This is a genomic window from Mycolicibacterium gilvum, from assembly GCF_900454025.1.
Taxonomy (GTDB): Bacteria; Actinomycetota; Actinomycetes; order Mycobacteriales; family Mycobacteriaceae; genus Mycobacterium; species Mycobacterium gilvum.
Map to the genome: position 1 here is coordinate 3,043,223 of NZ_UGQM01000001.1, position 115,343 is coordinate 3,158,565.

Sequence of the window (115,343 nt, forward strand, 5' to 3'; positions counted from 1 at the left end):
CCAGAACGGTGTGGCCGCACCGGCGCGCCCCACCACCGTCGCCGGCAGCGCGCGGCCCCAGTAGCCGCGGTCGTGCTCGGCCAGGGCGGCTTCGCGCTCGCGCTCGGTGGTGGCGGGCACGCCGAGCGCGTCGAGCACCCCAATCAGCGTGGACGCCGACACCCGTACGGACCCGCCGGTCCAGTCCGTGTACTGGGTCGCGACCCCGTACCGCGCCGCGAGTTCGGTCAGGGACGGGGACACCTCGAGCACCTCGGGGTCAACGGTCATGGATGCAATCTTGCCCCGGCTACGCGCGGCGCGTGACCTCAAGGGCGCTTCGGTAGGGTCGCACCTCATGGCGTCCGACGCGCGCATCAGGCGGGCCCGGGCGGCATCTGCTGCGTTGTTCCTCACCAACGGTGCGCTGTTCGCCAACCTGCTTCCGCGCTTCCCGGAGATCAAGTCCGACCTCGCGATGTCCAACGCGGGCTACGGCGCGGCCGTCGCCGCGTTCTCCGCCGGGGCGCTGCTCGCGGGCCCCGCCGCCGGTGCGTTGATCCGCCGGTTTCAGTCGGCGCGCGTCGCGGTGGCCACGACGGTCGCGTTGGCGTCGCTGATCGTGACCGCTGCTGTGGCGCCGACACCGCTGGTCTTCGCCGCCACGCTGCTGTTCGCCGGGGCGAGCGACGCGATCACCGATGTCGCGCAGAACGTCAACGCGCTTCGGGTGCAACGCAACTACGGCCGGTCGATCATCAACTCCCTGCACGCGATCTGGGCGGCGGGGGCCATCACCGGCGGCCTGATGGGGGCCGGGGCCATCGCACTGGGTGTTCCCCGCGCGATCCACCTCGTCGTCGCCGCGGTGCTGTTCTGTGCGATCGTGTGCGCCGCCTATCCGTACCTATTGAAGGGGCCCGACCACGACGACCACCCGTCGGCCCGCGACGGCGGCACCGCCCGGGTTGGACCGATGGTGTACCTGACGCTGCTCGCGCTGGTGGCCCTCGCGATGGCCGGTGCGACGGTGGAGGACGCCGGAAGCTCCTGGGCCACCCTGTATCTGCGTGACGAACTGGGCGCCCCGGGCGCCGTCGCGGCGTTCGGCTACGTCGCGCTGGTGGGCTTCCTGTTCGTCGGCAGGCTGATCGGTGACCGGCTGGTGGACCGGTACGGTGACCGCGCCGTCGCCCGCGCCGGCGGGATGATCACCGCCGTCGGCATGGGGATCGCGCTCGCGTTCCCGACAGTCCCCGGCACCATCGTCGGGTTCGCCGCAGCCGGCCTCGGCGTCGCCACCGTGATCCCGGCCGCCATGCGCACCGCCGACGAGTTGCCGGGGCTACGTCCCGGCACCGGGTTGACGATGCTGACGTGGCTGATGCGCATCGGATTCCTCGGCGCCCCGTTGATCGTCGGCGTCGTCGCCGACGCCGTCAGCCTGCGCGCCGGCCTGCTGAGCGTGCCGATCGCGGGGATCGCGATCATCGCGCTGGCGGCCGCGTTGCTCACCGCCCGCAGACGACGTTGAGCAGCGAGAACCTCTCACGCCCACCCGCTGGTACACTGGCGTACCGATCGACCGAAGGGAGCTCGGTATGACCGCGGAGGCGACACCCCGCAGTTCAGCACCGGTCGTGGACACCTCGACCGGCCCGGTCCGTGGCCTCGACGACGGAATCATCAAGTCCTGGAAAGGCGTTCCGTACGCGGCCGCGCCCGTCGGCGAACTCCGCTGGCGTGCGCCCGAGCCGCCGCCGGCCTGGACCGAACCCCGGGACGCGACCCGCGTCGGACCCGTCTGCCCGCAGCCGACCGACCCGAAGATCCCGCTCGACCTCGGCGCGCCGCAGGGCGAGGACTTCCTGTCTCTCAACGTCTGGGCGCCGTCAGGCACCCAACCCGGCGACCGCAAACCGGTGATGGTGTGGGTGCACGGCGGCGCCTACGTCCTCGGATCGGCCAGCCAGCCTCTCTACCACGGACGCGCGATGGCCGGCGCCGGCGACGTCATCGTGGTCACCGTCAACTACCGCCTCGGCGCGCTCGGGTTCCTCGAGCTCAGCACGCTCGACGATTCGGGCCGCTTCGCGTCCAACCTCGGACTGCGCGACGTGCTCGCTGCGCTGGGCTGGGTGCGTGACAACATCGCCGCCTTCGGCGGCGACCCCGGCCGGGTCACCGTGTTCGGCGAGTCCGCCGGCGGGGGCATCGTGACCTCGCTGCTGGGCAGCCCCGCCGCGGCCGGACTGTTCCACGCCGCAATCGCCCAGAGTTCACCGGCGACGTCGATGTACGACGTCGGCCGCGCCCGCCGGGTGGCCACGAGGTTCCTCGAGGTGATCGGGGTCGACCGCGCCGACATGTCGGCCCTCACCACGGCACCCATCTCGGCCCTCGTGGAGGCCTCGCGCACGGTGTTCAACGAGGTTCCGGTGCGCACCCCGGGCACGTTGGCGTTCGCACCGACCATCGACGGCGACCTGCTGCCCGACTACCCGGTCAACCTCGCGCGCAACGGCAAGACCCATCCGGTACCGCTGCTGATCGGTACGAACAAGAACGAGGCGGCGCTGTTCCGGTACATGAAATCGCCGCTGATGCCGGTCGCGCCTGAATCGGTCAGGGCGATGTTCGCCGAGATCTCGGCCGAGCAACCCACCCTGCAACTGCCCAGCGAGGACCATCTGCGCGGTATCTACCGCGGCCGGGGCAAGAACCACGCGCTGGGACTGACCAGTGACCTCGGCTTCCGCATGCCGTCGATCTGGTTCGCCGACGGCCACCGCGCGGTCGCACCCGTCTACCTCTACCGCTTCGATTTCGCCACACCGCTGCTGCGCGTGGCGCGACTGCACGCCGCGCACGCGACCGAGCTGCCGTTCGTCTGGGGCAACCTGGGCTCCGGACGCAAGGACCCGACGTTCGCACTCGGCGGCCGCAAGTCGGGAACCGCTGTGTCGCAACGCATGCAGAGCCGGTGGACGAACTTCGCCGCGAACGGCGACCCGTCGGCACCCGGCGCACCCACCTGGCGGCCCTACGACGCAAGCCGCGCCACGCTCGTCATCGACAAGCACGATTCGGTGGTCGACGACCTCGACGCGCACGTGCGCCGCGCCTGGGGCGACGACGTCCTGAGCTTCCTGTAGCGCCGTACACTCACCTCGGAGGTGCTCACCGTGGAGTTCCTGGAATTCCTTCCGCCGCAGATGCGCGAACCCGTGCTGTTCGCGATCCCGTTCTTCCTGCTGCTGCTGGCCATCGAGTGGACCGCGGCGCGCAAGCTCGAGCACGCCGTGGAAGGCGGCACGGACGAGGATGGCACGCCCGCCGCCGGCGCGTACCACACCCGCGACTCGTGGGCGAGCCTGTCGATGGGGCTGGTCTCCACCGTCACCATGAGCGTGTGGAAGTTCTTCGCGCTGTTGGGATACGCCGCGATCTACGCCTATCTGGCCCCGTGGCAGCTGTCGCCGACGCAGTGGTACACGTGGGTGATCGCGATCGTCGGGGTGGACCTGCTGTTCTACGTCTATCACCGCACCGCACACCGGGTCCGGCTTGTCTGGGCCACCCACCAGGCGCACCACTCGAGCCGGTACTTCAACTTCGCGACCGCGCTGCGCCAGAAGTGGAACAACAGCGGCGAGATCCTGATGTGGATTCCGCTGCCGCTGCTGGGGGTTCCGCCGTGGATGGTCTTCGTGGCGTTCTCCATCAGCCTGATCTACCAGTTCTGGATCCACACCGAGCACATCGGAAAGCTCTGGCGGCCCTTCGAATTCGTGTTCAACACGCCGTCGCACCACCGGGTGCACCACGGCATGGACCCGCTGTATCTCGACAAGAACTACGGCGGGATCCTGATCATCTGGGATCGCCTGTTCGGCACCTTCCAGCCGGAGGTGTTCCGGCCGCACTACGGGCTGACCAAACCCGTCGACACGTTCAACATTTGGAAACTCCAGACCCACGAATACGCGGCGATCTGGCGCGACGCCCGGGCCGCGCGCGGCGTCCGCGCGAAACTGGGCTACATCTTCGGCCCGCCCGGATGGCAGCCCGCGCAGGTGCAGACCCCCGCGTCCGTCGCGCCGTAGTGTGCGCGCTGTGAAGACCGTCTTCGACGCCCCCGTCGACCCCGCCCTGATCGACCGCTCGCTGGCCGGTGCCGCCCTGGGGTCGGTGTGGCTCGACATCGCGCGCCCGGAGTTCGGCACCCCCGGCGGGCCGGTCACCTGCGACCTGCTCGTGGTCGGTGGCGGCTACACCGGACTGTGGAGCGCGCTGCATGCCGCGCGCCGCCACCCCGATCGGCGCATCGTGCTCATCGAGGCCGACCGGATCGGCTGGGCCGCCTCGGGCCGCAACGGTGGGTTCGTCGACGCGAGCCTGACCCACGGGTACGAGAACGGGAAGTCGCGCTGGCCCGACGAGCTGTCGACCCTCGAGGCGATGGGAATCGAGAACCTCGACGGGATGCAGGCCGAGATCGCGGAGCTCGGGCTCGACGTCGAGTGGGAACGCACCGGGATGCTCGCCGTCGCCACCGAACCGCACCAGGTCGAATGGCTGCGCGACGCGGCGGCGCAGGGACAGGGCACCTACCTCGACCAGGCCCAGGTCCGCGCCGAGGTGAACTCGCCCACCTACCGGGCGGGTCTGTTCAGCCCGGACACGTGCGCGATCGTGAATCCTGCCAGGCTGGTCTTCGAGCTCGCCCAGGCCTGCCGCGACGCCGGCGTCGAGATCTACGAACACACCCGCGCCAACCGGGTCGACTCCGGGGGAGCGGCGCTGCGCGTGCACACCGACGGACCCGTCGTCACGTGCCGCCAGGTCATCCTGGCCACCAACGTCTTCCCGAGCCTGCTGCGGCGCAACCGCCTGCACACCGTTCCCGTCTACGACTACGTGCTGGCCACCGAACCGCTGACCGGCGAGCAGCTCGACCGCATCGGTTGGCGCCACCGGCAGGGAATCGGCGACTCCGCCAACCAGTTCCACTACTACCGCCTCACCGCGGACAACCGGATCGTGTGGGGCGGCTACGACGCGGTCTACCACTTCGGCCGACGCGTCGACCCGGCCTACGAGGATCGCGCCGAGACCTACCGCCGTCTGGCCGCACACTTCTTCCTCACGTTCCCCGCGCTCGACGACGTCCGATTCACCCACCGGTGGGCGGGCGCGATCGACACCAACACCCGGTTCTGCGCGCACTGGGGTCTGGCCCGGGAGGGCCGCGTCGCCTACGTCAACGGGTTCACGGGCCTGGGCGTGGGCGCCGCACGGTTCGCCGCCGACGTCTGCCTCGATCTGCTCGACGGCACCCCCACCCCCCGTACCCGGCTGAACATGGTGCGCCGCAAGCCGATTCCGTTCCCGCCCGAGCCCTTGGCGAGCGTCGGCATCCAGGCCACCCGCTGGTCTCTGGACCGCGCCGACCATTCGGCCGGACGCCGCAACCTGCTGCTGCGTGCGCTCGACGCCGCAGGTCTGGGCTTCGACTCCTGACCCGACGGCGTCACTCCGGGCCCCTCCCCGTTGTGTAACGCCCCGTTATGTAACCGCGATGAGCCAGTTACAGCGCCTGTGCCATCGGGTACGGGTCTTACTGGTCGAACGGGTCGGAGGGGCTGTGTCAGGTCGGACGTCACGTCAGTCGCCGCGGCGGCTACTGCAGCTGCTCATGGTGCTCGTCGCTCCTCTGCTCGTCGTCACGCTCGGAGCCCCCGTCGCGCAGGCGCAGCCCGGCGTGCTGGTGTCGCCCGGCATGGAGATCCACCAGGACAGCGTGCTGTGCACCCTCGGCTACGTCGATCCGGGCACCCGCATCGCCTACACCGCCGGTCACTGCCGCGCGTCGGGCACCGTCTCGGACAAGTTCGGGACGCCGATCGGCACGCAGGGCAGCTTCCGCGACAACACCCCCGACGGCATGACCGTCGACACCAACCACCAGATCACCGACTGGGAGGTCATCCACCTCAACCAGAATGTCGTGATCAACAACGTGCTGCCCAGCGGCAAGGCGCTCGTCACCGACCCGTCGGTGCTGCCGGTCAAGGGAATGCCGGTGTGCCACTTCGGAGTCGTGACCGGCGAGAGCTGCGGCACGATCGAGTCGGTCAACAACGGCTGGTTCACGATGGCCAACGGAGTCGTCAGCCGCAAGGGTGACTCGGGCGGGCCGGTGTACACGCCGACTCCCGACGGACGCACCGTGCTGATCGGGCTGTTCAACAGCACCTGGGGCACCTTCCCCGCGGCGATCTCCTGGGAGGTCGCCAGCCGGCAGGCCCAGGCCGACACGATCTCGGCGGCGTCGGCGGTCGTCACGCCCGAGCCTGTCACGCCCTAGTTCAGGATCTCGAACACCGGGATCGACGGCGCGGCGTCTCGCAGCTCGTCGCGGCCCGACTGCGGCGTCAACCCGCCGACATGACCCTTCACCTGCCAGAACCAGCGGTCCACATACGGCTTGAGCACGGCCGGCTTCGTATCGTCGGACAGTTCGACGACCGGGTGGATGCGGGATCGGCGTCGGGGTCCGATCTCGATCTCACCGGCAGCGCGCGCGTTGCGTGCCCATTGGGTGTTGCCGCGCGGTGACACCAGGTAGCGGCGCCCGTCGACGGTCAACAGGTTCACGACCACGCCGCGCAGTCGACCGGTGCTGCGCCCGCGGACCCGCACGGCGGTGCTGCCCTGAATGCTGATTCCCGACTCGGCCAGGCGCCTGATCGCGCCGTTGAAGATCCGGGCGGCCGGGCCCGGTGCGTCGTATCGCTCGTTCATGGTGTCTCCTTACCGGAATGCAAGAGCAGTGCTCTCATTTGAGAGTGCCACGCTGCTGACGCAGAATCAAGAGCACTGATCTCGTTTCGTGCCAGACTGGCCCGGTGGGAAAGCGGCAGGACACACGCGAGCGCATCGAACGAGACATCATCGCCATTGGCCGACGCCACCTCGTCACCGAGGGCGCCGCCGGCCTGTCGCTGCGAGCCATCGCCCGCGATCTCGGCATGGTGTCTTCTGCCGTCTATCGCTACGTCACCAGTAGGGACGAGCTGCTGACCCTGCTGCTCGTCGACGCCTACACCGATCTCGCCGATACGGTCGAGACGGCCCGCGCGGCCTCGACGGGGGACTGGCGCGAACAGCTGAGCGCGCTGGGGCACGCGATACGGGCCTGGGCGGTACGACAGCCCGCCAGCTGGGCGTTGCTCTACGGCAGCCCGGTCCCCGGCTACCACGCACCGCGCGACCGGACCGTCACACCCGGCACCCGGGTGGTCGCGGCGCTGTTCGACGTCGTGTCCGCGGGCATCGCCGCGGGGGACATCACCTCGGGGGAACGCCCTGCGCCGCAACCACTCTCAGGGGATTTCGACCGGCTGCGGGAGCAGTTCGGGTTCACCGGCGACGACGTCCTGCTCGGCAAGTGCCTGACGCTCTGGGCCGCACTGATCGGCGCGGTCGGTCTGGAGGTGTTCGGACAGTACGGACCCGACACCTTCGCCGATCCCGCACTGGCCTTCGACACCCAGATCGCTGCGCTGACCGAGATGCTGTGTCAGTAGCCGCGATTACCGGCCGGTGACAGGACGAAACCGTGCTCGCCGTAATGCCGGTCGGGCGGGTCGGGAGTGTCGGCCGGCCAGGAATCCGGCTTGGCGGCCCAGCACGCGAAGGTGACCTCGTCGGGTGCGGCGCACACCACGCCGTTGCCCGCCGCGAACCTCGATCCCACCGGCAGCAGTGGCGACCACGGCGTCTCGAGTTCGCCCTCCCGGCGGTCGAAACCGGCGGGTGTGGTCAGCGAGACGTTCACCGACATCACCTCCGACGGCGCGTCCGGAACCGGACCCTCGCAGAAGATGCCGAGATCGGGGATCAGCGAGTTCTGGCACCGCAGCCCGCCGGCAGTGGTGAAGGCCCACCCCGAGGTGCTCGGATGGCCGCCCGTGACCTGATAGGCGGCCGGGTCCACCGCCGGGTATGCCGCCAAGTCCGGGAAATCCGGCGGCGGCGCGGCGGTCGACGGTGACGCGCCGACGACGGCACCGGCCACGCCCGCCGCCAGAACCGATGCCCGAACCCATGCCGTCATACAGAGGACATCGGCGCCGAGCGGCCCTGCGTTAGCCCGGGCCGACGAGCCGAATTGGAACACGTTCTAGCTTGCGTGGGCCGCTGACGATATTCTCGAACCGATGCATGACCAGACACCTGTCCAGATTGCCTGGGTGACGCAGGACCTCACCGCCACCGAGACGGCTCTCACCGCGCTGATGGGCGCGAAAAAATGGGTGCGGATGCCCGGCGTGCACTTCGGCCCGGAGACCTGCACCTATCGCGGCGAACCGGCCGACTTCGTCGCCGACATCTCGCTCAGCTACGCCGGCGACACCCAGCTGGAGCTCATCGCACCGGTGAGCGGCACCAGCATCTACACCGAGTTCCTCGGCCGTTCAGGCCCGGGGCTGCACCACGTGTGCACGGCATATCCCGACCCCGACAGCTTCGAGGCCGCCGTGGCGAGGGCCGGGCAGGACGGCATCCCCGTCGTGATGGAGGGCACCATGCCCGGCGGCATGCGCTTCGCCTACGTCGGCGCCGAGCACGCGGGCGTGCCCTACCTCGAATTCGCCTACATACCCGACGAGATCCACGCATTGTTCGACCACATCAAACAGGAGCAGAAGTGACGATGCAGCACATCCCGGACACGGTCAGCGCCGAGGACGTCACGTCCTGGTCCGACGAGACCGACGTCGTGGTGATCGGCTTCGGTATCGCCGGCGGCAGCGCCGCCGTCAGCGCAGCCGCGGCCGGCGCGCGGGTCCTGGTGCTCGAGAAGGCCGCTGCCGCAGGCGGAACCACGTCGATGGCGGGCGGGCACTTCTACCTCGGCGGCGGCACCGCGGTGCAGCAGGCCACGGGCCACGACGACTCACCCGAGGAGATGTACAAATACCTCGTCACCCAGTCCCGCAACCCCGAGCACGACAAGATCCGGGCCTACTGCGACGGCAGCGTCGAACACTTCAATTGGCTTGAAGCGCTGGGCTTTCAGTTCGAACGCAGCTACTACCCGGGCAAGGTCGTCGTGCCGCCGGGCACCGAAGGACTGTCCTACACCGGCAACGAGAAGGTGTGGCCGTTCTGCGAGCAGGCCAGGCCCGCCCCGCGTGGCCACTCCGTGCCGGTACCCGGCGAACTCGGCGGCGCGGCCATGGTGATCGACCTGCTGGTCAAGCGCGCCGACGAACTCGGCGTGCAGATGCGCTACGAAACCGGTGCGACGGCGCTGATCACCGACGCCGACGGGGCCGTCGTCGGGGTGCGGTGGAAGCACTTCACCGAAACCGGTGACATCAAAGCGAATTCGGTGATCATCGCCGCCGGCGGCTTCGCGATGAACCCCGAGATGGTCGCCGAGTACACCCCGGCCCTCGGGCAGGAACGCAAGACCAAGCACCACGGCAACGTCGCGCCGTACATCCTCGGCAACCCCAACGACGACGGTCTGGGCATCAAGCTCGGCGTGTCCGCCGGCGGCGCCACCGACAACCTGGACCAGCTGTTCATCACCGCGGCGGCGTATCCGCCCGAGATCCTGCTGACCGGGATCATCGTGAACAAGAACGGCGACCGGTTCGTCGCCGAGGACTCCTACCATTCGCGCACCTCGGCGTTCGTCCTCGAACAACCCGACCAGACCGCGTATCTGATCGTCGACGAGGCGCACATGCAGATGCCCGAGATGCCGCTGATCAAGTTCCTCGACGGCTACGAGACCATCGAGGAACTGGAGAAGGAGCTCGGGATCCCGGCCGGACGGGTGGCCGCCACACTCGAGCGCTACAACACCAACGCCGCCGCCGGCGAGGACCCCGACTTCCACAAGCAATCGGAATACGTTGCGCCGCAGGACAAGGGACCGTGGGCGGTGTTCGACCTGTCACTCGGGCGGGCGATGTACTCCGGGTTCACCATGGGCGGGTTGACGGTGTCCATCGACGGCGAGGTGCTGCGCGACGACCGCAGCGCGATCCCGGGCCTGTACGCCGCGGGCGCGTGCGCGTGCAACATCGCCCAGGACGGTAAGGGGTATGCGAGCGGTACGCAGCTGGGCGAAGGGTCGTTTTTCGGGCGGCGGGCGGGAGAACACGCGGCGAGGCGGGCGGGAGAACACGCAGCGCGACGCTAGCGCGCCTGGACCGCCCCCACCTCCCAGCGGCCGTCGCCGAGCAGCTTCAGCTGCCGGCTGTGATGCTGCTCGACGGTGCTGCGGTGGCTGACGCTGACCACGATCGTCTGGGGCAGCTCACTGCGGACCAGCCGGTAGAGCATCAGCTCCAGACCTTCGTCCAGCGCCGACGTCGACTCGTCGAGGAACACGGCCTCGGGCTTGGTCAGCAGGATCCGCGCGAATGCGACGCGCTGCTGCTCACCGGGTGAGAGCACCTTGGCCCAGTCCTGCTCCTCGTCGAGCCGGTCGGCGAGGTGGGGCAGCGCCACCTTCTCCAGCACCTCGCGCAGCGTGCCGTCGGGGATGCTGCCGGGTTCGTTCGGATACGACACGACGGCGCGCAGATCGCCCAGCGGCACGTACGGCAGCTGCGACAGGAACATCGTGTCGTTCTCACCGGCCGGATACACCAGCGTGCCCGACGCGAACGGCCACAGCCGGCCGAGGCTGCGCAACAGGGTGGTCTTGCCGCTGCCCGACGGTCCGGTGATCACCAGGCCGTCGCCGGGCTCGAGGCGCAGGTCCACCGGCTGCAGCAGCTGCCGGCCGTCGGGGGTGCGCACCTCGACGTCGTCGAGTTCGACCCTGCCGTCCGTGGAGTCCTGGGTGTCCAGCGACGGCAGTGCCCGACCCTCCTCATTGGCGACCACCAGACCGTGCAGACGGATGATCGCGGCCCGGTAACCGGCGAAGTCGTCGTAGGCGTTACGGAAGAACGACAGACCCGACAGGATCTCGCGGAACGCGCTGGCGGTCTGCGACAGCTGGCCCAGGGTGATCTCGCCGTTGTAGAAGCGGGAGAACTGCACGATGTAGGGGATCAGCTCCTGGGCCTGCGTGATCGAGAGGTTCCACCCGAGGAACCCGGCCATCCGGTTCACGTATCTCTTGTAGTTGTCGACGACCGGTGCGAACAGCTTCCGAAGTCCGGTGCGCTCGGCGATCTCGCCGCGGTAGAAGGCCACCGCCTCGGCGGCGTCGCGCAACCGCACCAACGCGTAGCGGAACGCGGCGTTGAACTTTTCGTTGCGGAACGCCAGCGTGATGATCGGGCGGCCGATCCAGAACGCGACGACCGTCGCGAACAGGATGTAGACGATGCCGATCCAGAACATCGCCTTGGGCAGCTCGTAGCCGATGAACGGCAGGGTCACCGGGCCCGACAGGTTCCACAGGATCGTCGTGAACGAGATCATCGCCGCGATCGAGGAGATCGCCCCGAAGAGCAGCGTCGTCCCCGAGGTGTTGTTCGGCCGGTTGGGCAGCGGACCGACACCGGTGGTGAAGATGTCGATGTCCATCTGGATGCGCTGGTCGGGGTTGTCGATCGAGTCGTCGATGAACCGCGAGCGGTAGTAGGCCCTGCCGTCGAGCCAGTCGCCCGTCAGCTGGTCGGTGAGCCAGGCGCGCCACCGCAGCATGAACCGCTGCGTGACGAGCAGATCGATCATGATCGTCACGACGTTGACGACGGCGAGCACCGAGAAGACCAGCATCGACAGCCAGAAGCCGTCCCGGCCCGACGCCCTGACCGCGTCGTCGCCGGCGCCCACCCCGGACGCGATGACCTGGAAACTGGTCATCATGTCGTTGCCCTGGAAGCTGAACAGCACCGACAGGCGCACGCTGGCGATGACCAGCAGCAGGATGCCCGCCAGCCACAGCCACACCACGACGCTGTCCCGGCCGGTGAAATAGCCGCGGGTGACGCGCCAGAACTGGCGGCCCCACGTGGTGAACCGGGCGATCAGCGTGAGGACCACCATCGTGGCGATCGCGGCATAGACCCACCCCTGGGCGATCCACCACAGCGAGGTCCACAGCTCGTTTCCCCAGTCGAGCGTCGGGGTGAACGTTTCCATGCGGAGCAAAGTACCGCGACAACCTGCCCGAAGCGGGTTGTGGGCCTACCGCGGAGCGTCGAGTCGTTCCAGTCGCCATTCGCCGTCGCCGACCAGCTCGAGGTGGTCGGTGTGGAACGGCAGCACCGACGACCGGTGGCTGACACTGACGACGATGGTGTCGGGCAACGTCGTGCGCAGCAGGGTGTAGAGCATCTGCTCCAGCCCCTCGTCCATCGCCGAGGTCGACTCGTCGAGGAACACCGTCCTGGGCCGCAACACCAGGATCCGGGCGAATGCGATGCGCTGCTGCTCGCCGACCGAGAGGACCTTCGCCCAGTCCTGGTCGTCGTTGAGGCGGATCACCAACTGCGACAACGCCACATCGAGCAGTGCCTGCTGGACGGCCTTGTCGTCGTAGGTGCCCGAGGGTTCTGGATAGCTCACCACCGTGCGCAGGTCCCCGACGGGCAGGTACGGCAACTGCGGGACGAACATCGCGCCGTCGCGTCCGTCCGGCAGCTCGACCCGGCCCGTCGCGTAGGGCCACATCCCGGCCAGGCTCTGCACCAGCACCGTCTTGCCGATACCCGACGGTCCCGTGATCACCAGTCCGTCACCGGATCCCAGCCGCAGATCGAGCGGGCGCACCAGCGGCGACCCGTCCGGCTTGCGCACCTCCACCCCCCGCACCGCCAGCGCACCGTCCTCGGAGGCCCCGGTGTCGACGGCGGTGAACGCTCCGGCGCGGGCGTTCTGGTCGACGAGTCCGTCGAGGCGGATGATCGCGGCGCGGTAGCTCGCGAACTGGTCGTAGGCGTTGCGGAAGAAACTCAGCGAGTCGTGGATGGCGCCGAACGCGTTCGAGGACTGCCACACATCGCCGAAGGTGATGCGCTGCGCGAACAGCCCCTGCGCCTGCACCAGCCACGGCAGCGGATTGATGGTCTGGCTCACCGAGACGTTCCAGCCGAAGTACAGCATCATCCGGTTCAGCCAGCCGCGGTAGTTGTCCATCACCGAGTCGAGCCGGCTCTTCAGGACCGACCGTTCGGCGGATTCGCCGCGGTAGAGGCCGATCGCCGAGCCGGCGTCACGCACCCGCACGAGCGCGTAGCGCAGCCCGGCGTTGCGCAGCTCGTTGAGGTAGCTCAGCCGGATCAGCGGCCTGCCGATGGCGAACGCGATGATCGTCGCGACCAGCACGTAGACGACCACGATCCAGAACAGGGCCCGCGGCAGCGTCATCCCGCCGATGCTCACCGGCTCCGACAGCCGCCACAGGATCGGTCCGAACGACAGCACCGACAGCACGGCCTCGACGGCTCCGAACAGCAGGGTGTTGCCCGAGTTGAAGATCGGGTTGTTCGGGGTGCCACCGACCCCGGCGGTGAACACGTCGACGTCCTGCTGGATGCGCTGGTCCGGATTGTCGATCGGCCGGCCGGAGAACTGGGCGCGGTAGTAGGACAGGTCGCCCAGCCAGTCATCGATGAGGCGGCGGGTCAGCCACACCCGCCAGCGCATCATGAAGCGCTGGGTGAGGTACATGTCGAGCAGGACCCGGACCACGAAACACACCGCGAGCACGGCGAACACGCGCATCGACGCCCAGAACCCGGCGACGCCGCTGGCCATCCCGCCCTGGAACGCGACCTGCAGCGAGGTAAACAGGTCGTTGACGTAATAGGTCAGCAGCACGTTGATGCGCACCGACACGATGACCGACAGCAGCAGGGCCGCGACCATCGCCCACGCGAGCACGCTGTGCCTACCGCGGAAGTAGTCGCCGGTGACACGCCAGAACTGGCGGCCCCATTCGGTGAAGCGGGCCAGCAGCGCGAGGACCACCAGGAGGCACACCGCGGTGGCCGCGAACGTGACCGCGATCCACTGCCCGGAGTGCACGAACTCGCGGCCCCAGTCGAGGGTCGGCTGGAACGTCTGCGCGCTCAACTCGGTGTCCACGCCCCGGCCGACCTCCCTCCCCGCGATCCGACTCCCGGGCGAAGCTACCGCAGGTGGCCGCGCGATCGGGGGAGGAACCCGGCGCACGGGCGGCGTGTGGTGGCCTCGGTTTCCGTCGCCGGAACCGCGTACCGTGATCGTGTGGCTCGTACCTCCTCCAAGACATCTTCGGAACCGGCGACATCTTCGGAACCGGCGACATCTCCGGCACCGGCGGCCAAGACCGCCAAGCCCAAGACGGGGCGGTTGTCCGGGCGGTTCTGGAAGCTGCTCGGCGCCAGCACCGACAAGGACCAGTCCCGCTCGATGGATCTGGTGGTCAAGTCGGCCGACTTCGACTCCAAGGCCGCCGATCTCGACGACGAGCAGCTCGCCAAGGCCGCGAAACTGCTCGTCCTCGACGACCTCGCCGACTCGGCTGACGTCCCGCAGTTCCTGGCGATCGCCCGCGCGGCCGCCGAGCGGGCCACCGGCCTGAAGCCGTTCGACGTCCAGCTGCAGGGCGCGCTGCGGATGCTGGCCGGCGACGTCGTGGAGATGGCCACCGGTGAGGGCAAGACGCTGTCGGGCGCGATCGCCGCGGCCGGCTACGCGCTCGCCGGGCGCAACGTGCACGTCATCACGATCAACGACTACCTGGCCCGCCGCGACGCCGAATGGATGGGCCCGCTGATCGAGGCGATGGGACTGACCGTCGGCTGGATCACCGCCGAGTCCACCGCCGCCGAACGCCGCGCCGCCTATGCGTGCGATGTCACCTACGCCTCGGTCAACGAGATCGGCTTCGACGTGCTGCGCGACCAGCTGGTCACCGACGTCGCCGACCTGGTGTCGCCGAACCCCGACGTGGCGCTGATCGACGAAGCGGACTCCGTGCTCGTCGACGAAGCGCTGGTGCCGCTGGTGCTGGCCGGCACCAGCCACCGCGAAACCCCGCGCGTGGAGCTGATCCGCCTCGTCGGTGAGCTCGACGAGAACACCGACTTCGCCACCGACAACGACAGCCGCAACGTGCATCTCACCGAGGCCGGCGCGCGCAAGGTCGAGGCCGCCCTCGGCGGGATCGACCTGTACTCCGAAGAACACGTCGCCACGACGCTGACCGAGATCAACGTCGCGCTGCACGCCCATGTGCTGCTGCAACGCGACGTCCACTACATCGTCCGCGACGACGCGGTGCACCTGATCAACGCCTCGCGCGGCCGGATCGCCACGCTGCAGCGCTGGCCCGACGGGCTGCAGGCCGCCGTCGAGGCCAAGGAGGGCATCGAGACCACCGAGACCGGCGAGGTGCTCGACACCATCACCGTGCAGGCGCTGATCAACCGCTACCCGCGAGTGTGCGGCATGACCGGCACCGCGTTGGCCGCCGGTGAGCAGCTGCGCCAGTTCTACAAGCTCGGGGTGTCGCCGATCCCGCCGAACAAGCCGAACATCCGCAAGGACGAGACCGACCGCGTCTACGTGACGATCTCGGCGAAGAACGCCGCGATCCTCGAGCACATCGCCGAGGTGCACAAGACCGGCCAGCCGGTGCTCGTCGGCACCCGCGACGTCGCCGAATCCGAAGAAGTTCACGAACGCCTGGTCAAGGCCGGCGTCCCGGCCGTCGTGCTGAACGCGAAGAACGACGCCGAGGAGGCCGCCGTCATCGCCGAGGCCGGCAAGCTGGGAGCCGTCACCGTGTCCACGCAGATGGCCGGTCGCGGCACCGACATCCGGCTCGGCGGGTCCGACGAGGCAAGTCACGACGAGGTGGTGGAACTCGGCGGCCTGCACGTCATCGGCACCGGGCGGCACAACACCGAACGGCTGGACAACCAGCTGCGTGGCCGCGCAGGCCGTCAGGGCGACCCCGGCAGCTCGGTGTTCTTCTCCAGCTGGGAGGACGACGTCGTGGTCGCCCACCTCGAAGACAGCAAGCTCCCGCTGGACTGCGACGAGGACGGCAAGATCCTCAGCCCGAAGGCGGCGACCCTGCTCGAGCACGCCCAGCGCGTCGCCGAGGGCCGCCTGCTCGACGTGCACGCCAACACATGGCGCTACAACCAGCTGATCGCCCAGCAGCGCGCGATCCTGGTCGAGCGGCGCGACAAACTGCTGCGCACCGCCACCGCCCGCGACGAACTGGCCGAACGCTCACCGGAGCGCTACGCCGAGGTCAGCGAGCGCCTCGAGGCGAAGGACCCCGGCACAGCCGAGGAGAAGCTGGTGAAGATCTGCCGGCTGATCATGCTGTACCACCTGGACCGGGCGTGGGCGGACCACCTGGCGTTCCTGTCCGACATCCGCGAGAGCATCCACCTGCGCGCGCTGGGACGGCAGAACCCGCTCGACGAGTTCCACCGGATGGCCGTCGACGCGTTCGGCTCGCTGGCCGCCGACGCCATCGAGGCGGCACAGCAGACGTTCGACACGGCCCCGGCGATCGAGGACGAAACCGGTGTGGACCTGTCGAAGCTGGCCCGCCCGACCTCGACGTGGACCTACATGGTCCACGACAACCCGCTCGACGACACCCTCTCCGCACTGAGCCTGCCCGGGGTGTTCCGCTAGGTTTACCGCATGGACCACGCTCCCGTGCGTGACCGGGTGATGACGGTGCCCAACGCGCTGTCGGTGATCCGCCTCGTGCTGGTCCCCGTCTTCCTCTATCTCCTGCTGGTCGCCGACCTCACCGGTTGGGCGGTCGCGGTGCTGATGTTCAGCGGTGCGTCGGACTGGGCCGACGGCAAGATCGCGCGCCTGTTCGCCAACCAGTCCTCCCGGCTGGGGGAGTTGCTGGACCCGGCCGTGGACCGCATCTACATGATCACGGTGCCCGTCAGCATGGCCGTCGCCGGCGTCATCCCGTGGTGGGTCGTGGGGCTGCTGCTCGGGCGCGACGCGGTGCTGGCGGCGACCCTGCCGCTGCTGCGCGGCCGCGGGCTGACCGCGCTGCCCGTCACCTACATCGGCAAGGCCGCGACGTTCGCGTTGATGTCCGGGCTGCCGCTGGTGCTGCTGGGCCAGTTGGACGGCCAGTGGAGCCGGGTGGTGCTGGCCATCGGCTGGGGTTTCCTGGTCTGGGGCATGGCGATGTACGTGTGGTCGGGAATCCTGTACCTGCTCCAGGTGGGCATGGTGATACACACGATGCCGCGGGTGAGGCGTTGAGATGAGTTCCCTGGGGGGATACGACGCGTCGACGGGGCCCACCGCGCAGCGGCCGGACGCGCCGACCCGCATCCCGGTGCCGTCGCTGCTGCGATCGCTGCTGACCGACCACCTCGACCCCGGTTATGCCGCGGCCGCCCAGGACACGCGGCCCCGCAGCGCGGTGTCCGCGGCGCTGTGGCAGGTGCTCGCGGCGGTGACGATCGCGACGGTGTTCGCGCTGGCGTGGGCGCAGGCCCGCGACACCGCGCCCGGTGTCCGGGAGACCCAGCAGGTGATGGCCGGCAGCGTGCGCGCCGCGGAAGCGGCCACCGAGGAGGCCGCCGCCCGCCGCACCAGCCTGACCGCCGAGGTGAACGCGGCCCGCCGTAGCCGCCTGGAGGGCGACGCCGAGGGCCGTCAACTGCTCGCGGGCCTCGACGAGGCGAACTACGCGGCTGCCGCGACCCCGGTCATCGGGCCCGGGCTGACCGTGACGGTCACCGACCCCGGTATGTCGCGGGATCTGACCGACGTGTCCAAGCAGCGCGTCGAGGGCAGCCGCCAGGTGATCCTCGACCGGGACCTGCAGCTGGTCGTGAACTCGCTGTGGGCGGGCGGCGCCGAGGCGATCTCGGTCGGCGGCGTGCGGGTGGGCCCCAACGTGACGATCCGTCAGGCCGGCGGCGGGATCCTGGTCGACAACCAGCCGATTTCCAGCCCGTACACCATCCTCGCGGTCGGCCCCCCGAACGCCCTCGACGACAACTTCACCCGCAGCGCCGGTCTGCAACGTCTGCGTCTGCTCGAGGGGTCGTACGGTGTGGTCGTCAACGTCTCCTCCGACGACGGCCTGGTGCTGCCCGCCGGATCGGTCCGGGAGATCCGCTTCGCCAGACAGATGGGGCCTTAAGTGATCGGCATCCTGGCACTCGCCGTGGGCATCGTCGTCGGTGTGGTCTTCCAGCCGAGCGTTCCCGAGTTCGTGCAGCCCTACCTGCCCATCGCGGTGGTGGCGGCACTCGACGCGGTGTTCGGCGGGCTGCGGGCCTACCTGGAGAACATTTTCGACTCCAAGGTGTTCGTGGTGTCGTTCGTGTTCAACGTGCTGGTGGCGGCGCTGATCGTCTACGTCGGCGATCAGCTGGGCGTCGGGACGCAGTTGTCCACCGCGATCATCGTCGTGCTCGGCATCCGGATCTTCGGCAACGCCGCCGCGCTGCGCCGCAGGCTGTTCGGGGCGTGACCATGAACGAACACCACGGGCGCCACGAGATGCCCCCCGACGCCGCACCGGAGGCGCCGAGGCGCCGGCGGTCGGTGTTCGGGGTCCTCGCCGTCCTGCTCTGCCTGCTGCTCGGGGTCGCGATCGCCACGCAGGTCCGCCAGACCGACTCCGGGGACTCCCTGGAGACGGCGCGTCCGGCCGACCTGCTGGTCCTCTTGGACTCGCTGCAGCAGCGCGAGGCCGCGCTGAACACCGAGGTCGCCGACCTGCAGCGCACCCTGACCCAGCTGGAGACCTCCGGAAGCAGCGACCAGGCCGCGATCGAGAACGCCAGGGCCCGGTTGGCGGCGCTGTCGATCCTGATCGGCAGCATCGCCGCCACCGGACCCGGGGTGATCCTGACGGTCACCGACCCCGCGCAGGGGGTGGCCGCCGAGACGATGCTCGACGTCATCAACGAGTTGCGCGCCGCGGGCGCCGAGGCGATGGAGATCCGCGGCCGCAGCGGCGGCGGCGATCAGGTCGCGGTGCGCGTCGGCGTGGACACCTGGGTCACCGGCGGCCCCGGCGCGCTCGTGGTCGACGAGACCACCCTCGCTCCGGCGTATTCGGTTCTCGCCATTGGGGATCCGCCGACGCTCGCGGCCGCGATGAACATTCCGGGCGGCGCGATGGACAGCATCGAACGCGTCGGCGGCACGATGACGGTCCAGCAATCCGAGCGCGTCGACGTCACCGCCTTGCGGCAACCGAAACCGCGCCAATACGCTCAACCCGTCAAGTGACCCACCATCGAGTGACCACGCCTAGCAAGGAGCGCCGTGAGCGAGATCCCCGCCGACCTGTCCTACACCGAAGAACACGAGTGGGTGCAGCGGACCGGCGATGACACCGTGCGCGTCGGCATCACCGACTACGCGCAGGCCGCGCTGGGCGACGTGGTGTTCGTCCAGCTGCCCGACGTCGATGCCGCGTTGACCGCGGGGGAGTCGTTCGGCGAGGTGGAGTCGACGAAATCGGTGTCGGACCTCTACGCCCCGCTCACCGCGAAAGTGGTTGCGGTCAACGGTGATCTGGAGAGCAACCCGCAGCTGGTCAACTCGGATCCGTACGGCGAGGGCTGGCTGGTCGAATTGCAGGCCGACAGCGCGTCCCTGGACGCGGCACTGGCGGAATTGTTCGACGCCGAAGGCTACCGCGGCCACGTCGCCGACTGACCGGGTTGTTAGGGTCGTTGCGTCAGGCCGGTCCGCGACGCGCGGATCCGGCAGTGGTGGATACAACGTGGTCGGATGCGCGGTACGGTCGACACCAGCGGCGTGACGGCTGGAGCCCGACCGCTTATCGCCACAGCAGCCAGTGAGGAGCAGCGGGTGACGGACAAGGACTTCAACTCTGGGGGCGACTCTGACGAAGTCACTGTGGAGACCACATCGGTGTTCCGCGCCGACTTCCTCAACGAGCTCGACGCTCCGCCCGCCGCAGGCGGCGACAGCGCGGTCTCGGGAGTGGAAGGACTTCCGGCCGGTTCGGCACTGCTGGTCGTCAAACGCGGCCCCAACGCCGGATCCCGGTTCCTGCTGGATCAACCGACCACGTCGGCGGGCAGGCACCCCGACAGCGACATCTTCCTCGACGACGTCACCGTGAGCCGTCGCCACGCCGAGTTCCGACTCGAGAGTGGCGAGTTCCAGGTCGTCGACGTGGGCAGCCTCAACGGCACGTACGTCAACCGTGAACCCGTCGACTCGGCGGTGCTCGCCAATGGCGACGAGGTGCAGATCGGCAAGTTCCGCCTGGTGTTCCTGACCGGGCCGAAGGGTGACGACGGCGCCAACGGCTGACCGCCGCCACGCCGCCCATCCGTTACGACGAGCCCGCGGGACGCTTCGATGACCCAACCCGACACACCCGGACCGAGCGGGATGTCGATCGGGGTCGTGCTGGACCTTCTGCGTGCCGATTTCCCGGACGTCACGATCTCCAAGATCCGTTTCCTGGAAGCCGAAGGGCTGGTGACACCGGAGCGCACCGCGTCCGGATACCGGCGGTTCACCGCCTACGACTGTGCGCGGCTGCGCTTCATCCTGACCGCGCAGCGGGACAACTACCTTCCGCTGAAGGTGATCAAGTCACAGCTCGACGCGCTGCCGGACGGCGAGTTGCCGCAGACGGTGTCGCCGTACGGGACGCCCCGGCTGGTGTCGGTGGGCCAGCAGACGGCGTCGGAGCCGGCGCCCGCCCCGTCGCCGGCGCAGGTCCGGCTCAGCCGCGATGACCTGCTCGAACGTTCCGGCGTCAGCGACGACCTGCTGACGTCGCTGATCAGGGCCGGGGTGATCACCCCGATCTTCAAGGGCGCCGGGACCACGCTGTTCGACGAGCATTCCGTGGTGATCGCCCAGTGCGCCCGCGCGCTGGCCGACTACGGCGTCGAACCACGTCATCTCAGGGCGTTCCGGTCGGCGGCGGACCGACAGTCCGATCTGATCGCGCAGATCGCCGGCCCGGTCGGCAAGGGCGGAAAGGCCGGCGCGCGCGACCGCGCCGACGATCTCGCCCGTGAGGTCGCCGCACTCGCGATCACGTTGCACACGTCGTTGATCAAGTCGGCCGTGCGCGACGTTCTGGATCGCTGAGGACTAGACTCGCGCTGACGGGTTCGTCGGCGTGCGGAGGGTAGGCACATGGGTGAGGTTCGTGTGATCGGTATCCGCGTGGAACCGCCCCAGAACCAGCCAGTCCTGTTGTTGCGGGAGTCCAACGGCGACCGGTATCTGCCGATCTGGATCGGGCAGTCCGAGGCCGCCGCGATCGCGCTCGAACAGCAGGGCGTCGAGCCGCTGCGCCCGATGACCCACGACCTGTTCCGCGATGTCATTGCTGCGCTTGGTCATTCGCTCAAAGAGGTGCGGATCGTGGATCTGCAGGAGGGCACGTTCTACGCCGACCTGGTCTTCGACCGTGACATCAAGGTGTCGGCGCGACCGTCGGACTCGGTCGCGATCGCGCTGCGCGTGGGCGTTCCGATCTACGTCGAGGAAGCCGTGCTGGCCGAGGCCGGTCTGCTGATCCCCGACGAGAGCGACGAGGAGTCCACCGGCGGGGTGCGCGAGGACGAGGTCGAGAAGTTCAAGGAGTTCCTCGACAGCGTGTCTCCCGACGACTTCAAGGCCACCTGAGCGCGACCCGACCGGCCCCTGACAGGCTTGGTCACGGATGCGTCTCGTCGGGTTCGACACGCGCGGCGGGTTTTCTCAAACATCGAATCCGGCAGCCATACTTGGTCCCGACGGGCAGTCACGGACACGCCCTCAAGCGTATGCTCGAACAAGGTTCGGGCAGGGTGTAGCCAGCGGTTGAGCGCGCCCACGCAGGTCAAGGACGCGGGTTCGATCGGCGAGAGGATTCGACAAGTGGGCGACACGCCACGCCAGGGGCAGCTGGACCTGACCACAGATTCCGGCACAGACTCCGGCACGGGCACCACCGAGACGGAGGGCCAGCCCCAGGCGGTCAGCGAGCCCGTGCAGGGCGGCCTCTTCCCCGACGACTCCGTCCCGGACGAACTCGTCGGCTACCGAGGACCCAGCGCGTGCCAGATCGCCGGCATCACCTACCGCCAACTCGACTACTGGGCCCGCACCTCACTGGTGGTCCCGTCGATTCGCGGTGCCGCCGGATCGGGTAGCCAGCGGCTGTACTCCTTCAAGGACATCCTCGTCCTCAAGATCGTGAAACGCCTGCTCGACACCGGTATCTCGCTGCACAACATCCGCGTCGCCGTGGATCACCTGCGCCAGCGCGGTGTCCAGGATCTGGCCAACATCACCCTGTTCTCCGACGGCACCACCGTCTACGAGTGCACCTCGGCCGAAGAGGTCGTCGACCTGCTGCAGGGCGGTCAGGGTGTGTTCGGCATCGCCGTGTCGGGTGCGATGCGGGAGCTGACCGGGGCCATCGCCGACTTCCCGGGCGAACGCGCCGACGGCGGCGAGTCGATCTCGGCGCCGGAGGACGAGCTGGCGTCGAGGCGCAAGCACCGCGACCGCAAGATCGGCTGAGCCGATCAGACAGCAGTAGTCGGCTAGCACGGCGGCGTGCGGGTAGACTCTCACCCGCATCGCCCTTGCGCGGGAGAGTTTCGTGGCCACCAGCCACGGACGCCGAAGGAGCAACACCTCTCCGTCAACCTCTCAGGCACCCAGGACCGCGCCGGGCCCCGATGCCTCTGGAAAGCGGTGCACCGCACCCGCCCATGGGGAAAGGTCCCGCTCGCCGGCGTGCGGCGCGAACCGAATCTCTCAGGCAGCCCCGATCGGGCCGACGACAGAGGGGGAGGGACCCGTAGTCGTCTGCGCCCCCTGGAGATGCCCCCTCGTGCCCGATCAGACTCCCTCCCCGTCCGTCCTGCGCTTCGTCGACAGGCACATCGGACCGGATGACCAGGCCGTCGAGACGCTGCTGAACACCATCGGCGTGCCGTCACTCGACGAACTCGCGGCCAAGGCGCTACCGGACGTCATTCTGGACAGGCTCTCCACCGACGGCGTCGCGCCGGGTCTGGAACACCTGCCCGCCGCCGCCACCGAGCACGAGGCGCTGGCCGAACTGCGTGCGCTGGCGCAGTCCAACACCGTCGCGGTGTCGATGATCGGCCAGGGCTATTACGACACGCTGACCCCGCCGGTGTTGCGCCGCAACATCATCGAGAACCCGGCCTGGTACACGGCCTACACGCCGTATCAGCCCGAGATCAGCCAGGGCCGACTCGAAGCCCTGCTCAACTTCCAGACGATGGTGACCGACCTGACCGGCCTCGAGGTCGCCAACGCGTCGATGCTCGACGAGGGCACCGCCGCCGCCGAGGCGATGACGCTGATGCACCGCGCCGTGCGCGGGCCGGCCACCCGGCTGGCGGTTGACGCGGACGTCTATCCGCAGACGGCCGCGATCCTGGCGACCCGGGCCGAGCCGCTGGGCATCGAGATCGTGACGGCCGACCTCCGTCAGGGCCTGCCCGACGGCGACTTCTTCGGCGTGATCGTCCAGCTTCCCGGCGCCAGTGGCGTGGTCCACGACTGGAGTGCACTGGTCGAGCAGGCGCACGAGCGCGGCGCCCTGGTGGCGGTCGGCGCCGACCTGCTGGCCGCGACGATGATCACCCCGCCCGGCGAGATCGGCGCCGACGTCGCGTTCGGCACGACCCAGCGCTTCGGCGTCCCGATGGGATTCGGCGGCCCGCACGCCGGATACCTGGCCGTGCATTCCAAGCATGCCCGCCAGCTGCCGGGCCGTCTCGTCGGCGTCTCGGTGGACGCGGACGGTTCGCGCGCCTACCGGCTGGCCCTGCAGACCCGCGAGCAGCACATCCGCCGCGACAAGGCGACGAGCAACATCTGCACCGCGCAGGTGCTGCTGGCCGTTCTCGCCGCGATGTACGCGAGCTACCACGGCCCCGACGGACTTCGCGGGATCGCGCAGCGCGTGCACGGTCACGCCCGCGCGCTGGCGGCGGGACTGGCGGACGCCGGAGTCGAGGTGGTGCACGACAGCTTCTTCGACACCGTGCTCGCGCACGTGGCTGGCCGCGCCGACGAGGTGCGCGCGGCGGCCAAGGAGCGCGGGATCAACGTGTGGGCCGTCGACGCCGACCACGTGTCGGTCGCCTGCGACGAGGCCACCACTGCCGAGCACGTCGCCGACGTACTGGCCGCGTTCGGTGCGGCTCCGTCGGGCACCGACTTCGCGGGCCCGACCGTCGCGACCCGGACCTCGGAGTTCCTGACCCATCCGGCGTTCTCCGACTACCGCACCGAGACGTCGATGATGCGGTATCTGCGGTCGCTGGCCGACAAGGACATCGCGCTCGACCGCAGCATGATCCCGCTCGGGTCCTGCACGATGAAGCTGAACGCCGCCGCGGAGATGGAGGCGATCACGTGGGCCGAGTTCGGCCGCCAGCATCCGTTCGCCCCCGCCTCGGACACCCCGGGGCTGCGACGGCTGATCGCCGACCTGCAGTCCTGGTTGACCGGCATCACCGGCTACGACGAGATCTCGTTGCAGCCCAACGCCGGGTCCCAGGGCGAGTACGCGGGCCTGCTGGCCATCCAGGCCTATCACCGCGCGCGCGGTGACTCGGGGCGCACGGTCTGCCTGATCCCGTCCAGCGCGCACGGCACCAACGCCGCGTCGGCGGCGATGGTCGGCATGAAGGTCGTCGTCGTGGCGTGCCGCGCGAACGGCGACGTCGACCTCGACGACCTCCGCGCGAAGGTCACCGAGCACGCCGACCGGCTGTCGGCGCTGATGATCACCTATCCGTCGACGCACGGGGTGTACGAGCACGACATCGCCGACATCTGCGCGGCGGTGCACGACGCGGGCGGCCAGGTGTACGTCGACGGCGCGAACCTCAACGCGCTCGTCGGTCTCGCCCGGCCCGGCCGGTTCGGCGGCGACGTCAGCCACCTCAACCTGCACAAGACGTTCTGCATCCCGCACGGTGGCGGCGGCCCCGGCGTCGGCCCGGTGGCGGTGCGTGCACATCTGGCGCCGTACCTGCCGGGGCATCCGCTCGCCGCGGAGCTGTCCGACGACCACACCGTGTCGGCCGCGCCGTACGGCTCGGCGTCGATCCTGCCGATCACGTGGGCCTACATCCGGATGATGGGTGCGGCCGGGCTGCGATCGGCGACGCTCGTGGCGATCGCGTCGGCCAACTACATCGCGCGCCGTCTCGATGAGTACTACCCGGTGCTCTACACCGGAGAGAACGGCATGGTGGCCCACGAGTGCATCCTCGACCTGCGCGGCATCACCAAGGCCACCGGCGTGACCGTCGACGATGTCGCCAAACGGCTGGCCGACTACGGCTTCCACGCCCCGACCATGAGCTTCCCGGTCGCGGGCACCCTGATGGTCGAGCCGACCGAAAGCGAGTCGCTGTCCGAGATCGACGCGTTCTGCGACGCGATGATCGCGATCCGCGCCGAGATCGACAGGGTCGGGTCGGGGGAGTGGCCGGTGGACGACAATCCGCTGCGCGGCGCCCCGCACACGGCGGAGTCCCTGCTGGTCGAGGAGTGGACCCATCCGTACACGCGTGAGCAGGCCGCCTACCCGCTCGGGAAGGGATTCCGGCCCAAGGTGTGGCCGCCGGTGCGGCGCATCGACGGCGCCTACGGCGACCGGAACCTGGTGTGCTCGTGCCCGCCTGTCGAGGCGTTCGCCTGACGGGCGATAGGGTGACCGACATGAAAGGTGAGGCAGGGGTGCAGCCGAAGCTGTTCATCTTCCCCCACGCCGGCGGAACGCCGCAGTACTACGTGCCGTTCGCGAAGACCTTCTCGACCGACATCAAGCGGACCGCCGTGCAGTACCCGAGGCAGGGCGGCAAGCAGGACTTCGGCTCGTTCACGAGCCTGCCCGACGTCGCCGACGAGATCGTGAAGATGGTGTCGCCGCACGCGGACGGGGGCGTGAACGGACCGCCTGTCTTCTTCTTCGGACACAGCATGGGCGGGCTGCTCGCGTTCGAGGTCGCCCGGCGGTTCGAGGATGCGGGCCGGCCGATCTCGGCGCTGTTCGTGTCCGCGGTGGCCGCGCCGGGGCTCGTCGGCTACGACGACATCCCCGACACCGACGAGGGCCTGCTGGCGGCCGTCACCACGATCACCGGCGCCGATCCGGAGTTCATGAAGAACCCCGAGTTCGCCGCGGCGATCCTGCCGACGCTGCGGGGGCTCAAGGCGATCGCGAACTACACCTGCCCACCGGACGTCACGCTGTCGTGCCCCATCCACGCGTACTACGGGGACGACGACGAGATCGCGACCGCCGACAAGGTGATGCCGTGGGCCGGGCGGACCTCGGCCGGTTTCACCGCCCGTGATTTCAAGGGGCATCATTTCTACCTGAACGATCACCTCGACGACGTGGTGCCCGACATCGAGCAGAAGGTCTGGTCGAGCCTGCGCGAGTAGCTTTTCTCCGCTGTGGGATTCGCCACATCGTCACAGCGCCCAGCTATCTAGTGAGCACATCTTCTGGTGCGCATGTGACTTGGCGGAGCGCTTCGGCGAGACCCCGTCGGACCTGCTCCTTACTGAGGGGTCAGATCGGAAATTGACGCGAACGTGCGATTCTGGCAAACCCCTTACGGCCGCGTCAAGATGACCGGAGCACTGCGTTCGGTGGCTGCGGACGCCAACTCGCGTAGCTGGCAGTCACACCCCTGAGCAACATAAAACCTACTAACTATGTGGGCTCTTGCAATTTGTGGCAAAACGGTGCGCAGGCGCTGAGTAACGAGTTGGCCACGCTCGCCGATACTCTTTTAGCGAAATTGGCCTCGATCGGCTCGCTTCCCTCTGGCAAGCAACTCGTGGTCTAATCCTTCGTTGGATTGCACAACATTTCCCACGGCCCGGTGTTAGCCTTCGGGCGAGCGGGGGAATGCGCGGCCCTAGAGCTGTGAACTGGATTGCCATCCACGGCAATGAAGCCGGGACACAGGAGATAGTGAAAGGACGACGTCGCCATGCCGTTGCTTGAGTCGACCATTCCTGGCTTGCTGGCCGAGCGGGCGCGTACGCAGCCCGACGATGTGGCCTATACCTTCATCGACTACGACGTCGACCCCGCAGGCTTCGCCGAGAGCCTCACCTGGGCCCAGATGCACCACCGCGTCCAGGTGGTCGCCGAGGAACTGCTGCGCCACGGCGTCAAGGGCGACCGCGCCGCGATCCTCGCCCCGCAGGGCCTGGAGTACATCATCGCCTTCTACGGGGCGATGGCGGCGGGCTTCATCGCCGTGCCGCTCCCGGTTCCCGCACTCGGCCAGCTCGACGAGCGGGTCAACGGCGCGCTGCGCGACTGCCAGCCCGTCGCGGTGCTGACCACCTCCGCGGTCGTCAACGACATCATGACCTACGTCGGAGGACTGCCCGGCGGCATCTCGCCGGTCGTGGTGGAGGTCGACGCGCTCGACTTCGATTCCCCGCGCACCGTCGAGATCAACGTCGGACCGCTGCCGAAGACCGCCTACCTGCAGTACACCTCCGGGTCGACGCGCGCGCCCGCCGGCGTGATCATGACGCACCGCAATGTCATCGCGAACCTCGAGCAGATCTTCACCGACTACATGTCGCACCGCGGTGGCGTGCCCCCGCAGGACACCACGATGGTGTCGTGGCTGCCCTTCTACCACGACATGGGTCTGATCCAGGGTGTGTTCGCGACGCTGCTGTGCCCGCCGGACGGGCCCGACGGCAAGTGGGGCCGCCCCGCCATCCTGATGAGCCCGGTCGCGTTCCTGCAGAAGCCGGCCCGCTGGATCCAGCAGCTCGCGCTGAACACGCACTCCTGGTCGGCCGCTCCGAACTTCGCGTTCGAGCTGTCCGTGCGCCGGACCTCCGACGCCGACATGGCCGGCCTCGATCTCGGTGACGTGCTGGGCATCATCAGCGGTAGCGAGCGCATCCACTCCGCGACGATCCGCCGGTTCAACGAGCGCTTCGCGCAGTTCAACCTGCCCGACTTCACGGTGCGTCCGTCCTACGGCCTGGCCGAGGCCACGCTGTACGTGATCTCCGCACCCACCGGCCACAAGCCGGCCACCGTGCGCTTCGACTACGAGAAGCTCTCGGCCGGCCATGCCGAACGGTGTGGCACCGAATCGGGCACCGAGCTGGTCAGCTACGGCGCCCCGCGGTCGTCGACCGTCCGCATCGTCGATCCGGAGACCCGGATGGAGAATCCGGACGGCAAGATCGGTGAGATCTGGGTGCACGGCGAGCAGGTCGCGATGGGTTACTGGCGCAACCCGCAGTTGACCGAGCGCACCTTCGGCGGCGAGATCGCCGACCCGACCCCGGGCACCCCGGTGGGCACCTGGCTGCGCACCGGCGACCTCGGTGTGATGTCCGAAGGCGAGATGTTCATCATCGGCCGCATCAAGGACCTGCTGATCGTCGACGGACGCAACCACTACCCGGACGACATCGAGGCCACGATCCAGGAGATCACCGGCGGCCGGGTCGCCGCGGTGTCGGTCCTGGAGGACACTAGCGAGCAACTGGTGGCGATCGTCGAGATGAAGAAGAAGGGCGGCTCGGAGGCCGAGGCCCTCGACAAGCTGCGCGCGGTCAAGCGTGAGGTCGCCTCGGCGATCAAACGGTCGCACAGCGTGCGCGTCGCCGACCTGGTGCTCGTCGCACCCGGTTCCATCCCGATCACCACCAGCGGCAAGATCCGGCGCTCGGCCTGTGCGGACCGCTACCGCCTCGACGAGTTCAGCCGCCTGGACGTCACCACATGACCTCTGCGTTCGACGAGGACGCCATTCGGAACTGGTTGGTCGACTATCTGGTCACCAACATCGGATGTAGTCCTGATGAGATCGACTTCGATGCACCACTGAACGATCTCGCCGTCGGATCCAGCGACGCCGTCGTGCTCACCGGAGAGCTGTCGGAGTTGCTGGGCCGAACCGTGTCCCCGGTCGAGTTCTGGCAGTACCCGACGATCAACGCGCTGGCCCGGTTCCTGACCGGCGGTGAGGTCGAGGCCGTCGCGGAGGTGTCGCCCATCCGGCGGGTGTCCGACGACGCGATCGCCGTCGTCGGCCTGGGCGTCCGGTTCCCCGGCGGCGGCGACGACATCCACGGTCCCGACGACCTCTGGGAGTTCCTCGCGCAGGGCCGCTCGGCGGTCAGCCAGGTGCCCCCGACCAGGTGGTCCTGGTACGACGACGGCTCTCCCGAGGGCGCGGCCGCGCTGGCCCACACCACCCGTTGGGGCTCCTACCTCTCCGAGATCGACGAGTTCGACGCGGACTACTTCGAGATCTCGCCCAGCGAGGCCGACAAGATGGACCCCCAGCAGCGGCTGCTGCTGGAGGTGACCCACGAGGCTCTCGAGCACGCCGGGATCCGCCCTGACGTGTTGCGCCACACCCAGACCGGCGTGTTCGTCGGCGCCTGCCTCGGCGAGTACGCCGTGATGGCGTCCAAGGATCTCGCCGAGGTCAACGCGTACTCCGGCACCGGTGGGGCGCTGAGCATCATCGCCAACCGCGTGTCGTACTTCTACGACCTGCGCGGCCCGTCGGTCACGATCGACACCGCGTGCTCGTCGTCGCTGGTGGCGATCCACCTGGCGTGCCAGAGCCTGCGCAGCGGGGACTCCGACGTGGCGCTGGCCGGCGGGGTGAACGTCATCCTGTCGCCGGCCGTGACACGCAGCTTCGACCAGGCCGAGGCCATGTCGAAGTCCGGCCGCTGCCATGCCTTCGACTCGCGCGCGGACGGTTTCGTGCGCGGCGAGGGCTGTGGTGTCGCGGTGCTCAAGCGGCTGTCCGACGCCCAGCGCGACGGGGACCGCGTGCTCGCCGTGGTCCGCGGGTCCGCGGTCAACCAGGACGGCCGGTCCAACGGGCTGATGGCGCCGAACCCGGCGGCCCAGATGTCGGTGCTGCGCTCGGCGTATGCCGCCGCGGGCGTCGAACCCCGCGAGGTCGACTACATCGAGGCGCACGGCACCGGGACGCTGCTCGGCGACCCGATCGAGGCCCGTGCCCTGGGCAGCGTGCTGGGCCGCGGCCGCGCCGCCGACGCGCCGCTGCTGATCGGGGCGATCAAGTCCAATCTCGGGCACACCGAGGCGGCCGCCGGGATCGCCGGATTCGCCAAGACGGTGCTCGCGCTGCAGCGCGGCCGGATCCCGGCCAACCTCGACTACCAGTCACCCAACCCGCACATCCCGTTCGACAACCTCCGGCTGAAGGTCGTCGACGAGGTCACCGACTGGGAGCCCGTCGGCCGCCCGCGGGTGGCCGGGGTGTCGTCGTTCGGTTTCGGCGGCACCAACGCCCACGTCGTCCTGGAGCAGGCGCCCGACCCGACGCCCGCCGAGGACACCGACGTCGCGCCCGCTGCGGCGTCACCTGTCACGACGCTCGTCGTGGCCGGTAAGTCGGCGCCGCGCATCGCGACGACCGCGGGCATGCTCGCCGAGTGGCTGGCCGGTGACGGGGCCGACGTCCCCCTGGACCAGGTCGCCCACTCGCTGAACCACCACCGGGCCCAGCACTCGAAGTTCGCGACGGTCTGCACGCGGGACCGGGCGGGCGCGCTGGCCGGCCTGCAGGCGCTCGCGGCGGGACACACCGCCCCGGGAGTCGTCCCCCCGCATCAGGGCTCGTGCCGGCCCGGCAAGGTGTTCGTCTACTCCGGCCAGGGCGCGCAGTGGACCGGCATGGGCCGGCGGCTGCTGGCCGACGAGCCGGCGTTCGCCGCGGCCGTCGCCGAGCTGGAACCGGTCTTCGTCGAACAGGTCGGTTTCTCGCTGCAGCAGATCCTCGCCGGCGGCGAGACCGTCACCGGCATCGACCGCATCCAGCCGGTGCTGGTCGGCATGCAGCTGGCGCTGACCGAACTGTGGCGCGCCTACGGCGTGCACCCCGACGCCGTCATCGGACATTCGATGGGTGAGGTCGCCGCGTCGGTCGTCGCCGGCGCGCTGTCGGTCGCCGACGGGCTCAAGGTGATCGCGACCCGGTCGAAGCTGATGTCGCGGCTGTCCGGTCAGGGAGCGATGGCGCTCATCGAACTCGATCCCGACGCCGCGACCGCGTTGATCGCCGACTACCCGGACGTGACGCTCGCGGTGTACGCCTCGCCGCGCCAGACCGTGATCGCGGGTCCGCCCGACCAGGTGGACGCCGTGATCGCCGCGGTGTCCGCGCAGGACCGGCTGGCACGCCGCATCGAGGTCGACGTGGCATCGCACCACCCGACGATCGACCCGATCCTGCCCGAGCTGCGCGAGGCGCTGAGCGGTCTGCGCCCGGTGTCTCCCAACATCCCGATCGTGATCACGACGCGCGAGCACGACGGTCCCGAGCCGGTGTTCGACGCCGACTACTGGGTGGACAACCTGCGCAACCCGGTGCGGTTCGAGCAGGCGGTGGCCGCCGCGGGGGCGGAGATCGGCACGTTCATCGAGGTCAGCCCGCACCCGCTGTTGACCTACGGCATCAGCGACACGCTCGGCACGACCCATCACCACAGCGTGCCCACACTGCTGCGCGAGACGGGGAGCGAGGGCGACGAGGCATCTGATGAGACCTTGTCGTTCCACACGAACCTCAACAGCACGTTCACGACCAAACCCCCGGTCAGCGACCACGGTCCGGAACCACACCCGGTCCTGCCCGCCACGCCGTGGCACCACACCAGGCACTGGGTCGCGCACAAGAAGGTCGACCGTCGCGGCCCGTCGGCGCCCCGACCGGGCACCCTGCTCGGCGACCTGACGTCGGTGGCCACCAGTCCGCCCACCCATCTGTGGCAGGCCCGGCTGGTGCGCGACGCGAAGCCGTACCCGGGGTTCCACCGCATCCAGGGTGTCGAGGTGGTCCCGATGTCGGTGCTGCTGCGCACGCTGGCGGCCGCGGCGGCGGAGTCGGGCGCCTCAGCGCTGGCCGACATTCGGTTCGACCGGCCGGTCGTGGTCGACCAGCCGCAGGTCATCCAGGTCGTCGCCCACGGCGACACGATCACGATGGCCTCGGCGCCCCACGCCGACGCCCCGGCCAACCGCTGGGTGCGCCATGCCACCGCGCGGGTCGCGCAGCCGCGTCCCGCCGACACCGGCGCGGTCGACGTCACCGCCGCGACCGACTACGACCGCTCGACGGTCGAGGAGCTGCAGTCCCGGTGGGGCGTGGAGGGGCAGCCCTTCCCGTGGTCCATCGAGACCTGCCGCGCCACGAGCGACGGAGTGCTCGCCGAGGTGCGGTGGCAGGACGGGTCCGCGGTGGCGCTGCTCGACGCCGCGGTCCAGGTCGCCCGCCTGGCCGACATCAACGACGACCGCCTCCTCGTGCCGGCGGCGGTGGAGAGCCTGACCGCGACCGGTGAGTTGCTGGCGTCCTCGGGCACCGTCACCGTGCGGCGCCGCCCCGGCACCGGCGAGGATCTGGTGCTCGACGTCGCGGTCACCGTCCCCAACGACAGCACCCGCGTCGACATCGTCGGCCTGCGCTACGTCGACGTGCAGGCAGGGCCCGCCGAGGCGGCGCCCGCCGATCCGCGCAGCGTCGCCCACGAGATCGCCTGGCGACCCTGGACGGCCCCGTCCGAGACTGCGCCGGCCGGCGCGTCCCTCGCGGTCGTCGGCTCCGGCACCACCGCCGACGCCCTGCGGGAGCGCCTCGCCGCCGCGGGATACACCGACGCCGACGAGGCCACCGCGCAGTGCGTGCTGTACGTACCCGGCCCCGACGGTGACGATCTCGATGCGACGGTCCGGCTCTGCGGCGAGGTGGCTTCGCTGGTCTCCCGACTCGCCGACCGCCCCGGCACCGGCGAGCCGCGACTGTGGATCCTCACCGAGGGTGTGCGGGACGCCGAATCGGCGCAGTCGTTGCCGCACAGCAGCTTGTGGGGTCTCGCCGGCGTCGTCGGCGCCGAGCAGCCGCAGCTGTGGGGCGGGCTGGTCGACGTCGCGTCCGGCGCCGACCTCGACGAGACTGCCAAAGCCCTCGCCGGTGTCCTGCCGGTCGCGGCCAAGTCGATCCTGTCGCTGCGCGGCGGCGAGTTCTTCGCCCCCGAGCTGGCGGCCCTCGCGTCCGACCCGGTGCGCGAGCCCCTGCGCTGCCGTCCCGACGCCGCCTATCTGATCACCGGCGGCCTGGGCGCACTCGGCCTGGTGACGGCCGAGTGGCTCGCCGACCGGGGCGCACGCCGCGTGGTCCTCGCCGGCCGGACGGCTCTGCCGCCGCGGCGCCGGTGGGACGACGACGATCTCGACAAGGACGCCCGCGACAAGATCGCCGCGGTGCGGGCGCTGGAACTGCGTGGCGTCGCCGTCGAGCTCGCACCCGTCGACATCGGTTCCCGCGACGCGGTCGAGGCGCTGCTGACCCGCCGCGACGAGCAGGGCGCCCCGCCGATCCGCGGCGTGATCCACGGCGCCGGGCTCACCGACAGCCAGCTGCTCACCGACATCGACGACGAGCGGTTGCGCCGCACGCTGTGGCCGAAGGTCGCGGGCGCCCGGGTGCTGCACGAACTGTTCCCGACCGACAGCGTCGACTTCCTGTACCTGACCGCCTCGGCGGGCACCGTGTTCGGTGTGCCCGGGCAGGGTGCCTACGCCGCGGGCAACGCCTACCTCGACGGACTGGCCCGGGCACGGCACCGCGAGGGTGGCGTGACGGCGAGCCTGGACTGGGTGGCGTGGCGCGGACTCGGCTTCGGATCCGACGCCCAGGTCGTCATCGACGAACTGGAACGCCAGGGGTCACGGCCGGTCACCCCGGCGGAGGCCTTCGCCGCCTGGGAGTACGCGAGCCGATTCGACGTCCCCCACGTGGTGATGGCGCCGACGCTGGACGCCGACGAGGACACCGATCAGGCCGCCGCGCCCGGACCGGAGCGCGACTGGTCGCAGATGTCGGCCGACGACGTGGTCTCCGAGCTGGAGAGCGGTCTGCGCACGATCCTGGCCGTCGAGCTCCGGATCGGGGACGACGAGGTCGATTCCGACCGTCCGCTGGCCGAGATGGGACTCAACTCGGTGATGGCGATGTCGATTCGGCGCGAGGTGGAGAAGCTCGCCGGGATCGAGCTGTCGGCGACGATGCTGTGGAATTACCCGACCATCGGGGCGCTTGCGGCCTACCTCGCCGAGAAGGTGGCGCCCCAGGCGGTCGCGGAGGCAGCCGAGGAGGATTCGGGAGACAGCCTGCTCGACTCGCTGTTCGACAGCGTCGAGAACTGATTTCGCAAATCGGCCTGTGAGGGGGACCATATCGAGGGCCCTCCGGCCGGGTTTGAGTGTGGACAAGGAGTGATTGGTGTGACAGCGCTGACCGAAGCCTCCATCCCCGCGGTACTGGCCGATCGCGCGGAGAAGCAGCCCGACGACATCGCGTACACGTTCGTCGACTACGAGGCCGACCCGGCCGGCGTCACCGACAGTCTGACGTGGTCGGAGGTGCACGAGCGCGTGCAGATCGTCGCCGGGAAACTCGCGACGATCGGCTCGCCGGGCGACCGCGCGGTGATCCTGGCCCCGCAGAGCCTGGAGTACATCATCGGGTTCCTCGGCGCGGTGGCCGCCGGCTTCATCGCCGTCCCGCTGTCCATGCCGCAGACCCGCCACCACGACGAGCGCGTCACCGGCGCGATGGCCGACTCGACACCGGTCGTCGTGCTCACGACCTCCGCGGTCGTCGAGGACGTCCGCAGGTACGGCCAGGCCGACCCGAAGCAGCGGCCGCCGAAATTCCTCGAGATCGACACCCTCGACTTCGATTCGCCGCCGAAGCCGGCGCCCGCGGCGTCGCTGCCCAAGACCGCCTACCTGCAGTACACCTCAGGTTCGACGCGCAGCCCCGCCGGCGTGGTCGTGACCCACAAGAACGTGGTCGTCAATCTCGAGCAGCTGCTGACCGACTACTACGAGGCCTATCCCGACGGCCCGCCCGCGGACACCACGATCGTGTCGTGGCTGCCCTTCTACCACGACATGGGCCTCATCGTCGGGGTGTTCATCCCGATGATGCTGGGCCGGCCCGCGGTGCTGATGAGCCCGGTCGCGTTCATGATGAAGCCGTCCCGCTGGATGCAGCTGCTCGGCTCGAATCCGAGCGCGTTCACCGCGGCCCCGAACTTCGCGTTCGAACTCGCCGTCAAGCGCACCTCCGACGAGGACATGGCCGGCAAGGACCTCAGCACGGTCGTCGTGATGATCAACGGGGCCGAGCGGGTGCACGGCTCGACGGTGCGCCGGTTCAATGAGCGGTTCGCCGCGTTCGGCCTTCCGGACTCCGCGATGCGGCCGTCCTACGGCCTGGCCGAGGCGACGGTGTACGTCGCGGCGTCGGCGGGCGGCCGCCCGCCGACGGCGGTCCGGTTCGACGTCGAGAAGCTCGCCGCCGGGCACGCCGAGATCTGTAGCGAGGACACGGGCACCGAGCTGATCAGCTGCGGCGCGCCGCGCTCGACGACGGCCCGGGTGGTCGATCCCGACACGCTCGTCGAGAATCCCGCGGGCAAGATCGGCGAGGTGTGGCTGCACGGCGAGCACGTCGCCGCCGGCTACTGGCACAACCCGAAGCTGTCGGAACTGTTCGCCGCGCAGTTGAGCGAGCCGAGCGCCGGGACGCCGAAGGGTCCGTGGTTGCGCACCGGCGACCTCGGCGTGATGTTCGACGACGAGCTCTACATCATCGGTCGCATCAAGGATCTGCTGATCGTCGACGGCCGCAACCACTACCCGGACGACATCGAGGCGACGGTTGCCGAGTTCACCGGCGGCCGCGTCGCGGCGGTCTCTGTCCCCGATGAGGCCAGTGAGCGTCTGGTCGTGATCGCCGAGCTCAAGAAGCAGCTCGATCAATCGGTGCTGGACTCGGTCCGCCAGCAGGTCACCGCGGCAGTGTCGCAGACCCACAGCGTCCGCGTGTCGGACTTCGTGCTGGTCGGACCCGGCTCGCTGCCGCTGACCACCAGCGGCAAGGTGCGCCGGGCGTCCAGCGTCCAGCTGTACCTCAACGACTCGTTCAGCCGTCTGGACGCCACTACATGACCTCTGCTTCCGACGAGGCTGCTGTTCGTCGGTGGTTGATCGACTACCTGGTCACGAACAACGGGTGCAGTCCAGAGCACATCGAGCGCGGTGCGTCCATGCACGACCTCGGCGTGGGGTCGCGCGACGCGGTGGTGCTCACCGGTGTGCTCTCGGAGTACCTCGGCCGCACGGTGTCGCCGGTCGACTTCTGGCAGTACCCGACCGTGGACTCGCTGGCGAAGTTCCTGACCGGCGGTGAGGTGGAGCCCATCGAGGTCGGTGGCGCCGCCCGGCCCGCCGGGATGGACGAGCCGATCGCGGTGATCGGGCTCGGCCTGCGTCTGCCCGGCGGCGACGACCTCGACGGCAACATCGAGGGGCCCGACGCCTACTGGGATTTCCTGACCGAGGGCCGGTCGTCGGTGCGCGAGGTGCCCGAGGACCGCTGGTCGTGGTTCAACGACGGCACACCCGAGGGGGCCGCGGCGCTGGCGGCGACCACCAGGTGGGGTTCCTACCTGCGCGACCTCGACGCGTTCGACGCCGAGTTCTTCGAGATCATGCCCCGCGAGGCGACCCGGATGGATCCCCAGCAGCGGCTGCTGCTGGAGGTCACCCACGAGGCGCTGGAGAACGCGGGCATCGCGGCCGACGCGCTCGCCGAGACGCGCACCGGCGTGTTCGCCGGCGCGAGTGCCGGTGACTACGCGCAGATGGGCGCGACCGACCTCGGTGGCATCGACGCCTGGTACGGCACCGGCGGTTCGATCAGCATCATCGCCAACCGCGTCTCGTACTTCTTCGACCTGCGCGGTCCGTCGGTCACGATCGACACGGCGTGCTCGTCGTCGCTGGTCGCGGTGCACCTGGCCGCGCAGAGCCTGCGCACCGGGGACTCGGATCTGGCGCTGGCGGCCGGCGTGAACCTGCTGTTGTCCCCGGCGGGCACCCGCGGTCTCGACCAGGCCGAGGCGCTGTCGCCGACGGGGCAGTGCCACGCGTTCGACGCGAGCGCCGACGGCTTCGTGCGCGGCGAGGGCTGCGGCGTCGCGGTGCTCAAGCGGCTGTCCGACGCCCAGCGCGACGGTGACCGCGTGCTCGCGGTGATCCGCGGGTCCGCGGTCAACCAGGACGGCCGGTCCAACGGGCTGATGGCGCCGAACCCGTCGGCTCAGATCGCGGTGCTGCGCGCCGCGTACGCCGCGGCCGGGGTGAACCCGCGCGAGGTCGACTACGTCGAGGCGCACGGGACGGGCACGCTGCTCGGCGACCCGATCGAGGCGCGCGCGCTGGGCACCGTGCTCGGCAAGGGCCGTCCCGCCGACGCGCCGCTGATGATCGGCGCGGTCAAGTCGAACCTGGGGCACCTGGAGGCCGCGGCCGGCATCGCCGGATTCGCGAAGGCGGTGCTGGCGTTGCAGCACAACAGGATCCCGGGCAACCGCGGCTGGCAGACCCCCAACCCGCACATCCCGTTCGACAAGCTGCGCCTGCGGGTGATCGACGAACACACCGACTGGGCACCGGCAGGCCGGCCCCGCCGCGCGGGCATCTCGTCGTTCGGTTTCGGGGGCACCAACGCCCACGTCGTGATCGAGCAGGCGCCGGTGTTGCCGCCGACTCCCGGTGAGGCCCCCGAGGGCGCCGTGACCACGCTGGTGGTGTCCGGCAAGTCGGCCGAGCGCATCGCGACCCACGCCGCGGCGCTCGCGGTGTGGATGGACGGCACCGACGCCTCCCTGACCGAGGTGGCCCACACCCTCAACCACCACCGCACGCAGCACCCCCGCTTCGCGACCGTGACCGCCCGCGACAAGGCACAGGCCGTCGCCGGGCTGTCGGCGCTGGCGGCCGGGCAGACCGTGCCGGGCGTCGTCGCCGCGGCTACGGCGACCCCGAAGCCGGGGACGGTGTTCGTGTACTCCGGCCAGGGTTCGCAGTGGCCGGGCATGGCCCGGCGGCTTCTCGCCGACGAACCCGTGTTCGCCGAGGCGCTCGACGAGATCGAGCCGCTCTTCGCCGAACACGTCGGCTTCTCGCTGCGCGACGTGATCGCCGGCGGCCGCGAGGTCAGCGGCGATGCCGAGGTGCAGCCGGTGCTGATGGGCGTTCAGCTGGCCCTGACGCAGCTGTGGCGCTCCTACGGGGTCCATCCGGACGCGGTCATCGGGCACTCGATGGGTGAGGTCACCGCGGCCGTGGTCGCCGGGGCGCTCGATGTCGCCGACGGCCTGAAGGTCATCGCGGCGCGGTCGACGATCATGTCGCGGCTGGCCGGACAGGGCGCGGTCGCGTTGCTCAACGTCGACGCCGACGAGTGCGCGGCGCTGATCGGCGGGCATCCCAGCGTGGAGATCGCCGGCTACCTGTCGCCGCACCAGACCGTGGTGGCGGGGTTGCCGGAGGAGGTCGACGCGGTGATCGCGACGGTCACCTCGCTGAACACGTTCGCCCGGCGCGTCAACATGGTCGTCGCGTCGCACACCGCGCTGATGGATCCGGTGCTCGACGACATCCGGTCCGCGCTGTCGGATGTCGACCCGAACATCCCGTCGCTGCCGTTCCTGTCGACGGTCACCGATCCGGGCGTGACCCCGGAGTTCGACGCCGACTACTGGGTGTCCAACGTGCGGCAGCCGGTCCGGTTCAGCCAGGCCGTGTCGGCCGCGGCCACCGAGTACGGCACGTTCGTCGAGATCAGCCCGCACCCGACACTCGGACAGTCGATCCGCGACACATTGGGCGACGGTGCGGACCACCTCGTCGTGGGCACGCTGGCGCGCGACGCCGACGACACCGTCGCCTTCCACGCGAGCGTGAACGCGACCCACACGTCGCGCCCGCCGCACACCCCGCACGGCCCCGAACCGCACCTGGTGCTGCCCGCCACGCCGTGGCATCACACCCGGCACTGGATCGACGTGCGGCCGGCGCGCCGCAGCGGGGGAGTCCGCGCGGGTGCCGTTCCGGCGGGCAGCCCGGTACCGCCGGAGTGGTTCTGCGAACTGACGTGGCCGGCCAAACCCCTTGCTGCACACCATGACCCAGAGGGCACAGCGAAGTGGCTGGTGGTCGGCGACGATGCGCTGGCCGACCAGATGCGCCGTCTCGGTGCGGCGGTGACCACAGGTGGCCCCGACGACCTGGCCGACGCCACCCACGTGCTCTATGCGCCGTCGACGAGCGACGAGCTGGGCTACGAGCTGTTCGAGACCGGCCGCGCGCTGGCCAGAGCCGCGGCGCAGGATCCGACACCGCCGAAGCTGTTCCTGCTGACCCGCAACGCCCAGCCCGTGGAGGCGGGGGATCGGGCCGACCCGGCGCAGGCCGTGCTGTGGGGGCTGGGGCGGACGCTGGCGCTGGAGCACCCCGAGATCTGGGGCGGGGTCCTCGACGTCGACGCGTCGGTGCCGGCCGTCGTCGCGGCGCGGTGGGCGCTGGCCGAGGCGCACGCCGGCGACGGTGAGGATCAGGTCGTGTACCGCGCCGGGATCCGGCGCGTAGCCCGTCTGGTGCACGCGCTGCCGCCCGCACCGACCGGACCCACGACCTTGGCGCGCGACGGTGCGCACCTGGTTATCGGCGCCACCGGCAACATCGGGCCCGGGCTGATCGAACAGCTGGCAGCGATGGGCGCCGGGACCGTCGTGGCGGTGTCCCGGAACCCGGGCACCCGGCTCGACGAGCTCACCGCGCGGCTGGCCGCGACCGGTACGACGGTGGTGACCGTGGCCGCCGACGCGTCCGACGAGTCCTCGCTGCGCCCGGTGTTCGAGCGCTTCGGCGCGGACCTGCCGCCGCTAAAGGGCGTGTACCTGGCCGCGATGGCCGGCGGCCCGGTCACGCTGGCGGAGATGACCCACGAGGACGTCGTCGCGATGTTCCGGCCGAAGCTGGATGCCGCCGCGGCCGTGCACACGCTGTCGCTGAGCCATCCGGTCGAGCAGTTCGTGCTGTTCTCGTCGATCTCGGGGGTTCTCGGCTCGCGCTGGCTGGCCCACTACGCGGCGACGACGACATTCCTGGACACCTTCGCGTTCGCCCGGCGCGCCGCGGGCCTGCCGGCGAGCGCGATCAACTGGGGTCTGTGGAAGTCGCTGGCCGACGCGCAGACCGGCTTCGAGGCCCAAGCCACCCACGAGTCCGGGCTGGAGCCGATGGACGACGCGGTCGCGATCACCGCGCTGCAGGCGTTCGTGGGGCCGCAAGCCCCCGTGCGGGGCACGGTCGTGGCCGCGGACTGGCCGCGGCTGGCCGCGGCGTATCACACCCGCGCGCAGCTGCACATCCTCGACGATCTGCTGGCCGAAGAAGGCACAGCGGCGTCCGGACCGGCCCTGACCGGCGACACGAAGTTTCGCCAGGAGCTGAAGGACCGCGACCCCGAACAGCGCCGCGACATGCTGACCGATTTCGTGATCTCGCAGGTCGCGGCGGCCATGGGGCTGGCTTCGGCACACACGCTCGATCCCGGCGTCGGCTTCTTCCAGTTCGGAATGGATTCGCTGATGAGCGTAACGTTGCAGCGTTCTCTGAGCGAAAGCCTCGGGGAGACCCTGCCGGCGTCGGTCGTGTTCGACTATCCGACCGTCGAGGCGCTCACCGATTATTTGGCGTCGGTGCTTCCTGAGATAATCGAGACCGCCGGTACCGAGGGTGGGGACGTCATCAGCGACGAGGCTGACGACACGTACGACGACCTCGCCGAGGACGAGCTGCTGGCGAGACTGTCGGAAAGATTGAGTTGACTGAGATGACTGTTGCGTCAGGTTCGCCCGCATCGCCGGATCGCCGGGCGATCATCACCGAGGCGCTCCGCAAGATCGACGATCTGACCGCGCGCCTCGCCGCCGCCGAGAAAGCCGAGACCGAGCCGATCGCCGTGGTCGGCATCGGCTGCCGGCTGCCCGGCGGCGTCGAGAACGCCGACGGGTTCTGGACGTTCCTGTCCGACGGTGGCAACGGAGTCATCCGCGTGCCCGCCGACCGGTGGGACGCCGATGCGTTCTACTCGCCCGACTACTCCGTACCCGGCACGATCTGCAACCGCGAGGGCGGCTTCCTGACGTCGTGGCAGCCCGACGAGTTCGACGCCGAGTTCTTCTCGATCGCACCCCGCGAGGCCGCCGCGATGGATCCGCAGCAGCGGCTGCTGCTCGAGGTCGCCTGGGAGGCGCTGGAGAACGCCGGGATCAACCCGCGCTCGCTGCGCGGCTCGGCGACCGGTGTGTTCATCGGGATGACCACAAACGACTACTACCACTCCGTCGTCGGCAGGTTGGCGCCCGAGGACATCGACCCGTACATCCCGTTCGGCAACGCGCCCAACTTCGCCGCCGGCCGGCTGTCCTACTTCCTGGGTGTGCGCGGGCCCGCGGTCGTCAGCGACACGGCGTGCTCGTCGTCGCTGGTGTCGATCCATCTGGCCTGCCAGAGCCTGCGCCGCGGCGAGAGCGACCATGCGCTGGCCGCCGGGGTGAACCTGATCCTGTCCCCGGAGAACAACATCGCGTGCTCGCGCTGGGGCATGCTCGCTCCGGACGGTCTGTGCAAGACGTTCGACGCCGACGCCAACGGCTACGTGCGCAGCGAGGGCGCCGGCGTGGTGGTACTCAAGCGGCTGTCCGACGCGGTGCGTGACGGGGACCGGGTGCTCGCGGTGGTGCGCGGTTCGGCCGTCAACCAGGACGGTGCGAGCAGCGGCCAGACGGTGCCCAACGGCCCGGCCCAGCAGGAGCTGATGCGCACGGCGCTGAAGTCCGCGCGCCTGGAGCCGTCGGACATCGACTACATCGAGGCCCACGGCACCGGAACCTCGCTCGGCGACCCGATCGAGCTCGACGCGCTGTCGGCCGTGTACGGCGACCGCAAGGACTCCGACCCGCTGATCCTCGGATCGGTCAAGACCAACCTGGGCCACCTGGAGTCGGCGGCGGGTGTCACCGGCTTCATCAAGACCGTGCTGAGCGTGCATCACGGCGCGATCCCCAAGCAGCTGCACTTCACGAAGCTGACGCCGCAGGCCGGCGACGGCGCGAAGAACTTCCGCATCGCCTCCGAGCCGCTCGACTGGCCGGCCACCGAGATCCGGCGGGCCGCGGTCTCGTCGTTCGGCGTCAGCGGCACCAACGCCCACATCGTGGTCGAACAGGCCCCCGAACCCGCGGAAGTGCCTGCGGCCCAACAGGAACCGCCGGTGAGCACGCTGGTCGTCACCGGCAAGACCCCGGCGCGCATCGCGTCGCTGGCCGGCCGGCTGGCCGACTGGCTGCAGACCCCGGAGACGGCCGAGCTGGCACTGGCCGACATCGCCGAGACGCTGAACCACCGCCGCGCCCAGCACACCCGGTTCGCGACCGTCGCCGCCGCCGACCGCGACCAGGCGATCGCCGGGCTGCGCGCGCTCGCCGGCGGGTACCCGGCACCCGGCGTCGTCGGACCCAACGATCCGGCCCTGGGCACCGGCACCGTGTTCCTGTATTCGGGACAGGGCTCGCAGTGGGCCGGCATGGGTAAGCGCCTGCTCGCCGACGAGCCGGCCTTCGCCGCCGCGGTCGACGAGCTCGAGCCCGATTTCGTCGCGCAGGTCGGGTTCTCGCTGCGCGACGTGCTGACCTCCGGGGAGACGGTGGTCGGCATCGACCGCATCCAGCCGGTGCTCGTCGGCGTGCAGCTGGCGCTGACCGCGCTGTGGCGCTCCTACGGCGTCACCCCCGACGCGGTGATCGGCCACTCGATGGGCGAGGTCACCGCCGCGGTGGTGTCCGGTGCGCTGAGCCCGGCCGACGGCCTGAAGGTCATCGCGACGCGGTCGCGGCTGATGAAGCGGCTGTCCGGGCAGGGCGCGATGGCACTGCTCGAGCTCGACGCCGAATCCGCCGAGGAACTGATCGCCAGCTACGACGGCCTGACCGTCGCGGTGTACGCGTCGGCGCACCAGACGGTCATCGCGGGCCCACCCGACCAGGTGGACGCCGCGATCGCCGTGGTCGACGCCCAGGACAAGCTGGCGCGCCGCGTCGACGTCGACGTCGCCTCGCACCATCCGATCGTCGACCCGATCCTCGAGGACCTGCGCAGCGAGCTGGCCGGGCTGCAGCCGCGCACCCCGACTGTTCCGATCATCGTCACCACCGACGGCCGGCCCACCGACGGCTCGTGCGTGTTCGACGCCGACCACTGGGTCGCCAACCTGCGCAACCCGGTGCGGTTCGCCCGCGCGGTGGCCACCGCCGGAGCGGACGCGTCGATCTTCGTCGAGGTCAGCCCGCACCCGCTGCTGAGCTACGCGATCAAGGACACGCTGACCGGCCCGCACCGCAACCTGCCGACGCTGCAGCGCGACACCAACGACACGGTCACGTTCCACACCAACCTCAACGCGACCCACACCGTGCGGCCGCCGAAGACCCCGCAGCGCGGCGGGCCGCGGGTGCAGTTGCCCGCGACGCCGTGGCACCACGCGCACCACTGGATCCACATCGCGAAGCCGGACACCGTGGCGCACACCGGAACCGGCCCCCCAGCCGGCACGGCACTCGCCGAGGGCGAGAAGCACGAGTGGTTCCACACGCTGACCTGGCCGGTGCGCGACCTGCCGCAGGGCGGGACGGATGTGCCGTGGCTGGTCCTGGGCGACGACGACGGCCTGGCCGACCTGCTCGGCACCGGCTCGCGGACGGCTCCGCTGTCGGTGCTCGACGACGACGGCGACATCGCGGCGCGACTCCGCCCGCTGCTGTCCGATGTGCGCCACGTCGTCTACCTGCCGGCCACCGAGGCGGCCCGGTTCGACGCGGCGCCCAGCTACCGGACGTTCCACCAGCTGCGCCGGCTCGTCGTCGCACTGGCGGCGACCCCCGACGCGCCCCGGTTGTTCGTCGTGACCCGCAACGCGCAGCCGGTCACCGACGGCGACCGCGCCAACCCGGCGCACGCCGTGCTCTGGGGTCAGGGGCGCACGCTGGCGCTGGAGCATCCCGAGTTCTGGGGCGGTCTGGTCGACGTCGACGAGAGTCTGCCCGCCGAACTGCTCGCGCACCATCTGCGCTCCGAAGCCGCCGTGGTCGACGGTTCCGGTGCCGCGGACCGCGATGACCAGGCCGTGTATCGCGCCGGCGAACGCCGCGTCCCGCGGCTGGAGCCGACCCCGCTGCCCGCGGTACCGCTGACCCGGCTCGAGAGCGGCACCAGCCACCTGGTGATCGGCGCGACCGGCAACGTCGGGCCCTACCTGATCCGCCAGCTCGCCGATATGGGCGCCTCGACCATCGTCGCGGCGTCGCGGCGCGGCGGATCGCAGCTGTCCGACCTGACCGCCGAGCTCGCCGAGCGCGGCACGACGCTGGTCGAGGTCGCCGCCGACGCGGCCGACGAATCGTCGATGGCCGCGGTCTTCGACCGTTTCGGCAAGGACCTCCCGCCGCTGGACGGCATCTACCTCGCGTCACTGGCCGGCGGCGAGGCCCTGCTGACCGAGATGACCGACGAGGATCTGAGCCCGATGTTCCGGGCCAAGGTCGACGCCGCGGCGGTGCTGCACAAGCTGTCACTGCGCACCCCGGTGCGCCGCTTCGTGCTGTTCTCGTCGATCACCGGCCTGCTGGGCTCGCGCGCGGTCGCGCACTACACCGCGGCCAATGCGTTCGCCGACACCTTCGCCTATGCGCGCCGCACGCTCGGCCTGCCGGCGACTGTCGTGGACTGGGGCCTGTGGAAGTCATGGGCCGACGCGCAGCCGCAGATGAAGGCGGCGGGTCTGGAGCCGATGCCCAACGACGTCGCGATCAGGATGCTGCCCGCGGTGCTGAGCCCGGACGCCGCGGTGCAGACGATCGTCGCCGGCGCCGACTGGGGCCGGCTGGCCGACGCGTACCGCATGCGGGCGGCCGTCAAGGTGCTCGACCATCTGGTGAATGCGCCCGATGCGTCCGCCGATCTGGACTCGGTGGCGCCGCCGGCGTGGGGCACCGTGCTCGGCGAGGCGGTCACCGGTTCCTCGCACGAGCAACTGTGGCGGGCCCGGCTGACGCCGGGGGAGCGGCCGTACCCGGTCGCCCACCGGGTGCGCGGCGTCGAGGTCGTTCCGGTTTCTGTTCTGCTGCAGACACTTTCGGCCGCAGCCGGGCAGCTGGACGGGGCTGCGATCGGTGACGTCCGGTTCGAGTACCCGATCGTCGCCGACGCCCCCAAGGTCATCCACGTGGTCTTCGACAAGGCCGGCGACGGCGGCGCGCTGTCGGTGTGGTCGAGTTCGGCGCCCGACACCCCGGAACAGCGCTGGACACGGCATGCCGGGGCGCAGCTGTCCGACGCGCCGAGCGCGGCGCTCAGCGGTGACCAGAGCCCCGGTGACCGGGTGTTCGACAGTGCGGCGATCGCCGAGATGCAGAGCGCGCTCGGAGTGCAGGGGCAGCCGTTCGACTGGACGGTGTCCGACTGCACGACGACCGCGGCCGGGGCGCGCGCCGACATCACGCTGCCCGACACCACCGAGTCGCCCGCCGCGGCGCTGGTCGACGTCGCCGTCCATGTGGCGCGCCTGGCCGACGCCGGGAACGCGCAACTGCTGCTGCCGGCCGGCGCCGAGACCCTCGCGGTGACCGCCTCGCCGGGGACCGCCGGTGTCGTCGAGGCCTACCGGCGTCCCGACGCCGGTGGTGACACGCTCGTCGTCGACGTCCTGGTGAAGGGCCACGACGGCACCATCTGGGTCGACATCCGCGGGCTCACCTACGCGCCGGTCGAATCGGCGCCGGCACCGGTGGTCGAGGAGAACGCTTCGGCGGCAACGGAGTTCGTCGACTGGGCGGCGATGAACCGGCAGCAGACGGTGGCCGAACTGCGAACCCGGCTGCGCGGCATCCTGGCCCGCGAACTCGGCATGCCCGAGGACGCCGTCGACGTCGAGATGCCGTTCCCGGAGCTGGGCCTGGACTCGATGATGGCGATGAACCTGCTGCGCGATGCCAAGGCACTGGTCCGCATCGACCTGTCCGCGACCATGCTGTGGAACAACCCGTCCATCGCCGCGATGTCGGAATTCGTGGCCGACCTGCTGGCCCCGGGGCAGCAGCCGGCCGACGACGAGGCACCGGAGATCGGCGAGGGCGGTGAGCCCGACGACGATGACGACTCGTTCGGCCTGCTGGACGAGCTGTTCGACAGCATCGAATCTGATTCCGTCGAGTCGGCCGGCGCCGGCAGTGAGGGCGCAAACTGATGAAAACCACCTTCGACAGGATCTCGGCGATGTCGGCCGAGCAGCGCGACAAGCTCGCCGAGCAGTTCGAGAAGGCCTCGCGGGTGGCCGGCGCCGAGCCGATCGCGGTCGTCGGCATGGGCTGCCGGTTCCCCGGCGGGGCGACCGACCCGGACAGCTACTGGAAGGTGCTGGAGTCCGGGACCAACGCGGTCACCGAGGTGCCCGCGGACCGCTGGGACGGCGACGCCTACTACGACCCGGACCCGATGGCACCGGGCCGCATGCCGTCGAAGTGGGGCGCCTACATCGACGACATGGCCGGCTTCGACGCCGAGTTCTTCGGCATCACCCCGCGTGAGGCCGCTGCGATGGATCCGCAGCAGCGCATCGTGCTCGAAGTCGCCTACGAGGCACTGGAGAACGCCGGCCTGGCCCCCGACACCGTCGGCGACATCCGCGGCGCGGTGATGCTCGGCGTCTACTACAACGAGTATCAGAGCGCGTCCGCCGGCAACCCCGACACCATCGACGCGTACTCGGCGACCGGAAACGCCCACAGCGTCACCGTCGGGCGCATCGCCTATCTGCTGGGCCTCAAGGGCCCGGCCGTCGCCGTCGACACCGCGTGCTCCTCGTCGCTGGTGTCGATCCACCTCGCCTGCCAGAGCCTGCGCATGCGTGAGAGCGACCTGGCGCTGGCCGGCGGGGTGAGCCTCAGCCTACGGCCAGAAACCCAACTCGCCCTGGGCAAGTGGGGCATGCTGTCCCCGCACGGCAAGTGCTATGCGTTCGATTCGCGCGCCGACGGTTTCGTGCGCGGCGAAGGCGCCGGCGTCGTCGTCCTCAAGCGGCTCACCGACGCGGTGCGCGACGGCGACCGCGTCCTGGGCGTCGTCCGCGGCTCCGCGGTCAATCAGGACGGCCGCTCCAACGGCCTGACCGCACCCAACGCCCCGTCGCAGCGCGACGTGATCACCCGGGCGCTGCGCTCGGCCGACGTCGCCGCCGGAACGGTGAACTTCGTCGAAACCCACGGCACCGGAACATCTCTGGGCGATCCCATCGAGTTCGACGCCCTCTCGGCGGTGTACGGCAAGGGTGACACCCCGTGCGCGCTGGGCGCGGTCAAGACGAACATGGGCCACATGGAGGCCGCCGCCGGGATCGGCGGATTCATCAAGGCCGTGCTGACCCTGCAGCACGGCGCGATCGCGCCGAACCTTCACTTCCAGAAGTGGAATCCGTCGATCAACGCCACCGGCACCCGGCTCTTCGTGCCGACGGAGAAGACCGACTGGCCCGAGACCGACCATCCGCGCCGGGCCGCGGTGTCGTCGTTCGGCATGGGCGGCACCAACGCCCACATCGTGCTCGAGCAGGGCCCCGATGTCGCCGCCGCACCGGTCGATCCGGCACCGAAGGTCGCCACGCTGGTCGTGTCGGGCAAGACCCCGCAACGCCTGGCCGCCGCCGCGGCGTCGCTGGCCGACTGGCTCGACGGCGACGGCGCGCAGGTCCCGCTGACCGACGTCGCGCACACCGTCAACCATCACCGCAGCCGATTCCCGACGATCGCCACCGTCTGTGCGCGTACCCACGCCGAGGCCGTGGCCGGGCTGCGGGCACTGGCCGCCGGGCAGACCGCGCCGGGCGTCGTCGGCGCACGCGCCGCCAAGTCCGGCACCGGGACGGTGTTCCTGTACTCCGGGCAGGGTGCGCAGTGGGCCGGCATGGGCAGGACGCTGCTCGCCGACGAACCCGCGTTCGCCGCCGCCGTCGACGAGCTCGAGCCCGCGTTCGTGGACAAGGTCGGCTTCTCGCTGCGCCAGACGCTGGAGGCCGGTGAGCCGGTCACCGGCATCGACAGGATCCAGCCGGTGCTCGTCGGCATGCAGCTGGCGCTGACGCAGCTGTGGCGCTCCTACGGCGTGGAACCCGACGCGGTGATCGGCCACTCGATGGGCGAGGCCACTGCTGCTGTGGTGGCCGGAGTCCTGACGCCGGCCGAGGGCTTCGACATCATCGCGACCCGGACCCGCCTGATGAAGCGGCTGTCCGGACAGGGCGCGATGGCGCTGCTCGAACTCGACGCGCAGGCCACCGAGAAGCTGATCGCCGACCGCCCCGACATCACCATCGCGGTGTACGCGTCGCCGAAGCAGTGTGTGATCGCCGGCCCGCCCGAGCAGGTCGACGAACTCGTCGCGCTGGTCGACGCGCAGGGCAAGTTGGCCCGCCGCGTCGAGGTGGACGTGGCGTCGCACCACCCGACGATCGATCCGGTACTGGGCGAGCTGCGCGACGCGCTGAGCTACCTGAGCCCGGCGGCGCCGAAGATCCCGCTGGTGTCGACCGTCGCGTACGCGGGCTCTGCGCCGCTGTACTCCGCCGACTACTGGGCGGCCAACCTGCGCAACCCGGTGCGGTTCAGTCAGGCGGTGCACGAGGCCGCCGCCGACCACAGCAATTTCGTCGAGATCAGCCCGCATCCGCTTCTGACACACGCGATCTCGGACACGCTGGCCGCGCAGTCGACCAGCCGCAAGTTCCACGTCGGCGCGACGCTGAACCGCGACCACCCCGAGCCGCTGGCGTTCCACGCCCAGTTGTCCGCGCTGCGGCCGCCGGCGGTCACGGCTCCCGACGGGGCGACGGGCCGGGTCGTGGACGTCCCCGCCACCGCCTGGCAGCACACCCCGTACTGGATGGCCGACCGCTCCGGCGGTCCGCAGTTCGCCGGCGCGCATCCGTTGCTCGGCCTGCACGTCGAGCTGCCGGCGGGCGCCGGGCACGTCTGGCAGTCCGACGTCGGCCTGGAGGCCCACCCGTGGCTGGCCGACCACATCGTGCACGGCCTGCCCGTGATGCCGGGTGCGGGGTTCGCCGAGATCGCGCTCGCCGCCGCGCAGGAGGCCCTCGGCCTGCCCGCGACCGGTGTCGAGGTGGCTCTCGAGGTGCAGGAGATGCTGCCGCTCGACGCGCACACCACGCTGACCACGCAGGTGAGCACCGCCGAGGACGGCACGCTGCGGGTGGAGATCCACTCGCGGTCGGAGGCCGGGACGTGGACGCGGCACGCCGCGGGCAGCGTGCGCGCGGCCGCCGGCGCGACCCCGCCCAGGCCGGCCCCGCTGAGTGAGGGCACCCCGGTCTCGCCCGCGGACTTCTACACCGCGCTGCGCCGCACCGGAGCCCACCATGCGCACGCGTTCGCGGCACTGACCCGCATCGTGCGCGCCGCCGGCACTGCCGACACCGAGATCGTGCTGCCCGACGAGGCCACCCCGCACCGGGGTGTCGCGCTGCACCCGGTGATGCTCGACGCCGCGCTGCAGGGCCTGGCCGCCGCGCTGGGCGATGACTCGCTGACCGACTCCAACGACGTCACCTACCTGCCGGTCGGCTTCGGCTCGGTCCGGGTGTTCGCCGAGGTCGGCCGAAGGGCGAAGTGCCGCGCGGAGCTGCTCAGCGTCGCCTCCGGTGTTGATGGGCAAGGCAGCGGCGACGCCGTCGGCCGGGTCACCCTGACCGACGACACCGGCACCGTGCTCGCGCAGGTCGATGATGTCGCGCTGAAGAGGATCCAGCGCCGGACCGTGCCGCTTCCGTTGTCGCAGAAGATCTTCGACAGTCGGTGGGTACCGGCGCAGGCGACGGCCGGGGCTGCGCAGGCGGGAAGCTGGCTGGTGCTCGCCGACGGCGACCACACCCTGGCGTCCGCCGAGCGGTTCGCGCAGAGCTTCGGCGACGCGCAGCACCGCGTGGTGACCGCCCGGCTCGGTGACGAAGCGGCGGTGCGGGACGCGTTCGCGTCCGCCACCACCGACGCGGCGCTGCCGCCCGCCGGCGTGGTCGTGCTCGTCGACGTGCCGGCGTTCGACGGCGCCGACGCCGCAGGCGGCCTGGCCGCCGCGCAGAACGCGGTGTGGGAGATCGCCGAGACGGTGCGCACCATCGTCGGCAGCTGGCACGGCACGCCGCCGCGTCTGTGGGTCGTCAGCCGCGGCGGGCTCGCCGTCACCGACGGCGACAACGGCGGCAACCCCGGCGTCGGCACCCTCAAGGCGCTCATCCGCGTCCTCGCCTACGAACACCCGGACCTGCGCGCCACCCTGCTCGACGTCGGCGCCGACGGCGATACCGCGGCGATCCTGGCGACCGAGATCGGATCGGCGAACGACAGCACCACCACCGAGGACACCATCGCGTGGCGCGACGGATCCCGTCTGGTGGAGAGGCTGTCGCGGGCCGAGCTGCCCGCGGTGCCCGGCCGTCTTCAGGTGCGCGGCGACGGCTCCTATGTCGTGACGGGTGCGCTCGGCGGTGTCGGTCTGGCCGTGGTGCGCTGGCTGGTGGACCACGGCGCGGGCCGCCTGGTCCTCAACGGTCGCAGCGGGCCCTCCCCGGAGGCGCAGGCCGTCATCGACGAGCTGTCCGCGCGCGCCGAGATCGCAGTGGTCACCGGAGACATCGCGGTGCCCGGCACGGCGGTGCGCCTCATCGCGGCCGCCGAGGAGACCGGCAGGCCACTGCGAGGCGTGCTGCACTCGGCGGCGGTGCTCGACGACGAGCTCGTCGTCGGGTTGACCCGCGAGAGCATGGAGAAGATCTGGGCGCCGAAGGCGGCCGGTGCGTGGCGGCTGCACGAGGCCACCGTCGGCAAGGAACTCGACTGGTGGGTCGCCTTCTCGTCGGTCGCCTCGCTGCTGGGCTCGCCGGGACAGTCGGCCTACGCGTGCGCGAACGCGTGGCTCGACGCGCTGGTGACCTGGCGCGCCGCGGCCGGTCTGCCGGCGACCACGGTGAACTGGGGACAGTGGGCCGACGTCGGCCTGGCCAGTTCGCTGCGGTTCTCGGTGCTGGACCCGATCACCCCGGATGAGGGTGTCGAGGCGCTGGGCGGCGTGATGGCCGCGGGATTGACGCGGGTCGGCATCGCCCGGCTGCGGCTGGACCGGGCCGCCGCGGCGTTCCCGGAGATCCAGCAGATCGGCTTCTTCGCCGACCTCGTCTCCGAGCTCGACACCGACGACGCCGACGACGACTGGGAGGGCGCCGAGGCGCTCAAGACCATGAGCGCCGCCGAGATCAACCGTGTCGTGGTGGCACGCCTGCGGCGCCGGATCGCCGGGGTCATGGGCTATTCGAACGACAGCGCCGTGGACACGGCGAAGCCGCTGACCGAGATGGGGCTGGACTCGCTGATGGCGGTGCGGATGCGCAACACCATCCGCGGCGACTTCGGGGTGGAGCCGCCGGTCGCGCTGCTGTTGCAGGGGGCGACACTGAACGATGTGGCGCTGGACCTGATCCGACAGCTCGGCCTCGCCGAGGAGGACGGCTCCGACCGGCCGAACGCTCTGCGCGACCGGGCACAGCAACGTGCCGCCGCGCGTCAACGGGCCGCATCGCGGCGGAAAGTAGGACCACGATCGTGACCAGCGGTACGACGGACTCCCCGCAGGACTCCCTGCCGGACAACGCCATCGCCGTCATCGGCATGGCCGGACGGTTCCCGGGCGCGCAGTCGGTGTCGGAGTTCTGGCGCAACCTGCGCGGCGGTGTCGAGTCGATCGTCGACCTGTCCGAGAGCGAGCTGCTCGCCGCCGGTGTCACCGAGCAGACCCTGGCCAACCGGTCCTACGTCCGGCGGGCCGCCCTGATGTCGGGCATCGAGGAGTTCGACGCGGACTTCTTCGGGTTCACCCCGCAGGCCGCCAAGGCGCTGGATCCGCAGCACCGGCTCTTCCTGCAGACGGTGTTCCACGCGTTCGAGGACGCCGGCTACGACCCCAAGGGCCTCGAGGCGACCGTCGGGGTGTTCGGCACCAGCTCGACCAGCGGGTACCTGCTGCACAACCTGATGTCGAACTACGACCCGATGATGGTGATCGGGCAGGGCGCCAGCTTCGACATGGTCAGCCTGTCGCTGTCCAACGACAAGGACCATCTGGCGACGCGGGTGGCCCACAGCTACGACCTGCGCGGGCCCGCGCTGTCGGTCGCGACGGCGTGTTCGTCCTCCCTGGTGGCCGTGCATCTGGCGTGTCAGTCGATCCTCAACGGCGAGTGCGACATCGCGCTGGCCGGCGGGTCGTCGCTGCGCATTCCGAACCGGGTGGGCTACTGGTACGCGCAGGGGTCGATGGTGACGCCGACCGGTCAGTGCCGGCCGTTCGACGTCCGCGCCGACGGCACGGTGTTCGGCAGCGGTGTCGGCGTGCTGGTGCTCAAGGCCCTGGAGGACGCGGTGGCCGACGGCGACCGCATCCACGCGGTGATCCGCGGCTCGGCGCTCAACAACGACGGTGCGACGAAGATGACCTACGCGGCGCCCAACGCCCTCGGGCAGGCCGAGGTGATCGCCGAGGCGCACGCGATCGCCGGTGTCGACGCGTCGACGATCACCTATGTCGAGACACACGGCACCGGGACCCCGCTGGGCGACCCGATCGAGGTCGAAGGTCTGCGTCAGGCGTTCGAGCTGGCCGAGGACGAGCGCAGCGCGCCCTGCTACCTGGGTTCGGTGAAGTCGAACATCGGGCACCTGGAGACCGCCGCGGGAATCGCGGGCCTGATCAAGGCAATCCTGTGCCTCGAACACAAGGCGATCCCGGCGACGCTGCACTACACGAGCCCCAACCCCGAGCTGCACCTCGATCGCGGACCGTTCCGTGTCCGCGCCCAGGACGGGCCGTGGGAGTCCGACGGCATCCGGCGCGCGGGTGTCAGCTCGTTCGGTGTGGGCGGCACCAACGCCCACATCATCCTGGAGGAGGCGCCCGTGGCGCCGGCGCGCGCGCAGACCTCGTCGCCGGCCCGCCCGTCGGTGCTGGTGCTGTCGGCGAGAACCCAGGAGGCCCTTGAGGACTCGCGCGCAACGCTGGCCCGGGAGCTCGGCGAGAACGCTGAGATCAGCCTGCCCGACGTGGCCTACACCCTGGGCCGGCGCCGCAAGGAACCGATCCGGCTGGCCGCCGTCGTGCGCGACCAGGCCAATGCCGCCACCGTGCTGTCGGCCGCTGAGACGGACGGCGCGACCGACAACGTGTTCATCGGCCGCGGGCACCCCGACTGGGACTCCTCGGCGACGGACCGGATCGCGTTCCTGTTCCCCGGGCAGGGCGCCCAGCACATCGGGATGGCGCGCGGTCTGCACGACAACGAGCCCGTGTTCGCCCGGTACTTCGACGAGTGCGCGACCGCCTTCAGCGACGAGATGGGTTTCGACCTGCGCGCCGAGATCTTCGACGGCGTCGGACGCAACCTCGAGCACACCGACCGGGCGCAACCGGCGCTGTTCACCGTCGAGTACGCGCTGGCCAGGTTGATCCAGTCCTACGGTGTGGAGCCCGCGATCATGGCGGGCCACAGCATCGGCGAATACCCGGCGGCCACCCTCGCCGGGGTGTTCGACCTCGACACCGCGGTCAAGGTGGTCGCCACGCGCGCCAAGCTGATGCACGCGGCACCGCGCGGGGTGATGATCGCCGTCCCGCTGAGCCCGGACGCGGTCGCCGAGTACCTGACCCCCGACGTCGACATCGCGACGATCAACGATCCCGGCAGCTGCGTCGTCGCCGGCACCGACGAGGCCATCCGGGCGTTCCAGGCAGGGCTCGCCGAGAAGGGCGTCGCGGCACGCCGGGTGCGCACCGCGCACGCGTTCCACTCGAGGCTGATGGACCCGGTCGTCGCCGAGTTCACGGCGTTCCTGTCGGGGTTGACCCTGCGGGAACCGCAGATCCCGTTGCTGTCGAACGTCACCGGCACCACGATGTCGGCGAGCGAGGCCACCAACCCGTCGACGTGGGCACGCCAGATCCGGGCGACCGTGCGGTTCGCCGACGAACTCGACGCGCTGCTCGCGGCTCCGGACCGCGTGCTGGTCGAGGTCGGGCCCGGCGGCACGCTGACCTCGTCGGCGGGCCGGCATCCGCGCTGGTCCGAACGGCACCGCGCGGTGCGGTTGATGCGCCACCAGGCGCAGAACCGCAGCGACGACGACACCTTCCACCTGGCGTTGGGGCAGCTGTGGGCGGCCGACGTGGACGTCGACTGGACGCAGGGCGATCAGGACGCGGCCGACGCGCGCACCCTCGTCACGCTTCCCGGTTATCCGTTCGCCCGGCAACGGCACTGGGTCGAGTACAACGCGAGCTCCGCATGGGTCGCCAACGGGTCCGGCGCAGCCGGGGTGTCGGCGACCGGCGCCCAGGCCGGGTCGGCCGCGGGTGGGGCCGGCGGAGGCTCGTCGGTGGAGGCGTCGCTGCAACGCATCTGGGCGCAGTGCCTCGGCGTCAACGAGATCGACCGGCACGCCAACTTCTTCGAGATCGGCGGCGACTCGCTGGTCGCGATCAGCGTCGCGATGACGGCGGGCCATGCCGGCCTCGACCTGACCCCGCAGGATCTCTACGAGAACCAGACGGTCGCGTCGCTGGCGAAGGTGCTCACCGCGCGGTACGCCGAAGGCGGTCTGGCACGCCAGAGCGTCGACGACTCGACCAGCCCGCCGGTGCCGCCGAACGTCGCGTACTTCCTGGAGCACGGGCTGCGCGACGTCAGCCGGTGGCGCATTCCGGTGATCCTCGGGCTGCGCTCCGACGTCGGCGAGGACGATGTCCGGGCGGTGCTGACGGCGGTCACCGACGCGCACGACGTGCTGCGCGTGCGTCTCGTCGAACGGTCGGGCATCTGGGACCAGATCATCGCCGAGCCCGGCGAGTTCACCGAGCTGGCCAGCAGGGAGCTGCCCAGCGGGGTGGCCGCCGGCAGCCCTCAGGAACGCGAGGCGGTGCTGGCGTTCCTCGACGAGCAGGTCCGCGAGCACCAGGTGGTCGTGCCGCTCACCGCGACACTGATCCGCAGCGGCTCGGGCGGTCCGTCGTACCTGGCGTTGAGCCTGCACGGCATCGCCGGCGACGTGTCCGGCGATTCCGCCTCGCGCGATGTGCTTCTGACCGACCTGTTCACCGCGTTCAACCAGCGGATGGCGGGGGAGGAGATCGTGCTGGCCCCGGTCACCGCGTCGTGGCGGGAGTGGTCGCAGCGCTGCGCCGGACTGGCCGGCCATCCCGCGGTGCTCGACAGCCGCGACTACTGGCTGCAGACCGCGCACAGGTCGACGCTGCGGGTGGCCGGCGGTGAACCCGCCGACCGTCCCGGTGCCGCCGACCTGGAGCGGTTGTCGACGATGTTGTCGGCCGCCGAGACCGGGGAGTTCGACGACGCGCGTCGCCGCCTGCGCCTGTCGGCCGAGGAGATCCTGCTCGCCGCGCTGGGACGTGCGGTCGCCGTGACCGTCGGCGAGGGCGCGGTCGCGGTGGACCTGGGCGGGCGTGGCCGGTCGGTCCTCAAGCCCGACGTCGACCTCGCGCGCACCGTGGGCTCGTTCGCCGCGCTGCATCCGGTCGTGCTGACCGCCTCAGGGCAGACGGCGTCGGCCGCGCTGGCCGAGGTGCGGCAGACGCTCGACGCGGTGCCGCACTACGGCATCGGGTACGGGCTGCTGCGCTACCTCTACGCGCCAACCGCGAGGCTGCTCGGCGACGGCAGGCCCGCCGACATCCTGTTCTCCCATGTCGGCACGATCCCGGACGCGCCGGCCGATCAGCCCGACGACGCCCCGGTGCGCTTCGACCCCGACACCGCGATGCCGATCCGCGACGCGCTGCCCGGTCTCGGACACGCCCTCGAGGTGCGGATCTACCGGACGGGGGGCGAACTGCACCTGGACTGGTGGTACGACATCCGCCGTCTCGGCCCCACCGATGTGGAATCCTTCTCCCGACAGTATTCGGCAGCGGTCCTCGACATCAGCCGGGAAGCACTCGCCGAAGAGGACACCGACGCCGCCGGCGACGAGCTCGCCCTCGTCGATCTGTCCTAGGGGGTAGAGGGGAACGCATGCCAAGCACCGATAAAGCGGTGGTCGTCGAAGGGATCAAGAAGTCCTTCGGCGCCGTCACCGCATTGCGCGATGTCAGTTTCGATGTGGGACGCGGCGAGGTCCTCGGACTCCTGGGTCCCAACGGTGCGGGCAAGACGACCACGGTCAACATCCTGTCGACACTGATCAAGCCGGACAGCGGCCGCGCGATGATCGCCGGACACGACGTCGTCACCGATCCGGCGGGGGTCCGCCGGGCTCTGATGCTGACCGGCCAGCACGCCGCGCTCGACGACCTGCTCACGGGTCGGGAGAACCTGCTGATGTTCGGTCGCCTGCAGGGCCTCAAGAAGAAGGTCGCCAAGCAGCGCGCCCAGGAGCTGCTCGAGCAGTTCGATCTGGTGGGGGCCGGCGACCGCGCGGTGGGCAACTACTCCGGCGGCATGAAGCGCCGCATCGACATCGCCTGCGGGCTGGTGGTCCGCCCCGAGGTGGTGTTCCTCGACGAGCCGACGACCGGACTGGATCCGCGCAGCCGTCAGGCCATCTGGGAACTGGTCACCGACTTCAAAGAAGCCGGCATCGCGACATTGCTGACCACGCAGTATCTCGAGGAGGCGGACCTGCTCAGCGACCGCATCATCGTGATCGACAAGGGCACCGTGATCGCCGAGGGCACCGCCGACCAGCTCAAGGAGCGCACCGGTGGCACCTACTGCGAGATCGTCCCGCGCCAGCTCAGCCGGTTGCGTGAGGTGGCACGTGTCCTCGGCCCGCTGCTGCCCGCCGCCCACCGCGACGCGCTCACCGACACCTCCGACCGGATCTCGATGCCCGCCCCGGACGGGCCGAACACGCTGATGCAGGCGCTGCACCTGCTCAGCGAGGCCGACATCGAGCTGTCCGACATCGCGTTGCGGCGGCCGTCGCTCGACGAGGTGTTCCTGGCGCTGACCGGCGATCATCCGAAGGCCCGCGACGAGTCCGAGGACCCACGACTCGCCGCGGACGCGTACGCGTGACCGCACAGAGCGCGGTGAAGACGGCGCCACGCCAGGCAGCGATCCCGCACGCGCTGCGACCGCCGGTGTCGGCGATCCAGCAGTGGTGGGTGCTGACGGTCCGGATGATCACCCCGACGCTGCGCAACGGCGAGCTCGCCACGCAGGTCGTCGGCTCGATCGTGTTCACCGTCGGCTATTACCTGCCGCTCAAGCAGATGATGGGCGCGGTGCAGCCGCTGAGCAGCTATGCGCAGTATCTGACCCCGCTGATCGTGCTGCAGGCCATCTGGTTCGCCGCGATCTCGGCGGCGTTCCGGTCGGCGACCGACTCGGTGCAGGGCATCAACCGGCGCTTCCGTGCGATGCCGATCCCGTCGAGCACCCCGCTGGCCGCTCGGATGACGGCCAGCATGTACCGCTGCTGTATCGCGCTGGCGGTGTCGGTGGGGTGCGGCTACGTGATCGGTTTCCGCTTCGAGGCCGGTGTGCTGGGCATCCTCGGCTTCGTCGGACTGGTGCTGCTCATCGGTGCGGCGCTGGCGATCATCGGTGACCTGATCGGCGTCGCGACGCAGAATCCCGAGGCGACGGCCCCGATGATGCTGATTCCGCAGCTGACGCTCGGCCTCGCGTCGGTGGGTCTGCAACCGGTGGAGCAGTTCCCCGACTGGATCCAGGGCTTCGTCCGCAACCAGCCGCTCTCGCAGTGGGTCTACGCGCTGCAGGCGCTCGCCGGCGACAGCACCGACGCGGCCCCGGATGCGACCGTGGCCGTTCTGGGGTCCGCGGTGGCGTGGGCTGCCGGGTGCATCGTGGTGGCCCTGGTGCTGCACGTCTGGGTCAGCAGGAGACGGCGCTCATGACCGTGGAGTCCTCGCCGTCGGCGACCTACCGGGTCGGCGGCAAGCATCGTCGCGCCCACGTGTGGGAGAACTCGCCCAGACAGCTCGTGCCGCAGGTGGCGGTGCTGACGGGACGCATCCTGCGGCGGTGGAGCCGGGACCCGGCGACCCTGGTGCAGTCGATGGTGATGCCCGCGGTGTTCCTGATCGCGCTCGACATCGTGCTCGGCGACGTCATCGAGGCGGTGACCGGGCACAGCGGCCTGTACGGCCAGGTTCCGCTCGTCGCGTTGGTCGGCGGGATGACCGGATCGATCATCGGCGCGGTCGGCATCATGCGGGAGCGTGACGCCGGTCTGCTGTCCCGGTTGTGGGTGGTGCCGGTGCACCGTGCGGCCGGTCTGCTGGCCCGTCTGGCGGCGGACTTCATCCGCATCACCGCGATAACACTGGTCGTGATGTCGGTCGGGCTCGTGCTGGGATTCCGGTTCGAGCAGGGGATTCCGGCCGCGATCGCCTGGGTTTTCATGCCCGCGTTGTTCGGGGTCACGTTGTCGGCCGCGGTGCTGACGCTGGCGTTGTTCTCGTCGAGCACCATCGCACCGCAGGCGACCGAGATCCTCATCGCGATCCTGATGTTCTTCTCCATCGGCTTCGTGCCGCTCGACCAGTATCCGGAGTGGCTGCAGCCCTTCGTCGAGCATCAACCCGTCAGCACTACGATCGAGGCGATGAAGGGCCTGTCCCTTGAGGGTCCGATCGCACAGCCGGTGCTGTTCTCGGTGCTGTGGGCGGCCGGCATCGCCGCGGTCTGCGCCGTGCCGCTGGCGATCGGGTATCGCAGGGCCAGCAAGCGCGGCTGACGGGCCCCTTCCACCGATCCGAGCCACAGGGAGTCTCACACCGATGTTTCCTTCTTCGGGCATCCGCAAGCTCGCACGCAGCGAGGAGATGTTCGCCGAGACGCAGAACTTCGTCGGGCTCGCCGCGCATGTGCGCGGCACCGTCGACGAGACCGCGTTGGCGGACGCGTTCGACGCGCTGCTGCAGGCGCATCCGGTGCTCAACGGGCACTTGGAGCAGCTTCCGGACGGCAAGTGGGAGATCGTGCTGGACGACCTGATGCACGAGGGCCTGGAAGTCGTGGAGTGCCACGGCGACCAGGAGCCGCCGCCGCTGCTGTTCGACCAGACCGCAGCGCTGACCCATCTGCGGTTGACCCGGCGGGACGACGAGACGCACCTGACCCTCTACATCCACCACAGCCTGGCCGACGGGCACCACCAGTTCAGCCTCGTCGAGGAGTTGTTCTCGACCTACACCGACCTCGTCACCACCGGCACCGCACGGCAGGCTCCGGTGGCGCCGGCCCCGGCGGCACTGGAGACCATCCTGTCCGACCGTGGCGTGGAGAAGAAGCTGCGCTCCGGCCTGGAGCGGCTGCTGGCGGCGATGTTCGCCTATGACGTGCCGCCGTCGCGCCGCGCGCCGGCGGAGAACAACCCGGTTCTGCCGCAACGGGTTCCGATGGAGTTCTGCAAACTCTCGGAGGCCGAGACCGAGAACATCATCGGGTTCTGCCGGGCCAACAAGCTCGGTCTGAACAGCCTGCTGTCGGCGTCGATCCTGATGGCGGAGTGGCAGCTGCGCGAGACGCCGAACATCCCGGTGCCCTACGTCTACCCGGTGGACCTGCGTTACCTGCTCTCGCCGCCGGTGTCGGCCACCGAGTGCACCAACCCCGTCGGCATCGCGACCTATCTGGCCGAGATCTCACCCGACACCGACGTCGTCGACCTCGCCCGCGACATCAACGACACCTTCAAGGCCGACATCGCCGACGGTGTGATCCAGCAGAGCTTCCTGCATTTCAGTCCGCAGTACGTCGGGAACCCGCCGGGCCTGCCCGATGTCGTGATGTTCACCGACAACGGCATCGTGCCGCCGATGCGGATGCCCCCGGACATGGAGCTCGCCGCCAGCCACGGGGAGCTCTACTTCGCCGTCGGGGCCGGCATCGAGATCTACACCAGCAAGATCTTCGCCGGCCGGCTGATGATCGAGTACCACTCGCACGGTCCGGCGCCGGAGAAGTCCGTGCAGACGATCGAGACGCTGCTGCGCGGGATCGCAGCGCGTCAGGCGGCGGCGCGTGTCAGCTGACGGGCCCGAACCCGTAGCGGTGGTACTGCAGAGCGTTGCGCAGCGGCGGCACCGCGCGCACGGCCCGGCCCAGCACCTTGAACGGGGCGGACGCCCGCGCCGCGGTGCTCGCGTCGAACAGCGTCGCCGCAGCCAGCAGCCGGGTGCCGGGCACCTTCGACAGGATGTCCTCGGGGCTGTTGACGGCCCAGTACAGCGTGGAACCGGTTTTGCGGACCAGGGTCTGGGTCTTCTGCGACTTGATCGGAAGCCAGTTGTAGAAGTCGATCTGCAGTTCGCCGGATCCGAAGCGTTCGACGACGCGCCGCAGCAGCGCGACGCCCTCGTCCTCGGTCAGATACATGCTGATGCCCTCGGCCAGGAACAGCAGCGGCTTGCCGGTCGGGATCTGGTCGAGCCACGACAGCTCGGTCGCCGGGGTCGGCAGCAGGTGGTAGTTCGGCCGCGACGGGTAGACCTTCTCGCGCAGCTCGATCACGCCCGGGAAGTCGACGTCGTACCACTGCACGTTCGGTCCCGGGTCGACGCGGAAGACGCGGCTGTCGAGGCCACAGCCGAGGTGGACGACCGTGCAGTCGCCGTGCGCGGCGATGAACTGCTTGGCCCAGATGTCGTACTGCGCGGTGCGCACGGTGACGATCGGCGCCCATCGTCCGGTGACCCCGAGGTCTGCCCAGTCGTAGTCGATGCGCTCGATGGCCTCCTTGGCGAACCGGTCGCCGAGCACGGGGCGGTCGAAGTCGGCGTCGAGGGCTTTGAGATAGAGGGTCGTCAGCATCGTCTGGGCGGGCCCGGTCAGATCGATGGAAACCTTGTCGGTCATAAACCAGAGGCTATGCGTAAACGCCGCCCGGCGGAAAATCAGCCTCACACCAGAAGGAGCGACAGTGAATTCAGCGGGTGAGTCGAACGGCACCAGGGTGCTTCTCGTCTACTACTCCTATACCGGACAAACACAGAAGGTCCTCGACGCGGCGGCCGACGTGCTGCGCGAGCGCGGGTGTGAGGTGACGTTGGCGCCCATCGAGTTCGTGGATCCGCAGTACTCCGAACCGTTCACCCGGTTCCCGATGCGCAGTGTGTGGCCGGACATGTTCAGTGTGTACAAGGCGCAGGGCAGGGGGGAGACCGGTGAGATCCGTACGCCGGATGCGGTGCGCGACGGGCGCTATGACCTGGTGATCTTCGGGTCGCCGACGTGGTGGGACACGGTCAGCATGCCGCTGCGGTCGTTCCTGGAGTCCGGGGACGCCAAGGCGCTGCTCGACGGCACACCGTACGCGGTGGTGACGGTGTGCCGCCGCCTCTGGCGGGGGAACCTGGAGGCGGTGCGTGAACTCGCCGACAAGCAGGGCGGCCGCTTCGCCGACAGCATCCACTTCGAGTACCCGGGTGGTCAGCTGACGTCGTTGCTGTCACTGGCCAGCTATCTCGGCTCGGGGGAGTACAAGCAGCGTTATCTCGGGGTGAAGATCCCGACCACGAACATCAGTGCCGGACAGGTGGATCAGGCACGTTCCTTCGCAGGACGGCTGGCGGACCGGCTGTTCGGCGGGCGTTGAGGACGGTCGGTCGTGCCGAGACCCTTTGACGTCGAGACCGATTCGCCCGCCGGCGTCGAGGCGATCCTGCGGGCTTTCGGCGACGAGAGCTACTGGAACGCCCGGATCACCGAATTCGGCGGCGGCGCAACGACGCTGGACGCCCTCGAGGTCGACGCCGACGGCGCCGTCGCGGTGGCCACCACCCAGGATCTGCGCAACGATCTGCTGCCGGGTCCGCTGACGAAGGTGTTTCGCGGCAACCTCTCGATCGTGCGGACCGAGACCTGGCGGCGCGACGGCGCCGGCGTGGTCAGCGGCGCGGTGACGATCTCCGCGTCCGGCGTGCCGGGCAGCGGTGTCGGCGACGCCGCTCTGCTGCCGTTGCCGGACGGGTCGCGGCTGACGCTGGCCGGTACGGTCGAGGTCAAGATCCCGCTCGTCGGCGGACGGGTCGAGAAGGTCATCTGCGACCAGATCGTCGTCGAGATCCCGCAACTGCAGCGCTTCACCTCGGATTGGATTGCCCAGCATGGCTGACCCCACCCCGTCCACGTCGGAAGCGCTTGCGCGCCTGGACATGTCGCTGATCGATGTGATGATGACCCAGCGCGCGGTGCGCCGGGTCTATCCCGATCCGGTCGATGACGAGATCGTGATGAAGTGCCTGGAGGTCGCGCTGCACGCGCCGACCGGAGCCAACGGCCAGAACTGGGAATTCATCGTCGTCAAGGACTACGAGACCAAGAAGAAGCTCGCCAAACGGTATCGGCAGGCATGGAACCTGTACTACCAGACGGTGATACGGCGGGTCTCCAAACGCGACCCGTCGATGGCCAAGACCGCCAGGGCGGTGCAGTGGCAGGTCGACCACTTCACCGAGGTGCCGGTGCTGATCGTGGCGTGCCTGAAGCTGGGTCCCAAGGACGGCCGGATCCCGTTCGTGCCGATGCCGCATGCCGCGCTGTCGGGGTTCTACGGCTCCATCTATCCGAGCGTGCAGAACCTGCTACTGGCCGCACGCGCGATGGGGCTCGGCGCGTCGCTGATCACGCTGCCGTTGTGGAGTGTGACGTCGACCCGCAAGACGCTGGGCCTGCCGGTGTCGGTGACGCCGTGCTGTGTGGTGCCGCTGGGCTGGCCCCGCGGCCGGTACGGGCCGACCACCCGACGGCCGGTGGCCGAGGTGATGCATCTCAACACCTACGGCAACCGACCGTGGATGGGGACCGGCTAGCTACTCGCTGTCCGCGCCACTTCCACCATCGCTGTCCGAATCACCGGAATCGGCTGTCCCTGAGTCTGATTCAGACGACGCAGTATCGGAGGCCGCGGTATCGGAGGCCGCAGTATCGGAGGCCGCGGTCTCGGGCTTGCGGTGCTTGCCCGTCGACGACGTCGACTTCTCGGCATCCGCGTCGGCATCAGCATCAGCATCAGCGTCGGCGTCGGCACGTTCGGTGACCAGCGCGAACTTGCGCTTCAGCGCGCTCGTCGCGCCGTCGATCACGGATTCGGCGGACGGCGTCTGCGCATCGGTGTCGGTGTCGGCGGTGCCACTGTCTTCTTCGGCGGCGTCGGTGTCGACCTCTGTGTCGGTGCCGCTGCTCTCGTCACCGGTGACGACTTCGGTGTCGGTACCCGTCGACACCGGCACGGGGGAGAGTGACACCAGTTTACGCTCGGCCGGGACGGTCGCCGTGGACACCAGGACCAGTTCGGGTTCGACGACCTCGGCCGCCGCGCCGCTGCCCGCCGGATCCTCCTGCTCGTCCCCGGTCTCCTCCTCGGCCGGCGGCCGCAGGAACGCCTTGAAGAACCGCTCGATCTCGCGGACTGCGACCCAGTCCGGCATGTGACCGGTGATCTGCAGCGCCGCAGCGAGATTCGCGAACGCGGTGACGGTCTCCCACAGAGTCGTGGTCTCGATCCCCGTGGGTTCTGCTGTCCACGAATCCCACACGGAGCGAAGAGGTTCGGCGGGATCGAGTTTGACCGTCTGCTGGGACCAGGGAGTCTCGACGCCGTTGACCGGCGTTCGGACGACGGGGAACGTGTATCCGTCGTCGCTGTAGAACTCGCTCATCGGGACCTTGAACATCTTCCCGAGCATGCCCGGAAGGTCGGGGCAGTCGAAGTTGCAGCCCTCGTGCATCGGCAGGTTCGCCGTGACCCACCAGTTCACGTGCCGGCCCCACGGCTCCGAGAACGCCGGGAACGGGATCAGAGCGTTGATGCTCTCCATCAGCATCGCCGGATTGGCCTCGTCCCAGCCCCACTGATTGTTGGGTTGGTTCTCGTTCCAACTCCCGCTGATCGCCAGCGCCGTCGCGAGGCGATCGACGGCGGCGACCATGTTGGCGGGGGCACTCAGCATCTGCTCGATCATGTTGATCGGCACGTAGGCCACCGACGCGGTCAGGCTGACGTCGGACTCGACGACGCGCAGCGCCGGCGTCGACGGCGATATCGGACTTACTGCGATGACACTGGCCCCCACCAGCGCCACACCGGTGGTCACGACCGGCTTGACGGCTACTCGCATGACACCCAACTTCTCCCCGACGGTTCGTTGTTCGACCGCCCGACCATACCCTGAGTGCTGCGGACCGCCGCACCGTTCGGCAAACGGCCGGGATTTGGTGCAACCGAGGGAAGGAATTGACGCTGATGCGAAATAGCTTGCGTATGCGTGCATTCGGTGTCCGGGAGGCAGGCCGGAGGGGGGAGGGCGGAAGTTAGCCGGGCAAACTTCCGGCCCCGAGCTCAGAGCTTCTTGAGGCCGCGAAGCACCCGGTTGTACGGCAACGTCGCCGAGACACCCTTGCGCAGCTTCGGGTTCAGTTGGCTGCCGTTGATCACCAGGAGGTACCGCAGGCCGTGGTCGCGCCACTCGGCCACCTGGTCGAGCACCTCGTCGGCGGTGCCGTGGAAGCAGATCTCCTTCATCAGCGAGGCCGGGACGCTCGCGGTGTAGGCGAGAGCGGCCTCCTTGTCGATCATCTGCGGGACCAGATCCTGCACGCCCGAGAAATCGGAACCCAGCGGGTGTTCGACGCCGTGCCTCGCCCAGGCCTCCGCCGGTGCCGCCAGCGCGACCGACTTCACGATCACCGAGTCCAGTGCTTCGTCGACATCAGCACGGGTGCGGCCGGTGACCACCGTCCGGTTGACCGCGGGCACGATTGCCATCGGGTCCCGGCCGTTGTCGGACGCGGCGGTGCGCACCGCGTCGAGTGCGCGGGCATAGTCGGCGGGCCGGGAGATCACGAACGGCACCCAACCGTCGGCATAGCGTCCGGTGGCCCGCAGCATCCGGGGTCCGTGCGCGGCGACCCAGATCTCCGGCCATCGGCCCTTGTACGGGGGCAGGTCGAACACCGCGTGCCGCAGCGGGAAATAGTCCGATTCGCGCGTCACCGGCTCACCGCCGGACTTCCACAACGCACGGATGGTGGCGAGCGCCTCCACGAAGCGGGCGACGGGCTTGGTCCACTCCACGCCGTAGGGTTCGTTCCCCTCCCGCTCGCCGACCCCGATACCGAGGATCGCGCGCCCGCGGGTCAGCAGATGCAGCGTCGCCGCAGCCTGCGCGGTGATCGCCGGGTGGCGGCGACTGGCGTCGGTCACACCGACGCCGAACCGTAGGCGGCCGCGGTGACGCGCGGCGAGATGGCCGAGCATCGTCCACGGCTCCAGAATCGCGTCGACCTTCGGCACGAGTTTGGCGGCCAGGCCGAGATGCTCCGGAGTCGCGACCGAGCGGGGCACCAGAGAGTTGATGTGGTCACCCACCCAGAACGAATCCGCACCGGTCGCCGACGCGGTCAGCATCGCCGCCGACGGCAACAGCGTCGGCGAGACCCGCGTGTTCACGATGCCGTCGAGCAATCCGAATCGGAACTGGGAACCGGCGGATCGCGATCGGAGGCTCATGGATAGCGACCGTACTACCGCCCGACGACCGGACGTTCGCGGCGAGGCCCGGTGGTACGTTCGTCACGTCTGACATCTGACGCACCCCCCGATCGAAAAGGTGGTGGCCCCGCCATGGCATCCGCACCCCTCGAGGTGATCGACAAGGGGGAGTCCACCGATGCCCATCCGTCGCCGCTGTTGTTCGTGCACGGTGCCTGGCATGCGGCATGGTGCTGGGATGACCACTTTCTGGACTTCTTCGCCGGCCGGGGATACCGGGCCCTGGCGTTGAGTTTCCGCGGCCACGGCCGAAGCGCGAGCGACAAGCCGCTGCGATCGCTGTCGATCTCCGATTACGTCGACGACGTCGCCGCCGTGGCCGGGGGACTGCCGACGCCCCCGATCGTCGTCGGCCATTCCATGGGCGGCTTCGTGGTGCAGAAGTACCTGGAGGACCGCGACGTCCCGGCGGGCGTGCTGATGGCCTCGGCGCCACCGCGGGGTTACCTGGGCTCGGGCGTGCGCTGGTTCCGGCGGCACCCGTGGCAGTTCGTGAAGACGTCGTTGTCGGGGGAGTCGCTGGCCTATGTCAGCCCGGTCGACGCCGCCCGCGAACGGTTCTTCTCGCCACACACCCCGGATGCCATCGTCGCGGCGTGCGCGGCCAGGCTCCAGGAGGAGAGCGCGCGGTCGGGCCGCGACGGCGTGACAGCGCTGCCGCGGCCGAAGCGGGTGCGGGCGCCGATGCTGGTCCTCGGCGCGCTCGAAGACGGCATGGCGGTCACTCCGGCAGAAGTCCACGCCACCGCCAGGGCCTACCGCACCGAGGCCACGCTCTTTCCCGGGATGGGCCACAACATGATGCTCGAACCGGGCTGGGAAGCAGTCGCCTCGCACATCGATTCCTGGCTGATCTCGCGAGGTTTGTGACCTTTTCGTTGGTGCGGGTGCGACTTCTGTGACGGGATCGTTCGTCCGCGCCCCCAGCTAATTGACGTCTCCAGCAAAACAGTCGGTAACACTTCCGGACACCGGAGCGATGTTGCTGGAAGGCGGATCGACTCTTCTGCCCATCGAGACGTGCCCAGAGTGGCTACGGCTCCGTAACCTGCTGGCAACGTTGAATTGCTACAAATTTGCCGGAAAGCGAGACTCGGCACTTTTTCGCATGTCAGTACCCGTGTATGTAACCGACGCTTGATCGCCAGCAGGAATTTGACCTTGATCGGCGACGGTGGTTGCCGGCGTTCCCGTCGCCGGGGTCCGCCCGGGAAAGGACCCGGCGCCGGCACCGGATCCGGTTTTCTCGGCAAGGCGGTCGAGCTGTCGAAAATTTCCTCCAGCAATTCCTTGCGAGCGGGAGGTATGTGATAATCTCCGCACACCTTTGCCGTGATCTGATTGTCATCACATTGCAACGACCTGGAAGGTTGGCACATGCACTCAGCGCTCCGCCCGTACGTCACGACGGGCCTCGCTCTTGTCGGGACGAGCGTCATCGCGCTCGCTCCCATCGCGCCGCCGGCGCCCGCGTTCGGTGGCGCCACCGTCGCCAAGCAGGTCACCCAGGACGTCACGCTGTCCGCCCGGGTCGTCACGCTCAACCCCACCCCGGACGCCCTCGAGATGGGCGAGCAGCTGCAGGGATCGATCTGCGGCGGCAACGGCACCCCCTGCTATGAGGTCGAGTACGCCCCGATCTGGACCGGCCCGGGTTACTTCGGGCTCGGCGTGGAGGCACTGCGCGAAGCGCTGACCGGCAACCCCGGCGAGGAGACCACCATCTTCGCCTTCAGCGAGGGCGCCGTGGTCGCGTCGCAGTGGCTGGAGAAGCATCTGGAGGACCCGGAGGCCTACCCGGCGCCGGAGAACCTGACGTTCGTCGTCATCGGCAACCCGGGACGCAAGTACGGCGGTTCCGGCACGATCTGGGGCCAGCAGTGGCCGACCAGCCCGTACCAGGTCATCGACGTCGCTCAGCAGTACGACCCGACCGTGGACATGCCGGTCAACAACCTCAATGTGCTGGCCACCCTGAACGCCACGATGGGCTTCTTCACCAACCACCTCGGCCGGGGCTACTCCGATGTCGACATCGACGACCCCGCCAACAGCCGGTGGGAAGAGGACGGCATCGAGTACGTCTTCGTCCCCGCCAAGACGCTGCCGTTGGTCGAGCCGCTGCGCTGGGTCGGTCTCGGCCAGCTGGCCGATGAACTCACCCCCGGTCTGCAGTACCTCATCGAGCAGGGCTACAACCGCGACGACCGCATCACCGGCACGACCATCGATGCGCCCGAGAAGAGCTGGTCCTACGCACCGATCAACTTCCTCGAAGCGATCGCAAACATTCCTTACTACTCCGTCGCGGGCACCAACAGATTCGCCAACGCGATGCGAGCCAGTGGCAGCTGGTGGGTGTACACCCCCACCAACGTGCTCGGCTGGGACCCCGCCAACCCCGAGATGACCCGGGCCTTCGTCGACTTCCTGGTCGCGATCCCGTCGATCTCCACCCCGATGGGGATGACCGCCGACTGGTGGGCCCGCGCGAACCTGCCGATGAACGAGGGCTGCACCGGCTTCCCGCCGTGCGACAACCCGGCGGGGATCACCGACCAGATGTTCAAGGTCCAGCTGTGGGACTTCTTCGCCCCCGGCGGCTTCACCTTCACCGATCCGATCACGCCCGAGTACAACCCGATCAGCGACACGGAAGCGTTCTGGGGTCAGGAACTCGGTCTGACCGGCGACAAGGTCGAGTGGTACGGCGAGACCGTCCACCCGGAGCCGTTCGGCGAGACGAAGGGTTTCCTCGACTTCCTGATCTCCACGCCGGAGGGCATCAAGACCCCGACGCTGCAGGACCAGCTCAACGCCTTCAGGAACCTCGCCGACGGGTTGACCACCACCTGGAATCCCTTCGTGCCGAAGAGCTACGTGTGGAACCCGGACATGACACCGTTCGCGTACCTGGCGCGGCCGCTCGCCAAGATTCTGTGCCCGACCTGCAACGCGGTTGACCCGTTCATGCCGGAGGACTGGAAGGTCGGTCTGGACGTCTACCCGGGCGCCTACATCCCGCCGTCGGTCAAGGATCAATACGACCCTGAGACCGGCAAGTACATCGGCGATCCGGTCGATGGTCTGACCGACGCCGAGATCGCGGAGTGGAACGAGAAGGCCGGCCTCAACGACATCGTCGACGAGACCACCGACGGGACCGAGGAGACCGAGGAGAGCGGCGACGTCTCCGAGGATCCCGCCGACGCCGACACCTCCCTGTTGAGCGCACGGTCCATGGCGACCGTCGACGAGTCGTCCGAGGACACCGGCGCTTCCGACAAGAAGACCGACGTGATCTCCGCCGCAGTTCAGGATCTGGTCGACACGTTCGACAAGACCCCGGCTGCCGAGGACACCGAGCAGGGCGCCGAGACTCCGGCCGGGTCCGAGGAGCCGACCCAGCCCCAGGACGAGACCCCGGCCGCCGACGCGGACGACGACGCAGGCGTGGATGCCGAGCCGGTCACCACGCCGCGCAAGCCCTCGTCGACCACGAAGTCCGACGTCGACGCATCGGAGTCTGCGGACGCCGATGCCACGACGTCCGGGACCGCCGGAACCTCCGAGTCTTCCGAGTCGGAGAAATCGGACACCTCGTCGGATTCCTCGGCGTCGGATTCCTCGGCGTCGGATTCGGCGTCCTCGTCGGACTCCTCGGGCAGCGGTGCAGGTAGCTCGGGCAGCGGCGGCAGTGGCGGCAGCGCGGGCAGCGGCGGCGGCAGCGATGACTGAGAAGGGCCGTAGTATCGCCACGTGAGTACGGAGCAGTTGGACGCCGTCATCGTCGGTGCAGGATTCGGCGGGATGGGCGCCGCGATCCAGCTCGATCGGCTGGGTTACCAGAAGATCGCGATCCTCGACAGGGAAGACGATCTGGGTGGAACGTGGCACGTCAACCGTTATCCGGGGCTGACGGTTGACGTCCCTTCCACCACGTACTCGTACTGGTTCGAGCCGAACCCGTACTGGTCGCGGTTGTATGCACCCGGCACAGAGCTCAAGAGCTACGCCGTACATGTCGCCGACAAGTACGACCTGCGCCGGTACATGCGGTTCAACACCACGGTCGAGGGCGCCCGGTGGGACGAGGAGAGCCGACGCTGGTCGGTGTCGCTCGTCGGCGGCCACACGCTGACGGCGCAGTTTCTGATCCTGGCCACCGGCTATCTGTGCCAGCCCAAGAAGCCCGACATTCCGGGCATCGAGGACTTCGCGGGCACGGTGCTGCACGCGCAGGAGTGGGACGACGACTACTCGCTCAAGGGCCGGCGCGCCGCGATCATCGGCACCGGGTCGACCGGGGTCCAGCTGATCCCGAAGCTCGCCGACGATGTCGCCGAGCTCACGGTGTATCAGCGCACGCCCATCTGGGTGATGCCCAAGCTGGACTTCCCGTTCGGCCGGGCCGCGCAGCGTCTGTTCGCCAAAGTTCCTGCCACCCAACAGTTCCTGCGCATGTCGAGTGACGCCTTCATGGACGTCATGGTGACCATCGCGATGTGGAAGTTCCGCCAGTTCCGGCCGGTCAACACCGCCGCGGCCCGGATCGGCGCACTGCACCGGTTCCTGGCCATCCGCGACAAGGGTCTGCGCCGCAAACTGACACCGGACTACGACTTCGGCTGCAAGCGTCCGACGTTGTCGAACACCTACTACCGCACGTTCAACAAGAAACACGTGCACCTGGAGACCTCGGGCATCGAACGGATCGAAGCCGACGGCATCGTCACCAGGGACGGCACCAAGAAGGTCATCGACACGTTGGTGCTGGCCACCGGATTCGACGTGTGGGAGTCCAATCTGCCGGCCATCCCCGTCATCGGCCGTGAGGGTCGCGATCTCGGAAAGTGGTGGCGCGAGAACAAGTTCCAGGCCTACGAGGGGCTGACGGTGCCGCTGTTCCCGAACCTGCTGACCCAGGCCAGCCCGTATGCGTGGGTCGGGATGTCCTGGTTCGACACGGTGGAATACCAGATGCGGCACATGAAGCGGCTGTTCGGCGAGCTCCAGCGCCGCGGCGCCGACACCTTCGAGGTCACCGAGGAGGCGAACGCCGAGTTCCTCGACCGCATGGAGACACTGCTGGAGGATTCGGTCTTCCGGTTGGGCAACTGCGCGAATTCCCGTTCGTACTGGTTCAACAGTTCGGGCGAGGCGCCGCTGTTCCGGCCGCAGTCGATCCGGCAGGCCGTCAAGGAGCAGGAGACGTTCCCGCTCAGCGACTACGCCATCGCCTGACCGGACACCGCCGTCCGCTTCTCGACGCACCACAGATTTCACCGACACACCAGCAAAGGGGTGACGACATGGCCACCGCCACAACTGATCCCGTGCGGCTGCCACCAGGCCCGCGGTTTCCGAAACTGATCCAGGGCGGCGCGGTGCTGGCCTTCCGGTACGGCTCGGTCGCCGCGCTGGGTCGCCGGTACGGCTCGACGTTCACGTTGCAGCTGCCGGTGTTCGGCGAAACCGTGGTGATCAGCGATCCGGTGCTGGTCAAGGACTTGTTCAGCACCAGCCGCGAGCTGGTCGGCCGCCCCCAGAACAACCTGGGCGGCGACGTGCTGGGTCCGGGGTCGATCTTCAACCTCGAGGGTGACGAGCTCCTGGCGCGCCGCAAGCTGCTTCTGCCGCCGTTCAACGGCAAGAACATGCGGGCCTATGAGGACATCACCGAACAAGAGGTGATCCGCGAAATGCAGTCGTGGCCCGAGGGTGTCGAGTTCGAGACGCTCGAGCCGATGATGCGGATCACGCTGAACACGATTCTTCGCGCGGTGTTCGGGGCCAAGGGTGACGAGCTCGACGAGCTTCGGGTGGTCATCCCGGCGGCGGTCGAGTTCGGCTCGAAGATCGCGCTGCTGCCGTCGGTGGTGCGCAAGGATCTCGGCGCGTGGAGCCCCGGCGGCAAGTTCGCCCGGTACCGGCGCCGCATGGACGAGATCTGCACCCAGTTGATCGCCGACGCGCGATCAGACCCGGACTTCACCGATCGCGGCGATGTGCTGTCGTTGCTGCTGCAGGCCCGGTACGACAACGGCGATCCGATTCCGGATGCGTTCGTCGTCGACGAACTGCTGACGATGCTGGTCGCAGGCCACGAGACGACGTCGACGCAGCTCGCGTGGACCATCGAGAGGATCCGCCGGCATCCCGACCTGCTGGCTCGGCTCTCCGACGAGGTGGACGCGGGTGGGAACGAGCTGATGGCGGCGACCATCGCCGAATCGCAACGCACCCGCCCGGTGCTGACCGCCGCGCTGCGCCGCGCCCGCACCCGGATTCGACTGGGGGAGTGGGTGATTCCCGAAGGTGACACGATCATGGCCAGTACCCAGCTCGCGATGGCCGCCGAGCAGAGCTTCCCGGACGCCGAGAAGTTCAACCCGGACCGGTTCGTGGGGAACCCGCCGAACCCGTTCGCGTGGATCCCGTTCGGCGGCGGCATGATGCGCTGCATCGGCGCCTCGTTCGCGACGATGGAAATGGACGTCACGCTGCGCACCATGCTGCGGGAGTTCCGGCTCGAACCGACCGACGAACCCGATGAGAAGCCGCACAGCCGCGGCGTCACCGTCACGCCGGGGCGGGGCGGCCGGGCCGTGGTCCGCCGTCGCCGCACGCCTGCATCCGGCGATGCGAACTCGGTCTCGGTGGCCGAGACCTCGCGCTAGAACCGGTACTGCAGGACGCGGGCCTTCCGCGCGATCGAGGGCACTCGGCGTGACAGCCTGCTCGCGATCCGCAGACCGGTCGGGAACTGTGCTGTCTCGGGCCGGTGCATGGCACTGGACTCGTCGAGCAGGCGCAGGGCGGGATCCCACGATTCGGGCTGCCGGGCATCCTTGAAGCCCGGGAAGTTCCACTGTCGATGCGGGGAGTTCGCGTTGCGCGACGACGTCAGTCGACCGATGACCTGATTGGCCTTGCTGACCCGGCCGTAGTCGTTGAAAGCCACGACGCCCGACGGGAAATGGCCGGTGATGCAGCGCAGCAGGCTCACCACCGCGTCCTCGTCCAGGAAGGCGAACAGACCGTCGGCGAACACGATCGTCGGCCTGCCCGGCGGAACGGCGGTGACCCAGTCCGGTTCGAGCACGTTGGCAGCCACATCCCGGACCCGTTCGTGGGCGGGCACCACCGCGTTGCGCAGCCCGATCACGCCCGGCAGGTCGACATTGACCCAGTCCACCGTCGGCGGTGGGTCCACCCGGAAAGCCGCGCTGCTCAGTCCCGCCCCGAGATCCACCACCACCGCGGAGGGGTCGGCGGCCACGAACCTGGAGAGACATTCGTCGAGCATCTTCGCCCGCAGGGCTACGAGCGCCACCACGCTCGGGGTCGCCCCGAGGGAGGCGAAATCGTGGTCGATCCGGCGCACCGTCGCGTCGGCGTGAGAATCACCGAGAATCGGTCGCGCCGACCGGGAGTCGAGCGCTCGACAGTACTCGGTGAGCAGTGCGGTCTGTTCGATCGGGGCGAGGCCGCTGACATCCATACCGCCAGCCAAGCACACCGGCGGGACGGCCGAACGGGCCGTATCCCGGTGGTTTACTCGTCGCTACCGGAACTGCCGGGTTTCGCCGACTGTCGCGCCTGACCGCCGCCCGAGTCGGAGTCACCCTCGCCGCTGTCGGCGCCGCTGCCCGGCGACTCGGTGTCACCCTGCGCGTCGGCTGCGTCCGTGGCGTCGTCGGAGTCCGATGCCGGCTCCTTCTCGACATCGACCTCAACATCGACCTCAACATCGACATCGACATCGACATCGACATCGGTGCCGTCGTTGCCGATATCGTCCCCGAGGTCGGCCCCGAGGTCGGCCCCGAGGTCATCCTCGGCGATCTCATCGCCGGCGTCGTCGACGACGTCCACGTCGACCGGCGCCTGCTCGACGGCGCGGGCACTCGCGGCGCCGGACGCTGTGGTGCGAGCCGCCGCCGACTGCACCGTCGCCTCGGAGATCGCCGAACCCTCTTGCGGCTCTTCGATTTCCGGATCGGGGGTGGACGGGAAGCCGGGCTGTGCCGGCAGGTAGGACCGATCGTAGGCGCGGTCCACGATCTCCTTCAGTGGAGCGTTGAGCGCGTCGGCGACGAAGCCCAGCCCGAACCAGCGCAGCGGCTGCAGGAGAGGGAGATTCCTGGTGGGCACGAAGACATAGGTGATGTGGCCCTCGGTCCACACGTAGTTGGCCTCGTCGTAGATGTCGACCGGTTCGTAGGTCTGGTGGGTGAAGAAGAAGCCGGCGGTCGAGTTCAGCATCGCCAACAGGTTGGACGGGTCGTCGGGAAAGTCGGAGGCCATGTCGTATTCCTGCGACACGTCGATGATGCGGTAACCCAGGTCCGGGAAGACATCAGGACCCCGCACCTTGTCCGAGCCGCTGTACTTGCGGGCGGGATTGCCCATCAGGACGAAGGTCAGGTTCTCCGCAGTCGGGACACCCTCCGTCCCACCGTGTTCGCGGATCCACGCGGCGGACACCCGGGCACCCTGGCTGTAGGCGAAGACGATCTGTTTTCCGCCCGTCCCGTCCCGTAGCACCGCATCGAGGGTGTCGACGGCCTCGGGCGTGGAGGCACGTGAATAGACCACGTTGCGGCACGTGCGCGGGCTTTCACACATCACGCCGTTGAGGTCATCGTTGTTACCGCCCGGGAGCAGGCTCAGAGTCAGGACGCGCGTGGGTTCGGTCGGGAAGTACTCGTAGGTGGTCGCGGCGGACGCGGACGCCCCGCCGACGGGGAGTGCGAGAAGCGGGATCGCGACTGCCGCGGCGATACCCGTCGCGCGACGCCGCCGCGTCCGCTTACCAGCGTTGTGTCCCTTTGCCATACTTCCCCCAGATTCGACCTCAGCACCGTTTGCTGACCACCTCAGGGTACGCGTCTTTGGCCGCCTGTCACGCGCGAATTCTCGGGGTTTCGGATTTGTAATAAGCGGATATTCGGGAACGCAACAATCAACCCTGCCCCACGCCGCCGTCGTTGACAGCGTCCTCACAGCGGTTTGCTAGCGGGCGTATCTCACTGCAGTCGACCCGCCACGAAATTCGTTGCCTCCTCGACCATCCCGTTCTTGATGTAGGAGAAGTGCGCGGGGAAGTTCAGCCCCGACGAACAGAACGGATCGTCGAGCCCGCACAGGTCGATCGACCGGGAGCCGAAGACCCCGCTCACCTGGGAGAGCGGACCGCCGCCGGGCAGGTCGCGTAGCGGGTTGCCGAACACGGCCACGGCCGCGACACGGTCGGACAGGTGAGGAGCCAACGGAGTCGGGGTGAACCGGCCCCTCGGTTTGGCATCGAGGGTGATCAGATCGATCACCCCGGCGCCCTGCGAGTTCCCGCCGAGCACCAGCCTGGTGTCGGGGCAGTTGTCGGCCATCCACTGGACACGCCCTGCGGCATCGGCCGCGCCCATCGGAGCCGATGCGTCGAAGTCGAAGCTCGCCGGATAGTTCACGCCGTACGCGCCGACCGAGCGGCCTCCCACCTTGGCGCGCAGTGAGTCCACGAATGCCGTGCCGAGCCAACCGAGTCCGGCCGGGGCGCCGGTGCCCCGGGCCCAGATCACCTCGACGTCGGGGCACGGATCGGCCGCCGCGGCGGGCGTCCCGGCCACCGCCTGCACGCTCGCCGCCGTCGCCACGAACACCGCACCTGCTACTGCTCTCAACCGCTTCGACCGCATACATCCATGCTGTCACATCACGGCCGGTGCGCCCGAGATCCCGACGCTGATCAGGTGTTTCAGGCGAACGTGTAATCGGTCAGCGGGAAGGTGTCGTTCTCCCGGTTGGTCTGGTGCGTCGATGCCGGCCGCACCAGCGTCTCGCCGCTGGGGCTGAAGTAGTAGGACCGCGAGCCCGCACAGTCACCGAGACCGAAGACCGTCTTGCCCAACAGCTTCGACATCCGATCGCGGAACTTCGCGTTGGCTTCCGGGGTCACCTCGAAGGTCGTCGCGTTGCGACGCTTCAGTTCACCGAACAGCCGGTCCATGTGCCGCATCTGGTATTCGACGGTGTTGAAGAACGACAGACCGCTGGACGCGTACGGTCCGGCCAGGCTCAGGAAGTTCGGGAACGACGGGATCGACACGCCCTGATAGGCCTGGAAGCCGTAGTCACGCCACCACTTTCCGAGGTTGCGCGCATCACGACCGATGATCTCGATCGCCGGGATGTTGGCCTCCCACAGATCGAATCCGGTGCACAGCACCAGGGTGTCGATCTCGGTCTTCGTTCCGTCGCAGGCCACGATCCCGTCGGCCTCGACGTGGTCGATACCCGCGGCCTGCAGATGCACGTTCGGTTTCGTGAACATCCGGTAGTAGGAGTTCGAGTAGGTCGGGCGTTTGCAACCGAACTCGTACTGCGGTGTCAGCTTCGCGCGCAGTTCCTTGTCGCGGATCGACACGAACCGCAGCGCGCGAGACGACCAGTTGGCGACGGAGTTGAGCTTGCGGAAGTACTTGAAGTTCAGCACCGACAGGATCATCATCGCCTCGAGGCCGACATCACTGCTGGCCCGGAATGCGCGCTGCAGCAGCGGAACCCGCGCCAGGATCCGGCGCATGGCCGGCGGAATCGCGAAGTCGATCTTGGGCACCACGTGGATGGGGGTGCGCTGGTAGACCGTCAGCGCCGCGGCGTCCCTCGACAGCTGCGGGATCAGCTGCACCGCGGTCGCACCCGTGCCGATCAGGCCGACGCGCTCACCCGCGGGGGAGTAGCTGTCGTCCCAATCCATGCTGTGCAGTACGCGTCCGGCGAAGTCCTCGATGCCGGGGATCTCGGGTTTACGCGGCTGCGAGAGGTAGCCGGTGGCTGTGATCAGGAACTTCGCGGTCAACGTCTCACCGCCGGACAGGGCCACCTGCCACGATTCGGTGTCGTCGTCCCATCGGGCCCCGTCGACGGGGCTGTTGAACCGCATGTGCCTGCGGACGTCGTATTTGTCGGCGACATGCTCGGCGTACTTTTTGAGCTCCGAGCCGGGCGCATACAGGCGCGACCAGTACGGATTGGGCTCGAACCAGTACGAATACGTGGGCGACGGAATGTCGACCGCCAACCCCGGATAGTGATTGACGTGCCACGTCCCACCCAGGTCGTCCTCCCGGTCGACGATCAGGATGTTCTCGTAACCCATCTTCTTCAACTGGATGGCGGCCCCCATTCCGCCGAATCCAGCCCCGACGACGATGACGTCGTACTGCGGCTCAACCATGTGTCAACGCTACCTCACAGCAAATGTTTCATCAGCCAACGGAGTCTTCGCCACGTCGACTAGAATGTCACGCTTTCGTCAATATTTGATGTACACACCACGAAGCCCCGGCGAAAAGCCGGGGCTTCGGGTGGGCGTCTTACGGCGGCAACCTCGAGCTCGGGGAGGTTACTCCGAGGAGCCGGAGTCAGACGACCCGGGACCTTCGGACGACGATCCGTCTGAGGAGTCGGTGTCGCCGGCCGCGGCGGCCGAGTCGTTGCTGCCGCTGTCCGCACCCTCCTCGCCGTCGTCGTCCGTGCCCGCCGAGGTGTCGGCATCGTCCTTGGCCGCAGCCTCGGCGTCCTCCTTGGCGTCAGCCTTGGCATCTGCGGCGTCGACCTCGGCGTCCTCGTTAGCTGCAGCCTCGTCGTCGTCAGCTGCCTCATCGACCGCGGGCTTGCTGCTCGTGCGCTCGGCCGGCACGTCGGCCTGCTCGGCGTCGGAGTCGGTGCTGATCTTCTGCACGGTCGCGACCGCCTCGTCGTCGGCAACCTCGTCGGCGGCCTCGTTGGTGACGGTGGGCGCGGCCAGCGAGCGTGCCGTGCTCGTCGCAGCAGCGGCGGCTGCCAGGCGATCGTCGTTGCGGCTGTAGCCGGCGTCGATCTTGGCCTTCAACGAGGCTTCCTGAGACTTCAGGAACGGCAGCAGCTGCACCAGTGGCAGCGTCTTGGTGGGGACCAGGTAGGTGGTGGTCGTCCCGCCGAGGGTGTTGGTGACACGCGTGATGTTCTCCTCGGGTGTCACCGCCTCGTAGTCCGAGAACATCATCGGCACGTGGACGAAGAGCCCGCCGGCGATGGCGTTCGCGAGGGCCAGGAAGTTCCACCACCGGTCCGGCAGGTCGGCGGCCCCGTCGTATTCGCCGGTGACGACGTCGATGTCGTACATGGTCTGCGGGGCAGGCCGATAGGTGTAGTCGTACTGCGGGTTGTACTTGCTGGTCTCATTGAGCAGCTTCTGACGGCTGGAATCGGCCACCAGGATGAACTTGACCTGGTCCTTGGTGGGTGCGTCCGGGTCATTGGCGAGTTCGCGCATGAAGTCGTTGACGACGAGTGAACCGGCCGAGAATCCGACGACGGTGAACTGCTCGCCGGCTTCGAGACGGGCGAAGGCGGCGTCGAAATGGGTGCCGAGATTGGTGATACCCACGGTGATCGACTGCCCCAGGGTTTGACCCGTTCCGGGGCGCTTCGCCTCGGCAGGCCACTCGACGCCGTCCAGAATGTCGTTCTCGCGGGCCAGCTTTCCGCCGAGCAGCGGGTTGATGACGATCTCGTGCATATCGGGCGTTCCGAGCCCGCCGATCGCGACCGCCGTCGTCACGGCTGAGGCACCGGTCGCCGTCGACACGGCCATCGCCGCCGAAGCAAAAACCGCGCCGCAGGCGAGCCCGGCCCTTTTTCGAATGCTTCTCCGCATCTTGATCTCCCCGATAGTCGCAGTGATGCGCGGTCCATGTCCGGCGCGTCAAGAGCATATTGCGCCGATCTTTGCCTTTGCACAGCAAAACAACGGTATTTCTAATTTGTGCAATATTGGCAAAACGCCGTTGTTTTGCCCTTATCGGTTATTTATGTGCGTCTCTACTTGAGTAGAGAAGTTTATCTGCAACGCGTAGGGGATAACTCCGGTATCACCGTATCCGCGGTTATCCGTGTTCAGGCCCGAACTGAGGAGACAGTACCCGATCGCTGATAATCACGAAGGCAGACAAATAACAATAATGTAATTTACTCGTCCGCCCCTGGCCCCGGCGCCTTCATTAGTTTGCCACCAGCCCATTCGCAAAAAATTTCAGTTGGTCTGTACCACGACCGTCAGCACATATTTTCTGACCGGAAACGCTCCGGTGAACGTTCGCCGATCGAGACCCGGAGTTTTCTGCGGTGTGATAGGCGCCCACGACCCCGCCGCACTTTGGATGCGCAACGCCCGGTATACGCTTCCGGCAAACAGATCTGGCACACCGTGCCATTTTTGTCGCGGCGATGTCGGGCACGTCCGTCGCGGAAACCCCGGACCGCCTTCTGGGGTGTCACCGTCGCCGACGTCAGCCGATAGTCTTCCCGGATGGCATCCACAGACACGGCCCAACTGTCCGGAAAGGTCGCCTTCGTCACCGGCGGAGCTTCGGGAATCGGCGCAGCGCTCGTCGCGAGGCTCGCCACGGCGGGAACCGAGGTGTGGATCGCCGACCGTCAGATCGCGCCCGCCGAAGAGCTGGCCGCCCAGCTACGCGCCACCGGAGCCGTCGCGCACGCGGTCGAACTCGACGTCCGCGACCCCGCGACGTTCGCGCATGCGGTGCACACCGCCGTGGACACCTCGGGCCGCCTCGACTATCTGTTCAACAACGCCGGCATCGGCATCGGCGGCGAGGTGGACACCCTGACCCTCGACGACTGGACCGACATCATCGACGTCAACCTGAAAGGCGTGATCCACGGAGTCCACGCCGCCTACCCGCAGATGATCCGGCAGAGCAGCGGGCACATCGTCAACACCGCGTCGATGGCAGGGCTCATCACCACCTCGGCGCAGGGTGGATACTCCGCCACGAAGCACGCCGTCGTCGCACTGTCGAAGACCATGCGGGTGGAGGCCGCGACTCACGGCGTGAGGGTGTCCGTGCTCTGCCCGGGCGTGGTACGGACACCGATCCTCACCGGCGGCGCGTTCGGGCGCAACAAGAGCGTCAGCCGTGAGGATCAGCTCAAGCTCGGAGAAGCATTGCGCCCCATGGACGCCGGGGTCTTCGCACAGAAAGCTCTGCGGGGGGTGCTGCGCAACGAGGCGATCATCGTCGTGCCGCGGTGGTGGAAAGCGCTGTGGTACCTGGAGCGTCTCTCACCCGCGCTGTCCATGCGGACAGCCGCGGTGGCCCTCAAGCGCACCCGCGAAGTGCAGTCAGCCGTACCGCTTCAATAATCTGCGCTGCGCGCGGGCGCGTTGGGGGAGCGCCGCCCTGCGCACGTCTCCGCCGTAGTGCGCGAGCACCCGCGGATCCATCACCCGGCGCCACAGCGGCGGAAACAGCGCCAGCAGCACCATGGTCGCGTAGCCCGACGGCAATTGCGGCGCCTCGTCGGCGTGGCACAGCGCCTGGTAGCGCCGGTGCGGATTCGCGTGGTGGTCCGAATGCCTCTGCAGGTGGAAGAGCAGGACGTTGGAGATGACCGAATTGCTGTTCCAGCTGTGTGACGCGCGGACCTGCTCGTAGGCCCCGTCCCGGCGTCTCTGCCGCCGAAGTCCGTAGTGCTCCAGGTAATTGATCGACTCCAGCAGACAGATCCCGACGATCGCCTGTCCGATCAACCAGATCAACACCTCGACGCCGAAGCCCGCGATCAGCGCAGAGAACAGCGCGGCGGTCATCAGCCACGAATTGAGCACGTCGTTGTGCAGGGTCCACACCGACTTGCCACGACGGTTCAGCCGTCGCCGTTCGAGTCTCCACGCCGACCGCAGGCTGCCCAGGATCGATCGGAACTGGAAGGCGTACAGGCTCTCACCCAGTCGCGAGCTGGCGGGATCGTCGGGAGTGGCGACGCGCGAATGATGACCGCGGTTGTGCTCGACGTAGAAATGGCCATAGCCGGTCTGGGCCAGAGCGATCTTGCTGAGCCAGCGCTCCGATCGCGCCCTTTGGTGCCCGAGCTCGTGGGCGGTGTTGATCGCGACGCCCGCGATACCGCCGACGGTGAGCATCAGACCCACCTTGTCGACGTCGCTCATGGGGATGTGCGCACCCCCGCTCCACAGCCAGCACGCGAGTACCAGCGAAATGTACTGGGCGGGCAGATAGGCGTAGGTGCCCCAGCGGTAGAAGCGGTCGTTCTCCAGCATCGTCAGGGCGCTGTCGGGCGGATTCTCGGAATCGGCTCCGACCAGGTAGTCCGCGAGCGGGATCACGACGAACATCAGGAACGGACCGGACCACCAGAACACACCGGAACCGGTGAGGCCGGCCGCGAGCGCCGACATCGGCACCAGCGTCGGGATGACCAGCGCGAGCAACCAGACGTAGCGCTTTCTGTCGTGCCACGCCAGAGCGGTCTCCGGGCGCTGGGTGATACCTCGCGTTGCCCGCTGCAGAGTCGGCATGTGCTGACCTGTCCCCCTCGTAGCCGGACGGTATGCCCATCATCGCAACCCCAAGCGACAATATGGTAACGCCGTCATACCATTGCGGCTCGGCATGAGCAATCGTGTCAGCGAACTCGTTTTCCGGACGGACGCGCGGCTCGCGGGCGCGCGCTGTCTGCGGGGCGGCTGCTCAGGCCTGCTGAGGGTGGGCTAAGTACGGTGGCCCACCCATCCGGGCCCAGCAAAGCACGGATTTCGAAGGTCAGCCGAGCATCTCCGAGATCGCCGACGACAGGTCCGGCGAGGTGGAGTCCGCCATGTTCCGGTAGCTGCCACCGGTGATCTCCGCGACGGACTCCCAGGTCGGCCGGTCGGCGTCGTCACCGAAGTCGATGACGTTCACGGCGACCGGGCGGTCCGGGGTGAACGCTCCGCGGATGTAGTCCTGCAGACCCTGCGCTCCCAGCGACCGGTCCGTGTGCGGCCCCGTGGTGATCACCAGCACCGAGTTCTTCTGGCCCTCGCGGAACCGCGCGGTCGCGTCGCCGTAGACCAGCCGCAGCGTGGTGAACGACACCGCACCTCCGCCGGAGGCGGTCTGACGGTCCAGTGCGGCGGTGAGCGCCTCGGAGCGTGGCGTCCCGTCGACCGGATCCGCCAGCGGGCCGACGGCCACCTCGGAGCGCCCCGCGACGCCGTCGAAGGTCCACAGGCCGACGCCGGAGTCGGGGGGCAGCACCGGAATTCGCGCCTTCAGCGCGTCGACGACATTGGCCAGTCGTGTGGCCCCGCCCTCGTCGACGGGCATCGACTGGTCGAGCATCACCGTCACCGTCGAGGTCTCCACCGGCATGGTCAGCGTGTCTGCGATCGTGGTCCGCACCTGGTTGTCCTCGACGGCGAGCGGCGCGGACAGCGGCGCGAAGTCGACGACGTCGCTGGCCGGCGGCTCGACACCCTCGACCCGGAAGCCCGCCTTGGCGAGTTCGCCGAGCTGCTCGGGTTTGCGCAGGAATCTGGCGAACTCGCTGGCGCCGGTGACCTGCTCCTGAGACAGCCAGTCGCCCGAGAGCAGCACAGTGGGGAAGTCGGCGAGGACGGCGGGCCCGGAGGGCAGCCACGCCGCCGGTTTGCTGTCGGCGTCCGGCGCGGTCGAGGCACGCTGGAATACCCGTTGCTCGGTGGTGACCACCGCGTGCACGGGTGCGGCCGCGTTGTCCGACGCGTCCGCGAGGGCGTCCAGGGCCGTGCCGGCGTCGGCGTCGGACAGTTCCGGTGCGCGCCACAGCAGGGTACTGACGGCACCGAGGCCCGCGGTGGCCGGTTCGCCCGCCGGCGCCGCCGCCGCGGCGACGGCTTCGGCGGCGAGGAAGGACGCGTCGCTGTCGTCTCCGAGCGGCATCGCCAGCCGCAGGCTTCCCCAGCCCCGCAGACCGAGACCGTCGAGCGAGTTCGGGTTGCTCTGCAGGTCCGGCAGACTTCCCCAGTCACGGCCTCCCAGTGCATCTTTGAGTTCAGCAGCGACGGCGAGCAGAACAGGGGAGGTGACCAGGGAGCGGCTGTCGCTGATGCTCTCGGGTCCGGTCGACGCCTCGAGTCGCGCCTCCGACACCGAGCTGGCCGGGATCCACAGAGCGGGCCGTTCGCCCAGGTCGCCCGGCCACTGTTCGCCGAAGCCGTTGACGACCCGACCGGAATCGGCGGGTGTCACGCCGACCTTGACGCAACGGTCGCCGACCGGGTCGGCGGTCTCGTTGTAGCGCTGTGCCAGCGCCGCGACGGGATCGGCGATGGCCGGGTCGGCGATGACCGCCACCGCGACTTCGCCTTCGACACAACGGGCGGCGGCGATGTCCGAGCGGTCCGACAACGTGTCGCCGACGAAGCGCCACAGGATCACCGCGGCGACCACCACGACGACGGAGACGAGGGCGACGATCACCCCGACGGAGACCTTGCGCGGCCCCGGCGTCACCGCGCGGTGACTGCCGGTCCATTCGCCGTTCTCCCAGCCCCCGCTGCGCTGACCACCGCCGGTGGCGAGCCGCGAAGTCTGCTCGTCGTCGCCGAATACATCAGTGGGCGAATCAGATTCGCTCCCGTCACGCGGCACCGGCGGCTCGGACCGCCGGCCGCCTGCCTCGTCGGGATCTGGAAGGCTGTGTCGTCCCATGCCGTCCTAAGCTCGTTGCGCGCTGCGTCGACCGGTCAGTACTCGTCGTGCGTCAGCCAACGTTACTAGCCGCCTTGTACTCCCGGCGCCTGCGGTGCAGGATCGGCTCGGTATAGCCGCTGGGCTGCGCCGCGCCGTCGAGGATCAGTTCCTGGGCCGCCTGGAACGCGATGCTGTTGTCGGGATCGGATGCCATCGGCCGGAAGTCGGGGTCCGCGGCGTTCTGCTCGTCGACCACGGCCGCCATGCGCCGCAGGCTGGTCTTGACGTCCTCTTCGGTGATCACGCCGTGGCGCAGCCAGTTGGCCAGCAGCTGACTCGAGATACGCAGTGTCGCACGGTCTTCCATCAACGCGACGTCGTGGATGTCGGGCACCTTCGAGCAGCCGACACCCGCGTCGATCCAGCGCACGACGTAGCCGAGGATCGACTGGCAGTTGTTGTCGACCTCCTCGCGGATCTCCTCCGGCGCCCAGGCCAGTTCCGTGGCCAGCGGGATGGTCAGGAGTTGGTCGAGGGTCGAGCGGCGCTTGCCGGCGAGTTCTGACTGCACCGCGAACACATCGACCTGGTGGTAGTGCATCGCGTGCAGGGTGGCCGCGGTCGGCGAGGGCACCCACGCGGTGGTGGCGCCGGCCTTGGGCTGGCCGATCTTCTGCTCGACCATGTCGGCCATCAGGTCGGTCATGGCCCACATGCCCTTGCCGATCTGGGCCTTCCCGGACAGCCCGGCCTCCAGGCCGATGTCGACGTTCTGATTCTCATAGGCGGCGATCCAGTCGGTCGACTTCATCGCGCCCTTGCGGATCATCGGGCCCGCTTCCATCGACGTGTGGATCTCATCGCCCGTGCGGTCGAGGAATCCGGTGTTGATGAACACGACGCGGTCGGCGGCGGCCTTGATGCACGCCTTCAGGTTCAGCGTCGTGCGGCGCTCTTCGTCCATGATGCCGACCTTGATGGCGTTCTGCGGCAGACCGAGGACGTCCTCGACGCGGCTGAACAGCTCACAGGTGAACGCGACCTCGTCGGGCCCGTGCATCTTGGGCTTCACGATGTAGATCGATCCGGTCCGGCTGTTGAGCAGCGGGCCGTTCTTGGTGTCGTCGTCGCCGGCGGACCGCAGACCGTGGATCCCGATGAGGCTGGTGAACAGCGCGTCCTGGATGCCCTCGGGGACCTCGGCGCCGTCGGCACCGTTGTCGTCGACCACGATCGCGTCGTTGGTCATCAGGTGACCCACGTTGCGCACGAACAGCAGGCTCCGGCCGGGCAGCGTGAGCTCGGCCTCGCCGTCGGGAGCACGATAGGTGCGGTCGGAGTTGAGCACCCGGGTGAACGTCTTGCCGCCCTTGCTGACCTCTTCGGCGAGGTCACCGCGGTTGAGCCCCAACCAGTTCCGGTAGCCCAGCACCTTGTCGTCGGCGTCGACGGCCGCCACGGAATCCTCGAAGTCCATGATCGTGGTGATGGCGGACTCCAGCACGACGTCCTTGATGCCGGCCTTGTCGGTGGAGCCGATGGGGGAGTCGGCATCGATCAGGATCTCGATGTGCAGGCCGTTGTTGGCCAGCAGCACCGCGGTCGGCGCGTCGGGTTCGCCGTGGTAGCCGACGAACTGCTGCGGGTCGGCCAGCGCGACCGAGCCGCCGTCGTCGAGCGTCGCGCTCACCGCGCCGTCGTCGATGCGAAGGCCGGTGATGTCCGTCCACGATCCGGACGCCAGTGGGGCCGCGCCGTCGAGGAACCTGCGCGCGTAGGCGATGACCTTGTCGCCGCGCCGCTTGTTGTACGAGCTGCCCGCCTCGGCGCCGTCCTCGTCGGAGATGACGTCGGTGCCGTAGAGGGCGTCATAGAGCGAACCCCAACGGGCGTTGGCGGCGTTGAGTGCGAAGCGGGCGTTGAGGATCGGCACGACGAGCTGCGGGCCCGCGGTGGTGGTGATCTCGTCGTCGACGCCGGAGGTGGTGACGGAGAAGTCGGCGGGCTCGGGTTCCAGGTAGCCGATCTCGGTGAGGAACTGCTTGTAGTCCTCGGCCTCGAATCCGCCGATCACCCGCGCGCGGTGCCACTTGTCGATCTGGGCCTGCAGATGGTCGCGCCGGGCGAGCAGGTCCTGGTTCTTGGGCGTCAGGTCGGCGACGATCTTGTCGACACCGGACCAGAACGTGTCGGGGTCGATGTCGGTACCCGGCAACGCCTCGTTGTTGATGAAGTCGTACAACACGGGAGAGACGCGCAGGTTGCCCACCGTCACGCGATCCGTCATGTTTCCTCCTTCGCCCGCACGAACTGACTTCGCCGTGCCGCTTGCACCGTGATCCGTCAACGGTCCAGCTTACCCACCGGTAACTGCGCTATTCCCCGGTGTCGGCGGCCTGCAGTGCCCTGCACCGGTCGATGAGCCGCGTCCGCAGTGGCGCGGCACGCTCGCTGATCTGCTCCTGGGCGCGCGCGTATTCGCGGCGACCGTCGGCGGTTTCCACCGCGATCGGCTCGAATCCGTAGGCCCGCAGGTCATACGGGCTGGCCCGCATGTCGAGCACCCGCGCGTCGACGGCGAGCTCGAAGCAGTCGAGGACCAGCCCCGACTCGATCAGGGGTCCGAGTTTGAAGGCCCACTTGTAGAGGTCCATGCCGGCGTGCACGCAGCCCGGCTGTTCGGCCGTCACCTGTTCCTGCCGGGTGAGACGGTGCGCGTTGCGCTCCGCGGCGGCCGGGGTGAAGAACCGGTAGGCGTCGAAGTGACTGCAGCGCAACGGCATCGACTCGACGACCTCGTCGGTCCCGGCCCCGCCTAGTCGCAGCGGCACCCGCGCGTGGCGCACCGTCGGGGTCCGGTAGACCATCGCCCACTCGTGCAGACCGAAGCAGTTGAACCTCGGCCGTCGCGCCGCGGTGGCACCGAGCAGACCGGCGATGAAGGTCACGGTGTCCATCCGGGCCGCGAGATACTCCCGGCCCACGGTGACCCCGGCGTCGGTCTGCACGTAGCCGGCCCCGTCGAGATAGCGCTCGGACCCCGGACCGGTCAGGACCGTTCCGTAGCCCGGATGCCACACCCGCAGCCGGCGCGGCTTGAGGCTGTAATAGGTGAACAGGAAGTCGAAGACGGGATGGGTCTGGCCGGTCTGCCGCCGCGCGACGTGGGGGGCGAGCAGGTCGTCGGCGCGGTCGCGGTGGGCGGCGGCGAGGTGCTGCCAGGGCCGCGAATCAGACACGATGCGTGCTGTCGCGGACCGTTCCCACCAGGTCCTCGACGAGATCTTCGAGCGCGACCACGGCGGTGGCGTCACCGTCGGCGGCGGTGACCAGCGCCAGGTGGCTGTTGGTCCGGCGTAACCGGGTCAGCGCGTCGGGCAGCGGAAGGGACGCCGGGACGCGCGGCAGCGGGCGCACCAACGACGCCTCGACCGCCGTGGAACTGTCGTAGTTCCCGTTGACCAGCGGCAGCACGTCCTTGATGTGCAGGTAACCGACGAACGCGCCCGTCGAATCCGCCACCGGAAAGCGGGAGTAACCCGTTTCCCGCAGCGCTTCTTCGAGGGCGCCGACGGTCGGTCCGGCCCCGTCGTGGGCGGCGGGGACGGCGCGGATCTGGTGCAGCGGCATCGCGACGTCGTCGACCACCCGGTTGCGGATCTGGAGTGCGCGGGTGAGGCGGGTGTGTTCCTCGGGATCGAGCAGCCCCTCCGACAGGGACTCGGCGATCATCTCCGACAGTTCGACCGTCGATACGGTGACGTCGAGTTCGTCCTTGGGTTCGACGCCGAACGCGCGCAGCGTGCTGTTGGCGCACCAGTTGTAGAACGCGATGAACGGCCGCGCGATCCGGATGTAGAGGAGATAGACCGGGATCAGCAGCATCGCGGTGGATTCGGGTCCCGCGATGGCGATGTTCTTGGGAACCATCTCGCCCAGCAGCACGTGCAGGGTCACCACGATCGACAGCGCGACCAGGAACGACACGGTGTGCAGCAGCGCGTCGGGGATCCCGACGAGGTCGAACGGCTTCTCCAGCAGGTGCGCCACGGCGGGTTCGGCGACGCGACCCAGCAGGATCGAACAGATCGTGATGCCGAGCTGCGATCCGGCCAGCATCAGCGACAGGTTCTCGCCGGCGCGGATCACGGTGACCGCGCTGGACTTGCCCTGCTCGGCGAGGGCTTCCAGCCGATCGCGGCGCGCGGAGATCAGCGCGAACTCCGAGGCGACGAAGAACGCGTTGGCGCCCAGCAGCACGAAGGTCAGCAGCACCCCGAAGATGTCACCCACGGTGATCCTCTCCTTCGGGTGCGTCGCTGAGCCGCCCCAGTCGGGTGAGCCGCAGCTGGTCGATCCGCCGGCCGTCCATCTTGATGACGGTCGCCAGCCAGCGCACCGGGTCTTCGATCGCACCGTCGGGGTCGAATGCGGTCAGCTCCACCGTCTCGCCTTCGTCGGGGATGTGGCCGAGTTTCTCCAGGATCAGGCCGCCGATGGTCTCGTAGTCACCTTCGGGGGCACGGAACGCGGTGCCTTCGGCGACCTCGTCGATGCGGAGCAGGCCCGAGACCTGCCACCCCTGTCCCGCGGCGACCACGTCGGGGGGTTCGTCGTCGTGCTCGTCCCGGACGTCGCCGACGATCTCCTCGATCAGGTCCTCGACGGTGACCATGCCCGCGGTGCCGCCGTATTCGTCGACGACCAGCGCGGTCTGGAGCCCGTTGGCGCGGACCTCGGCCATCACCGCATCCCCGTCGAGGGTCGACGGCACCTTGGTCAGAGGTTGCACCAGCTCGGCCAGCCTGGTCGTCGACCGGGACACGGCAGGCACCTCGAAGACCTGTTTGACGTGCACCATGCCGATCGTCTCGTCCAGGTCGCCGTGGGTGACGGGGAAGCGCGAGTGCCCGGTGGACACGGCGGCCTCGCTGAGGTCGAGCACGGTGTCGTCGGCGTCGAGGGTGTCGATCTTCGAGCGCGGGGTCATGAGCTCCTCGGCCGTGCGGTCACCGAACTGCAGGGACCGGTCCACGAGTTGCGCGGTGACGGGGTCCAGCGAGCCGCGTTCGGCCGACGACCGCACGAGCGACACCAGTTCCTGGGGTGAGCGCGCGGAGCGCAGTTCCTCGGCGGGCTCGATCCCGAGCCGGCGCAGAATCCAGTTCGCGGTGCCGTTGGTGAGGCGGATCAGCGGCAGGGCCAAGAAGGAGAACATCAGCTGCAACGGTGCCGACCAGCGCGCCGTCGGCACCGGTTTGGCGACGGCGAGGTTCTTGGGGACGAGCTCGCCGAAGATCATCGAGATCGACGTCGCGATCAGGATCGCGAGGAACAGGGACAGACCGGAGACGAACTGCCCGGGCACGTTCAGTGCGGTGAGCCCCGGATGGATGAGACGCGCGACGACGGGTTCGGCGAGGAAGCCGGTGGCCAGGGTCGTGATCGAGATGCCGACCTGCGCTCCGGACAGCTGCGTGGACAGGGAGCGGTGCGCGCGCTGCACCATCGCATCGCGGCGGTCTCCGGACCGGACGTTCGCCTCGACGGTGCTGCGTTCGAGCGCGGTCAGCGAGAACTCCGCGGCCACGAACACCGCCGTTCCCGCCGTGAGCAACATGAAGGCGAGGAGCGCGAGCAGGGACATCGCCGTGTTCATCGGGATGCTCCTGGGAAGCCGGGTCGGGAGCCCGGCCACCTAGAGGACGGTTCGACCTCGCAGGGTTCGTGGTCGGACCGCGTGGCGGCGATGGCCGGCGCGGATGGACTGCCATCCAGTGCCTGCGGCACCTGGTCCCTTTCGTCGCATGGGCCGGACGCGCGTCGTGCGGTGCGCGAATTCGGCTGAATGTCAACACATGTTAGCGGAATCCGCACGGCCGTTGACGCCGCCTTTGTTTAGCCGGGCTAACTCGACGCCAGTGGTACTTTTCTACAAAAGCTTTGGAAAGGCGAACCTAATGTCGAAATCGTTCACCCGGTTGGCAGGCGTGTTCGGGGCCGTCGCAGCCGTGCTCGCGTTCAGCGCGTGCGGCTCCCAGCCCGCGGGCGAGGACGCCGACAAGATCGTCGTGTACTCCGGACGCAGCGAAGAACTGGTCAAGCCCCTCATCGAGCAGTTCACCACCGACACCGGAATCCAGGTGGAGATCCGCTACGCCGGCTCCGGGGAACTGGCCGCGCAGCTGCTCACCGAAGGCGACAAGTCACCCGCCGACGTGTTCCTGTCCCAGGACGCCGGCGCGCTCGGCGCCGTGTCGAAGGCCGGGTTGTTCGCACCGATCAACGCCGATGCGCTGGCCGCGGTCCCGAAGCAGTACTCGGCTGCCGACGGCACCTGGCTGGGGGTCTCCGGCCGGGCGCGCGTCATCGTCTACAACCCGACGCTGGTTTCCGACCCGCCGGACACGATCGACGGTCTGCTCGCCCCCGAGTGGAAGGGCAAGATCGGGTTCGCCCCGAGCAACGCGTCCTGGCAGGCGTTCGTGACCGGGCTGCGGGTCATCCGCGGCGACGACGGCGCCGAGCAGTGGCTGCGTGCGTTCAAAGCGCAGGACCCGCAGGCGTTCGAGAACAACGTCGCCATCCGCGACGCGGTCGACGCCGGGCAGATCCCGCTCGGAATCGCCAACCACTACTACCTCTACGAGCTGATCAACGCCAAGGGCGCCGACGCGGTGACGGCGAGGAACCAGTTCATGGCGCCCGGCGATCCGGGCGGGCTGGTCAACGTCGCCGGAGTCGGGGTGCTGAAGTCGGCGCCGAACCCCGAGGGCGCCCAGGCGTTCGCGTCCTATCTGATCGGTGAGACCGCGCAGAAGTACTTCGCCGAGGAGACGGCCGAGTACCCGCTGGTCGCGGGGGTGGCCACCAGCTCGGAGATGCCGCCGCTGGCCGATCTGCGGCCGCCCGCGGTCGATCTGTCCCAACTCGACGACATCGAAACCACTCAGGAGATGCTGGTCGAGACCGGACTGCTGACCAACTGAGTCGTTGAGCCGACTCGGGCGCCCACCGGCAGGGCTGCTGCTGCCGGCCGCGCTGGTCGCAGCGTGCACGCTGGTTCCGCTCGTCTACCTGTTCGAGCGGGCCTTCGAACGCGGGTTGCCGTTCGTCGTGGACGAACTGCTCCAGCCCCGCACGGCCGCGATGGTCGGCCGGTCCCTGCTTCTCGTCTCTGTCGTGACCGCGGCCTGTGTGGTCCTCGGTGTCGGCCTGGCCGTGCTGGTGACCCGGACCGACCTGCGCGGTCGGCGGGTTCTCGCGGTGGCGCTGACGCTGCCGCTGGCCATGCCGAGCTACCTGCTCGCCTACCTGTGGGTGTCGGCGTTTCCGACCGCGGCCGGGTTCTGGGGCGCGGCGCTGGTGTTGACGCTGGTCAGCTACCCGTTGGTGCTGCTCACCACGATGGCGGCGCTTGCCAGGGTCGACCCCGCGCAGGAGGAGGTCGCGCGGTCGCTGGGGCTCGGCGGTGTCGCGACGCTGTTCCGCGTGACGCTGCGACAGACCCGCGCCGCGATCGCCGCCGGCGCACTGCTGGTGGCCCTGTATGTGCTCAGCGACTTCGGCGCGGTGGCCGCGATGCGCTACGAGGCGTTCACCTGGGTGATCTACGGGGCGTACCGCTCGGGCTTCAATCCGTCCCGGGCCGCGGTCCTGTCGCTGGTGTTGATCGTGTTCGCGGTGCTGCTGGTCGTGGGAGAGCACCGGGCCCGCGGGGTCGCCGCGGCGGGACGTATCGGTGGTGGCGCGCCCCGCCCCGCGCCGGTGAGCCGGCTCGGCCGGTGGCGCTGGCCTGCTCTGGCGGTGCCGGCGGTGGTGCTGACCGCCGCGCTGGTGGTGCCCGGGATCGAGCTGATGGACTGGTTGCTGGCGGCCGGCATGCAGTGGAACGTCGGCGAGTGGCTCGGTGCGCTCGGGTCGACCGTGTGGCTGTCCGCTGCGGCCGCGCTGGTGTCCACGGCGGCGGCATTGCCGCTCGGTGTGCTCGCCGCCCGCCACCGGGACCGCGTGACGCGCACGCTGGAAGGGGCGAGCTTCCTCGCCCACGGGCTGCCGTCGATCGTGATCGCCATCTCGATGGTGTCCCTCGGCGTGCTGCTGTTGCGGCCCATCTACCAGCGCGAACCGTTGCTGATCCTGGCTTATGCGGTGCTGTTCGTGCCGATGGCGATCGGCTCGATCCGGGCGTCGGTCCAGGCCACCCCGGTGCGGCTGGAGGAGGTGGCCCGGTCGCTGGGCCGTCCGCCCGTGCGCGCGTTCGCCACCGTCACCGCGCGGGTCGCGCTCCCCGGCATCGCCGCCGGCGCGGCACTGGTGCTGCTGACGTGCATGAAGGAGCTGCCGGTCACCCTGCTGCTGCACCCGACGGGCACCGATACGCTGGCGACGCGCCTGTGGGGATACAGCTCCATCAGCGACTACGCGGCGGCCGCCCCGTACGCTGCGGCACTGTTGTTGTTCGCCGCGGTGCCGACCGCAGTGCTCGGGCTGTGGAGCACACGTTCAGCGGAGGTGCGCGTTGACTGACCCGATGGCGTTACCCGCGGCCTCGGTCCAGGCGCACGGCATCCACAAGGCGTTCGGGATGCGGTCGGTACTGCGCGGCGTCGACCTCGAGGTGCCCGCGGGATCGATCACCGCGATCCTCGGACCGTCCGGGTGCGGCAAGACGACGCTGCTGCGCATCCTGGCCGGCTTCGAGGACCCCGATCTGGGGACGGTCCGGATCGCCGGCGAGACGGTGGCCTCCGACGCTGTGACCGTCCCGGTGCATCGCCGCCGCGTCGGGCTCATGCCGCAGGAGGGGGCGTTGTTCCCGCATCTGAGCGTCGGGGAGAACGTCGCCTTCGGTCTCGGCCGCGCCGACCGCGAGCACGCCCGCGCCCAGGTCGCGCACTGGCTGGAGGTCGTCGGCCTCGGCGATCTGGCCCGCGCGCGCCCTCACGAGATCTCGGGCGGTCAACAGCAGAGGGTCGCGCTGGCCCGCGCACTTGCGGCGCGGCCGCGGGTGCTGCTTCTCGACGAGCCGTTCGCCGCGCTGGACGCCGGGTTGCGGGTCAGGGTGCGCGAGGACATCGCGGCGATCCTGCGCGACACCGGCACGACGGCGGTCCTGGTCACCCACGATCAGTCCGAGGCGCTGTCGCTGGCCGATTCGGTGGCGCTGCTGATCGGCGGGGCCGTCGCCCAGCACGGCACGCCCGCCGATCTGTACCACCGTCCCGGCACGCTGACCAGCGCGCGGTTCATCGGGAACACGGTCGAGATCACCGGTACCGCGGAGTCCGGCACCGTCCACACCGCCCTCGGCGCGCTGCGGTCGAAGGTGACGGTCGGCGACGGCCCCGCCGTGGTGGTGCTGCGGCCCGAGCAGTTGCGGGTCGGCACCGACGGCTCCGGGTCGCCGGCCCGGGTGCGGGCCTGCCGGTTCTACGGCGCGGACACGGTGGTGCACGTGACGCTCGATGACGGGACGGCGCTGCAGGTGCGCAGCCCTGGCGCACCGGGACTCGACGAGGGCGCCGACGTCACCGTCGACGTCGTCGGGGACGTGCTGGCCTACCCGTCACCAACCGGTCGGGAGCGGGTGTCCCTCGGCGAAGCCGGCAGCTGACTGCACCCCGAGCACCGCTTTGTCGTGCAGTTCGGGCAGTGTCGCGGCCCCGACGTAGGTGCAGGTGCTGCGCACACCCGAGGTGATGTGGTCGAGCAGGTCCTCCACGCCGCCGCGGACGGGGTCCAGGTCCATCCGTGACGTCGAGATGCCCTCTTCGAAGAGGCCTTTGCGGGCCCGGTCGAACGCGCTGTCACCCGCGGTGCGCGCCGCGACGGCCCGCTTGGACGCCATCCCGTAGCTCTCCTTGTACGGCAGGCCGTCGCGGTCGTGCATCAGGTCGCCGGGGGACTCGTAGGTTCCGGCGAACCACGACCCGATCATCACGTTCGACGCACCCGCGGCCAGCGCCAGCGCGACGTCGCGGGGATGCCGGACACCGCCGTCGGCCCACACGTGACCGCCGAGTTCCTTTGCCGCAGAGGCACATTCGACCACCGCCGAGAACTGCGGACGGCCGACGCCGGTCATCATCCGGGTGGTGCACATCGCGCCGGGCCCGACGCCCACCTTCACGATCGTCGCGCCGGCGTTGATCAGGTCCCGCGTCCCGGTGGCCGACACCACGTTGCCCGCGGCCAGCGGCACGCCGAGGTCTGCTGCCGCGACGGCGGCGATCGCGTCGAGCATCTTGCGCTGGTGGCCGTGGGCGGTGTCGATCACGAGAAGGTCGGCGCCGGCCTCGACGAGATCGCGGGCCTTCGCCGCCACGTCGCCGTTGATTCCGACGGCCGTCGCGATCCGGAGGCGTCCGTACGCGTCGACCGCGGGGGTGTAGATGCCGGCCCGCACGGCGCCGGTGCGCGTGAGCACCCCGGCCAGCGACCCGTCCGCGTCGGTCAGCACCGCGACGTCGATGTGCGCGTGTTCGAGGAGGTCGAACACCTTGCGGGGGTCCGTCCCGGCCGGGGCGGTGACGAAGTCCGTGATCGCCACGTCGCACACCCGGGTGAAGCGGTCCACGCCGTGACACGCCGCCTCGGTCACCAGACCCACCGGCCTGTCGTGGTCGAGCACGACCGCCGCGCCGTGGGCCCGTTTGTGGATCAGTGCGGCGGCGTCGGACACCGAATCGTCGGGGGAGAGTGTGACCGGAGTGTCGACCACGGTGTCGCGGCTCTTGACGAAGTCGACGGTGTGCCTGACGGCCGAGGGCGGGAGGTCCTGGGGGAGGACGACGATACCGCCGCGCCGCGCGACCGTCTCCGCCATCCGGCGTCCCGCGACCGCGGTCATGTTCGCGACCACCACGGGGATCGTCGTGCCCGACCCGTCGACGGTGGACAGGTCCACGTCGAAGCGCGAGGTGACCTCGGAGCGCCCCGGCACGACGAACACGTCGTTGTAGGTCAGGTCGTACGGCGGCCGGTGGCCATCCAGAAACTGCACGCGCCCGAGTCTAGTGGCGCCCCGTCTCCCCGCGAGCAGACGCGAACTCGCACGACGCGCCGGCGACACGCCCGAGTGTGCGACTGCTCGCGGGAGGAAGGTTAGGCCTCGACCTCGGTGCGGTCGCCGCTCCACAGTGTGTGGAAGCGCTTCTCGCGGTCGGTGTCGATGCGGCCGTAGGTGTGCGCGCCGAAGAAGTCACGCAGCCCCTGGGTCAGTGCGGCGGGCAGGCGCTCGGTGCGCAGACCGTCGTAGTAGGACAGCGCGGAGCTGAAGCCGGGGATCGGGATGCCCAGCTCGGTGGCCTTGACCACGACGCGGCGCCAGCTGTCGATCGCCGCCTCGATGGCGTCGCGGAAGTACGGGTCGACGATCAGCGTCGGCAGATCGGGGTCGTTGTCGAAGGCGTCGGTGATCCGGTTGAGGAACTTGGCCCGGATGATGCAGCCGCCCCGCCAGATTCGCGCCATGTCACCGGGCTTGATGTCCCAGTCGTACTCGTCGGAGCCGGCCTGGATCTGGTTGAAGCCCTGGGCGTAGGCGATGATCTTCGACGCGTACAGCGCCTGCCGGATGTCCTCGACGAACTGCTCTGCATCGCCGGGTTTCTCACCGAGATCCCCGGACGCCAGGCCGGTGGTGGCCTTGCGCTGGGCCACCGAGCCCGACAGCGCGCGGGCGAACACCGCCTCGGCGATGCCCGTCACCGGCACGCCCAGATCCAGGGCCGACTTGACCGTCCAGCGGCCGGTGCCTTTCTGCTCGGCCTCGTCGAGGATCACATCGACCAGCGGCGTGCCGGTCGTGGCGTCGGTCTGGCGCAGCACCTGGGCGGTGATCTCGACCAGGAAGCTGTCCAGGTCGCCGGCGTTCCACTCGTCGAACACGTCGGCGATCTCGGGGGCGCTCTTGCCCAGCCCGTCGCGCAGCAACTGGTAGGCCTCACCGATGAGCTGCATGTCGGAGTACTCGATGCCGTTGTGCACCATCTTCACGAAATGTCCCGCACCGTCGGGGCCGATATGGGTGCAGCACGGCACGCCGTCGACGTGGGCCGAGATCTCCTCGAGCAGCGGCCCCAGCGAGGCATAGGACTCGGCCGGGCCGCCCGGCATGATCGACGGCCCGTTCAGCGCGCCCTCCTCACCACCGGAGATGCCGGCGCCGACGAAGTGCAGCCCCCGCTCACGGATCGCCTTCTCCCGCCGGATGGTGTCCGTGTAGAGGGCGTTGCCGCCGTCGATGATGATGTCGCCTTCTTCCATCGCGTCGGCGAGCTCATTGATCACCGCATCGGTCGGGTCGCCGGCCTTGACCATGATCAGCACCCGGCGCGGCTTCTCCAGCGCATCGAGGAACTCCGCGATCGTCTCGCTGCGCACGAAATTCCCGTCCGAACCGTGCTCGGCGAGCAGCGCGTCGGTCTTGGCGACCGAACGGTTGTGCAGAGCAACGGTGTAGCCGTGCCGCGCGAAGTTGCGCGCGATGTTCGATCCCATCACCGCCAGACCGGTGACGCCGATCTGGGCGCTACCCGTGGTTCCGGACGAGCTCATAGACAAAACCCTTTCGATCTCTTACTGCGACACAGCTTCTGACAGGTTTTTCGCAAGAGAACCCGGGCGGGTCCCTAGACGAGGAACAACCGATGCAGCTCGTTGAGCCACGGGACCGCGAACGCGACTGTCGGCACGACCAGCACCGCCGCCGCCGCGGCGTAGGCGCCCGCCGCGAGCATCCTGCTGTTGGGCTTGCCGCCGAGCCGGCGCACCCGCACCACGGTGGTGGGCCCGCCCGCGGCGAGCGCACCGCGGGGAGCGCGGCCGGACGCGCACGCGACCAGCGCCCGGGCCAACGGCGTGGGCCCTTCGGCCCGCACCGCGGCGTCATCGGCGAGAAGTTCGATCAGAAGGCGGACGGCGTTGAGCGCGTGGCCGCTGCGCACCAGCCGGGGAAAGGCCGCGTGGACCGCGGTGAACATCTCCAGTACCAGGTCGTGGCGGGCACGCAGGTGGGCGTGCTCGTGCTCCAGGATCGCCGACATCTCGTTGTCGGCGAGCGTCTTGAGCGCCCCCTCGCTGACGACGACGCGGCTGCGGACACCCGGAAGGCAGTACGCCAGCGGTTCGTCGACGTCGAGGACGCGCAGCCTGCTGCGGGAGCGGGTGCGGCTGTGGTGGGCCCCGACGAGGTCGACGACCATCCGGTGGTGTGCCCGGCGTCGCCGGGTCGCGACCGCGACGTTGAGTACCGAGACGACCAATCGGGCGCCGACGACGAGTGTCAGCAGGAAGACGACGACGTAGGCGGTCCACAACGGCCACCCCAGGACCGCGATCTCACCGACGATCGTCGAGGTGGGCCTGCCGTCGGGACCGGGTACGAAAAGCCTGCTCGCGATTGCGATTCCGGCGGAGAACGCCGACAGCACCGCGGCCGCCGCGATCGACTGCCACAGCACGATCGCTGCCCGCGGAGCGCGCAGTGGCCAGGCTGCTCGCGCCAGCATCGCAGGCACCGGCCCCGAGAGGAGCAACGCGAGGAGGGAGAAGGCCAGCGCGGACACGCTGTAAGTGTCCCTCAGGCGGTGGGTGAATCGCCAGCGGGCCGGTCTGTCGGGTGCTTGTCTTCCAGTTCGGCCAGGGCGCGGCGCAATGCAGCCGCCTCACCGGCGCCGACGCGTTCGACGAAGTGCACGAGGGCGGCCTCCCGGCTGCCCGAATCCGCGGCCTGGTCGAGGGCGTCCACCATCAGGCCGGCGACCAGTTCGTCGCGTCCGTGGGTGGGTGCGTACCGATGGGCCCGGTCGTCGCGATGCTGGACCACCAGGTTCTTCTTCGCCAGTCGCTGCAGCACGGTCATGATCGTCGTGTAGGCGAGGTCGCGGCGTGCGGAGAGCGCTTCGTGCACCTGGCGCACGGTCTGAGGCTCCCCGGACGACCACAGGTGGTCCATCACGGAGCGCTCGAGCTCCCCGAGTCGAGTCAGCTTGGCCATCTTCCGTTCACCTCCTGCCGGCAGTCGATCAAAGCGTACTACGGGATTACTACCGCGCGTCGTATCAAGTCTCGGCGCAGGTCGATCGCCGGAGATGCGCACTTCGGAGATACCAACGTCACGGCGTGTGCGGGCGCGTCCGTCCGGTCGTGTGAGTCCAGTCACAGGTTCTAGCCCCTTCGGTCAGCCTGACTATAGTAAGGCTAACCTAAATCGGTAAGCCCTACCCAGATCGCGAGGTGCCCGTGACAGTCGTTGTCGAGGATCCACTCATCGCCAGCATGTCGATCGGGCAGACCCTGCCCATCCACGAATCGAGCCGTCGTCTGCGCGAGATGTACCGCGAATGTCCGCGGGTCTACGGGGTGGCGGTGATGGGGGACCTGTCCCGACGACGCTGGTGGCCCCTGACCGAGATCCTGACGACGGACCGCCTCGACCGGATGTTCCACACCGGAGTGGCCGAGACCGACAGTCGCACCGCCGTCACCCAACAGTTGGCCGCGACCTTCGCCCATGTCGTCGTCGGCCGCGTCATCCCGCTGCTTGCCCTCGAAGGCCGGGCGTGGGACACCGGCCCGGAGAACCTCTGGGTGCACGTCGACTCCGAGGGCGCGATCGACTGGGTGGGCGTGGTCGATCCGACCCTGCGCGCCCTGCCCGACGACTCGCTGGCCTCGACGGGACAGAGCGGCATCGTCGCGCTGCCCAGTGAGGCCGCGCTGACCACATGGGTGGCACACCGGAGCCATCGGGCACTGGGGCCGCTGTTCACCAGGCTCGCCGCGGTCAGCGGCGGCGCCATGCCCGTCTCGGCGATGTGGCACATCGTCGGGGGCGCGGTGGTCAACGCCGCGACCCAGGTCCCACTGCTCGCGGGATCCAGCGAGATCGTCAGCATGCGGCGCGGACAGGCCGTTCTCGACGCCTTTGTCAGCTTCGGCCTGCCGGTTCGCGGCGTTACCCGATCCGCCGGGACGAAGGTCTTGCTCAATTAGGTAAGGGTTGCCTATCCTATGGAGGTCGGGTTGATCCCGAACTTCGGATCCACCGGACCGCGCCGGAGTCCTGAGGGCTGCAGAGACCCCCGGTCCGACCGAAGGAAGGGCCCCACGCATCGCGTGGGGCCCTTCTCCATTTCAGGAAATCGTCGGTGGGCGTGTAGAACTCCAAGCGTGAGTGAAGTTCCTGACGGCCTCGGCGACGGTTTCGACAAAGAACTCGGGTTGACCTACCTGGAGATGTCGCCGGACGGCGGGCGCGCGCAACTCGAGATCACCGAGAAGCTGTTACAGCCGTGGGGGATCGTGCACGGCGGTGTGTACTGCGCGGTGATCGAGAGCATGGCCAGCGTGTCGGCACACGTATGGCTGGGCCAGAACGGTGGAGGCACGGTCGTCGGCGTCAACAACAACACCGACTTCCTGCGGGCGATCCGCTCGGGAACGGTCACCGCGACGTCGACGCCCATCCATCGCGGCCGACGCCAGCAGCTCTGGTTGATCACCATCACCGACGAGGCGGGCAAGACGGTGGCGCGGGGCCAGGTGCGGCTCCAGAACCTGCCCGACGCGTAGCGTCCTCCAGCAATCGAGTGCGCTGCTGACCGGGGTCCGGTCTGGCAGGATCGCCCGTTATGCGTCTGACACCGCCTGAACAGGAACGCCTGCTCCTGTCCTATGCCGCCGAACTCGCCCGCCGCCGCCAGGCCCGCGGGCTCAAGCTCAACCATCCCGAAGCGGTCGCGATCATCACCGACCACATCCTCGAAGGGGCGCGCGACGGCCGCACCGTCGCCGAGTTGATGATCAGCGGCCGAGACGTTCTCGGTCGCGACGACGTCCTGGTGGGTGTCCCGGAGATGCTCGACGACGTCCAGGTCGAGGCGACATTCCCCGACGGCACGAAGCTCGTGACCGTCCACCACCCGATCCCGTGAGAGCAGGCAGGCAGTGATACCCGGCGAGATCGTCTTCGGCGACGGCGACATCGAGATCAATCCCGGCGCGGCGCGGCTGGAGATGGAAATCGTGAACACCGGTGACCGACCGGTGCAGGTCGGTAGCCACGTCCACGTGCCGCAGGCCAACAGCGCGCTGGAGTTCGACAGGGCGGCCGCGCACGGATACCGCTTCGACATCGCCGCAGGCACCGCGATCCGGTTCGAACCCGGTGTGGCGCAGCAGGTTCGCCTCGTTCCGCTGCGGGGCACCAGAGAGGTGCACGGACTGAGTCTCGACCCGCCCGGCAGATTGGATGGATCGCGATGACCCGGCTCACCCGGACCCACTACGCGGCACTGTTCGGACCCACGACGGGGGATCGCATCCGGCTGGCAGACACCGATCTGTTCATCGAGATCACCGAGGACCGCAGCGGCGGACCCGGTCTGGCCGGCGACGAGGCCGTCTTCGGCGGAGGCAAGGTCCTGCGCGAATCGATGGGCCAGTCACGGGCCACGCGCGCCGACGGCGCCCCCGACACGGTCATCACCGGCGCGGTGATCCTGGACCATTGGGGAATCATCAAGGCCGACATCGGCATTCGTGACGGTCGTATCGTCGGGATCGGGAAGGCGGGTAACCCCGACATCATGTCGGGGGTGCACCCCGCGCTGGTGGTGGGGCCGTCCACCGAGATCATCGCGGGCAACGGCCGCATCGTCACCGCGGGCGCGATCGACTGCCATGTGCACCTGATCTGCCCGCAGATCATGGAGGAAGCGCTCGGTGGTGGGATTACGACCATCATCGCGGGCGGGACCGGCCCGGCCGAGGGCAGCAAGGCCACCACCGTGACCCCGGGTGCATGGCACCTGGCCAGGATGCTGGAGGCGCTCGACACCTGGCCGATGAACGTCGCGCTGCTGGGCAAGGGCAACACCGTCAGCAGCGAGGCGATGTGGGAGCAACTACGCGGCGGCGCAGCGGGTTTCAAACTGCACGAGGACTGGGGCACCACCCCCGCGGCGATCGACGCCTGCCTGACGGTGTGCGAACAGGCCGGTGTGCAGGCCAACATCCACACCGACACCCTCAACGAGGCTGGCTTCGTCGAGGACACGCTCGCCGCGATCAAGGGCCGTTCGATACACGCGTATCACACCGAGGGTGCCGGCGGTGGGCACGCACCCGACATCATCACCGTGGCAAGCCATCCCAATGTGCTGCCCAGCTCGACCAATCCCACCCGCCCGCACACGGTGAACACCCTCGACGAGCATCTCGACATGCTGATGGTGTGCCACCATCTCAACCCGCGGGTCCCCGAGGATCTCGCATTCGCCGAGAGCCGGATCCGGCCGTCGACGATCGCGGCCGAGGACCTGCTGCACGACATCGGCGCGATCTCGATGATCGGCAGTGACGCGCAGGCGATGGGCCGCATCGGCGAAGTCGTGATGAGGACATGGCAGACCGCGCATGTGATGAAACGGCGACGGGGCAACCTGGCGGGGGACACCCGCGCCGACAACAACCGCGCGCGACGCTACGTCGCGAAGTACACCATCTGCCCGGCCGTCGCGCACGGTCTCGACGGCGAGATCGGGTCTGTCGAGGTCGGCAAGCTCGCCGACCTGGTCCTGTGGGAGCCCGCGTTCTTCGGGGTGCGTCCGCACGCCGTCGTGAAGGGCGGCATGATCGCGTGGGCGGCGATGGGCGACGCCAACGCGTCGATTCCGACACCGCAGCCGGTGTTGCCGCGTCCCATGTTCGGTGCGGCCCCGGCCGCGGCAGCCCACACATCGGTGCATTTCGTCGCGCCACAGGCCGTCGAAGACGGTCTCGCCGACCGGATCGCCGTGAACCGCAAGCTCGTTGCGGTCGGCAACGTTCGCGGTGTCGGCAAGGCCCAGATGCCGGGCAACGACGCGACCCCGGACATCCGGGTCGATCCGGACACCTTCACCGTCCGCATCGACGGGGAGGTCTGGGAGGAGCAGCCCGCGGAGGAACTTCCGATGGCACAGCGCTACTTCCTGTTCTAGCCGGGATCGGTGTTCACGATGACGCATTTGACGACCCTGCTGGCCCTGTCCGACTCGAGGCTGCCGACAGGTGGCCACGTTCATTCGGGGGGAGTGGAGGAAGCGGTGAGCAGCGGCCTGGTCGCCGACCTCGCAACACTGCAAGCGTTCCTGCGGCGGCGCATCAGAACGACCGGTCTGGTCACCGCCTCTCTGGCCGCGGCTGTGCACCGCGGGTCCCTCTCCGCCGCGGCAGGACAGGCCGGTGACGCTGAAACCGACGCGCGCACACCGGCTCCGGCGGCACGGCAGGCCTCACGCGCACAGGGCCGGGGCCTGGTCCGGCTGGCGCGGCGGGTATGGCCGGATCACGACTGGGACACGCTGGGACCGACACCGCATCTGGCGGTGGCGGCCGGGGCGGTCGGAGCGGCGAGCGGACTGGCACCCGAGCACACCGCGCTGTCGCTGGTGTACACCACGATGACGGGCTCGGCGACCGCCGCGCAACGACTGCTCGCGCTGGACCCCGGCGACGTCGCCGCGGTCACGTTCGAGCTGTCCTCGCTGTGCGACCAGACCGCGACCGAGGCCGCGAAGGGTCTCGCCGACCTGTCCGATCCTCTGCTCGATGTACTCGCGCAGCGCCACGCCGAGCGCGAACGACCGCTGTTCGCTTCCTAGAGAAAGTTGCCGACATGCCACCGCATTTCCTGGACGGTCAGCCACACGGTCACGCCGACCGCCCCCGCCGCGCCCGGCGACCGGACGAGCCGTTGCGCATCGGGGTCGGCGGACCCGTCGGTTCCGGCAAGACGGCCCTGGTCGCCGCGTTGTGCAGGCAGCTGCGCGAGGAACTGTCACTCGCGGTGCTGACCAACGACATCTACACCACCGAGGACGCCGACTTCCTGCGGCGCAACGCCGTGCTGCCCGACGACCGCATCGCCGCGGTACAGACCGGCGGCTGCCCGCACACTGCCATACGCGACGACATTACGGCCAACCTGGATGCGATCGACGATCTGATCGCCGGCCACGATGACCTCGACCTGATCCTGGTGGAATCGGGCGGGGACAATCTGACGGCGACTTTCTCGTCGGGACTGGTCGATGTCCAGATCTTCGTGATCGATGTGGCCGGTGGCGACAAGGTGCCCCGTAAAGGCGGACCGGGGGTCACGTTCTCGGATCTGTTGGTGATCAACAAGACCGACCTCGCCCCGCTGGTCGGCGCCGATCTGGACGTGATGCGCAGGGATGCCGCCGCGGTCCGCGGCGAGCGGCCCTTCGAGCTGATCTCGCTGACCGGTGATCCCGCCGCGACGCCGGTTCTGGGCTGGGTCCGCGAGCAGCTCAGGGTGGCACAGGCCGTCTGAATGCGCTCCGACGTCCTCATCGTCGCCCGGCCCGGCCTGCCCCCGCACATCGAGAGCAGGGGCGGGATCGCAGGCAGGCGCACAGAACCCGACACCGTGCATCTGGTGTCGTCGGTGGCGACGCCGCTGGGCGGCGACGCGATCTCGATGCGCGTCGTCGTCGAATCCGGGGCGCGGCTCTCGGTGCGCACCGTGGCAGCCACAGTCGCCCTGCCCGGCGCGGCGACCGTCGAATCCCACGCCACCTGGACCCTCGAGGTCGCCGGCGAGCTCGACCTCGACCCTGAGCCGACGATCGTCGCCGCGACGGCACGCCACCACGCAGCGACGCACCTGACACTGGCCGCGAACGGAGCCGTCCGGGTGCGCGAACGGATCCAGATCGGCAGAACCGGTGAGCGGCAAGGCTTCTGGTCAGGATCCCTGCATGCCGACGTCGACGGCAGACCACTGCTGCGACATCGGGTGGAACTCGGGCACGGCTCGTACGCCGACGACGACCTCGCCGCCCCCCGGGCGTGCGTCAGCGAACTGCGGTACCCGCACGTGGCGACCGACGCCGCGGGCACGACGCTCGAGCTGGCAGGGGGAGGCGGCCTGTCGACCTGGCAAGGCGACAGACTGCACAGCCGTCCCTGACGGCAGCGGCCGCGCTAGCTGGCCGCTTTCTCCGTGTCCTGAACGGACGCGGCGATCTCCTCGAGTTCCTCGAGTCGTATTCGCGCGTAGGCCTGTTGCTCGGTGATCGTCAACTGCCCGCGCTTGGTCGACAGGAACGTCACCGTCCACGACAGCAGGGTCACGATCTTGGTCTTGAAGCCGACCAGGTACACCAGGTGCAGCACCAGCCACGAGAGCCACGCGATGAAGCCGCCGAACTCCAGTGGACCGATCTTGGCGACGGCACTGAACCGCGACACCGTGGCCATGGAGCCCTTGTCGAAGTACTTGAACGGTTCCCGTTCCGACACTTCGGCGCCCTTGAGGCCGGCGGCGATCGCCTTGGCGGCGTAGCGGCCGCCCTGGATCGCACCCTGCGCCATGCCCGGCACGTCCTCGACGGCTGCCATGTCGCCGACGACGAAGACGTTGGGATGGCCCGGGATGGACAGGTCCGGAAGAACTTTCACACGGCCGGCACGGTCGAGCTCCACACCGGACTGGTCGGCCAGGTCGCGGCCCAGAGGACTGGCCGAGACGCCCGCCGACCACACCTTGCACGCGGCCTCGATGCGGCGCATCGTTCCGTCGGGATCCTTGACGGTGATGCCGTTGCGGTCGACGTCGGTGACCATCGCGTTGAGCTGGATTTCGACGCCCATCTTCTCCAGGCGCTTCTGCGCCTGCTTGCCCAGCTTCTCACCCATCGGCGGCAGCACTGCCGGAGCGGCGTCGAGCAGGATCACCCGGGCCTTGGTCGAATCGATGTGCCGGAACGCGCCTTTGAGGGTGTGATCGGCCAATTCCGCGATCTGCCCGGCCATTTCGACACCGGTCGGGCCGGCACCCACGACCACGAAGGTCAGCAGCTTCTCGCGGCGCGCCGGGTCGCTGGACCGTTCGGCCTGCTCGAACGAACCGAGGATGCGGCCGCGCAGTTCCAGCGCGTCATCGATGGACTTCATCCCCGGTGCCCACTCGGCGAAGTGGTCGTTGCCGAAGTAGGACTGGCCGGCGCCCGCGGCGACGATCAGGCTGTCGAAGGGCGTGATGTAGGTGTGGCCGAGCAGTTCCGACCGGACGGTGTTGGTCTTCAGGTCGATCCGGGTGACGTCGCCGAGCAGCACCTGCGCGTTCTTCTGGTTGCGCAGGATGACGCGGGTCGCCGGGGCGATCTCGCCCTCGGAGATGATCCCCGTCGCCACCTGGTAGAGCAGCGGCTGGAAGAGATGGTGGGTGGTCCGCGCGATCATCTTGATGTCGACGTCGGCCTTCTTCAACGCCTTCGCCGCGGTCAACCCACCGAAGCCCGATCCGATGATGACCACCTTGTGGCGATCGGATGGAGTCGCTCCGGGATGGCTCATTGCTACTCCTAACGAGGTCCTCGATGACGGACCTGCCTCGGGTACCTTCTTTACCCATTCAGATCAACGAAAATCCTAGTCGCTGACCTTCCGGGTGGCGCGGTGACGTGCCTTACCGCGCCAGATGTCCCGAGTTGTTCCTCCGTCAGCCCGCGACCAGCGGCTTGAGCGCCTCGCCGAGCGCGGTGATCTGGCCGGGCTGGTAGCCGACGGTCTGGGTCGGCACGAAGAGGATGACCCCGTCGACCCCGGCGTCGAGAACCTTGGACTGGACCTGTTCGGCGATCTGTTCCGGGGTGCCCGCGACCATCCGCTGCCTGAAGTCCTCCGGGATCATGTCGGGCGAGACGCCGTCACCGGTCAGCGCGCCGATCAGCATGCTGGTCTCCAGCGTCGACGGGTCCCGATCGATCTTTTCGCAGGCCTGCGTGACGACGTCGATCTTTCGGGCCAGCTCGTCGAATCCGGCGATCACGTTGAGATGGTCGAAGTGCCGTGCGGCCAACGGAATGGTCTTCTTCTCGCCACTGCCGCCGATCATCAGCGGAATGTGTTCGCGGAAGCGGGGATTGGCCATCGCGTCCTTGACGCTGTAGTACTCGCCGGAGAAGGTCGGTGTCTCACCCTTGATCATCGGCAGGATGATCTGCAGCGCCTCGCCGAGCTTGTTGAAGCGATCTGTGAAGGTTCCGAACTCGTAGCCGAGCTGGTCGTGTTCGAGCTCGAACCAACCGGTGCCGATGCCGAGGATCGCACGACCCGCGCTGATCACGTCGAGCGTCGTGATGTTCTTGGCCAGCAGCGTCGGGTTGCGGTAGGTGTTGCCGGTGACGAGCGTGCCCAGTTGGACGCTGTCGGTGGCGGCGGCCAGCGCGCCGAGTGCGGTATACGCCTCCAGCATCGGCTGGTCGGGCGTCCCGATTCCGGGCAGTTGGTAGAAGTGGTCCATCAGGAACACCGAGTCGAACCCTGAGGTGTCCGCTTCCTTCGCCTGTGCGACGACGGTGGGGAAGAGGTCGGAAACGCCGGTGCCGTAGGAGAAGTTGTTGATCTGGAGTCCGAGTCGAATGCTCACCCGACCGACCCTACGCAGCCCGGACGGGTCGCCGTCGTGCGTTTCACCCGCCGCGAAGCGCGGAATAAAGTCAGACTCGGGCCCGCTTGGACTGACTTCTAGGCGAAGTTCGCCAGCGCCCCGTGGCTCACGTGCAGCGTCTGTCCGGTGATGTGCCGGGCGGCGGGTGTGGTGAGGAACAACGACAGGCGGGAGATCTCGGTGCTGGCCGGTGGCGGTGTGGCGCCGACTCCGTCGTAGCCGGGTTCGACGCCGCGGCCGACCGCGACGGCGTTGATGGTGATACCGCGGATCCCGAAATGGTTCGCCAGACCGGCGGTCCAGTCGGACACCGCCGCTTTGACCGCCGACGCGGCGCCGCCCTCCTCCGGGAGATCGGGGATGACGGTGATGATGGATCCGCCGGAGCGCATGTGATCGCCGAGCACCTGCACGGTCAGCACGGACGCCAGCAGGTTCGCGTCGAACAGGCCGCGCCACTGAGCGGCGTGATCGGTCAGCGTGTACGCGCGGGGGTCGCCGCCCACCCAGGTGGGCGCCGGTACGTTGATGATGGCGTCGAGGTGTGCGGGGACCTGTCCGTGCAGGTCACCGACGGAGGCGGGGTCGGTGTTGTCGAAGACGTAGGCGTCCGTGTCGAGTTCCTTGGCGAGGACCTCGAGTTCGTCGCGGCGACGGCCGCCGACGAGCACCGTGTGGCCGGCCTCGTGGAAGCCTTCGGCGATCGTGCGTCCCAGATCGGTATCGCAGCCTGTGACCAGCACGTCCATCGTGGCCCCCTTCTTGAGCGTTCGGCGCTGAACTCAGCGAGCGCCGCCAATGTTACTGGACAGTAGCTATATCAGGAACCCGGCACGCCGCCGCGGTAACGCGAGCGGGGCGAAAGCCGACGTACGGGTGAGACATCACACACGACCGGACACCATCTCCCGCGATCCCGCGCAACGCGCGGGCTGTTCCGCGGTGCCAGCAAATCGCTACATAGCCGCTATCAGCGGCAATAGCACCGCAGCAATGTAACAATTCAGCACAATTTGACCACCCCGCACTTGCGTCACGGCTGCAACACGGTAGTTTCATGACCATGGATCAGCCGAATGTGTTTCCGCACCGCCGCGCGGGCACCCCGACGTCGATTCGACGCTCCGTCGTGACCGGCGCCACCACCGCCGCGCTGGCCGCGGCCCTTGCCCTGCCGGGCATCGCCAACGCTCAGCCCGCGCCGACGCCGACGCCCGCCCCGCCGCCTCCCGCGGTCGGCGCCCCGCAGGCTCCGGCTCCGGACGCTCCGGCGGCACCGGCACCGGCACCGCCCGCTGATCCGAACGCACCCGCGCCTGCCGCGCCACCCGCGACCCCGCCGGCCGACCCCAACGCACCGGTACCACCGCCGGCTGACCCGAACGCGCCGGCACCGGCCGGGCCCGAAGCCCCGGCGGCCCCCGCGCCCGAACCCGGACGTGTCGACAACGCCGCCGGCGGCTTCAGCTACGTCGTCCCCGCGGGCTGGAAGGTCTCGGACGCCACGCAGCTGTCCTACGGCCAGGCGCTGCTGTCCAAGCTCCCGCCGGAAGGCTCGCCGCCGGACGCCCAGCCGCCGAACGACACCAGCGTGCTGTTGGGCCGGTTGGACCTGAAGCTGTTCGCGGGCGCCGAGACCGACAACACCAAGGCTGCGCAGCGGCTCGCGTCCGATATGGGCGAATTCTTCATGCCGTTCCCGGGGACCCGGGTCAACCAGCAGGTCGTCCCCCTGGACGCCAACGGTATGACCGGCGTCGCGTCGTACTACGAGGTGAAGTTCACCGACACCAACAAGCCCAACGGTCAGATCTGGGCGGGTGTGGTCGGGGCTCCGGTCGCGCCGGGCACGCCGCGCGGACAGCGCACCCCCGAGCGTTGGTTCGTGGTGTGGCTGGGCACGGCGACCAATCCGGTGCCGCAGGGCGAGGCCGTCACCCTGGCCAACTCGATCCGGCCCTGGGCCCCGCCGCCGCCGCCCCCGGCCGACCCGAACGCACCTGTGCCGCCGGCCGATCCCAACGCGCCGCCGGCCGACCCGAACGCCGCACCGCCGCGGCCCGCCGTCGGCGTCCCGGTTCCGGTCGATCCGAACACCGCTCCAGGAATGCTGCCGCCGGCCTGATCGGCCGGGTCGTCCCCCGGGAAATCGTGTCCGTTCGCATCCTGTTTGCACAGCCGATTCGTTACCCGGGGCCGGTATACCTGAGCCATGACCCGGCTGCGGCCGCACCGGGTCCGGAGGCGACAGGAGTGTTCGATGGACATGGTTGCAGCTACTGAGATCTTGGCGCGTTCGACGACGTTGACCAGCGTCGGATGGATCGGCTACATCATCATCGGGGCGATTGCCGGATGGATCGCCGGCAAAATCGTCAAGGGTGGCGGCTCGGGCATCCTGCTCAACATCGTGATCGGCATCGTCGGTGCCCTCATCGGCGGCTTCCTGCTGAGCTTCTTCCTCGACACCGCGGGCGGCGGCTGGTGGTTCACGCTGTTCACCGCGATCCTCGGGTCGGTGATCCTGCTGTGGATCGTCGGGAAGGTGCAGTCGCGAAGCTGACCCACCGACGGCCCGGTGCGTGACATCGTTGACAGGTGAACTCCACGACGATGCGGGCGTGGCGGGTACACCGACCGGGTCCGATGTCGACGTCGCCTCTGGTCGGCGTGACGGCGCCGATTCCGGAGCCGGGCCGCGGAGAACTCCTCGTCGCGGTGTTGGCGTGCGGGGTGTGCCGGACCGATCTGCACGTCGCGGAGGGCGACCTGCCGGTGCACCGCGCCGACGTCACCCCCGGGCATGAGGTGGTGGGCGAGGTCGTCGGACTGGGCGACGGGGTCGAGACGTTCGCCGTCGGCGACCGTGTCGGCATCGCGTGGCTGCGCCACACCTGCGGCACGTGCCGCTACTGCACGCGCGGTGACGAGAACCTGTGCCCGCACTCGCGCTACACCGGGTGGGATGCCGACGGCGGTTACGCCGAGTTCGCGACCGTCCCGGCGGCCTTCGCACTGCCGCTGCCGTCGGGCTATACCGACACCGAGCTCGCGCCCCTTCTCTGCGCCGGCATCATCGGATATCGCGCACTGCTGCGGGCGGACCTGCCGCCCGGCGGTCGCCTCGGGATCTACGGCTTCGGCGGCAGCGCGCACCTGACGGCCCAGGTGGCGCTGGCGCAGGGTGCCGAGGTCCACGTGATGACCCGTGGCGCGTTGGCCCGCGAGCTGGCACTGGCACTCGGCGCTGCGTCTGCACAGGGGGCCGCCGATCCGTCACCGGTACCGCTGGATTCGGCGATCCTGTTCGCTCCGGTCGGCGAGCTCGTGCTGCCGGCACTGGAAGCCCTCGACCGGGGCGGCACCCTGGCCGTCGCCGGGATCCACCTCAGCGACATCCCGGAGCTGAACTATCAGCGTCATCTGTTCCAGGAGCGGCAGCTTCGTTCCGTCACGGCGAACACCCGCGCCGACTCGCGCGAGTTTCTCGATTTCGCCGCCCGCCATCGCATCGAGGTCACCACCGAGCAGTATCCGCTCGGTCGCGCCGACGAGGCTCTGGCCGATCTGAGTGCCGGACGGATCTCCGGGGCGGGTGTGCTGGTGGTGTGACCGTCAGGACAGATGCCACACCAGGGCGGCTGCGAGCGCGCCCAGCCCGTTGAGTGACCAGTGCAGTGCGATCGGGGCGATCAGGCTGCCGCTGCGGCGGCGCAGCCAGCTGAACACGAATCCCGCCGCGGCTGTCGCGATCACCGCGCCGACGACGCCGGCCACCGTGCCGAACACCCCGCCGCCGAGGATCTTGGTGAAGCCGGCGTTGCTGGCGGTCAGGCCCAGCGACGTCGCGATGTGCCACAGCCCGAACAGCAACGACCCGGCGGCCGCCACACCGCGCCAACCCCAGGCCTGCTCCAGCGCACCGTGCAGGACGCCGCGGAACGCGAGCTCTTCGGGGATCACGGTCTGCAACGGGATGATGATCATCGACGCCAGCAGCGCGCCCGACAGCGTCGCGTAGTTGTTGTTCAGGAACATCGGCCGCGTCCACGGCAGCAGCGCACCGACCGCGATCACGGTGCCGACCAGCGCGACGGCTCCCAGCGCGTACCCGGCGCCGGAACGCCAGTGCTCGCGGCCGAGTCCGAGCTCGGACCACCCCAGACCGCGGGAACGGACCATGAACAGCAGCCCGACCGCGGCGGCGGGAATCACAGCGACGTTGGCCCACGGCGTCGTGAAATGCGCCAGCAGGTTGGACAGCGCGAGAACGACGACGACGATCGCGATGTCGACGTAGAGGCGAAAGTGCTGCAGCGCCGCCAACTGTGCCGCCAGGGGGTGCGGTTCCGGAGGTGCGGCTACTGCATCAGACATAACTGCACCAGGGTACCGGGCTATTCGTTGTCGCCGCCGGTCGACGACGCGCTGTCGGCGCCCGCAGTGCCGAAGCCGGACTCGCGCGCGGCAGGCCATACCCAGTCCTTGACCTCGGGGATGTCCTCGCCGTGGGCGCGGGTGTACTCGCGCGCTGCGATGCGCTTGTCGGCCATCTGCTGGCGCAACGTCGCACAGGTGGAGCCCAGCGACGGAACCCGGTCGATGACGTCCATGACCAGGTGATAGCGGTCGAGGTCGTTGAGCATGACCATGTCGAAGGGCGTCGTGGTGGTGCCCTCCTCCTTGTAACCGCGCACATGAAGGTTGTCGTGGCCGGCCCGGCGGTAGGTCAGGCGATGGATCAACCACGGATAGCCGTGGTAGGCGAAGATGATCGGCCTGTCGGTGGTGAAGATCATGTCGAAGTCGCGATCGGGGAGCCCGTGCGGATGCTCGGTCGAGTCCTGCAGCCGCATCAGATCGACCACGTTGACGAACCGCACCTTCAGGTCGGGCAGGTGCTGGCGCAGGATGTCGGCGGCGGCCAACGCTTCGAGGGTGGGGATGTCGCCCGCGGAGGCGAGGACGACGTCGGGGTCGGTGCCGAGTTCCTCGGACCCAGCCCATTCCCAGATTCCGAGCCCCCGCGTGCAGTGCGCGACGGCCTGCTCCATGGTCAGGAAGTTCGGCGACGGCTGCTTTCCGGAGACGACGACGTTGACGTACTGCCGGGACCGCAGGCAGTGGTCGTAGGTGGACAGCAGCGTGTTGGCGTCCGGCGGAAGGTAGACCCGCACCACGTTGGCGCTCTTGTTCACCACGTGATCGATGAAGCCCGGATCCTGGTGGGAGAAGCCGTTGTGGTCCTGGCGCCAGACGTGGCTCGACAGCAGGTAGTTCAGGCTGGCGATGGGTCGCCGCCACGGGATGTGGTTGGTCACCTTGAGCCATTTGGCGTGCTGGTTGAGCATCGAGTCGACGATGTGGATGAACGCCTCGTAGCAGTTGAACAGGCCGTGCCTGCCCGTCAGCAGATAGCCTTCGAGCCAGCCCTGGCACTGGTGCTCGGAGAGCATCTCCACGACCCGTCCGGCACGAGCCAGGTGTTCGTCGACCTCGGCGCCGAAGAACTCCGCGTTCCACTGCTTGTCGGTCGCGTCGTAGACGGCCTGCAATCTGTTGGATGCGGTCTCGTCGGGACCGAAGATCCGGAAGTTGTCCGGATTGAGCCGGATCACCTCGGTCAGCCACTGGCCGAGTACTCGGGTGGCTTCGGCCACCGTGGCACCGGGGGCGGGGACGTCGACGGCGTAGTCACGGAAGTCCGGCAGTCTGAGGTCCTTGAGGAGCAGCCCGCCGTTGGCGTGCGGGTTGTCGCTCATCCGCAGGGGTCCGGGCGGCGCGAGCTCGGCGATCTCGGGCAGCAGTGCGCCGTCGGCGTCGAACAACTCGTCCGGGCGGTAGGAGGCCAGCCAGTCGGCGAGCACGGCCAGATGCTCCTTGGTGTCCCTGGCGCTGGACAACGGCACCTGGTGGGCCCGCCATGAGCCGGTGGTCTTCTTACCGTCGATGTAATCGGGGCCTGTCCACCCCTTCGGGGTCCGGAACACGATCATCGGCCAGGCCGGGCGGAACTCCTCACCGGAGCGGGCCCGCGCCTTGATGTCGGCGATCTCGTCGAGGACGTCGTCGAGCAGCGTCGCGAACCGGCGGTGGGCATCGGTGTGGTCCACACCGGGACCGCCCTCGTCGTCGGGGACCTCGAAGAAATACGGGTGATGGCCGTAGCCGACCATCAGCGCACGCAGTTCGTCCTCGGGGATCCGCGCCAGCAGTGTGGGGTTGGCGATCTTGTAGCCGTTGAGGTGCAGGATCGGCAGCACCGCCCCGTCCTTGGCGGCGTTGACGAACTTGTTGGAGTGCCAGCTGGTGGCCAGCGGACCGGTCTCGGCCTCACCGTCGCCGACCACCGCGGCGACCAGCAGGTCGGGGTTGTCGAACGCGGCGCCGTAGGCGTGGGACAGCGCGTAGCCGAGTTCACCGCCCTCGTGGATGGAGCCGGGCGTCTCGGGGGCGACGTGCGACGGGATGCCGCCGGGGAACGAGAACTGCCGGAACAGCCGGCGCAGACCCTCGTCGTCCTGGGTGATGTCGGAGTAGATCTCGCTGTAGGTGCCGTCGAGATACGCGTTGGCCACCAGGCCGGGTCCGCCGTGGCCGGGACCGGTCACGTAGATGGTCGACTGCTGTCGCTGCGCGATCGCGCGGTTGAGATGGGCGTAGAGGAAGTTCAACCCCGGGGTGGTGCCCCAGTGGCCGAGCAACCGGGGTTTGACGTCCTCGCGGGTCAGCGGGGTGCGCAGCAGCGGATTGTCGAGCAGGTAGATCTGGCCGACGGACAGATAGTTGGCGGCGCGCCACCACCGGTCCAGACGGTCGACGTCCTGGTCGCTCAGCGGTCTGCGCTCGGCTGTGGTGGCGGTGCTCATCCCTCTATCCAACCCTGGTTTCGGGTGCCGTAAACCTGTAGTCGATGGCGTCGGAGTTAATTTTGTCCGCGCCACTAAGGTGATCGGGTGGCTGAGGGCGCCGCTCTTTATGAACATCGCCCTGATCAACATCGTCCTCGCAGACAGATCCAGGAGACTCCGAGAAGCATGCCCATCGATCCCAGGACGCCCGTTCTCATCGGGTACGGACAGGTGAACCAGCGCACCGAAGATCCGTCGATCGAGCCCGTCGATCTGATGGCTGCCGCCGCCCGCGAGGCGGCGGACCCGCGCGTGCTGGAGGCCGTCGACGCCGTACGGGTGGTCAACCTCCTGTCGTGGCGCTACCGCGACCCGGGACTTCTTCTGGCGCAACGCATCGGCGCCGCCAAGGCCGCGACGCGCTACACCGGCATCGGCGGCAACGTCCCGCAGACGCTGGTCAACCTGGCATGCCTGGACATCCAGCAGGGTCGCAACGACGTGGTGCTGATCGCCGGCGCCGAGACGTGGCGTTCCCGCACCCGCACGCGCGCCGCGGGCAACAAGATGCAGGGCACCCGTCAGGACGAGTCGGTGCCGATGGCTCCCGGCTCGGACGAGAACATGCCGATGGCCGGTCCCGGCGACCTGAAGATCGGGCTGGACCGCCCCGCGTACGTCTATCCGATGTTCGAGACCGCGGTGCGCATCGCCGCGGGGGAGACGCCCGACGAGCATCGGCGCCGGATCGGTGAGCTGTGGGCGCAGTTCTCCGCCGTCGCCGCGGGGAATCCGCATGCGTGGAGTCAGGAGGCGCGCACCGCCGAAGAGATCTACGAGCCGTCGCCGAAGAACCGGATGGTCAGCTGGCCCTACACCAAGCTGATGAACTCCAACAACATGGTCGACCAGGGCGCGGTCCTGATCCTGACGTCCGTCGAGAAGGCTCAGCACCTCCAGATCCCTTCGGAGCGTTGGATTTTCCCGTACGCCGGAGCCGATGCCCACGATACGTACGCGATCGGCGAGCGGGCCGAGTTCCATGCCTCGCCGGCCATCCGCATCGCGGGCACCCGGGCGCTGGAACTCGCCGGGGCCGGCGTCGACGACATGGATCTGATCGACGTGTACTCGTGCTTCCCGTCGGCGGTCCAGGTCGCTGCCAGGGAACTGGGCCTGCCGGTCGGCGACCCCGACCGGCCGCTGACGGTCACGGGCGGCCTGACGTTCGCCGGCGGACCGTGGAACAACTACGTCACCCACTCGATCGCGACCATGGCCGAGCGGCTGATCGCCCGGCCCGGTGCCCGCGGCCTGATCACCGCCAACGGCGGATATCTGACCAAGCACAGCTTCGGGGTGTACGGCACCGAGCCGCCCACCCACGAGTTCCGTTGGGAGGACGTGCAATCCGAGGTCGACGCCGAGCCCACTCGCACCGCGCTGGTGGACTGGAGCGGCGTCGGGACCGTCGAGACCTGGACCACGCCGGTGGACCGTGACGGCAACCCCGAGAAGGCGTTCCTGGCGGTACGCACGCCCGAGGACGCCCGCGTGCTCGCCGTGATCACCGATCCGGCCGGCGCCGAGACCACGGTCCGCGACGACATCGCCGGCGCGCAGGTGCGCGTCGAGGAGGACGGCACCGCGTCGCTGGTGTAGCTACAGCAGCCCGAGCGCGGCGACCGCGTCGCGCTCGGCGCGTAGCTCGGCGACGGAGGCGTCGATGCGGGCCCGCGAGAACGGGTTGACGTCGAGACCGTCGACGATCTCCCAGCGGCCGTCGACCGAGCGGCACGGGAACGAGCACACCAGTCCCTCGTCGACGCCGTAGACGCCGGGTGACGGCAGCGCCACCGACGTCCAGTCGCCGCCCGGCGTGCCGTGCACCCAGTCGTCGATGTGGTCGATGGCGCCGTTGGCCGCCGACGCCGCCGAGCTGGCGCCGCGGGCCTCGATGATCGCGGTGCCGCGGCGGGCCACGGTCGGAATGAAATCGTCTGTGAGCCAACGGGTGTCGGCCGCATAGTCGGCACCCGCGCGGCCCCCGACCACCGAGTGGAAGATGTCGGGGTACTGCGTGGGGGAGTGGTTGCCCCAGATGATCATCCGGCTGATCTCGGTCACCGGAACCCCTGAGTGGCGGGCCATCGCGGCGACGGCCCGGTTGTGGTCCAGCCTGGTCAGCGCGGTGAACCGGTCGCGGGGAATATCGGGCGCATGCGCCGCGGCGACCATCGCGTTGGTGTTGGCGGGGTTGCCGACGACCAGTATCCGGACGTCCCGGCCGGCGCCGGCGTTGAGCGCGCGGCCCGCCGTCGCGAAGATCTGTGCGTTGGCGCTCAGCAGATCGGCACGCTCCATTCCCTTGGTGCGCGGCTTCGCGCCGATGAGCAGCGCGACGTCGACGCCGTCGAACGCACCCACCGGATCGTCGTAGATCTCGGTGCCGGCGAGCAGCGGGAACGCGCCGTCGTCGAGTTCCATCACCACACCCTCGGCCGCTCGGATGGCGTCGGGAAGTTCGAGCAGCCGCAGGGTGACGGGGGTGTCGTGGCCGAGCATCGCGCCTGCGGCGATCCGGAACAGCGCGGCGTAGCCGATCTGTCCTGCCGCTCCGGTGACGGCGACGGTGACAGGTGGGGTGGCAGAGGACATGGGGTCCAACCTAGTCAGGGCGCGCCGGGCGGCACGTCGGTGTAGGCGGTGGTGAAGCCGTCGGCCGAGAACGTGAAGCCTCCGCCGCCGGCCTCGGACAGACACGAGATCCCACTGGCCTGCTGGACGTTGCAGCGAAAGCCTCCGACGGCGAGTATCCGGTTGAACGGTAGCTCGGCGGCTGGGCCGGGTGTGAGCGCGAAGCCCGGC

84 protein-coding genes and 2 riboswitches (2 of these 86 running past the window's edge) are annotated in these 115,343 nt (G+C 69.1%); of the genes, 54 read left to right on the forward strand and 30 right to left on the reverse strand.

Features of this window, described 5'->3' with window-relative positions; all coding sequences use genetic code 11:
• Positions 1 to 270: the start of a 4-alpha-glucanotransferase gene (gene malQ / locus DYE23_RS14440; protein ID WP_172527776.1), read on the reverse strand. Its footprint begins 1,884 nt before the window's first position; the window shows 270 of its 2,154 coding nt (coding positions 1-270); its start codon is at positions 268 to 270; its stop codon lies beyond the left edge, outside the window.
• Positions 271 to 337: 67 nt separating this feature from the next.
• Between malQ and DYE23_RS14445 the strand changes: the two genes are divergently transcribed.
• From DYE23_RS14445 to DYE23_RS14465, 5 genes are all read left to right on the forward strand, one after another.
• The gene (locus DYE23_RS14445; RefSeq protein WP_115327469.1) at positions 338 to 1,513 is read left to right on the forward strand and encodes an MFS transporter; all 1,176 of its coding nucleotides are present in this window, start codon (positions 338 to 340) and stop codon (positions 1,511 to 1,513) included.
• 67 nt (positions 1,514 to 1,580) lie between these two features.
• Positions 1,581 to 3,134 carry a carboxylesterase/lipase family protein gene (locus tag DYE23_RS14450; RefSeq protein ID WP_011894279.1) on the forward strand — a complete coding sequence of 518 codons (1,554 nt, stop codon included), beginning with the start codon at positions 1,581 to 1,583 and terminating at the stop codon, positions 3,132 to 3,134.
• Positions 3,135 to 3,194: 60 nt separating this feature from the next.
• A complete protein-coding gene (locus DYE23_RS14455) occupies positions 3,195 to 4,085 on the forward strand; it encodes a sterol desaturase family protein (RefSeq protein ID WP_172527918.1) in 891 nt (296 codons plus the stop codon).
• A 10-nt stretch (positions 4,086 to 4,095) separates the two neighbouring features.
• Positions 4,096 to 5,502 carry an NAD(P)/FAD-dependent oxidoreductase gene (locus DYE23_RS14460; RefSeq protein ID WP_115328968.1) on the forward strand — a complete coding sequence of 469 codons (1,407 nt, stop codon included), beginning with the start codon at positions 4,096 to 4,098 and terminating at the stop codon, positions 5,500 to 5,502.
• A gap of 175 nt (positions 5,503 to 5,677) precedes the next feature.
• On the forward strand, positions 5,678 to 6,349 hold the full coding sequence (locus DYE23_RS14465; RefSeq protein ID WP_115327470.1) for an Rv1815 family serine proteinase: 672 nt from the start codon (positions 5,678 to 5,680) through the stop codon (positions 6,347 to 6,349).
• Here DYE23_RS14465 and DYE23_RS14470 read toward each other — a convergent pair.
• On the reverse strand, positions 6,346 to 6,786 hold the full coding sequence (locus DYE23_RS14470; protein WP_115327471.1) for a PNPOx family protein: 441 nt from the start codon (positions 6,784 to 6,786) through the stop codon (positions 6,346 to 6,348). The two genes, DYE23_RS14465 and DYE23_RS14470, sit on opposite strands and share 4 nt — an antisense overlap.
• Before the next feature lie 104 nt (positions 6,787 to 6,890).
• On the opposite strand from DYE23_RS14470, the gene DYE23_RS14475 reads away from it, so the two are divergent.
• The gene (locus DYE23_RS14475; RefSeq protein ID WP_115327472.1) at positions 6,891 to 7,571 is read left to right on the forward strand and encodes a TetR/AcrR family transcriptional regulator; all 681 of its coding nucleotides are present in this window, start codon (positions 6,891 to 6,893) and stop codon (positions 7,569 to 7,571) included.
• On the opposite strand, the gene DYE23_RS14480 is transcribed toward DYE23_RS14475, so the two are convergent.
• Positions 7,565 to 8,101, reverse strand: a complete 537-nt coding sequence (locus DYE23_RS14480; protein WP_115327473.1) for a hypothetical protein — start codon at positions 8,099 to 8,101, stop codon at positions 7,565 to 7,567. The genes DYE23_RS14475 and DYE23_RS14480 overlap by 7 nt on opposite strands.
• Before the next feature lie 103 nt (positions 8,102 to 8,204).
• On the opposite strand from DYE23_RS14480, the gene DYE23_RS14485 reads away from it, so the two are divergent.
• The gene (locus tag DYE23_RS14485) at positions 8,205 to 8,699 is read left to right on the forward strand and encodes a VOC family protein (protein WP_011894272.1); all 495 of its coding nucleotides are present in this window, start codon (positions 8,205 to 8,207) and stop codon (positions 8,697 to 8,699) included.
• 2 nt (positions 8,700 to 8,701) lie between these two features.
• A complete protein-coding gene (locus DYE23_RS14490; RefSeq protein ID WP_115327474.1) occupies positions 8,702 to 10,204 on the forward strand; it encodes an FAD-binding protein in 1,503 nt (500 codons plus the stop codon).
• Here DYE23_RS14490 and DYE23_RS14495 read toward each other — a convergent pair.
• Together DYE23_RS14495 and DYE23_RS14500 are read right to left on the reverse strand one after the other, a co-directional pair.
• Positions 10,201 to 12,108 carry an ABC transporter ATP-binding protein/permease gene (locus DYE23_RS14495; protein ID WP_115327475.1) on the reverse strand — a complete coding sequence of 636 codons (1,908 nt, stop codon included), beginning with the start codon at positions 12,106 to 12,108 and terminating at the stop codon, positions 10,201 to 10,203. The two genes, DYE23_RS14490 and DYE23_RS14495, sit on opposite strands and share 4 nt — an antisense overlap.
• 45 nt (positions 12,109 to 12,153) lie before the next feature.
• Entirely contained in the window at positions 12,154 to 14,055 is a 1,902-nt protein-coding gene (locus DYE23_RS14500) for an ABC transporter ATP-binding protein/permease (RefSeq protein ID WP_115327476.1), read from the reverse strand.
• Between the two features lie 246 nt (positions 14,056 to 14,301).
• On the opposite strand from DYE23_RS14500, the gene secA2 reads away from it, so the two are divergent.
• The 23 genes from secA2 to DYE23_RS14615 all read left to right on the forward strand — a co-directional run bounded on the left by secA2 (position 14,302) and on the right by DYE23_RS14615 (position 60,109).
• The gene (gene secA2, locus DYE23_RS14505) at positions 14,302 to 16,611 is read left to right on the forward strand and encodes an accessory Sec system translocase SecA2 (RefSeq protein ID WP_085978051.1); all 2,310 of its coding nucleotides are present in this window, start codon (positions 14,302 to 14,304) and stop codon (positions 16,609 to 16,611) included.
• A 9-nt stretch (positions 16,612 to 16,620) separates the two neighbouring features.
• The gene (locus DYE23_RS14510; RefSeq protein WP_115327477.1) at positions 16,621 to 17,211 is read left to right on the forward strand and encodes a CDP-alcohol phosphatidyltransferase family protein; all 591 of its coding nucleotides are present in this window, start codon (positions 16,621 to 16,623) and stop codon (positions 17,209 to 17,211) included.
• 1 nt (position 17,212) lies between these two features.
• Positions 17,213 to 18,103, forward strand: coding sequence for a DUF881 domain-containing protein (locus tag DYE23_RS14515; protein ID WP_115327478.1), 891 nt, complete (start codon positions 17,213 to 17,215; stop codon positions 18,101 to 18,103).
• Entirely contained in the window at positions 18,104 to 18,436 is a 333-nt protein-coding gene (locus DYE23_RS14520; RefSeq protein WP_011894265.1) for a small basic family protein, read from the forward strand.
• A gap of 2 nt (positions 18,437 to 18,438) precedes the next feature.
• On the forward strand, positions 18,439 to 19,203 hold the full coding sequence (locus DYE23_RS14525) for a DUF881 domain-containing protein (RefSeq protein WP_011894264.1): 765 nt from the start codon (positions 18,439 to 18,441) through the stop codon (positions 19,201 to 19,203).
• Positions 19,204 to 19,239: 36 nt separating this feature from the next.
• Entirely contained in the window at positions 19,240 to 19,635 is a 396-nt protein-coding gene (gene gcvH, locus DYE23_RS14530) for a glycine cleavage system protein GcvH (protein WP_011894263.1), read from the forward strand.
• A 156-nt stretch (positions 19,636 to 19,791) separates the two neighbouring features.
• Positions 19,792 to 20,262 (forward strand): glycogen accumulation regulator GarA, encoded by a 471-nt coding sequence (garA, locus tag DYE23_RS14535; protein ID WP_013471686.1) that lies wholly within the window; start codon positions 19,792 to 19,794, stop codon positions 20,260 to 20,262.
• A 48-nt stretch (positions 20,263 to 20,310) separates the two neighbouring features.
• Positions 20,311 to 21,057 carry a transcriptional regulator FtsR gene (gene ftsR / locus DYE23_RS14540; protein WP_011894261.1) on the forward strand — a complete coding sequence of 249 codons (747 nt, stop codon included), beginning with the start codon at positions 20,311 to 20,313 and terminating at the stop codon, positions 21,055 to 21,057.
• A gap of 48 nt (positions 21,058 to 21,105) precedes the next feature.
• The gene (locus tag DYE23_RS14545; RefSeq protein ID WP_011894260.1) at positions 21,106 to 21,600 is read left to right on the forward strand and encodes a bifunctional nuclease family protein; all 495 of its coding nucleotides are present in this window, start codon (positions 21,106 to 21,108) and stop codon (positions 21,598 to 21,600) included.
• A 234-nt stretch (positions 21,601 to 21,834) separates the two neighbouring features.
• Positions 21,835 to 22,482 carry a MerR family transcriptional regulator gene (locus DYE23_RS14550; protein ID WP_099961719.1) on the forward strand — a complete coding sequence of 216 codons (648 nt, stop codon included), beginning with the start codon at positions 21,835 to 21,837 and terminating at the stop codon, positions 22,480 to 22,482.
• A 60-nt stretch (positions 22,483 to 22,542) separates the two neighbouring features.
• A riboswitch (glycine riboswitch) is annotated at positions 22,543 to 22,641 on the forward strand.
• Positions 22,642 to 22,761, forward strand: a riboswitch (glycine riboswitch).
• A 37-nt stretch (positions 22,762 to 22,798) separates the two neighbouring features.
• Positions 22,799 to 25,657, forward strand: a complete 2,859-nt coding sequence (gene gcvP / locus DYE23_RS14555) for an aminomethyl-transferring glycine dehydrogenase (RefSeq protein WP_115327479.1) — start codon at positions 22,799 to 22,801, stop codon at positions 25,655 to 25,657.
• 20 nt (positions 25,658 to 25,677) lie between these two features.
• Entirely contained in the window at positions 25,678 to 26,406 is a 729-nt protein-coding gene (locus DYE23_RS14560; protein WP_011894257.1) for a thioesterase II family protein, read from the forward strand.
• A gap of 557 nt (positions 26,407 to 26,963) precedes the next feature.
• Complete coding sequence (locus DYE23_RS14565) at positions 26,964 to 28,742, forward strand: AMP-binding protein (protein WP_011894256.1); 1,779 nt, start codon at positions 26,964 to 26,966, stop codon at positions 28,740 to 28,742.
• Positions 28,739 to 34,210, forward strand: a complete 5,472-nt coding sequence (locus tag DYE23_RS14570; protein ID WP_115327480.1) for a type I polyketide synthase — start codon at positions 28,739 to 28,741, stop codon at positions 34,208 to 34,210. The genes DYE23_RS14565 and DYE23_RS14570 overlap by 4 nt, the downstream gene beginning before the upstream one ends.
• Positions 34,211 to 34,288: 78 nt before the next feature.
• The gene (locus DYE23_RS14575; protein WP_115327481.1) at positions 34,289 to 36,022 is read left to right on the forward strand and encodes an AMP-binding protein; all 1,734 of its coding nucleotides are present in this window, start codon (positions 34,289 to 34,291) and stop codon (positions 36,020 to 36,022) included.
• Positions 36,019 to 40,752: a type I polyketide synthase gene (locus tag DYE23_RS14580; protein WP_011894253.1), complete on the forward strand. Its 4,734-nt coding sequence runs from the start codon at positions 36,019 to 36,021 to the stop codon at positions 40,750 to 40,752. The genes DYE23_RS14575 and DYE23_RS14580 overlap by 4 nt, the downstream gene beginning before the upstream one ends.
• Positions 40,753 to 40,757: 5 nt before the next feature.
• Positions 40,758 to 46,226 (forward strand): SDR family NAD(P)-dependent oxidoreductase, encoded by a 5,469-nt coding sequence (locus tag DYE23_RS14585; RefSeq protein ID WP_115327482.1) that lies wholly within the window; start codon positions 40,758 to 40,760, stop codon positions 46,224 to 46,226.
• The gene (locus DYE23_RS14590) at positions 46,226 to 51,646 is read left to right on the forward strand and encodes a type I polyketide synthase (protein ID WP_115327483.1); all 5,421 of its coding nucleotides are present in this window, start codon (positions 46,226 to 46,228) and stop codon (positions 51,644 to 51,646) included. Before DYE23_RS14585 ends, DYE23_RS14590 begins: the two co-directional genes overlap by 1 nt.
• Positions 51,643 to 56,100: a type I polyketide synthase gene (locus tag DYE23_RS14595; RefSeq protein WP_115327484.1), complete on the forward strand. Its 4,458-nt coding sequence runs from the start codon at positions 51,643 to 51,645 to the stop codon at positions 56,098 to 56,100. Before DYE23_RS14590 ends, DYE23_RS14595 begins: the two co-directional genes overlap by 4 nt.
• 17 nt (positions 56,101 to 56,117) lie before the next feature.
• Complete coding sequence (locus DYE23_RS14600; protein WP_099961712.1) at positions 56,118 to 57,122, forward strand: efflux ABC transporter ATPase subunit, DrrA-related; 1,005 nt, start codon at positions 56,118 to 56,120, stop codon at positions 57,120 to 57,122.
• Positions 57,119 to 57,967 carry an ABC transporter permease gene (locus DYE23_RS14605; protein ID WP_115327485.1) on the forward strand — a complete coding sequence of 283 codons (849 nt, stop codon included), beginning with the start codon at positions 57,119 to 57,121 and terminating at the stop codon, positions 57,965 to 57,967. The genes DYE23_RS14600 and DYE23_RS14605 overlap by 4 nt, the downstream gene beginning before the upstream one ends.
• A complete protein-coding gene (locus DYE23_RS14610; RefSeq protein WP_013471674.1) occupies positions 57,964 to 58,809 on the forward strand; it encodes an ABC transporter permease in 846 nt (281 codons plus the stop codon). The genes DYE23_RS14605 and DYE23_RS14610 overlap by 4 nt, the downstream gene beginning before the upstream one ends.
• A gap of 43 nt (positions 58,810 to 58,852) precedes the next feature.
• Positions 58,853 to 60,109, forward strand: coding sequence for a phthiocerol/phthiodiolone dimycocerosyl transferase (locus DYE23_RS14615; protein ID WP_011894246.1), 1,257 nt, complete (start codon positions 58,853 to 58,855; stop codon positions 60,107 to 60,109).
• On the opposite strand, the gene DYE23_RS14620 is transcribed toward DYE23_RS14615, so the two are convergent.
• On the reverse strand, positions 60,102 to 60,932 hold the full coding sequence (locus DYE23_RS14620; protein ID WP_011894245.1) for a class I SAM-dependent methyltransferase: 831 nt from the start codon (positions 60,930 to 60,932) through the stop codon (positions 60,102 to 60,104). The two genes, DYE23_RS14615 and DYE23_RS14620, sit on opposite strands and share 8 nt — an antisense overlap.
• A gap of 64 nt (positions 60,933 to 60,996) precedes the next feature.
• Here DYE23_RS14620 and DYE23_RS14625 point away from each other — a divergent pair, with 64 nt between their 5' ends.
• The 3 genes from DYE23_RS14625 to DYE23_RS14635 are packed head-to-tail and all read left to right on the forward strand — an operon-like array spanning position 60,997 to position 62,887.
• Complete coding sequence (locus DYE23_RS14625) at positions 60,997 to 61,671, forward strand: flavodoxin family protein (protein ID WP_011894244.1); 675 nt, start codon at positions 60,997 to 60,999, stop codon at positions 61,669 to 61,671.
• A gap of 12 nt (positions 61,672 to 61,683) precedes the next feature.
• Positions 61,684 to 62,190, forward strand: coding sequence for a DUF2505 domain-containing protein (locus DYE23_RS14630; protein ID WP_011894243.1), 507 nt, complete (start codon positions 61,684 to 61,686; stop codon positions 62,188 to 62,190).
• The gene (locus tag DYE23_RS14635; RefSeq protein ID WP_011894242.1) at positions 62,183 to 62,887 is read left to right on the forward strand and encodes a nitroreductase family protein; all 705 of its coding nucleotides are present in this window, start codon (positions 62,183 to 62,185) and stop codon (positions 62,885 to 62,887) included. Before DYE23_RS14630 ends, DYE23_RS14635 begins: the two co-directional genes overlap by 8 nt.
• Here the strand turns inward: DYE23_RS14635 and DYE23_RS14640 are convergent, their stop codons facing one another.
• The gene (locus tag DYE23_RS14640; RefSeq protein WP_115327486.1) at positions 62,888 to 64,195 is read right to left on the reverse strand and encodes a hypothetical protein; all 1,308 of its coding nucleotides are present in this window, start codon (positions 64,193 to 64,195) and stop codon (positions 62,888 to 62,890) included.
• A gap of 221 nt (positions 64,196 to 64,416) precedes the next feature.
• On the reverse strand, positions 64,417 to 65,484 hold the full coding sequence (locus DYE23_RS14645) for an LLM class flavin-dependent oxidoreductase (RefSeq protein ID WP_372516203.1): 1,068 nt from the start codon (positions 65,482 to 65,484) through the stop codon (positions 64,417 to 64,419).
• Positions 65,485 to 65,700: 216 nt separating this feature from the next.
• On the opposite strand from DYE23_RS14645, the gene DYE23_RS14650 reads away from it, so the two are divergent.
• The 4 genes from DYE23_RS14650 (at position 65,701) to DYE23_RS14665 (ending at position 72,308) form a co-directional block, all read left to right on the forward strand.
• Positions 65,701 to 66,498 carry an alpha/beta hydrolase gene (locus DYE23_RS14650; protein ID WP_115327488.1) on the forward strand — a complete coding sequence of 266 codons (798 nt, stop codon included), beginning with the start codon at positions 65,701 to 65,703 and terminating at the stop codon, positions 66,496 to 66,498.
• Between the two features lie 507 nt (positions 66,499 to 67,005).
• Positions 67,006 to 69,366 (forward strand): PE-PPE domain-containing protein, encoded by a 2,361-nt coding sequence (locus DYE23_RS14655; RefSeq protein ID WP_115327489.1) that lies wholly within the window; start codon positions 67,006 to 67,008, stop codon positions 69,364 to 69,366.
• A gap of 21 nt (positions 69,367 to 69,387) precedes the next feature.
• Positions 69,388 to 70,872, forward strand: coding sequence for a flavin-containing monooxygenase (locus DYE23_RS14660; RefSeq protein ID WP_115327490.1), 1,485 nt, complete (start codon positions 69,388 to 69,390; stop codon positions 70,870 to 70,872).
• Positions 70,873 to 70,940: 68 nt separating this feature from the next.
• A complete protein-coding gene (locus DYE23_RS14665; RefSeq protein ID WP_011894236.1) occupies positions 70,941 to 72,308 on the forward strand; it encodes a cytochrome P450 in 1,368 nt (455 codons plus the stop codon).
• Here the strand turns inward: DYE23_RS14665 and DYE23_RS14670 are convergent.
• The 5 genes from DYE23_RS14670 to DYE23_RS14690 form a co-directional block, all read right to left on the reverse strand.
• Entirely contained in the window at positions 72,305 to 73,132 is an 828-nt protein-coding gene (locus DYE23_RS14670) for a class I SAM-dependent methyltransferase (protein ID WP_115327491.1), read from the reverse strand. The two genes, DYE23_RS14665 and DYE23_RS14670, sit on opposite strands and share 4 nt — an antisense overlap.
• 53 nt (positions 73,133 to 73,185) lie before the next feature.
• Positions 73,186 to 74,469 (reverse strand): PE-PPE domain-containing protein, encoded by a 1,284-nt coding sequence (locus DYE23_RS14675; protein ID WP_115327492.1) that lies wholly within the window; start codon positions 74,467 to 74,469, stop codon positions 73,186 to 73,188.
• Between the two features lie 191 nt (positions 74,470 to 74,660).
• Positions 74,661 to 75,326, reverse strand: a complete 666-nt coding sequence (locus tag DYE23_RS14680) for a cutinase family protein (RefSeq protein ID WP_041787888.1) — start codon at positions 75,324 to 75,326, stop codon at positions 74,661 to 74,663.
• Positions 75,327 to 75,385: 59 nt separating this feature from the next.
• Entirely contained in the window at positions 75,386 to 76,867 is a 1,482-nt protein-coding gene (locus DYE23_RS14685) for a flavin-containing monooxygenase (protein WP_013471664.1), read from the reverse strand.
• A 168-nt stretch (positions 76,868 to 77,035) separates the two neighbouring features.
• Positions 77,036 to 78,331, reverse strand: a complete 1,296-nt coding sequence (locus DYE23_RS14690) for a PE-PPE domain-containing protein (protein ID WP_013471663.1) — start codon at positions 78,329 to 78,331, stop codon at positions 77,036 to 77,038.
• 651 nt (positions 78,332 to 78,982) lie between these two features.
• On the opposite strand from DYE23_RS14690, the gene DYE23_RS14695 reads away from it, so the two are divergent.
• Positions 78,983 to 79,840 carry an SDR family NAD(P)-dependent oxidoreductase gene (locus DYE23_RS14695; RefSeq protein ID WP_115327493.1) on the forward strand — a complete coding sequence of 286 codons (858 nt, stop codon included), beginning with the start codon at positions 78,983 to 78,985 and terminating at the stop codon, positions 79,838 to 79,840.
• Here the strand turns inward: DYE23_RS14695 and DYE23_RS14700 are convergent.
• The 6 genes from DYE23_RS14700 to DYE23_RS14725 all read right to left on the reverse strand — a co-directional run bounded on the left by DYE23_RS14700 (position 79,820) and on the right by DYE23_RS14725 (position 88,812).
• Positions 79,820 to 81,016, reverse strand: a complete 1,197-nt coding sequence (locus DYE23_RS14700; RefSeq protein WP_115327494.1) for an alkane 1-monooxygenase — start codon at positions 81,014 to 81,016, stop codon at positions 79,820 to 79,822. The two genes, DYE23_RS14695 and DYE23_RS14700, sit on opposite strands and share 21 nt — an antisense overlap.
• A 244-nt stretch (positions 81,017 to 81,260) precedes the next feature.
• Positions 81,261 to 83,171 (reverse strand): substrate-binding domain-containing protein, encoded by a 1,911-nt coding sequence (locus DYE23_RS14705; protein WP_115327495.1) that lies wholly within the window; start codon positions 83,169 to 83,171, stop codon positions 81,261 to 81,263.
• A gap of 52 nt (positions 83,172 to 83,223) precedes the next feature.
• Positions 83,224 to 85,440, reverse strand: coding sequence for a malate synthase G (locus tag DYE23_RS14710; RefSeq protein WP_115327496.1), 2,217 nt, complete (start codon positions 85,438 to 85,440; stop codon positions 83,224 to 83,226).
• An 88-nt stretch (positions 85,441 to 85,528) separates the two neighbouring features.
• Entirely contained in the window at positions 85,529 to 86,392 is an 864-nt protein-coding gene (locus DYE23_RS14715) for a hypothetical protein (RefSeq protein ID WP_011894226.1), read from the reverse strand.
• Entirely contained in the window at positions 86,385 to 87,446 is a 1,062-nt protein-coding gene (locus tag DYE23_RS14720; protein WP_115327497.1) for a hemolysin family protein, read from the reverse strand. The genes DYE23_RS14715 and DYE23_RS14720 overlap by 8 nt, the downstream gene beginning before the upstream one ends.
• On the reverse strand, positions 87,439 to 88,812 hold the full coding sequence (locus DYE23_RS14725; RefSeq protein ID WP_115327498.1) for a hemolysin family protein: 1,374 nt from the start codon (positions 88,810 to 88,812) through the stop codon (positions 87,439 to 87,441). The genes DYE23_RS14720 and DYE23_RS14725 overlap by 8 nt, the downstream gene beginning before the upstream one ends.
• A gap of 301 nt (positions 88,813 to 89,113) precedes the next feature.
• Here DYE23_RS14725 and DYE23_RS14730 point away from each other — a divergent pair, with 301 nt between their 5' ends.
• Genes DYE23_RS14730 through DYE23_RS14740 form a run of 3 tightly spaced genes read left to right on the forward strand, consistent with a single transcriptional unit; the run spans position 89,114 to position 92,769 of the window.
• A complete protein-coding gene (locus DYE23_RS14730) occupies positions 89,114 to 90,142 on the forward strand; it encodes an iron ABC transporter substrate-binding protein (RefSeq protein WP_115327499.1) in 1,029 nt (342 codons plus the stop codon).
• Positions 90,143 to 90,146: 4 nt separating this feature from the next.
• Positions 90,147 to 91,682, forward strand: a complete 1,536-nt coding sequence (locus tag DYE23_RS14735; protein ID WP_172527778.1) for an ABC transporter permease — start codon at positions 90,147 to 90,149, stop codon at positions 91,680 to 91,682.
• Positions 91,675 to 92,769, forward strand: a complete 1,095-nt coding sequence (locus tag DYE23_RS14740; protein ID WP_011894221.1) for an ABC transporter ATP-binding protein — start codon at positions 91,675 to 91,677, stop codon at positions 92,767 to 92,769. The genes DYE23_RS14735 and DYE23_RS14740 overlap by 8 nt, the downstream gene beginning before the upstream one ends.
• On the opposite strand, the gene DYE23_RS14745 is transcribed toward DYE23_RS14740, so the two are convergent.
• The 4 genes from DYE23_RS14745 to DYE23_RS14760 form a co-directional block, all read right to left on the reverse strand.
• Positions 92,722 to 94,158 carry a GuaB1 family IMP dehydrogenase-related protein gene (locus DYE23_RS14745; RefSeq protein ID WP_013471654.1) on the reverse strand — a complete coding sequence of 479 codons (1,437 nt, stop codon included), beginning with the start codon at positions 94,156 to 94,158 and terminating at the stop codon, positions 92,722 to 92,724. The genes DYE23_RS14740 and DYE23_RS14745 overlap by 48 nt on opposite strands.
• A 101-nt stretch (positions 94,159 to 94,259) precedes the next feature.
• The gene (gnd, locus tag DYE23_RS14750) at positions 94,260 to 95,714 is read right to left on the reverse strand and encodes an NADP-dependent phosphogluconate dehydrogenase (protein ID WP_115327500.1); all 1,455 of its coding nucleotides are present in this window, start codon (positions 95,712 to 95,714) and stop codon (positions 94,260 to 94,262) included.
• Between the two features lie 74 nt (positions 95,715 to 95,788).
• Positions 95,789 to 96,724, reverse strand: a complete 936-nt coding sequence (locus DYE23_RS14755) for a M56 family metallopeptidase (RefSeq protein WP_115327501.1) — start codon at positions 96,722 to 96,724, stop codon at positions 95,789 to 95,791.
• Between the two features lie 14 nt (positions 96,725 to 96,738).
• Positions 96,739 to 97,155: a BlaI/MecI/CopY family transcriptional regulator gene (locus tag DYE23_RS14760; RefSeq protein WP_011894217.1), complete on the reverse strand. Its 417-nt coding sequence runs from the start codon at positions 97,153 to 97,155 to the stop codon at positions 96,739 to 96,741.
• 245 nt (positions 97,156 to 97,400) lie between these two features.
• On the opposite strand from DYE23_RS14760, the gene DYE23_RS14765 reads away from it, so the two are divergent.
• The 8 genes from DYE23_RS14765 to DYE23_RS14800 all read left to right on the forward strand — a co-directional run bounded on the left by DYE23_RS14765 (position 97,401) and on the right by DYE23_RS14800 (position 103,140).
• The gene (locus DYE23_RS14765; protein WP_115327502.1) at positions 97,401 to 98,153 is read left to right on the forward strand and encodes an iron reductase; all 753 of its coding nucleotides are present in this window, start codon (positions 97,401 to 97,403) and stop codon (positions 98,151 to 98,153) included.
• Positions 98,154 to 98,330: 177 nt separating this feature from the next.
• The gene (locus DYE23_RS14770) at positions 98,331 to 98,732 is read left to right on the forward strand and encodes a PaaI family thioesterase (RefSeq protein WP_011894215.1); all 402 of its coding nucleotides are present in this window, start codon (positions 98,331 to 98,333) and stop codon (positions 98,730 to 98,732) included.
• A gap of 59 nt (positions 98,733 to 98,791) precedes the next feature.
• On the forward strand, positions 98,792 to 99,094 hold the full coding sequence (locus tag DYE23_RS14775; protein WP_115327503.1) for an urease subunit gamma: 303 nt from the start codon (positions 98,792 to 98,794) through the stop codon (positions 99,092 to 99,094).
• A gap of 13 nt (positions 99,095 to 99,107) precedes the next feature.
• Positions 99,108 to 99,425, forward strand: coding sequence for an urease subunit beta (locus DYE23_RS14780; protein WP_011894213.1), 318 nt, complete (start codon positions 99,108 to 99,110; stop codon positions 99,423 to 99,425).
• On the forward strand, positions 99,422 to 101,143 hold the full coding sequence (locus tag DYE23_RS14785; RefSeq protein ID WP_115327504.1) for an urease subunit alpha: 1,722 nt from the start codon (positions 99,422 to 99,424) through the stop codon (positions 101,141 to 101,143). The genes DYE23_RS14780 and DYE23_RS14785 overlap by 4 nt, the downstream gene beginning before the upstream one ends.
• An 18-nt stretch (positions 101,144 to 101,161) precedes the next feature.
• Positions 101,162 to 101,806, forward strand: a complete 645-nt coding sequence (locus DYE23_RS14790; RefSeq protein ID WP_115328972.1) for an urease accessory protein UreF — start codon at positions 101,162 to 101,164, stop codon at positions 101,804 to 101,806.
• 14 nt (positions 101,807 to 101,820) lie between these two features.
• A complete protein-coding gene (gene ureG / locus DYE23_RS14795; protein WP_115327505.1) occupies positions 101,821 to 102,501 on the forward strand; it encodes an urease accessory protein UreG in 681 nt (226 codons plus the stop codon).
• Positions 102,502 to 103,140: an urease accessory protein UreD gene (locus tag DYE23_RS14800; RefSeq protein ID WP_115327506.1), complete on the forward strand. Its 639-nt coding sequence runs from the start codon at positions 102,502 to 102,504 to the stop codon at positions 103,138 to 103,140.
• A gap of 14 nt (positions 103,141 to 103,154) precedes the next feature.
• Here DYE23_RS14800 and DYE23_RS14805 read toward each other — a convergent pair whose 3' ends face one another.
• The 3 genes from DYE23_RS14805 to DYE23_RS14815 all read right to left on the reverse strand — a co-directional run bounded on the left by DYE23_RS14805 (position 103,155) and on the right by DYE23_RS14815 (position 106,373).
• Complete coding sequence (locus DYE23_RS14805) at positions 103,155 to 104,528, reverse strand: type II NADH:quinone oxidoreductase Ndh (protein ID WP_011894208.1); 1,374 nt, start codon at positions 104,526 to 104,528, stop codon at positions 103,155 to 103,157.
• Positions 104,529 to 104,673: 145 nt separating this feature from the next.
• Positions 104,674 to 105,603, reverse strand: coding sequence for an LLM class F420-dependent oxidoreductase (locus tag DYE23_RS14810; RefSeq protein WP_011894207.1), 930 nt, complete (start codon positions 105,601 to 105,603; stop codon positions 104,674 to 104,676).
• A 98-nt stretch (positions 105,604 to 105,701) separates the two neighbouring features.
• On the reverse strand, positions 105,702 to 106,373 hold the full coding sequence (locus DYE23_RS14815) for an SDR family oxidoreductase (protein WP_011894206.1): 672 nt from the start codon (positions 106,371 to 106,373) through the stop codon (positions 105,702 to 105,704).
• A gap of 314 nt (positions 106,374 to 106,687) precedes the next feature.
• On the opposite strand from DYE23_RS14815, the gene DYE23_RS14820 reads away from it, so the two are divergent.
• From DYE23_RS14820 to DYE23_RS14830, 3 genes are all read left to right on the forward strand, one after another.
• A complete protein-coding gene (locus DYE23_RS14820) occupies positions 106,688 to 107,749 on the forward strand; it encodes an APA family fibronectin-binding glycoprotein (protein ID WP_041800743.1) in 1,062 nt (353 codons plus the stop codon).
• Positions 107,750 to 107,884: 135 nt separating this feature from the next.
• On the forward strand, positions 107,885 to 108,187 hold the full coding sequence (locus DYE23_RS14825; RefSeq protein WP_011894204.1) for a GlsB/YeaQ/YmgE family stress response membrane protein: 303 nt from the start codon (positions 107,885 to 107,887) through the stop codon (positions 108,185 to 108,187).
• A 50-nt stretch (positions 108,188 to 108,237) separates the two neighbouring features.
• The gene (locus DYE23_RS14830; RefSeq protein ID WP_115328973.1) at positions 108,238 to 109,236 is read left to right on the forward strand and encodes a zinc-binding alcohol dehydrogenase family protein; all 999 of its coding nucleotides are present in this window, start codon (positions 108,238 to 108,240) and stop codon (positions 109,234 to 109,236) included.
• 3 nt (positions 109,237 to 109,239) lie between these two features.
• Here the strand turns inward: DYE23_RS14830 and DYE23_RS14835 are convergent, their stop codons facing one another.
• Positions 109,240 to 110,001, reverse strand: coding sequence for a CPBP family intramembrane glutamic endopeptidase (locus DYE23_RS14835; RefSeq protein WP_115327507.1), 762 nt, complete (start codon positions 109,999 to 110,001; stop codon positions 109,240 to 109,242).
• A gap of 20 nt (positions 110,002 to 110,021) precedes the next feature.
• A complete protein-coding gene (locus DYE23_RS14840; RefSeq protein WP_115327508.1) occupies positions 110,022 to 112,493 on the reverse strand; it encodes a phosphoketolase family protein in 2,472 nt (823 codons plus the stop codon).
• 168 nt (positions 112,494 to 112,661) lie between these two features.
• Between DYE23_RS14840 and DYE23_RS14845 the strand changes: the two genes are divergently transcribed.
• Positions 112,662 to 114,137 carry an acetyl-CoA acetyltransferase gene (locus DYE23_RS14845; RefSeq protein WP_115327509.1) on the forward strand — a complete coding sequence of 492 codons (1,476 nt, stop codon included), beginning with the start codon at positions 112,662 to 112,664 and terminating at the stop codon, positions 114,135 to 114,137.
• On the opposite strand, the gene DYE23_RS14850 is transcribed toward DYE23_RS14845, so the two are convergent.
• Positions 114,138 to 115,133: a malate dehydrogenase gene (locus tag DYE23_RS14850; RefSeq protein WP_115327510.1), complete on the reverse strand. Its 996-nt coding sequence runs from the start codon at positions 115,131 to 115,133 to the stop codon at positions 114,138 to 114,140.
• A gap of 14 nt (positions 115,134 to 115,147) precedes the next feature.
• A protein-coding gene (locus DYE23_RS14855) for a hypothetical protein (protein WP_115327511.1) crosses the window boundary here: on the reverse strand, positions 115,148 to 115,343 show its 3' end. The gene runs 419 nt beyond the window's last position; 196 of the gene's 615 nt are visible here — the last part of the coding sequence; its start codon lies beyond the right edge, outside the window; it ends in the stop codon at positions 115,148 to 115,150.

What these genes read in the sequence shown, in the direction of transcription:
- DYE23_RS14445 (WP_115327469.1), top strand. Translation starts at nt 338, where the DNA reads ATGGCGTCCGACGCGCGCATCAGGCGGGCCCGGGCGGCATCTGCTGCG.
- DYE23_RS14450 (WP_011894279.1), top strand. Translation starts at nt 1,581, where the DNA reads ATGACCGCGGAGGCGACACCCCGCAGTTCAGCACCGGTCGTGGACACC.
- DYE23_RS14455 (WP_172527918.1), top strand. Translation starts at nt 3,195, where the DNA reads ATGCGCGAACCCGTGCTGTTCGCGATCCCGTTCTTCCTGCTGCTGCTG.
- DYE23_RS14465 (WP_115327470.1), top strand. Translation starts at nt 5,678, where the DNA reads ATGGTGCTCGTCGCTCCTCTGCTCGTCGTCACGCTCGGAGCCCCCGTC.
- DYE23_RS14470 (WP_115327471.1), bottom strand. Translation starts at nt 6,786, where the DNA reads ATGAACGAGCGATACGACGCACCGGGCCCGGCCGCCCGGATCTTCAAC.
- DYE23_RS14480 (WP_115327473.1), bottom strand. Translation starts at nt 8,101, where the DNA reads ATGACGGCATGGGTTCGGGCATCGGTTCTGGCGGCGGGCGTGGCCGGT.
- DYE23_RS14485 (WP_011894272.1), top strand. Translation starts at nt 8,205, where the DNA reads ATGCATGACCAGACACCTGTCCAGATTGCCTGGGTGACGCAGGACCTC.
- DYE23_RS14490 (WP_115327474.1), top strand. Translation starts at nt 8,702, where the DNA reads ATGCAGCACATCCCGGACACGGTCAGCGCCGAGGACGTCACGTCCTGG.
- DYE23_RS14495 (WP_115327475.1), bottom strand. Translation starts at nt 12,108, where the DNA reads ATGGAAACGTTCACCCCGACGCTCGACTGGGGAAACGAGCTGTGGACC.
- DYE23_RS14510 (WP_115327477.1), top strand. Translation starts at nt 16,621, where the DNA reads ATGGACCACGCTCCCGTGCGTGACCGGGTGATGACGGTGCCCAACGCG.
- DYE23_RS14515 (WP_115327478.1), top strand. Translation starts at nt 17,213, where the DNA reads ATGAGTTCCCTGGGGGGATACGACGCGTCGACGGGGCCCACCGCGCAG.
- DYE23_RS14525 (WP_011894264.1), top strand. Translation starts at nt 18,439, where the DNA reads ATGAACGAACACCACGGGCGCCACGAGATGCCCCCCGACGCCGCACCG.
- ftsR (WP_011894261.1), top strand. Translation starts at nt 20,311, where the DNA reads ATGACCCAACCCGACACACCCGGACCGAGCGGGATGTCGATCGGGGTC.
- DYE23_RS14545 (WP_011894260.1), top strand. Translation starts at nt 21,106, where the DNA reads ATGGGTGAGGTTCGTGTGATCGGTATCCGCGTGGAACCGCCCCAGAAC.
- DYE23_RS14560 (WP_011894257.1), top strand. Translation starts at nt 25,678, where the DNA reads ATGAAAGGTGAGGCAGGGGTGCAGCCGAAGCTGTTCATCTTCCCCCAC.
- DYE23_RS14565 (WP_011894256.1), top strand. Translation starts at nt 26,964, where the DNA reads ATGCCGTTGCTTGAGTCGACCATTCCTGGCTTGCTGGCCGAGCGGGCG.
- DYE23_RS14570 (WP_115327480.1), top strand. Translation starts at nt 28,739, where the DNA reads ATGACCTCTGCGTTCGACGAGGACGCCATTCGGAACTGGTTGGTCGAC.
- DYE23_RS14580 (WP_011894253.1), top strand. Translation starts at nt 36,019, where the DNA reads ATGACCTCTGCTTCCGACGAGGCTGCTGTTCGTCGGTGGTTGATCGAC.
- DYE23_RS14585 (WP_115327482.1), top strand. Translation starts at nt 40,758, where the DNA reads ATGACTGTTGCGTCAGGTTCGCCCGCATCGCCGGATCGCCGGGCGATC.
- DYE23_RS14590 (WP_115327483.1), top strand. Translation starts at nt 46,226, where the DNA reads ATGAAAACCACCTTCGACAGGATCTCGGCGATGTCGGCCGAGCAGCGC.
- DYE23_RS14600 (WP_099961712.1), top strand. Translation starts at nt 56,118, where the DNA reads ATGCCAAGCACCGATAAAGCGGTGGTCGTCGAAGGGATCAAGAAGTCC.
- DYE23_RS14610 (WP_013471674.1), top strand. Translation starts at nt 57,964, where the DNA reads ATGACCGTGGAGTCCTCGCCGTCGGCGACCTACCGGGTCGGCGGCAAG.
- DYE23_RS14615 (WP_011894246.1), top strand. Translation starts at nt 58,853, where the DNA reads ATGTTTCCTTCTTCGGGCATCCGCAAGCTCGCACGCAGCGAGGAGATG.
- DYE23_RS14620 (WP_011894245.1), bottom strand. Translation starts at nt 60,932, where the DNA reads ATGACCGACAAGGTTTCCATCGATCTGACCGGGCCCGCCCAGACGATG.
- DYE23_RS14635 (WP_011894242.1), top strand. Translation starts at nt 62,183, where the DNA reads ATGGCTGACCCCACCCCGTCCACGTCGGAAGCGCTTGCGCGCCTGGAC.
- DYE23_RS14640 (WP_115327486.1), bottom strand. Translation starts at nt 64,195, where the DNA reads ATGCGAGTAGCCGTCAAGCCGGTCGTGACCACCGGTGTGGCGCTGGTG.
- DYE23_RS14645 (WP_372516203.1), bottom strand. Translation starts at nt 65,484, where the DNA reads ATGCTGACCGCGTCGGCGACCGGTGCGGATTCGTTCTGGGTGGGTGAC.
- DYE23_RS14650 (WP_115327488.1), top strand. Translation starts at nt 65,701, where the DNA reads ATGGCATCCGCACCCCTCGAGGTGATCGACAAGGGGGAGTCCACCGAT.
- DYE23_RS14655 (WP_115327489.1), top strand. Translation starts at nt 67,006, where the DNA reads ATGCACTCAGCGCTCCGCCCGTACGTCACGACGGGCCTCGCTCTTGTC.
- DYE23_RS14665 (WP_011894236.1), top strand. Translation starts at nt 70,941, where the DNA reads ATGGCCACCGCCACAACTGATCCCGTGCGGCTGCCACCAGGCCCGCGG.
- DYE23_RS14670 (WP_115327491.1), bottom strand. Translation starts at nt 73,132, where the DNA reads ATGGATGTCAGCGGCCTCGCCCCGATCGAACAGACCGCACTGCTCACC.
- DYE23_RS14675 (WP_115327492.1), bottom strand. Translation starts at nt 74,469, where the DNA reads ATGGCAAAGGGACACAACGCTGGTAAGCGGACGCGGCGGCGTCGCGCG.
- DYE23_RS14680 (WP_041787888.1), bottom strand. Translation starts at nt 75,326, where the DNA reads ATGCGGTCGAAGCGGTTGAGAGCAGTAGCAGGTGCGGTGTTCGTGGCG.
- DYE23_RS14685 (WP_013471664.1), bottom strand. Translation starts at nt 76,867, where the DNA reads ATGGTTGAGCCGCAGTACGACGTCATCGTCGTCGGGGCTGGATTCGGC.
- DYE23_RS14690 (WP_013471663.1), bottom strand. Translation starts at nt 78,331, where the DNA reads ATGCGGAGAAGCATTCGAAAAAGGGCCGGGCTCGCCTGCGGCGCGGTT.
- DYE23_RS14695 (WP_115327493.1), top strand. Translation starts at nt 78,983, where the DNA reads ATGGCATCCACAGACACGGCCCAACTGTCCGGAAAGGTCGCCTTCGTC.
- DYE23_RS14700 (WP_115327494.1), bottom strand. Translation starts at nt 81,016, where the DNA reads ATGCCGACTCTGCAGCGGGCAACGCGAGGTATCACCCAGCGCCCGGAG.
- DYE23_RS14705 (WP_115327495.1), bottom strand. Translation starts at nt 83,171, where the DNA reads ATGGGACGACACAGCCTTCCAGATCCCGACGAGGCAGGCGGCCGGCGG.
- DYE23_RS14710 (WP_115327496.1), bottom strand. Translation starts at nt 85,440, where the DNA reads ATGACGGATCGCGTGACGGTGGGCAACCTGCGCGTCTCTCCCGTGTTG.
- DYE23_RS14725 (WP_115327498.1), bottom strand. Translation starts at nt 88,812, where the DNA reads ATGAACACGGCGATGTCCCTGCTCGCGCTCCTCGCCTTCATGTTGCTC.
- DYE23_RS14730 (WP_115327499.1), top strand. Translation starts at nt 89,114, where the DNA reads ATGTCGAAATCGTTCACCCGGTTGGCAGGCGTGTTCGGGGCCGTCGCA.
- gnd (WP_115327500.1), bottom strand. Translation starts at nt 95,714, where the DNA reads ATGAGCTCGTCCGGAACCACGGGTAGCGCCCAGATCGGCGTCACCGGT.
- DYE23_RS14760 (WP_011894217.1), bottom strand. Translation starts at nt 97,155, where the DNA reads ATGGCCAAGCTGACTCGACTCGGGGAGCTCGAGCGCTCCGTGATGGAC.
- DYE23_RS14775 (WP_115327503.1), top strand. Translation starts at nt 98,792, where the DNA reads ATGCGTCTGACACCGCCTGAACAGGAACGCCTGCTCCTGTCCTATGCC.
- DYE23_RS14785 (WP_115327504.1), top strand. Translation starts at nt 99,422, where the DNA reads ATGACCCGGCTCACCCGGACCCACTACGCGGCACTGTTCGGACCCACG.
- DYE23_RS14790 (WP_115328972.1), top strand. Translation starts at nt 101,162, where the DNA reads ATGACGCATTTGACGACCCTGCTGGCCCTGTCCGACTCGAGGCTGCCG.
- ureG (WP_115327505.1), top strand. Translation starts at nt 101,821, where the DNA reads ATGCCACCGCATTTCCTGGACGGTCAGCCACACGGTCACGCCGACCGC.
- DYE23_RS14800 (WP_115327506.1), top strand. Translation starts at nt 102,502, where the DNA reads ATGCGCTCCGACGTCCTCATCGTCGCCCGGCCCGGCCTGCCCCCGCAC.
- DYE23_RS14805 (WP_011894208.1), bottom strand. Translation starts at nt 104,528, where the DNA reads ATGAGCCATCCCGGAGCGACTCCATCCGATCGCCACAAGGTGGTCATC.
- DYE23_RS14815 (WP_011894206.1), bottom strand. Translation starts at nt 106,373, where the DNA reads ATGGACGTGCTGGTCACAGGCTGCGATACCGATCTGGGACGCACGATC.
- DYE23_RS14820 (WP_041800743.1), top strand. Translation starts at nt 106,688, where the DNA reads ATGGATCAGCCGAATGTGTTTCCGCACCGCCGCGCGGGCACCCCGACG.
- DYE23_RS14825 (WP_011894204.1), top strand. Translation starts at nt 107,885, where the DNA reads ATGGACATGGTTGCAGCTACTGAGATCTTGGCGCGTTCGACGACGTTG.
- DYE23_RS14830 (WP_115328973.1), top strand. Translation starts at nt 108,238, where the DNA reads ATGCGGGCGTGGCGGGTACACCGACCGGGTCCGATGTCGACGTCGCCT.
- DYE23_RS14835 (WP_115327507.1), bottom strand. Translation starts at nt 110,001, where the DNA reads ATGTCTGATGCAGTAGCCGCACCTCCGGAACCGCACCCCCTGGCGGCA.
- DYE23_RS14840 (WP_115327508.1), bottom strand. Translation starts at nt 112,493, where the DNA reads ATGAGCACCGCCACCACAGCCGAGCGCAGACCGCTGAGCGACCAGGAC.
- DYE23_RS14845 (WP_115327509.1), top strand. Translation starts at nt 112,662, where the DNA reads ATGCCCATCGATCCCAGGACGCCCGTTCTCATCGGGTACGGACAGGTG.
- DYE23_RS14850 (WP_115327510.1), bottom strand. Translation starts at nt 115,133, where the DNA reads ATGTCCTCTGCCACCCCACCTGTCACCGTCGCCGTCACCGGAGCGGCA.